The organism is Verrucosispora sp. TAA-831, assembly GCF_050780145.1.
GTDB lineage: Bacteria > Actinomycetota > Actinomycetes > Mycobacteriales > Micromonosporaceae > Micromonospora.
This window is the reverse complement of sequence record NZ_CP192240.1, coordinates 6642022-6755047: the sequence shown is the minus strand read 5'-3', so window position 1 is coordinate 6755047 and position 113026 is coordinate 6642022. Positions and strand designations below refer to the sequence as shown.

General features: G+C 70.8%; 109 protein-coding genes, 3 tRNA genes and 1 pseudogene (1 of these 113 cut by a window edge). 44 read left to right on the top strand and 69 right to left on the bottom strand.

Going from position 1 to position 113026, the window contains the following annotated elements; translation table 11 throughout:
• Nucleotides 1–93: 93 nt before the first annotated feature.
• From ACQVFL_RS30075 to ACQVFL_RS30045, 7 genes are all read right to left on the bottom strand, one after another.
• Nucleotides 94–1332, bottom strand: a complete 1239-nt coding sequence (locus ACQVFL_RS30075; RefSeq protein ID WP_396697462.1) for an AAA family ATPase — start codon at nucleotides 1330–1332, stop codon at nucleotides 94–96.
• Between the two features lie 142 nt (nucleotides 1333–1474).
• Nucleotides 1475–2137, bottom strand: a complete 663-nt coding sequence (locus tag ACQVFL_RS30070) for an LppU/SCO3897 family protein (protein WP_431728140.1) — start codon at nucleotides 2135–2137, stop codon at nucleotides 1475–1477.
• Between the two features lie 158 nt (nucleotides 2138–2295).
• On the bottom strand, nucleotides 2296–5505 hold the full coding sequence (locus tag ACQVFL_RS30065; protein ID WP_431728139.1) for a UvrD-helicase domain-containing protein: 3210 nt from the start codon (nucleotides 5503–5505) through the stop codon (nucleotides 2296–2298).
• A 61-nt stretch (nucleotides 5506–5566) separates the two neighbouring features.
• Nucleotides 5567–6829 carry a metallophosphoesterase gene (locus ACQVFL_RS30060; RefSeq protein ID WP_396697456.1) on the bottom strand — a complete coding sequence of 421 codons (1263 nt, stop codon included), beginning with the start codon at nucleotides 6827–6829 and terminating at the stop codon, nucleotides 5567–5569.
• Nucleotides 6830–6844: 15 nt separating this feature from the next.
• Nucleotides 6845–7099 (bottom strand): MoaD/ThiS family protein, encoded by a 255-nt coding sequence (locus ACQVFL_RS30055; RefSeq protein WP_396697454.1) that lies wholly within the window; start codon nucleotides 7097–7099, stop codon nucleotides 6845–6847.
• Entirely contained in the window at nucleotides 7096–8109 is a 1014-nt protein-coding gene (gene moaA / locus ACQVFL_RS30050) for a GTP 3',8-cyclase MoaA (protein WP_396697452.1), read from the bottom strand. The genes ACQVFL_RS30055 and moaA overlap by 4 nt, the downstream gene beginning before the upstream one ends.
• Nucleotides 8106–9020 (bottom strand): fructosamine kinase family protein, encoded by a 915-nt coding sequence (locus ACQVFL_RS30045; RefSeq protein ID WP_431728138.1) that lies wholly within the window; start codon nucleotides 9018–9020, stop codon nucleotides 8106–8108. The genes moaA and ACQVFL_RS30045 overlap by 4 nt, the downstream gene beginning before the upstream one ends.
• A 206-nt stretch (nucleotides 9021–9226) precedes the next feature.
• Between ACQVFL_RS30045 and ACQVFL_RS30040 the strand changes: the two genes are divergently transcribed.
• Genes ACQVFL_RS30040 through ACQVFL_RS30025 form a run of 4 tightly spaced genes read left to right on the top strand, consistent with a single transcriptional unit; the run spans nucleotide 9227 to nucleotide 12944 of the window.
• Nucleotides 9227–10258 carry a DUF4192 domain-containing protein gene (locus tag ACQVFL_RS30040; RefSeq protein ID WP_431728137.1) on the top strand — a complete coding sequence of 344 codons (1032 nt, stop codon included), beginning with the start codon at nucleotides 9227–9229 and terminating at the stop codon, nucleotides 10256–10258.
• 48 nt (nucleotides 10259–10306) lie between these two features.
• The gene (locus ACQVFL_RS30035; RefSeq protein ID WP_396697446.1) at nucleotides 10307–10882 is read left to right on the top strand and encodes a helix-turn-helix domain-containing protein; all 576 of its coding nucleotides are present in this window, start codon (nucleotides 10307–10309) and stop codon (nucleotides 10880–10882) included.
• Nucleotides 10879–12237, top strand: a complete 1359-nt coding sequence (locus ACQVFL_RS30030; RefSeq protein WP_431728136.1) for an MFS transporter — start codon at nucleotides 10879–10881, stop codon at nucleotides 12235–12237. The genes ACQVFL_RS30035 and ACQVFL_RS30030 overlap by 4 nt, the downstream gene beginning before the upstream one ends.
• Nucleotides 12234–12944 (top strand): GAP family protein, encoded by a 711-nt coding sequence (locus ACQVFL_RS30025; protein ID WP_396697442.1) that lies wholly within the window; start codon nucleotides 12234–12236, stop codon nucleotides 12942–12944. The genes ACQVFL_RS30030 and ACQVFL_RS30025 overlap by 4 nt, the downstream gene beginning before the upstream one ends.
• 84 nt (nucleotides 12945–13028) lie before the next feature.
• Here the strand turns inward: ACQVFL_RS30025 and fdhD are convergent, their stop codons facing one another.
• Entirely contained in the window at nucleotides 13029–13883 is an 855-nt protein-coding gene (fdhD, locus tag ACQVFL_RS30020) for a formate dehydrogenase accessory sulfurtransferase FdhD (protein ID WP_431728135.1), read from the bottom strand.
• Nucleotides 13884–14078: 195 nt separating this feature from the next.
• Between fdhD and mobA the strand changes: the two genes are divergently transcribed.
• The 3 genes from mobA (at nucleotide 14079) to ACQVFL_RS30005 (ending at nucleotide 16090) form a co-directional block, all read left to right on the top strand.
• Nucleotides 14079–14666, top strand: a complete 588-nt coding sequence (gene mobA, locus ACQVFL_RS30015) for a molybdenum cofactor guanylyltransferase (RefSeq protein ID WP_431728134.1) — start codon at nucleotides 14079–14081, stop codon at nucleotides 14664–14666.
• On the top strand, nucleotides 14663–14920 hold the full coding sequence (locus ACQVFL_RS30010; protein WP_396697436.1) for a DUF6457 domain-containing protein: 258 nt from the start codon (nucleotides 14663–14665) through the stop codon (nucleotides 14918–14920). Before mobA ends, ACQVFL_RS30010 begins: the two co-directional genes overlap by 4 nt.
• Nucleotides 14921–15007: 87 nt before the next feature.
• Nucleotides 15008–16090 carry a T3SS (YopN, CesT) and YbjN peptide-binding chaperone 1 gene (locus ACQVFL_RS30005; protein ID WP_431728133.1) on the top strand — a complete coding sequence of 361 codons (1083 nt, stop codon included), beginning with the start codon at nucleotides 15008–15010 and terminating at the stop codon, nucleotides 16088–16090.
• Nucleotides 16091–16163: 73 nt separating this feature from the next.
• On the opposite strand, the gene ACQVFL_RS30000 is transcribed toward ACQVFL_RS30005, so the two are convergent.
• Both ACQVFL_RS30000 and ACQVFL_RS29995 read right to left on the bottom strand, forming a co-directional pair.
• Entirely contained in the window at nucleotides 16164–18086 is a 1923-nt protein-coding gene (locus tag ACQVFL_RS30000) for a beta-propeller domain-containing protein (protein ID WP_431728132.1), read from the bottom strand.
• 86 nt (nucleotides 18087–18172) lie between these two features.
• Nucleotides 18173–18631 carry an Lrp/AsnC family transcriptional regulator gene (locus ACQVFL_RS29995; protein WP_396697430.1) on the bottom strand — a complete coding sequence of 153 codons (459 nt, stop codon included), beginning with the start codon at nucleotides 18629–18631 and terminating at the stop codon, nucleotides 18173–18175.
• Between the two features lie 20 nt (nucleotides 18632–18651).
• On the opposite strand from ACQVFL_RS29995, the gene ddaH reads away from it, so the two are divergent.
• Entirely contained in the window at nucleotides 18652–19524 is an 873-nt protein-coding gene (gene ddaH, locus ACQVFL_RS29990) for a dimethylargininase (RefSeq protein WP_431728131.1), read from the top strand.
• A gap of 95 nt (nucleotides 19525–19619) precedes the next feature.
• Here the strand turns inward: ddaH and ACQVFL_RS29985 are convergent, their stop codons facing one another.
• A complete protein-coding gene (locus tag ACQVFL_RS29985; protein WP_431728130.1) occupies nucleotides 19620–20825 on the bottom strand; it encodes an ABC transporter substrate-binding protein in 1206 nt (401 codons plus the stop codon).
• 79 nt (nucleotides 20826–20904) lie between these two features.
• Nucleotides 20905–21702, bottom strand: coding sequence for an alpha/beta hydrolase family protein (locus tag ACQVFL_RS29980; RefSeq protein ID WP_431728129.1), 798 nt, complete (start codon nucleotides 21700–21702; stop codon nucleotides 20905–20907).
• Between the two features lie 137 nt (nucleotides 21703–21839).
• On the opposite strand from ACQVFL_RS29980, the gene ACQVFL_RS29975 reads away from it, so the two are divergent.
• Nucleotides 21840–22448, top strand: a complete 609-nt coding sequence (locus ACQVFL_RS29975; protein ID WP_396697422.1) for a bacterial proteasome activator family protein — start codon at nucleotides 21840–21842, stop codon at nucleotides 22446–22448.
• 50 nt (nucleotides 22449–22498) lie between these two features.
• Here ACQVFL_RS29975 and ACQVFL_RS29970 read toward each other — a convergent pair whose 3' ends face one another.
• The 3 genes from ACQVFL_RS29970 to ACQVFL_RS29960 all read right to left on the bottom strand — a co-directional run bounded on the left by ACQVFL_RS29970 (nucleotide 22499) and on the right by ACQVFL_RS29960 (nucleotide 25159).
• Entirely contained in the window at nucleotides 22499–23311 is an 813-nt protein-coding gene (locus tag ACQVFL_RS29970; protein WP_431728128.1) for an HAD family hydrolase, read from the bottom strand.
• Nucleotides 23311–24132, bottom strand: coding sequence for an HAD hydrolase family protein (locus tag ACQVFL_RS29965; RefSeq protein WP_396697418.1), 822 nt, complete (start codon nucleotides 24130–24132; stop codon nucleotides 23311–23313). The genes ACQVFL_RS29970 and ACQVFL_RS29965 overlap by 1 nt, the downstream gene beginning before the upstream one ends.
• Nucleotides 24133–24409: 277 nt before the next feature.
• A complete protein-coding gene (locus ACQVFL_RS29960) occupies nucleotides 24410–25159 on the bottom strand; it encodes a hypothetical protein (RefSeq protein ID WP_396697416.1) in 750 nt (249 codons plus the stop codon).
• Between the two features lie 161 nt (nucleotides 25160–25320).
• On the opposite strand from ACQVFL_RS29960, the gene ACQVFL_RS29955 reads away from it, so the two are divergent.
• From ACQVFL_RS29955 to ACQVFL_RS29945, 3 genes are all read left to right on the top strand, one after another.
• Nucleotides 25321–25752, top strand: coding sequence for an OsmC family protein (locus ACQVFL_RS29955; protein ID WP_396697414.1), 432 nt, complete (start codon nucleotides 25321–25323; stop codon nucleotides 25750–25752).
• A gap of 107 nt (nucleotides 25753–25859) precedes the next feature.
• A complete protein-coding gene (locus ACQVFL_RS29950; RefSeq protein WP_396697528.1) occupies nucleotides 25860–26198 on the top strand; it encodes a metallopeptidase family protein in 339 nt (112 codons plus the stop codon).
• Between the two features lie 70 nt (nucleotides 26199–26268).
• Nucleotides 26269–26985: an AIM24 family protein gene (locus ACQVFL_RS29945; RefSeq protein ID WP_396697412.1), complete on the top strand. Its 717-nt coding sequence runs from the start codon at nucleotides 26269–26271 to the stop codon at nucleotides 26983–26985.
• A gap of 10 nt (nucleotides 26986–26995) precedes the next feature.
• Here the strand turns inward: ACQVFL_RS29945 and pheA are convergent, their stop codons facing one another.
• From pheA to ACQVFL_RS29925, 4 genes and pseudogenes are all read right to left on the bottom strand, one after another.
• Nucleotides 26996–27952 carry a prephenate dehydratase gene (gene pheA, locus ACQVFL_RS29940; protein WP_396697410.1) on the bottom strand — a complete coding sequence of 319 codons (957 nt, stop codon included), beginning with the start codon at nucleotides 27950–27952 and terminating at the stop codon, nucleotides 26996–26998.
• A 118-nt stretch (nucleotides 27953–28070) separates the two neighbouring features.
• Nucleotides 28071–28559, bottom strand: a pseudogene (locus ACQVFL_RS29935) (hypothetical protein); the annotation flags it as partial.
• A 187-nt stretch (nucleotides 28560–28746) separates the two neighbouring features.
• Nucleotides 28747–29205 carry a PAS domain-containing protein gene (locus ACQVFL_RS29930; RefSeq protein WP_396697408.1) on the bottom strand — a complete coding sequence of 153 codons (459 nt, stop codon included), beginning with the start codon at nucleotides 29203–29205 and terminating at the stop codon, nucleotides 28747–28749.
• Between the two features lie 167 nt (nucleotides 29206–29372).
• Nucleotides 29373–30113 carry a hypothetical protein gene (locus tag ACQVFL_RS29925; protein WP_396697406.1) on the bottom strand — a complete coding sequence of 247 codons (741 nt, stop codon included), beginning with the start codon at nucleotides 30111–30113 and terminating at the stop codon, nucleotides 29373–29375.
• 163 nt (nucleotides 30114–30276) lie between these two features.
• On the opposite strand from ACQVFL_RS29925, the gene ACQVFL_RS29920 reads away from it, so the two are divergent.
• Nucleotides 30277–31476 carry an arginine deiminase gene (locus tag ACQVFL_RS29920; protein WP_396697404.1) on the top strand — a complete coding sequence of 400 codons (1200 nt, stop codon included), beginning with the start codon at nucleotides 30277–30279 and terminating at the stop codon, nucleotides 31474–31476.
• Between the two features lie 107 nt (nucleotides 31477–31583).
• Here the strand turns inward: ACQVFL_RS29920 and ACQVFL_RS29915 are convergent, their stop codons facing one another.
• The 12 genes from ACQVFL_RS29915 to ACQVFL_RS29860 form a co-directional block, all read right to left on the bottom strand.
• Entirely contained in the window at nucleotides 31584–32468 is an 885-nt protein-coding gene (locus ACQVFL_RS29915; RefSeq protein ID WP_396697402.1) for a DUF5926 family protein, read from the bottom strand.
• A gap of 59 nt (nucleotides 32469–32527) precedes the next feature.
• Nucleotides 32528–32941, bottom strand: a complete 414-nt coding sequence (locus ACQVFL_RS29910; RefSeq protein WP_431729913.1) for an ATP-binding protein — start codon at nucleotides 32939–32941, stop codon at nucleotides 32528–32530.
• A 69-nt stretch (nucleotides 32942–33010) separates the two neighbouring features.
• Nucleotides 33011–34468, bottom strand: a complete 1458-nt coding sequence (locus tag ACQVFL_RS29905) for a PAS domain-containing sensor histidine kinase (protein ID WP_396697400.1) — start codon at nucleotides 34466–34468, stop codon at nucleotides 33011–33013.
• A gap of 55 nt (nucleotides 34469–34523) precedes the next feature.
• Nucleotides 34524–35315, bottom strand: a complete 792-nt coding sequence (locus ACQVFL_RS29900) for a glycerophosphodiester phosphodiesterase (protein ID WP_396697398.1) — start codon at nucleotides 35313–35315, stop codon at nucleotides 34524–34526.
• Between the two features lie 5 nt (nucleotides 35316–35320).
• Nucleotides 35321–35656, bottom strand: coding sequence for a rhodanese-like domain-containing protein (locus ACQVFL_RS29895; protein ID WP_396697396.1), 336 nt, complete (start codon nucleotides 35654–35656; stop codon nucleotides 35321–35323).
• A 48-nt stretch (nucleotides 35657–35704) separates the two neighbouring features.
• The gene (locus tag ACQVFL_RS29890; RefSeq protein WP_396697524.1) at nucleotides 35705–36643 is read right to left on the bottom strand and encodes an LCP family protein; all 939 of its coding nucleotides are present in this window, start codon (nucleotides 36641–36643) and stop codon (nucleotides 35705–35707) included.
• Nucleotides 36644–36836: 193 nt separating this feature from the next.
• Complete coding sequence (locus tag ACQVFL_RS29885) at nucleotides 36837–38030, bottom strand: LCP family protein (RefSeq protein WP_431728127.1); 1194 nt, start codon at nucleotides 38028–38030, stop codon at nucleotides 36837–36839.
• Between the two features lie 235 nt (nucleotides 38031–38265).
• A complete protein-coding gene (locus ACQVFL_RS29880; RefSeq protein ID WP_431728126.1) occupies nucleotides 38266–39486 on the bottom strand; it encodes an LCP family protein in 1221 nt (406 codons plus the stop codon).
• Between the two features lie 69 nt (nucleotides 39487–39555).
• A complete protein-coding gene (locus ACQVFL_RS29875; RefSeq protein ID WP_431728125.1) occupies nucleotides 39556–40530 on the bottom strand; it encodes an NAD-dependent epimerase/dehydratase family protein in 975 nt (324 codons plus the stop codon).
• Between the two features lie 95 nt (nucleotides 40531–40625).
• Nucleotides 40626–42293 carry a cation acetate symporter gene (locus ACQVFL_RS29870; RefSeq protein WP_396697522.1) on the bottom strand — a complete coding sequence of 556 codons (1668 nt, stop codon included), beginning with the start codon at nucleotides 42291–42293 and terminating at the stop codon, nucleotides 40626–40628.
• Nucleotides 42294–42298: 5 nt separating this feature from the next.
• Nucleotides 42299–42652, bottom strand: coding sequence for a DUF485 domain-containing protein (locus ACQVFL_RS29865; RefSeq protein WP_396697389.1), 354 nt, complete (start codon nucleotides 42650–42652; stop codon nucleotides 42299–42301).
• Between the two features lie 189 nt (nucleotides 42653–42841).
• On the bottom strand, nucleotides 42842–43609 hold the full coding sequence (locus ACQVFL_RS29860) for a flavin reductase family protein (RefSeq protein ID WP_431729912.1): 768 nt from the start codon (nucleotides 43607–43609) through the stop codon (nucleotides 42842–42844).
• Between the two features lie 657 nt (nucleotides 43610–44266).
• Between ACQVFL_RS29860 and ACQVFL_RS29855 the strand changes: the two genes are divergently transcribed.
• The 3 genes from ACQVFL_RS29855 (at nucleotide 44267) to ACQVFL_RS29845 (ending at nucleotide 46492) form a co-directional block, all read left to right on the top strand.
• Nucleotides 44267–45067, top strand: a complete 801-nt coding sequence (locus ACQVFL_RS29855; RefSeq protein ID WP_431728124.1) for a helix-turn-helix domain-containing protein — start codon at nucleotides 44267–44269, stop codon at nucleotides 45065–45067.
• Nucleotides 45064–45270, top strand: coding sequence for a DUF397 domain-containing protein (locus tag ACQVFL_RS29850; protein ID WP_431728123.1), 207 nt, complete (start codon nucleotides 45064–45066; stop codon nucleotides 45268–45270). The genes ACQVFL_RS29855 and ACQVFL_RS29850 overlap by 4 nt, the downstream gene beginning before the upstream one ends.
• 301 nt (nucleotides 45271–45571) lie before the next feature.
• Entirely contained in the window at nucleotides 45572–46492 is a 921-nt protein-coding gene (locus ACQVFL_RS29845; RefSeq protein ID WP_431728122.1) for an endonuclease domain-containing protein, read from the top strand.
• Here ACQVFL_RS29845 and ACQVFL_RS29840 read toward each other — a convergent pair.
• Both ACQVFL_RS29840 and ACQVFL_RS29835 read right to left on the bottom strand, forming a co-directional pair.
• Nucleotides 46476–48164: an ABC transporter permease gene (locus ACQVFL_RS29840; protein ID WP_431728121.1), complete on the bottom strand. Its 1689-nt coding sequence runs from the start codon at nucleotides 48162–48164 to the stop codon at nucleotides 46476–46478. The two genes, ACQVFL_RS29845 and ACQVFL_RS29840, sit on opposite strands and share 17 nt — an antisense overlap.
• Entirely contained in the window at nucleotides 48149–48913 is a 765-nt protein-coding gene (locus ACQVFL_RS29835; RefSeq protein ID WP_431728120.1) for an ABC transporter ATP-binding protein, read from the bottom strand. The genes ACQVFL_RS29840 and ACQVFL_RS29835 overlap by 16 nt, the downstream gene beginning before the upstream one ends.
• Nucleotides 48914–49139: 226 nt before the next feature.
• Here ACQVFL_RS29835 and ACQVFL_RS29830 point away from each other — a divergent pair, with 226 nt between their 5' ends.
• Both ACQVFL_RS29830 and ACQVFL_RS29825 read left to right on the top strand, forming a co-directional pair.
• Nucleotides 49140–49640: a SigE family RNA polymerase sigma factor gene (locus tag ACQVFL_RS29830; RefSeq protein WP_431728119.1), complete on the top strand. Its 501-nt coding sequence runs from the start codon at nucleotides 49140–49142 to the stop codon at nucleotides 49638–49640.
• Nucleotides 49633–50454, top strand: coding sequence for a hypothetical protein (locus ACQVFL_RS29825; protein ID WP_431728118.1), 822 nt, complete (start codon nucleotides 49633–49635; stop codon nucleotides 50452–50454). Before ACQVFL_RS29830 ends, ACQVFL_RS29825 begins: the two co-directional genes overlap by 8 nt.
• 28 nt (nucleotides 50455–50482) lie before the next feature.
• Here the strand turns inward: ACQVFL_RS29825 and ACQVFL_RS29820 are convergent, their stop codons facing one another.
• From ACQVFL_RS29820 to ACQVFL_RS29795, 6 genes are all read right to left on the bottom strand, one after another.
• Nucleotides 50483–52123: a cation acetate symporter gene (locus ACQVFL_RS29820; protein ID WP_396697375.1), complete on the bottom strand. Its 1641-nt coding sequence runs from the start codon at nucleotides 52121–52123 to the stop codon at nucleotides 50483–50485.
• Nucleotides 52124–52525 (bottom strand): hypothetical protein, encoded by a 402-nt coding sequence (locus ACQVFL_RS29815; RefSeq protein ID WP_396697518.1) that lies wholly within the window; start codon nucleotides 52523–52525, stop codon nucleotides 52124–52126.
• 187 nt (nucleotides 52526–52712) lie between these two features.
• On the bottom strand, nucleotides 52713–53492 hold the full coding sequence (locus ACQVFL_RS29810; RefSeq protein ID WP_396697373.1) for a LytR/AlgR family response regulator transcription factor: 780 nt from the start codon (nucleotides 53490–53492) through the stop codon (nucleotides 52713–52715).
• On the bottom strand, nucleotides 53489–54715 hold the full coding sequence (locus ACQVFL_RS29805; protein WP_396697371.1) for a sensor histidine kinase: 1227 nt from the start codon (nucleotides 54713–54715) through the stop codon (nucleotides 53489–53491). Before ACQVFL_RS29805 ends, ACQVFL_RS29810 begins: the two co-directional genes overlap by 4 nt.
• Before the next feature lie 39 nt (nucleotides 54716–54754).
• Nucleotides 54755–56266, bottom strand: coding sequence for a sugar transferase (locus ACQVFL_RS29800; protein ID WP_431729911.1), 1512 nt, complete (start codon nucleotides 56264–56266; stop codon nucleotides 54755–54757).
• A 325-nt stretch (nucleotides 56267–56591) separates the two neighbouring features.
• Nucleotides 56592–57452, bottom strand: a complete 861-nt coding sequence (locus ACQVFL_RS29795) for an Fpg/Nei family DNA glycosylase (protein ID WP_431728117.1) — start codon at nucleotides 57450–57452, stop codon at nucleotides 56592–56594.
• A 24-nt stretch (nucleotides 57453–57476) separates the two neighbouring features.
• Between ACQVFL_RS29795 and ACQVFL_RS29790 the strand changes: the two genes are divergently transcribed.
• Nucleotides 57477–58886: a glycosyltransferase family 4 protein gene (locus tag ACQVFL_RS29790; RefSeq protein ID WP_431728116.1), complete on the top strand. Its 1410-nt coding sequence runs from the start codon at nucleotides 57477–57479 to the stop codon at nucleotides 58884–58886.
• Nucleotides 58887–59224: 338 nt separating this feature from the next.
• On the opposite strand, the gene ACQVFL_RS29785 is transcribed toward ACQVFL_RS29790, so the two are convergent.
• The 5 genes from ACQVFL_RS29785 to ACQVFL_RS29765 all read right to left on the bottom strand — a co-directional run bounded on the left by ACQVFL_RS29785 (nucleotide 59225) and on the right by ACQVFL_RS29765 (nucleotide 62995).
• On the bottom strand, nucleotides 59225–59938 hold the full coding sequence (locus ACQVFL_RS29785) for a CDP-alcohol phosphatidyltransferase family protein (RefSeq protein ID WP_396697363.1): 714 nt from the start codon (nucleotides 59936–59938) through the stop codon (nucleotides 59225–59227).
• On the bottom strand, nucleotides 59922–60989 hold the full coding sequence (locus ACQVFL_RS29780) for an iron-containing alcohol dehydrogenase family protein (protein WP_396697360.1): 1068 nt from the start codon (nucleotides 60987–60989) through the stop codon (nucleotides 59922–59924). Before ACQVFL_RS29780 ends, ACQVFL_RS29785 begins: the two co-directional genes overlap by 17 nt.
• Nucleotides 60977–61708, bottom strand: coding sequence for a sugar phosphate nucleotidyltransferase (locus ACQVFL_RS29775; RefSeq protein ID WP_396697516.1), 732 nt, complete (start codon nucleotides 61706–61708; stop codon nucleotides 60977–60979). Before ACQVFL_RS29775 ends, ACQVFL_RS29780 begins: the two co-directional genes overlap by 13 nt.
• Before the next feature lie 73 nt (nucleotides 61709–61781).
• Nucleotides 61782–62549, bottom strand: coding sequence for a hypothetical protein (locus ACQVFL_RS29770; protein WP_396697358.1), 768 nt, complete (start codon nucleotides 62547–62549; stop codon nucleotides 61782–61784).
• Nucleotides 62546–62995, bottom strand: coding sequence for an NUDIX domain-containing protein (locus ACQVFL_RS29765; RefSeq protein WP_396697355.1), 450 nt, complete (start codon nucleotides 62993–62995; stop codon nucleotides 62546–62548). The genes ACQVFL_RS29770 and ACQVFL_RS29765 overlap by 4 nt, the downstream gene beginning before the upstream one ends.
• A gap of 136 nt (nucleotides 62996–63131) precedes the next feature.
• Between ACQVFL_RS29765 and ACQVFL_RS29760 the strand changes: the two genes are divergently transcribed.
• The 3 genes from ACQVFL_RS29760 (at nucleotide 63132) to corA (ending at nucleotide 66400) form a co-directional block, all read left to right on the top strand.
• Entirely contained in the window at nucleotides 63132–63626 is a 495-nt protein-coding gene (locus ACQVFL_RS29760) for an ester cyclase (RefSeq protein ID WP_396697353.1), read from the top strand.
• Between the two features lie 147 nt (nucleotides 63627–63773).
• The gene (locus tag ACQVFL_RS29755; RefSeq protein ID WP_396697351.1) at nucleotides 63774–64868 is read left to right on the top strand and encodes a PLP-dependent aminotransferase family protein; all 1095 of its coding nucleotides are present in this window, start codon (nucleotides 63774–63776) and stop codon (nucleotides 64866–64868) included.
• A gap of 473 nt (nucleotides 64869–65341) precedes the next feature.
• Entirely contained in the window at nucleotides 65342–66400 is a 1059-nt protein-coding gene (gene corA / locus ACQVFL_RS29750) for a magnesium/cobalt transporter CorA (protein WP_396697514.1), read from the top strand.
• Nucleotides 66401–66456: 56 nt separating this feature from the next.
• Here the strand turns inward: corA and ACQVFL_RS29745 are convergent, their stop codons facing one another.
• The gene (locus tag ACQVFL_RS29745; RefSeq protein WP_396697349.1) at nucleotides 66457–67272 is read right to left on the bottom strand and encodes a hypothetical protein; all 816 of its coding nucleotides are present in this window, start codon (nucleotides 67270–67272) and stop codon (nucleotides 66457–66459) included.
• A 59-nt stretch (nucleotides 67273–67331) separates the two neighbouring features.
• Between ACQVFL_RS29745 and ACQVFL_RS29740 the strand changes: the two genes are divergently transcribed.
• Nucleotides 67332–67862 (top strand): peptidylprolyl isomerase, encoded by a 531-nt coding sequence (locus ACQVFL_RS29740; protein WP_396697347.1) that lies wholly within the window; start codon nucleotides 67332–67334, stop codon nucleotides 67860–67862.
• Nucleotides 67863–68004: 142 nt separating this feature from the next.
• Complete coding sequence (locus ACQVFL_RS29735) at nucleotides 68005–68916, top strand: rhomboid family intramembrane serine protease (protein ID WP_396697345.1); 912 nt, start codon at nucleotides 68005–68007, stop codon at nucleotides 68914–68916.
• A gap of 48 nt (nucleotides 68917–68964) precedes the next feature.
• On the opposite strand, the gene ACQVFL_RS29730 is transcribed toward ACQVFL_RS29735, so the two are convergent.
• Nucleotides 68965–69399 carry a PH domain-containing protein gene (locus ACQVFL_RS29730; RefSeq protein WP_396697343.1) on the bottom strand — a complete coding sequence of 145 codons (435 nt, stop codon included), beginning with the start codon at nucleotides 69397–69399 and terminating at the stop codon, nucleotides 68965–68967.
• 112 nt (nucleotides 69400–69511) lie between these two features.
• Between ACQVFL_RS29730 and ACQVFL_RS29725 the strand changes: the two genes are divergently transcribed.
• The 3 genes from ACQVFL_RS29725 (at nucleotide 69512) to ACQVFL_RS29715 (ending at nucleotide 72369) form a co-directional block, all read left to right on the top strand.
• Complete coding sequence (locus ACQVFL_RS29725; protein ID WP_396697341.1) at nucleotides 69512–70684, top strand: thiolase family protein; 1173 nt, start codon at nucleotides 69512–69514, stop codon at nucleotides 70682–70684.
• A 56-nt stretch (nucleotides 70685–70740) separates the two neighbouring features.
• Nucleotides 70741–71739, top strand: coding sequence for a phosphotransferase (locus tag ACQVFL_RS29720; protein WP_431728115.1), 999 nt, complete (start codon nucleotides 70741–70743; stop codon nucleotides 71737–71739).
• Nucleotides 71740–71856: 117 nt separating this feature from the next.
• Nucleotides 71857–72369: a hypothetical protein gene (locus ACQVFL_RS29715; RefSeq protein WP_396697337.1), complete on the top strand. Its 513-nt coding sequence runs from the start codon at nucleotides 71857–71859 to the stop codon at nucleotides 72367–72369.
• A 37-nt stretch (nucleotides 72370–72406) separates the two neighbouring features.
• On the opposite strand, the gene ACQVFL_RS29710 is transcribed toward ACQVFL_RS29715, so the two are convergent.
• Nucleotides 72407–74608 (bottom strand): hypothetical protein, encoded by a 2202-nt coding sequence (locus tag ACQVFL_RS29710; protein ID WP_431728114.1) that lies wholly within the window; start codon nucleotides 74606–74608, stop codon nucleotides 72407–72409.
• Between the two features lie 125 nt (nucleotides 74609–74733).
• On the opposite strand from ACQVFL_RS29710, the gene ACQVFL_RS29705 reads away from it, so the two are divergent.
• Complete coding sequence (locus ACQVFL_RS29705) at nucleotides 74734–75441, top strand: glycosyltransferase family 2 protein (RefSeq protein WP_396697512.1); 708 nt, start codon at nucleotides 74734–74736, stop codon at nucleotides 75439–75441.
• A gap of 36 nt (nucleotides 75442–75477) precedes the next feature.
• On the opposite strand, the gene ACQVFL_RS29700 is transcribed toward ACQVFL_RS29705, so the two are convergent.
• Both ACQVFL_RS29700 and ACQVFL_RS29695 read right to left on the bottom strand, forming a co-directional pair.
• Complete coding sequence (locus ACQVFL_RS29700) at nucleotides 75478–76368, bottom strand: transketolase family protein (protein ID WP_396697333.1); 891 nt, start codon at nucleotides 76366–76368, stop codon at nucleotides 75478–75480.
• 2 nt (nucleotides 76369–76370) lie between these two features.
• Entirely contained in the window at nucleotides 76371–77096 is a 726-nt protein-coding gene (locus tag ACQVFL_RS29695; RefSeq protein ID WP_396697331.1) for a transketolase, read from the bottom strand.
• A 46-nt stretch (nucleotides 77097–77142) separates the two neighbouring features.
• Between ACQVFL_RS29695 and soxR the strand changes: the two genes are divergently transcribed.
• A complete protein-coding gene (soxR, locus tag ACQVFL_RS29690) occupies nucleotides 77143–77625 on the top strand; it encodes a redox-sensitive transcriptional activator SoxR (RefSeq protein WP_396697329.1) in 483 nt (160 codons plus the stop codon).
• On the opposite strand, the gene ACQVFL_RS29685 is transcribed toward soxR, so the two are convergent.
• Complete coding sequence (locus tag ACQVFL_RS29685) at nucleotides 77622–78599, bottom strand: NAD(P)H-quinone oxidoreductase (protein ID WP_431728113.1); 978 nt, start codon at nucleotides 78597–78599, stop codon at nucleotides 77622–77624. The genes soxR and ACQVFL_RS29685 overlap by 4 nt on opposite strands.
• Nucleotides 78600–78964: 365 nt before the next feature.
• Here ACQVFL_RS29685 and ACQVFL_RS29680 point away from each other — a divergent pair.
• Nucleotides 78965–79051: transfer RNA gene (locus ACQVFL_RS29680), tRNA-Ser, on the top strand.
• A gap of 285 nt (nucleotides 79052–79336) precedes the next feature.
• Here the strand turns inward: ACQVFL_RS29680 and ACQVFL_RS29675 are convergent.
• The gene (locus ACQVFL_RS29675; RefSeq protein ID WP_396697325.1) at nucleotides 79337–79495 is read right to left on the bottom strand and encodes a hypothetical protein; all 159 of its coding nucleotides are present in this window, start codon (nucleotides 79493–79495) and stop codon (nucleotides 79337–79339) included.
• A 150-nt stretch (nucleotides 79496–79645) separates the two neighbouring features.
• Between ACQVFL_RS29675 and ACQVFL_RS29670 the strand changes: the two genes are divergently transcribed.
• Nucleotides 79646–80179 (top strand): YbhB/YbcL family Raf kinase inhibitor-like protein, encoded by a 534-nt coding sequence (locus ACQVFL_RS29670; RefSeq protein WP_396697323.1) that lies wholly within the window; start codon nucleotides 79646–79648, stop codon nucleotides 80177–80179.
• Nucleotides 80180–80324: 145 nt separating this feature from the next.
• Here the strand turns inward: ACQVFL_RS29670 and ACQVFL_RS29665 are convergent, their stop codons facing one another.
• The gene (locus tag ACQVFL_RS29665) at nucleotides 80325–81035 is read right to left on the bottom strand and encodes a class I SAM-dependent methyltransferase (protein WP_396743467.1); all 711 of its coding nucleotides are present in this window, start codon (nucleotides 81033–81035) and stop codon (nucleotides 80325–80327) included.
• 210 nt (nucleotides 81036–81245) lie between these two features.
• On the opposite strand from ACQVFL_RS29665, the gene ACQVFL_RS29660 reads away from it, so the two are divergent.
• Nucleotides 81246–83072 carry a hypothetical protein gene (locus ACQVFL_RS29660; RefSeq protein WP_431728112.1) on the top strand — a complete coding sequence of 609 codons (1827 nt, stop codon included), beginning with the start codon at nucleotides 81246–81248 and terminating at the stop codon, nucleotides 83070–83072.
• Between the two features lie 4 nt (nucleotides 83073–83076).
• On the opposite strand, the gene ACQVFL_RS29655 is transcribed toward ACQVFL_RS29660, so the two are convergent.
• Complete coding sequence (locus ACQVFL_RS29655) at nucleotides 83077–83859, bottom strand: hypothetical protein (RefSeq protein WP_431729910.1); 783 nt, start codon at nucleotides 83857–83859, stop codon at nucleotides 83077–83079.
• A 277-nt stretch (nucleotides 83860–84136) separates the two neighbouring features.
• Here ACQVFL_RS29655 and ACQVFL_RS29650 point away from each other — a divergent pair, with 277 nt between their 5' ends.
• Nucleotides 84137–85651 (top strand): peptide deformylase, encoded by a 1515-nt coding sequence (locus ACQVFL_RS29650; RefSeq protein ID WP_431728111.1) that lies wholly within the window; start codon nucleotides 84137–84139, stop codon nucleotides 85649–85651.
• Nucleotides 85652–85877: 226 nt separating this feature from the next.
• Here the strand turns inward: ACQVFL_RS29650 and ACQVFL_RS29645 are convergent, their stop codons facing one another.
• On the bottom strand, nucleotides 85878–86999 hold the full coding sequence (locus tag ACQVFL_RS29645) for a globin domain-containing protein (protein WP_431728110.1): 1122 nt from the start codon (nucleotides 86997–86999) through the stop codon (nucleotides 85878–85880).
• A gap of 119 nt (nucleotides 87000–87118) precedes the next feature.
• Between ACQVFL_RS29645 and ACQVFL_RS29640 the strand changes: the two genes are divergently transcribed.
• Nucleotides 87119–87925 (top strand): CPBP family intramembrane glutamic endopeptidase, encoded by an 807-nt coding sequence (locus tag ACQVFL_RS29640; RefSeq protein ID WP_431728109.1) that lies wholly within the window; start codon nucleotides 87119–87121, stop codon nucleotides 87923–87925.
• 165 nt (nucleotides 87926–88090) lie between these two features.
• Here the strand turns inward: ACQVFL_RS29640 and ACQVFL_RS29635 are convergent, their stop codons facing one another.
• Nucleotides 88091–88696 (bottom strand): hypothetical protein, encoded by a 606-nt coding sequence (locus tag ACQVFL_RS29635; protein ID WP_431728108.1) that lies wholly within the window; start codon nucleotides 88694–88696, stop codon nucleotides 88091–88093.
• 1335 nt (nucleotides 88697–90031) lie between these two features.
• On the opposite strand from ACQVFL_RS29635, the gene ACQVFL_RS29630 reads away from it, so the two are divergent.
• Together ACQVFL_RS29630 and ACQVFL_RS29625 are read left to right on the top strand one after the other, a co-directional pair.
• Nucleotides 90032–90122, top strand: a tRNA-Ser gene (locus ACQVFL_RS29630).
• A gap of 35 nt (nucleotides 90123–90157) precedes the next feature.
• Nucleotides 90158–90230: transfer RNA gene (locus tag ACQVFL_RS29625), tRNA-Arg, on the top strand.
• 392 nt (nucleotides 90231–90622) lie between these two features.
• On the opposite strand, the gene ACQVFL_RS29620 is transcribed toward ACQVFL_RS29625, so the two are convergent.
• Complete coding sequence (locus ACQVFL_RS29620; protein ID WP_431728107.1) at nucleotides 90623–90760, bottom strand: hypothetical protein; 138 nt, start codon at nucleotides 90758–90760, stop codon at nucleotides 90623–90625.
• Nucleotides 90761–91118: 358 nt separating this feature from the next.
• On the opposite strand from ACQVFL_RS29620, the gene ACQVFL_RS29615 reads away from it, so the two are divergent.
• Nucleotides 91119–94508 (top strand): NACHT domain-containing protein, encoded by a 3390-nt coding sequence (locus tag ACQVFL_RS29615; RefSeq protein ID WP_431728106.1) that lies wholly within the window; start codon nucleotides 91119–91121, stop codon nucleotides 94506–94508.
• Nucleotides 94509–95127: 619 nt separating this feature from the next.
• Here ACQVFL_RS29615 and ACQVFL_RS29610 read toward each other — a convergent pair.
• Complete coding sequence (locus ACQVFL_RS29610) at nucleotides 95128–95478, bottom strand: histone-like nucleoid-structuring protein Lsr2 (protein WP_431728105.1); 351 nt, start codon at nucleotides 95476–95478, stop codon at nucleotides 95128–95130.
• A gap of 782 nt (nucleotides 95479–96260) precedes the next feature.
• Here ACQVFL_RS29610 and ACQVFL_RS29605 point away from each other — a divergent pair.
• Complete coding sequence (locus ACQVFL_RS29605) at nucleotides 96261–97043, top strand: transposase family protein (protein ID WP_431728104.1); 783 nt, start codon at nucleotides 96261–96263, stop codon at nucleotides 97041–97043.
• A 7-nt stretch (nucleotides 97044–97050) separates the two neighbouring features.
• On the opposite strand, the gene ACQVFL_RS29600 is transcribed toward ACQVFL_RS29605, so the two are convergent.
• The 12 genes from ACQVFL_RS29600 to ACQVFL_RS29545 all read right to left on the bottom strand — a co-directional run bounded on the left by ACQVFL_RS29600 (nucleotide 97051) and on the right by ACQVFL_RS29545 (nucleotide 107498).
• A complete protein-coding gene (locus ACQVFL_RS29600; protein ID WP_431728103.1) occupies nucleotides 97051–98406 on the bottom strand; it encodes a serine hydrolase domain-containing protein in 1356 nt (451 codons plus the stop codon).
• The gene (locus ACQVFL_RS29595; RefSeq protein ID WP_431728102.1) at nucleotides 98403–99326 is read right to left on the bottom strand and encodes an aKG-HExxH-type peptide beta-hydroxylase; all 924 of its coding nucleotides are present in this window, start codon (nucleotides 99324–99326) and stop codon (nucleotides 98403–98405) included. The genes ACQVFL_RS29600 and ACQVFL_RS29595 overlap by 4 nt, the downstream gene beginning before the upstream one ends.
• A 113-nt stretch (nucleotides 99327–99439) precedes the next feature.
• A complete protein-coding gene (locus ACQVFL_RS29590; protein ID WP_431728101.1) occupies nucleotides 99440–99604 on the bottom strand; it encodes a hypothetical protein in 165 nt (54 codons plus the stop codon).
• Nucleotides 99605–99715: 111 nt separating this feature from the next.
• Entirely contained in the window at nucleotides 99716–100606 is an 891-nt protein-coding gene (locus tag ACQVFL_RS29585; protein ID WP_431728100.1) for a protein kinase domain-containing protein, read from the bottom strand.
• Between the two features lie 11 nt (nucleotides 100607–100617).
• Nucleotides 100618–101253, bottom strand: a complete 636-nt coding sequence (locus ACQVFL_RS29580) for a hypothetical protein (protein ID WP_431728099.1) — start codon at nucleotides 101251–101253, stop codon at nucleotides 100618–100620.
• Nucleotides 101254–101262: 9 nt separating this feature from the next.
• Nucleotides 101263–101991: a hypothetical protein gene (locus ACQVFL_RS29575; protein WP_431728098.1), complete on the bottom strand. Its 729-nt coding sequence runs from the start codon at nucleotides 101989–101991 to the stop codon at nucleotides 101263–101265.
• Nucleotides 101988–102611, bottom strand: a complete 624-nt coding sequence (locus ACQVFL_RS29570) for a hypothetical protein (protein WP_431728097.1) — start codon at nucleotides 102609–102611, stop codon at nucleotides 101988–101990. The genes ACQVFL_RS29575 and ACQVFL_RS29570 overlap by 4 nt, the downstream gene beginning before the upstream one ends.
• Nucleotides 102595–104493 (bottom strand): radical SAM protein, encoded by a 1899-nt coding sequence (locus ACQVFL_RS29565; protein ID WP_431728096.1) that lies wholly within the window; start codon nucleotides 104491–104493, stop codon nucleotides 102595–102597. The genes ACQVFL_RS29570 and ACQVFL_RS29565 overlap by 17 nt, the downstream gene beginning before the upstream one ends.
• A 35-nt stretch (nucleotides 104494–104528) precedes the next feature.
• Nucleotides 104529–104963, bottom strand: coding sequence for an NUDIX hydrolase (locus ACQVFL_RS29560; RefSeq protein WP_431728095.1), 435 nt, complete (start codon nucleotides 104961–104963; stop codon nucleotides 104529–104531).
• A gap of 860 nt (nucleotides 104964–105823) precedes the next feature.
• Nucleotides 105824–106393, bottom strand: a complete 570-nt coding sequence (locus ACQVFL_RS29555; protein WP_431728094.1) for an HD domain-containing protein — start codon at nucleotides 106391–106393, stop codon at nucleotides 105824–105826.
• Between the two features lie 92 nt (nucleotides 106394–106485).
• Nucleotides 106486–106956, bottom strand: coding sequence for an NUDIX hydrolase (locus ACQVFL_RS29550; protein ID WP_431728093.1), 471 nt, complete (start codon nucleotides 106954–106956; stop codon nucleotides 106486–106488).
• Nucleotides 106957–106958: 2 nt separating this feature from the next.
• Entirely contained in the window at nucleotides 106959–107498 is a 540-nt protein-coding gene (locus tag ACQVFL_RS29545) for a hypothetical protein (protein ID WP_357219233.1), read from the bottom strand.
• 440 nt (nucleotides 107499–107938) lie between these two features.
• Here ACQVFL_RS29545 and ACQVFL_RS29540 point away from each other — a divergent pair, with 440 nt between their 5' ends.
• The 6 genes from ACQVFL_RS29540 to ACQVFL_RS29515 all read left to right on the top strand — a co-directional run.
• Nucleotides 107939–108295: a helix-turn-helix domain-containing protein gene (locus ACQVFL_RS29540; RefSeq protein ID WP_431728092.1), complete on the top strand. Its 357-nt coding sequence runs from the start codon at nucleotides 107939–107941 to the stop codon at nucleotides 108293–108295.
• A 597-nt stretch (nucleotides 108296–108892) separates the two neighbouring features.
• Complete coding sequence (locus tag ACQVFL_RS29535; protein WP_431728091.1) at nucleotides 108893–109123, top strand: hypothetical protein; 231 nt, start codon at nucleotides 108893–108895, stop codon at nucleotides 109121–109123.
• Nucleotides 109120–110571 (top strand): APC family permease, encoded by a 1452-nt coding sequence (locus tag ACQVFL_RS29530; RefSeq protein ID WP_431728090.1) that lies wholly within the window; start codon nucleotides 109120–109122, stop codon nucleotides 110569–110571. Before ACQVFL_RS29535 ends, ACQVFL_RS29530 begins: the two co-directional genes overlap by 4 nt.
• Before the next feature lie 391 nt (nucleotides 110572–110962).
• Nucleotides 110963–111637: a hypothetical protein gene (locus ACQVFL_RS29525; protein ID WP_431728089.1), complete on the top strand. Its 675-nt coding sequence runs from the start codon at nucleotides 110963–110965 to the stop codon at nucleotides 111635–111637.
• A complete protein-coding gene (locus ACQVFL_RS29520; RefSeq protein WP_431728088.1) occupies nucleotides 111634–112836 on the top strand; it encodes a histidine decarboxylase in 1203 nt (400 codons plus the stop codon). The genes ACQVFL_RS29525 and ACQVFL_RS29520 overlap by 4 nt, the downstream gene beginning before the upstream one ends.
• A 104-nt stretch (nucleotides 112837–112940) precedes the next feature.
• On the top strand, nucleotides 112941–113026 hold the beginning of the coding sequence (locus ACQVFL_RS29515; RefSeq protein ID WP_431728087.1) for a class I SAM-dependent methyltransferase. Its footprint extends 679 nt past the window's final position; the window shows 86 of its 765 coding nt (coding positions 1–86); the start codon lies at nucleotides 112941–112943; its stop codon lies beyond the right edge, outside the window.

Genomic DNA, 113026 nt, shown 5'->3' with positions numbered 1-113026 from the left:
GATCGAGTGGTGTCACCCTTGCCCCGAGACCACTCGATCCCGGATCGAGCGTGATCTCGCGGCGAGGTTGGCAAGTCGGGTCGCGAGGCCGTGTCAGGCGGGTTGGGTGCGGAGGTAGCGGCCGAAGTGCGGGACGGTGAAGGCGACCGTGCCGCGTTCGCCGGAGTAGATCAGGCCCTTCTTGATCAGGGCGTCCCGGGCCGGGGAGAGGCTGGCGGGCTTGCGGCCGAGAGCGCGCGCGATCTCGGCGGTCGGCACCGCGGCGTCCATGTCGTCCCGGCCGCCTCCGTCGGCTGCCCCCTCGACCAGGGAGAGGGTCGCCATCGCCCGCATGTACTCGCGTTCGGCCGGGGTGGCCCGCTCGAAACGCGAACCGAAGAACCCCACCGCCAACTCGGCCTCGGCCTCCGGGGCGGCCACCCGGACGTCGGCGGCGGTGATCGGTGATCGGGGCGCGTGGTCCCAGGTCGCCTTCCCGTACGCCTGGACGAAGTACGGATACCCGCCGGACTTCTCGTAGAGCAGGTCGAGCGCCTTCGCCTCGTACTCCACGTCCTCCCGCTCGGCCGGTGCGCAGAGTGCCTGGTCGGCGGCGATGCGGTCGAGCCGGTCGATGCGTTGGTAGCGGAACAGCCGCTCGGAGTACGACTTGGCGGCGCTCAGCACCGCCGGCAGGTGCGGCAGGCCGGCGCCGACCACGATCAGTGGTGCGCCGAGTTGGGAGAGTTCGTGGCAGGCCGCGCAGAGCGCGGAGACGTCCTCCGCCCCGAGATCCTGCATTTCGTCGATGAAGACGGCCACGCCGGTGCCCACGTCACTGGCCACCGAGGCGGCGTCGGTGAGCAGCTCGACCAGGTCGATCTCGATGTCGCCGGAGTCGGCCCGGCCGGTGGCCGCCGGTACGTCGATGCCGGGCTGCCACCGGTCGCGCAGCTTGGCGGCACCGGCGCGACCGGTCGGGGCGCCCCGTTGGGCGAAGGCTTTGAGCACCCCGAGGAACGCGTCGATCCGGTCCGGGGCGCGATGGCGAGGGGCCAGTTCCCGGACGGCCATGTGCAGGGCCGCGGCGATCGGTCGGCGCAGTGACTGGTCGGGGCGGGCCTCGATCTTGCCGCTGCCCCAGAGGTTGTTGATCGCCTGCGAGCGCAGCGTGTTCAGCAGCACGGTCTTGCCGACGCCCCGCAGCCCGGTGAGCATCAGGCTCCGCTCCGGACGACCTCGGGCGATGCGTTCCAGCACGATGTCGAAGACGTCCAGCTCCCGCCCCCGCCCGGCCAGTTCGGGCGGGCGCTGACCAGCGCCCGGAGCGTACGGATTGCGGACCGGATCCACGAATCGCACAGTATCGGGCCGTCTAGACGGGAGGCTAGACATGGATAGACGGGGCTACCGGCGTGTTGCCGTCGACCAAAAACTAGTGCTGTCTAGCGTGGACGCTAGACAGCACTAGTTTGACCGATCGTCGGTCCGACGGTCAGCCGCGCTGCTTGAGGCAGAGCACGAAGTCCAGCGAGTCCAGCTCGCTGTCGTAGAAGTACCAGTTGGTGTAGCCGTCGACCGGGGCGCACTTCGCCTCGGCGTCCCGCTCGCCGCTGGTCTTGCCGTCGAATCGACGCAGCACCTCGTACGACTTCGGCACGCACTCGCTGATCACCAGCTTGGGCTTCCCACTGGCGGGCCCCTCGTTGCGTACGCACTCACCGGGCTCGACGAACCGGGGATCGGTGGACGAGGCGTCCGACGGCGGGTCGGTCGGCGTCTCGTCCTCGTCGTCCGGCCCGGCCGGAGTCACCGGCGCCTCCTCCGGAGTGGGGGCGGCCACCGGCGTCGGCGTCTCGTCGTCCTGCCCGAGCAGGTAGAACGCGGTCGCGCCCCCGAGCACGAGCACCAGGACGGCCGCCAGCACCGCGAAGACCCGACCCCGACCCCGCCCGCGCTCCGGTGGTGGCACCGGCTGCCCGGCGTACGCGGACTCCGCACCGTCGCCCTGGTAGGGCGGATAGGTCGCGGTGTCCGACGAGTCGTAGTAGGGCTGTCCACCGCCGTAGCCCTGTCCACCGCCGTAGGGCTGTCCGCCATGGCTCGGCTCGTGCCACGGCGAAGGGCCGCCGCCACCCGGTGGTCCGTAGTTCGCCATGCACGCACTCCTGAGGCCGTGGGGGGAAACGGTGGGCCGGTGCCGGTCGTCGCCCACGTCACCGTAGCGTGCGACCGTCTCACCGACCGTCCGTACGCGATCACGTAACGGTCACTGCGCCGCGCCGCCCCATCCACCCTGCGCAGGGCGACGGACGCTCAGATGAGCCGAAGCTGATGGTCCTTCGGTCGGCGGGGTCCAGCGGTGTCACCGAGCCGCTCGAAGAGGCCGGCGTCGATCACGTCGAGGAACGGGGACGGTCGGCAGTCCCGCTCCGACCCGTGTCGGACCCGGCGTGCCGCGTGGCTGACGTAGAGGCGGTCCTGTGCCCGGGTCAGCCCGACGAAGAACAACCGCCGCTCCTCGGCGATCGCGTCCTCGTCCGGGGTGGTGCCCGGCCAGCGCAACGGCAGCAGTCCGTCCTCGGCTCCGACCAGGAACACCACCGGGAACTCCAGGCCCTTGGCGGCGTGCAGGGTCAACAGGGTGACCGCCTCGGCGCGGGGGTCGAGCGCGTCCACCTCCGCCCCGGTGGCGAGCTGGGACAGGAACATCTCCAGGTCGTCACCGCACCGGCGGGCCAGCGGAGCCAGCAGGTCGACCGCGGTACGCACGTCCTCCGGCCGGACCCCGTGCGAGCCGTCGAGGGTGGGCGTGGCGAACCGTTCCGCGAGCGACTGGCCGGCGAGGCGTACCCGGGCGGGCAGTGCGCCGTCGACGTCGGTGACATGCCGCAGCTCGCGCGCGATGGCCATCACGCCGGGCCGGTCCCGCAGTCGGTCGTGCGATCGCTTCTGCACCGGGACGTTGGCCCGGGCCAGAGCGTCCACGATCGATGCGGCCTGCGAGTCGGTGCGGTAGAGCACCGCGATGTCGGAGAAGGACAACGTGCTCGACCGGCCGTCGATGCGCCCGGAGTCCAGCGACCGGTGGGACAATCCGCCGACCAGGTCGTCGACGGTGCGTACCACGAAGTCGGCCTCGTCGGCGACGGACGCCGCGGCGTACCGTCCGACCAGCGGGGCCTCCGGGTCGAGCCGGGCCGGGTCGAGTCGGCGTCCGCGGACCAGCGACGACGGCGCGATGGCCTGTACGGCGGCGGCCAGGATCGGCGCCGAGGACCGGTAGTTGCGGTTCAGCCGGACCAGCCGGGCGTCGGTGAAGTCCTGGGAGAAGCGCAGGAAGTAGCCGACGTCGGCGCCCCGGAACGAATAGATCGCCTGGTCCGGGTCACCGATCGCGCAGAGGTTGCCGTCGGCGGGGCTGAGCAGGCGCAACAGCTCGTACTGGACGGCGTCGACGTCCTGGTACTCGTCGACGAAGATCCACTGCCAGCGGTCCCGGTAGCGCTCGACCAGCCTGCGGTCCTCGCGCAGCAGCGCCACCGGCAGGGTGAGCAGGTCGTCCAGGTCGACCATGCCCTGCTTGCGCAGCAGCGACGTGTACCGGGCCGGATCGTCCCCGGCCTCCGCGCGGGCCGCCGTCCGGTCGGCGTCGTCGGCGATCCGGAAGTCGTCCGGCAGACCGGCCGTGGCCGCGTTCTCCCGCAGGATGGTCAGTCCGAGTGAGTGGAACGTACCCACGGTGACGTCCTCGGCGACCGGCCCGAGCAGCCCGTCGAGTCGGTGCCGCAGCTCCTCGGCGGCTCGTCGGGTGAAGGTGATCGCCAGGCACCGCTCGGGGAAGACGTTCAGCTCCGCGCAGAGGTATGCGATCCGGTGGGTCAGCGTACGGGTCTTGCCGGTGCCCGGACCCGCGACGATCAGCAACGGGCCGCCGGGTGCCGAGGCGGCCACCCGCTGCATGGCGTCGAGCCGGTCCAACAGCCCGCTGCCCACCTCCTCCATGCCGGCCAGCATCGGCTCGAACGGTTCATGCGGGGAGGGCGGCGGCGCGATCGGTGGTGGCGGGACGGGTGCGGGAGCCGCCTTGCGTTTCGGTTCCGCCTTGGCCGCCGGCCGCTTCGCCCTCGTCTCCACGCCGACCGACTCGGCGGGTCGCCGCTGCGCGGGTACCTGCACGGGCACGTCGAACAGCGTCTCCTGCCCGCTCGACGCCGCACCGGCGCCCAGTTCGCTCGGGTCGAAGAGGGTGATGACGCCGTACTCGCCGTCGTAGCCGGGCACCCGACGGACCTCGTCGCGGCGAAGTCGACCGATGCCCTCCGCGAGCAGTTCGCCGCCGACCCGCCCGATGTCGTCCAGCGGGGCACGGGTCAGGATGTCCAGTTCGGAGCCGAGCGCGGCGACCAGGTCGGTGAGCTTGCCCTCGACCTTCTTGGAACGCGGACCGACCTTGTTGATCTCACCGAGGATCTCGGCGAGCTGGATCAGGTGAGTTACCTCGGGCGCGTGCTCCGGCCGGTACCCCTCGGGCCGGTCGGCCAGGTCCTCGACCCGGCTCAGGACGCCCACCGTCAGCGGTTTGCCGCACTCCGGGCAGCGTCCGGCGGCTGCCCTGGTCCGCTCCGGTGCCCAGTTCACCCCGCACAGCCGGTGGCCGTCCGCGTGGTACTTGCCCTCCTCGGGGAAGAACTCGATCGTGCCGGCCAGCCCGTCGCCGGTCCGCAACGCCTCCCGGATGCCGAAGTAGTCCCGGTCCGAGGCGAAGACGGTCGCCTCCCGGGCCAGCGCGGGCGGCGAGTGGGCGTCCGAGTTGGACACCAGCCGGTAGGTGTCAAGGCTGCCGACCCGCCAGTTCATCGCCGGGTCCGAGGAGAGCCCGGTCTCCACCGCGAAGATGTGCTCGGCCAGGTCGGCGTAGCAGTCGGCGATCGCGTCGAAGCCGGACTTCGAGCCCAGCGCGGAGAACCAGGGTGTCCAGATGTGCGCCGGCACGAGGTAACCGTCCGGGCTCGCCTCCAGCGTGATCTCCAGCAGGTCACGGGAGTCCAGGCCGAGGATCGGGCGGCCGTCGGACCCGAGATTGCCGATCCGGCCCAACGCGGTGTTGAACCGGCCTACCGCGTCGAGGTCCGGCAGGTAGATCAGGTGATGGACCTTGCGGGTCCGGTCGTCCCGCTTGTAGATCGTCGAGATCTCCACGCTGAGCATGAACCGCACCGGATCGCTCTCGGCGTGGCTGGACAACCGGGGCGGCAACCGGCGGGCGATGTCCCGCTCGGTCTCGTCGGACAATCGGTACAGACCGGGCTCGGCGGGGCGCAGGGTCTCCCGCAGGTGGTCGTACCAGGCGGGGTGGGTGAAATCGCCGGTGCCGAGCACCGCGATGCCCTTGCGTTTCGCCCACCAGCCGAGGTTCGGCAGGGTCAGGTCACGGCTGCAGGCCCGCGAGTATTTCGAGTGGATGTGCAGATCCGCGACGAAGGGCGGGCGGCCACCGGGGGGTACGGCGCTGAACGGAGGCACGCCGCATCCTGCCACGACCGGCCACGCCCATGCGCGCCGCCACGCTCGGGCGTGAGGTTCGCTATGCCGAACGCAGTTCCACGAGAGTGACCTGAGGCTCCGCGCCGACGCGCACCGGCGGGCCCCAGAAGCCGGCCCCGTTGGTCACGTAGACCTTGGTCCCGTCCACCTCGCCCAGGCCGGAGACCACCGGCTGCTCCAGCTTGACCAGCAGGTTGAACGGCACGATCTGGCCACCGTGGGTGTGCCCGGACAGTTGCAGGTCGACGCCGTACTTCGCGGCCTCCATCGCGGCCACCGGCTGGTGGGCGAGAAGCACCACCGGCCGGGACGGATCCCGGTCGGCGAGGGTGGCCGCGTAGTCGGGCGGGGCCGAGACGCCGGTGCCGACCGCGCTGACGTCGTTGACGCCGGCCAGGTCGAGCACGCCACCCCGGGCGGCGATCTCCAACCGCTGGTTCTGCAGGACCCGCAGTCCGAGCCGGTCGACCTCGGCCACCCACTCCTCGACACCCGAGTAGTACTCGTGATTGCCGGTGACGAAGTAGCTGCCGTGCCGGGCCCGCAGGTCGCGCAGCGGGGCGGCGTCGTCGCCCAGCTCGGCCACCGTGCCGTCGACCAGGTCACCGACGACCGCGACGATGTCGGCGTCCAGACGGTTGATCGCGGCGACGATGCGCTCGGTGTGCGCCCGACCGGTCAGCGGCCCGATGTGGATGTCGGAGACGGTGGCGATGCGCAGGCCGTCCATGCTGCGCGGCAACTTCGCCAGCGGGATCTGCACCCGGTCCAGTCGGGGCGGGCCCATCGCGGTCCGCACCCCGTACCCGACCAGGCCGGTGGCGGTGAGCCCGGCGAAGATCGCCGCACCACGGGCGAGCAGCAACCGGCGGGACGGGTCGTGGTCCGGGCCGACACCCGCGTCGTCGGCTGCCGGGGCGACCGACCCGGCGTCGTCGGTGCTCGGCGGGTCCGCCGGGGTGACGCTGCCGACCCGGGCCGGCTCCGGTGCGACGGACGCCGCCCGGCGGCGCAGCACCAGCCGCGTCACCAGCATCGGCACTTCCAGCGCGACGAGGATCACCAGCAGGTAGAACATCACCGCGAGCCAGAGATAACCCGGCCAGGCGAGCCAGTACATCCCGGACCGGGTGCCGATCATGGTCGCCGGTACGAGCAGCGCCAGCACCACCGCGCTGACCGTGCCGATCCGCCGCCAGCGCCCGGCGGTGGTGGTGTCCTTGACCAGCCGCTTCCAGAGGTAGAGGTGGATCAGCCCGGTGATCAGGGCAAGCGTGGCCACGAAGCCGAGTACCGCGAACACGTTTGTGGATCCCCCTCAGCCACCGGCGAAGGGAGGCAGGACGTCGATCGTCGCTCCGGCCGGTAGCGGCTGCTTCCGATCATGACAGGTCACACCGTCGACCAGAAAACTCGCCACCTTGAGCACCGGCACGAGTCGCGCCCCGTGCCGGTCGGACAACTCCGCCAGCACCTCGTCCAGCGACCGGCCGGCGGTGGTGGTCTCCTCGGCGCGACCGGCGGCGGCCCGGGCCCCGGCGAAGTAGCGGACGGTCAGGGTCGACACGGTCACCCTCCGATGGCCGACATCGGCCGGGTCGGTTGCAGGAAGGTCGGGTCGTCGATGCCGTGTCCGGCCCGCTTGCCCCAGGTCGCCGCCGTCCAGCGGCGGGCCACCTCGTCGTCGTCGGCCCCGGCCCGCAACGCCTCCCGCAGGTTCGACTCCTCGGTGGCGAACAGGCAGTTGCGGATCTGACCGTCGGCGGTGAGCCGGGTCCGGTCGCAGTCGCCGCAGAAGGGCCGGGTCACCGTGCCGATCACGCCGACCCGCGCCGGGCCGCCGTCGACCAGCCAGGTCTCGGCGGGCGCGGTGCCGCGCGCGGTCGGATCCGGACTCAGCGCGTACGCCGCGCGTAGCGTCGTCAGGATCTCCTCGGCGGTGACCATGGCGTCGCGGTCCCACCCGTGCTGGGCGTCCAGCGGCATCTGCTCGATGAACCGCAGCTCGTAGCCGTGGTCGAGGGCGAAGCGGAGCAGCGCCGGTGCCTCGTCGTCGTTCACGCCCCGCATCAGTACCGCGTTGACCTTGACCGGGGTCAGTCCGGCGTCGGCGGCACCGGCCAGCCCGGCCAGCACGTCGGAGAGCCGGTCGCGCCGGGTGAGCCGGGTGAAGCGCTCACGGTCCAGCGTGTCCAGCGAGACGTTCACCCGGTCCAGCCCGGCCTCGCGCAGCGCCGGAGCCAGCCGGTGCAGTCCGATGCCGTTCGTGGTCAGCGAGAGCCGGGGGCGCGGGTCGAGTGCGGCGGCGGCCGAGACGATGTCGACCAGCCCCGGGCGGATCAGCGGTTCGCCGCCGGTGAACCGTACCTCGGTCACGCCGAGCCGGCACACCGCCACCCGGATCAGCCGGACCACCTCGTCGTCGGTGAGCAGTTTCGGCCCGGCCAGCCAGGGCAGTCCCTCGGCGGGCATGCAGTACGTACAGCGCAGGTTGCACTTGTCGGTCAGGGAGACCCGCAGGTCCCGGGCGACGCGGCCGTACCGGTCGACGAGGGCGCCGGTGGTCGGCGGGGCGACGCTCACCCGTCGACCGTAGCGCGCTCGGCCCCGCTCAGGGTGGCGCGGGCGGCGTGGACGACCGAATCCCGGTACGCGCTGCCGAACATCGCGGTGTGCACCAGCAGCAGATGCAACTGGTGCAACGACACCCGGTCGCGCCACCCGTCGGCCAACGGCCAGGTCTCGTCGTACGCGGCCAGGATCCGGTCCGCGTACGGTGCCCCGCCGAAGAGCGCGAGCTGGGCGAGATCGGTCTCCCGGTGCCCACCGTGCGCGGCCGGGTCGACCAACCAGACCCGGTCGTCGGCGCCCCAGAGCAGATTGCCCGGCCAGAGGTCGCCGTGGATGCGGGCGGGCGGCTCGTCCCCACCGAACTCCTCGATGCGGTCCACGACCTGCTCGACGAGCGCGGCGGCGGTGGCGTCCAGGGCGCCGCCGTCGACCGAACGACGCAGGTAGGGCACGATCCGGGCCTGAGCGAACCAGGCCGACCAGGGACCGTCGTGCGGCGAGTTGTCGGCCGGCAGCGCGCCGATGAAGCCCGGCCAGCGTGCCCCGAAGGCGGGTGCCCCGGCCCGGTGCGTCTCGGCCAGCTCACGCCCGAAACGGTCGGCCGCCGCCCGCTGCGGCTCGCCCGGCTGCACCCACTCCAGCGCGAGCAGGTCGGGCAGGGCCACCAGCACCTCCGGTACGGCGACCGCGTCGGCCTCCCGTAACCAGCGCAGCCCGGCCGCCTCGGTGGCGAAGAAGTCCTCCGGCACCTTCCGGCCGGCGTGCTCCGGCCAGGTCTTGGCGAACACCGAGTGCCCGTCGTCCAGGGTCAGTCGGCTGGCGGCACAGATGTCGCCGCCACGCACCGGAGTCTCCCGGATCCGCTGGTGGGTCAGGAAGGTCGGTAACTGCTCCGGATGCGCCCGCAGGTACGCCAGATCCATCCCCGCAAGGTATCCCTTCGGGAGTAAGGAAGGGCCCCCTACTAACGCCTCGTGTATAGGAAGGGTCCCCTCCTTACATCCGTACGCAGCGTGCGGGAATCAGGCGAATCGCGCTGAGCTGGGAGAATGCGCACGGTGACTGTGGATAACCCGCGTGTCGTCCACAGGGGCGGCGGCGGGAACCGGTCCGCTCGCAGGCTGGCCGCATGAACTCCACGGACCTGCCCCGGCTCACCGTCAGATCGCCCGCCGACCTCATCGCGGCCGTGCCGTACCTGCTCGGCTTCCACCCCACCGACAGCGTCGTGGTGGTGGCGCTGACCGGCTCGCGGATCGTCTTCGCCGCTCGGACGGACCTGCCCGGCGAGGGCGATCCGCAGGAGTCGGCGGAGCACATCGCCGCGGTGACCGCTCGGCAGGGCGCCGATTCGGCCACGGCCATCGGGTACGGTCCGGCCGCCCGGGTCACTCCGGCCGTGGACGCGGTCCGGGTGGCGCTGGCCGACGCCGGGCTCACCGTGCTGGACGCGCTGCGGGTCACGGGTGGCCGGTGGTGGTCGTACGTCTGTCAGGAACCGGAGTGCTGCCCGCCCGAGGGCACCCCGTACGACCCGCAGGTCAGTGCGGTGCCGGCTGCGGCGGTCTTCGCCGGCCAGGTCGCGCTGCCGGACCGGGCCGCTCTCGTCGCAGCGGTGGCCCCGCTCGGTGGGCCGGAGATGCCGCGCGCCGTCGAACGGGCCGAGCGGCGCTTCGCCGACCTGCTGGCCGAGGCGCCCCCGGCCGACCTGCTCGGCGGCCGGGCGCTGCGGACGGCCGGGGTGGCGGCGTTGCGGGTCACTCGACGTCGGCACCGTGACGGCGAGCCGTTGACCGACGACGAGGTGGCGTGGCTCTGCCTGCTGCTGACCCACCTGCCGGTGCGGGACCACGCCTGGGAACACACCGACGGCCGGGACGAGGACGTGGCGTTCTGGACCGACCTGGTGCGCCGGGCCGAGCCGGAGCTGTCCGCCGCGCCGGGCGCTCTGCTGGCGTTCGCCGCGTGGCGCGCGGGGCAGGGCGCGCTGGCGGCGGTGGCGCTGGAGCGGGTGCTGGCCGAGCACCCGGACTACTCACTCGCCCTGCTCCTGGACGACCTGCTCCGTCGGGGAGTGCCGCCGTCACGCCTGGACGGTTGGCCGAGATCACCCAAGGCGCTGCGGCGGGGCGGGCGGCGATCCCGTCGCCGTCCGCGATGATTGACAAGAAGTCTTGTACGTCCTTTCTTGTACGTCTAGGGTGGCGGCATGCCGAACGACGAGCCCGTGCTGCACCTGACCGACCCCCGTGCCATGCGGGCTCTCGCCCACCCCACCCGGCTACGGCTCCTCGGTGAACTGCGGCTGCGGGGGCCGCAGAGCGTCGGGATGCTCAGCGACGTCGTCGACGAGGCGGTCGGCTCGGTCAGCTACCACCTGAGCAAGCTCGCCGAGCACGGCTTCGTGCAGGAGGCCCCGGAGTGTGCGCGCAACCGTCGCGAGCGGTGGTGGCGGGCCGCGCACGCCACCACCTCCTGGGAGCCGTTGGAGACACTCGACGACCCGGAGCGGAAGGTCGCCTCGGACCTGCTGCGGCGTGCCGTGCTGGAGCGGTACCAGGCAGCGCTGAACAGCTACCTCGCCGCCGAGGCGACCTTCGAGCCGGAGTGGGTACGCGGCACCGCCAGCAGCGACAACGCCTACCACCTCACCGCTGCCCAACTGCGGGAACTGCGGGCCGACCTGGAGGCGCTGGCCGCGCGCTGGAGGGAGCGCAGCGACCCGGACCGGGCCGACGCCCGCCCGGTCACGCTGATCTACCACGCGTTCCGGCGGCCCGAATGAGCCGCGCGTCCCGCACGCCACTTGTCGGTCTGCTGGTCGGGCACACGGTCTCGCTGACCGGCAACATGCTCACGATCATCGCGCTGCCGCTCTACGTACTCGCCGAGACCGGCTCGGCCGCCGCCACCGGCATCACCGGGGCCGTCGCGACCGCGCCGATCGTGCTCGGCGGCGCGCTGGGCGGAGTCCTGGTCGACCGGATCGGCTACCGCCGTGCGAGTGTGCTCGCCGATCTCGTCTCCTGCCTGACGGTCGCCGCGATCCCTCTCCTGCACGCCACGGTCGGGTTGCCCTTCTGGGCGCTGCTCGCATTGGTGTTCCTCAGCGGGCTGCTCGACACGCCGGGCCAGACCGCCCGGGTCGCCCTGCTGCCCGAGGCGGCCAGCGCCGCCGGTCTGCCCACCGAGCGGGCGATCGGCTGGTTCGAGGCGACCGAGCGGGGTGCCCGACTGCTCGGCGCACCGGTGGCCGGCCTGCTGGTCGCCACCCTGGGAGCGCTGCCCGTGCTGGTCCTCGACGCGGTCACGTTCGTGCTGTCCGCCGTGGTCGTCGCCGTACTGGTGCCGTCGACCCTCCAGACCGGTGCCGACCGGACCGCGAACGTCGACGGGCCCACGACCGGCGGCGACACCGGCTACTGGCGGCAGTTCGCCGCCGGCGTCCGGTTCCTGCTCGCCGAGCCGCTGCTGCGGGTCCTGGTCCCGCTGGTGCTGGTGACCAACTTCTTCGACGCGACCAAGACCACCGTGTTGCTACCCGTCGTCGCGCACCGGGACCTCGGTGGAGCGGCGGCCCTCGGGCTGCTCGTCGGTGCCATGGGCGGCGGTGCCCTGGCCGGCTCGTTGGTGTTCAGCGCCGTGGGTCACCGGCTGCCCCGCCGGGTCACCTTCGTGGTGGCCTTCGCGGTGGCCGGTCCGCCGCCGTTCTGGGCGATGGCCGCCGGGCTGCCGTTGCCGGTCCTGCTCGCCGTGTTCGCGAGCGCCGGTTTCGCCGCCGGGGCGATCAACCCCATGATCGGCGCGATCAAGCTCGAACGCGTACCGGCCCGGATGCGGGCCCGGGTGTACGGCGTGATCGGCGCGGTCGCCTGGGCCGCCATCCCGCTCGGCGCGCTCGGGGCGGGCTTCGCCAGCGAACACGTCGGCACCACGGCCACCCTCGTCGCCGCCGGCACCGGTTACCTCCTGGTGGTCCTGGCCCCGCTCCTCGGTGGACCCTGGCGCACCATGGGCCGACCCGCGCCCGGACTCCGGGAGGCCGTCCCGCGTGCTCGGCAGGGCGCGCTACCCGGGCGGCCGGTAGACGGGCCCACCGATAATCAGCGGATGAGTCTGCATACCGTGGATCCGGCATGAGTGTCGCGCTACTGCTGTCGCTCGCGGGACTGGCGCTCGTCGACAGCACCAGTATCGGCACCCTGTTCATCCCGGTCTGGCTGCTGCTCGCTCCGGGGCCGGTTCGCGTCGGGCGGGTGTCGACCTACCTCGGCACCATCGCCTGCTTCTACTTCCTGGTCGGGCTGTTGCTCTACTTCGGGGGCAGCGGGCTCGCCGAGCTGTTGGGTGGTGCACTGGACAACCGCCCGGTGCTGTGGGGGCAACTCGCGCTCGGTGTCGGGCTGTTCGTGCTGAGCTTCCGCTACGACGGCAAGCGCGGTGGCGGCGGCGGTCGGGTGTTGCGCTGGCGGGACCGGGCGACGTCCGGTGACTCGTCGGCGCGTTGGCTGGTCGGGTTGGCGGTGTTCGCCGCGCTGGCCGAGGTGGCGACCATGCTGCCGTACCTGGGTGCCCTGGGTCTGCTGACCACCTCGGGCCTGAACGTGCCGCAGGTGGTCGCGTTGCTGGCGGGGTACTGCCTGGTGATGGTCCTGCCGGCGCTGGTGCTGTTGGCCGCGCGGGTGGCCTGGCCCCGGCAGATCGAGCCGCTGCTGGCCCGCCTCAATGCGTGGATCGTGCGCTCGTCCGGCAGCATGCTGGGTTGGGTCCTGGGCATCGCGGGCTTCCTCATCGCCCGTGACGCCGCCGTCCGGCTGGAGCTGTTCGAGCTGCTGGCCAACCGCTGATCGCCGGGCGGTGACCATCCACCGAGCCTGAAGCGGCGGCCGATGTCCTGCGCCGGGTGGCGGCCGGATGCGCGGCGGGTACGGTCAGTCGGTCACCCGGTGGACGCCGGTGTAGAGGTTCATCGTCCGGCCGCGCAGGAAGCCGACCAGGGTGAGCCCGGCCTCGGCGGCCAGGTCGACCGCGAGCGTGCTCGGCGCCGACACCGCCGCGAGCAGCGGCAGCCCGGCCATCCACGCCTTCTGGGTCAGCTCGAAACTGGCGCGGCCGGAGACCAGCAGCAGGTGCCCGGCCAGCGGCAGTCGGCGCTCGCGGACCGCCCAGCCGATCACCTTGTCCACCGCGTTGTGCCGACCCACGTCCTCGCGCAGCACCAGCAACTCGCCGTCGGCGGAGAACAACCCCGCCGCGTGTGAACCGCCGGTCCGGTCGAAGCCCCGCTGACCGGCCCGTAGCCGCTCCGGAAGCTGGGCCAGCACCCCGGCGGGAACGGTGAGCGGGTCGGCGGCCACGTCGAACCGGGACCGGGTACGGACCGCGTCGATGCTCGCCTTGCCGCAGACCCCGCAGGCGCTGGTGGTATGGAAGTGCCGGGTCGTCTCGGCGCCGGGCGACGGCACGCCCGGAGCCAGGGTCACGTCGACCACGTTGTAGGTGTTCGGTGTGTCGGTGCCGGCACAGAGTTGCGCGGTGGACACGTCGTCCGCCGCGCGGATCAGCCCCTCGGTGAACAGGAAGCCGAGCGCCAGATCCAGGTCGGCACCGGGGGTCCGCATGGTCACCGAGAGCGGGCGGCGTCGGTCCGGACCGGCCGGCCCGACCCGGATCTCCAGCGGTTCCTCGGCGGCGAGCGTGTCCGGTCGGCGGACCCGGATCCGTCCGGTGTCCGCCGCGTCGAGGTCGACGCGGAGCACCTCGCGTCGGTCACTGGCCCGTCCCACCCCGCCATCCTGCCCCGCCCGCACACCCCGCCGCACGTCGCCGCTCCACCCGGCCCCAGCCCCGAGCCGCCCCAGCCCCGCGCCCGCCGCCGAATCTCACCGCTGCGCCCGTCCCGCGCGCCCCCGCCGAGCCGCCACCCGGTCGCCGGGCTGCGCCGGGAACCGGGCCGCTTCCGCCCGGGTTACCGTGACCCGGTGACGGCGTACGCGGCGATCGTGCTCGCGGGCGGGGCCGCGCGCCGGATGGGTGGGCGGGACAAACCGGCGCAGCCCGTCGGTGGGGTACCCATGCGCGAACGGGTGCTCGCCGCCGTCGCCGACGCGATGCCCCGCATCCTGGTCGGTCCGGGGCCGACCCCGGCGGGGGTGCTCCCGGCCCGGGAGTCGCCGCCCGGTGGCGGCCCGGTCGCCGCCACCGCGGCCGGAGTGGCCCGGCTCGAACCGGGTGTACCGGTTGTCGCGCTGCTCGCCGCCGACCTGCCGCTGTTGACCCGGCCCGCCGTCGGTGAGTTGTTGGGTGAGCTGGACACGGCACCGCAGGCGGACGGGGTGTGTTTCGTGGACGCCTCGGGGCGGCGGCAGACGTTGTGCGGGGTGTGGCGTACCGACGCCCTGCGTGCGGCGCTGGACCGGCTCGCCGGGCGGTATGCCGGAGCACCGCTGCGGGAGTTGCTCGCCGGGCTCGTCGTACGCGAGGTGACGTGGTCCGGCGGCGGCCCACCGCCGTGGTTCGACTGCGACACTGACGGTGACGTACGCCGGGCGGAGGAGTGGGCGCGATGACGGTGCTGGACGACTGGGTGACGGCGGCCTGTGCGGAACTGGGGCTGGAGCCGGCCCAGGTGCCGGTGCCGACCGTGCTCGACCTGGCTCGGGACGTGGCCCACCAGGTGGTCCGTCCGGGTGCTCCGGTCACCGCGTACCTGCTCGGGCTGGCCGTCGGGCGTGGCGCCGATCCCGTCGCTGCGGCGTCCCGGCTCGCCGACCTGGCCGGCACCTGGCCGGTCGAGCTGGGCGGTCACCGGCCGGCGGACTGACCGCATCGGGGGTTGTCCGATCACGGTCCGGGCTGCGCCGACCGATACGGCGGCTGGGTAGGGTGACCGGAACGGACGGAGGCGATCATGACGGCAGACCACCCCTCGGCGCCGCCCGGCACGCCGGCGCATCACCACGAGTCGATCCTGCTCGACGAGCCGACCACGGCCGACCTGCGGGCGAAGGTGACCCAGGCGTGGCGGGAGTTCGCGAGGGCGCTGGCCGACCGGCTGGTCGACCTGCCGGCGGGGGCGAGCGTGGAGCTGACGCTCGACCCGACCGCCTCCGGCACGGACGACGCGATCTACGCCGTCGGGACCGATGTCGGTACGGACGGCCGACTCAACGCCCGCGCGGTCGGCAACGCCACCCTGCCGCAGGGATACCGGCTGGACCGCGCAGCCGTCGCCGACATGGTGGCGCTGGGCTGGTCGCCGCCCGGCGTGGTGGAGGGCTCCGGCGACCAGTTCGGCCTGCACTGCGGGGTCGACGAGGCCACCCGGCTGGCGGCGGTGCTCTCCCGCACGCTGCGGGACATCTACGGCGCACCGCATCCCGCGTTCCTGGTCTACCAGATCGAGGACGCCGAGGGTGAGCCGCTGACGGGTCCGCCGCTGGGCACGGCGCGCAGCGAGTTCGGCCTGGCGCGGGAGATCGGCACCGAGCTGGAGGAGGCGCTGGCCGCCGCCGGTGGGGACAGCCCGGAGACCGAGGTGCTGGACCTGGCCGAGCGGGTACGCACCGTCGTCTCCACCATGCTCAAGTCGGACTCCGACCGGGTCCAGGTCGACTCCGACGGCGACATCAACATCCGCGCCGGCTCGGCGATGGTCTTCGTCCGCGTCCGGGACAATCCGCCGCTGGTCGACGTCTTCTCCCCGGTCCTCACCGAGGTCGAGCCCACCGAGCGGTTGTACGTCAAGCTCTCCGAGCTGACCAACCGGATGCCGATCGGTCGGCTCTACTGCGCCGACGACACCGTGTGGGCCTCCATCCCGGTCTTCGGCCGGAACTTCCAACCCACCCATCTGATGCTCGCCGTGCAGGTGATGACCGGCCTCGCGGACGAGTTGGACGACCGCCTGCACGGCGAGTTCGGTGGGAAGCGCTTCTTCGGTGAGGGGGACAAGCCGGGACGGGGCGAGCACCGCACCGGCATGTACCTCTGAGGCGTCAGCGGTAGTGGCGGGTGGGACCCGGAAACCCCGAGAAACCGGGCCCCACCCGCGCGGGGAGGAAGGTTCAGGTCGTCGCGATCCAGCCGACGCTGCGTGCGGTGGCCGGGTCGGTGGCGCGCAGGCCGCTGTCGGAGACGGTCCACAGCACGTCACCGACCACCAGCGAGCGGCGTACCAGGGAGGACATCCGGCGGCTCTCGCGATCCGTCGTCGGGTGGGTCACCTCGCCGATCTCGCGGATGGTGTTGTCGCCGACGCGCAGCAGTCGGACCCCGGTCCGCACCGGCAGGGCCACCAGGCCGCTGTCCGGCCGGTACAGGAAGGCGTGTGTGTCGTACTGGGCTTCGGACGACGCCCCGGGCAGGTGCCACTGGTCCAGCCGGTACGGGCGGCCCGGATCGCGTACGTCGAAGAGGGACACCTGCACGCCCTGGGTACGACCCCGCGTGTCGGCCTCCTGGCCCACCCCGAGCAGCCGTCCCTCGGGCAGCGGGTGCAGGTAACCCGAGTACCCGGTGATCTTCAGTTCGCCGGTGACCCGGGGCGCGGTGGGGTCGGTCAGGTCCAACGAGTACAGCGGATCGGTCTGCCGGAAGGTCACCACGTACGCCGACGGGCCGAGGTAGCGCACGGAGTAGATCCGTTCACCCCGGCCGAGCCCGTCGACCGTACCGGTGGACACCAGCGATCCGCCCTCGCGGCGCAGCACCCGTACCGCGGACTCGGAGGTCCGCTCCTGCGTACCGCCGCCCCAGACGTCGCCGGTGGTGGTGGCCACCCGCAGGTGCCCGTCCCACTCCGACAGCGCGTACTGGTTGATCAGCCAGCCGGGCACGCTGCCCGAGGCGACGAAGCGGGGACGCCCCGGCACCGCGGTGTCGAACTGGTGGATCTCGGTGACCTCGTCGGTCGCGGACGGCCGCCAGCGGGCCGTGGCGACCACCGGCCGGGCACCGGCGAGGTAGAGGCTGGTCGCGGTGCCGTAGACGGTGCTCGCGTCGGCGACCACGCCGACCGGGTCGCCGTCGCCGAGGCGGTCGGTGGTCAGGTCGAAGCTGAGTACGGTCAGCGTCGACGTGCCGGTCATCCGGGCCGGACGGCTGAGCCGGTCACAGCCGATCCGTCCGGTGTGCCGTTCGGCGCCCGCCGTCCACTCGTACTCGGGTAGCCACGCCTCGATGCCCGCCCGCGCGATGACGGCACGGTTGCGCGCGGTCCGCTCCCGGTCGGTACCGCTGCGGTCGAACGGGAACTCCAGGCGGGGTGCCGAGTTGACCACCACCCGGGCCGTCGCGCCGGTCAGCCGGGCGTCCACGGTCCGGCCCTGGACGCGGTACGTCCCCAGCACTCTGGGCGCGCCGGAGAGGTCGACCAGGACCAGCCGGGTGTCACCGATCGGACCCCAGATCCGGCGCGCGGCACCGGTGGGCGTCTCGCGGGTGGCCTCGGTCAGGACCAGCGCCCGGTCACCGAGCAGCAGCAGCCGTTGATCGGTGAGGCGCAGACGCTCGTCGCCGTCGCCGAGGTCGAGTTCGCCGGTGATCCGCCGACTGGCCGGGTCGACCACCCGCAGGACGCCGCCGGTGGTCGTGACGATCCGCCGGCCGTCGGTCTTGACCAGGTCCGGCTCGTCGACGCCGACCTCGTGGTTGTTGGTCGTCGAGTGCTCCGGCGCGGCTCCCAGCGGCGCTGCGGCGGCTTCGGCGCCCTTCGCCACGGCACCGGCTCCGAGAGCGCCGCCCCGATCGCTGAGCGTGCGCCAACCGCCGCCGAAGCCGTACGGGCCGACCGAGGCGGTGGCTGCCGCGCGTAGTTCGGCGAGGGCGTCCGCGCAGGAGTCGAAGGAGACCAGGCCGACCGGCACCGTCTGCGGGTCCCCGGTGCCGATGGGCAGCGGCACGACCGGTGGTGCCGACATGCTGCCGGCGAGCAGCGCCACCGCGACCAGCGTGCCGCCGGCCGCGGTGGCCTTGATTCCCCGTGTCATGCGCGCTTCGACGCGGCGTCCGGCGCTCCGGTTCCCCGAACGGTCGCATCGGCCGACGAAGCGGGTGAGCGGTGTGGACGGCGGGTTCAGCTCGTGGAGGGGCCGACGCCGGGTGACTCCACCAGCCGGGAGAGGACGATGGTGCTGCGGCTGGAGGTGACGAACGATTCGGCCCGCAGCCGTTCCAGGGCCTCTTCGAGGTGGGCGATGTCGGCGGCCCGCAGATGGACGAGCGCGTCGGCCTCGCCGGAGACGGTGTACGCCCCGACGACCTCGGGGTGGCGGCGTACCGCCGCACCGAGTTGGGCCGGGGTGGTGCGGCCGGCGCAGAACAACTCGACGAACGCCTCGGTGGTCCACCCGACGGCGGCCGGGTCGACGATGGCCGTGAATCCGCGGATCACCCCGGCCGCCCGCAGTCGGTCGACCCGTCGCTTGACCGCCGGAGCGGAGAGTGACACCCGGGTGCCGATGTCGGCGTACGAGGCGCGAGCGTCTGCGACGAGCAGCGCAATGATTCGTTGGTCGACGGCGTCGATCTGCAATGTTCTGCTCCTGAGAAGCAATGTTTGCGGCTGTTACTAAAGTGGCACCCTACCTACCCTTAGTCACCGTGAACCAGCAGCGAGTGCCGCGAAAGCGGACATATCTCATGTGCTCGCCCGAGCGCTTCGCGGTCGAGTACGCGATCAACCCGTGGATGGACGTGACCGCCCCGGTCGACCCGGAGTTGGCGGTCAAGCAGTGGGACCGCCTGCGGGAGACCCTGGTGGGCCTCGGCCACGAGGTGCACCTGCTGGCTCCCGAGGCGGGCCTGCCCGACATGGTCTACGCCGCCAACGGCGCGTTCACGGTGGACGGCACGGCCTACGGGGCGCGGTTCAAGCACCCGCAGCGGGCCGCCGAGGCCGCCGCACACCGGGCCTTCTACGAGTCGCAGGGCTGGCGGTTCATCGCGCCGAACGAGACCAACGAGGGCGAGGGTGACTTCGCGTACCTGCCGGAGGCGCACGGCGGGCTGGTGCTGGCCGGGTACGGCTTCCGCACCGAACTGTCCGCGCACGCCGAGGCGCAGGAGGCGCTCGGCCGGCCGGTGGTGTCGTTGCACCTGGTCGATCCGCGCTTCTACCACCTGGACGTGGCACTCGCCTCGATCGACGACGGCAACGTCGTCTACTACCCGGGTGCGTTCTCCGTCGCCAGCCAGCGGGTGCTCGCCCAACTCTTCCCCGACGCGGTGGTGGCGGACGACGACGACGCGCTGTCGTTCGGGCTGAACCTGGTCAGCGACGGCGCGAACGTGGTGCTCAACAGCGAGGCGACCCGGCTCGCCGGCCGACTCAAGGCGGCCGGCTACACGCCGCTGCCGGTGGAGTTGGCCGAACTCAAGAAGGGCGGCGGCAGCGTGAAGTGCTGCGTCGCCGAGCTACGACCCTGACCCGACCCGGAACAGGCCGGTCTGACCCGGAACAGGCCGGTCCGACGCGGAAGGGCCGGCCGTCGCACCGGGCCGGCCCCGACTCCTGCGTCGAATCAGCCGAGCGTGGCCAACTCGTTGACCATGACGTTGGAGAGCAGTTGACCGTCGCGCTGCACCTCGCGTAGGTACCACTTCTGCTGCGGGGTACGCGGCTGGTTGAACTGCCACGCGCCGCGCGGGCTGTCGATCTGCCCGATCCGACCCAGGGCCAGGTTCACCTCCTGCGCCGTGGGCGTCTCACCGGCGAGGCGGATCGCCTGGTCGAGCACCTTGGCCGCGTCGTAGGAGGCCATCGCGTACGTGGTGGGCGAGGCGTTGTGCTTCTTGCGGTACGCTGAGGCGAAGCGGCGGTTCGCCGCGTTGTTCAGGTCGGCGGAGTAGTTCAGGGCGGTCCGGATGCCGAGCGCGTCGTTGGCCGGGCGGATGCTCTCCAGCACCGTGCCCTCGGTGAGGAATCCGGGCGCGTAGATCCGGCCGCGGAACCCGGCGTCGCGCAACTGCATCACGAACTCCACGGCGGCGGTGCCTGAGTAGAAGCAGAAGACCGTCGACGGGCTGCGGCTCAGCGCCTGGCTGATGTCGCTGGCGAAGGCCGTCTTGCCGGGGTTCGGGCTGCCGGTGGTCCAGATGACCGGGTCGGAGATCCTCGGGTCCGTCTCGCCGAACTCCTGGCGGAAGCCGCGCAGCACGTCCTCGCCGCCGCCACCGCCCTCGGGGAGGATGATGGCCACCCGGTCGGCCGTACCCAGCTCGTCCTTGAGGTAGCGACCGAGCGCCCGGCCCGCCTCGTCGAGCACGTACGACGTACGCCAGATGTAGACGACGCTCTGCAGGCTCGGCGGCGAGGCGTTGGAGCCGATCAGCGGCACCCGGGCCTGCTCGATCGCGTCCCGGATGCCGAACATGACGGCGGAGTTGGCGACGCCGGTCATCGCGAGCACGTTCTCTTCGAGCAGCCGGCTCACGGCGGCCTGGCCGGACTTCACGGTGTCTCCCTCGTCGGCCATGACCAGGTCGACGGGGTGTCCGCCGAGACTCCGGTCGTTGAGGTCGAGATAGAGCTGGAAGCCGTTGGTGAGTTCGTCGCCGATGGCCTTGTTCACGCCGGCCTGCGGCGCGATCAGACCGATTTTGATCGGACTGCCGCCGGTGACGGTGGTGGTCCCCTCGTCGCCGTCCGTGCCACACGCGGCGACGAGGCTCCCTGTTCCGAGCGCGGCCAGCAACTGTAGTGCTCGCCTGCGGTTCATCTGCGACACCGGGTTCCCTTCAACACGCGTTGCCTGGGCGGGTGCGCCCCATCGGCGTTCTACCTGCTTCGCGACGCTGCGTCAATGATTAATGATCTTCGCCAAGAGACCGCAACGCGCTGGTTACTTTGGGCCAGGCCGCCGCCTCGGGGTCGATGAGCCCGAAATGCTCACATCCCGATAGCTCTACAAGGCGCATATCGGCCCCTGCCGCCTGGTTTGCGGCCACGTAAGCCCTGCTCATGGCGACCGGAACCTGTTCGTCGAGAGTGCCGTGCATCACTACGGTGCGTGTCGGGAGCGGTACCACGGATCGTGGGTCGGCAGCCGCGTACCGGTCGGGTACGTCGGCCGGACCGCCGCCGAGCAGGGCCGCCACCGCACCCCCGTCCAGGTCGAGCCGGTACGCCTCGGCGAGGTCGGCGACCGGCGCGAGAGCGAGCACTCCGGCCACCGCCTCCGGGACGTGCCGGGCCGCGTGCAGGGCGAGGTGTCCACCGGCCGAATGACCGACCAGGACCGCTGGCGTCGGCGTCACCGACCCGGGCAGCGCCTCGGCCGCCAGCCGGGGCAGGGCGGTCACCGCGGACAGCACGTCGTCGGTCGTACCGGGCCAACCGCCGCCGGGTCGCCCGGTCCGCCGGTACTCCACCTGGGCCACCGGATGACCGAGCGCGGCGAGCGCGGCGGCCAGCGGGTCGGTGTGCCGCCGGTCGTACTCGTGGCGCCAGAAGCCCCCGTGCACCACGACGACGAGCCGTCGGGGCGTCCCGGTGTCGACCGGCCGGCGCAGGTCGGCGACCTGGTCGGGGTGCGCGCCGTAGGCGACGGTGACGTCCGGGGCGGGAGCGGGCCGGGTCAGCACGGCTCGCGGGTCGGAGGTCATCGGCCGACCGTAGCGCGCGACGGGCCGGACCCGGTGCCGGGTGGGACGCGCGGTGACCTGTGCACCACGCGGCGGATGGGCCGTGCGCGCACTTGCGTACCGGGCCGACGGGCGGGGACGACGGAGCCTGGGTAAAGATGGGTGCCATGACCGAAGCACACTCAGCTGGACAGAACGACGAGCCTGGCCGGGACGGTGCCGGGCACTCCGGCACGGTGGTGGTGGTCGGGCCGGACGGCCGACCGGTCGGCACCGTGCAGACCGACGACGGTCCCGGCGAGGACCCGGCGCGCCTGGTCGAGCAGCCGGCCAAGGTGATGCGGATCGGCAGCATGATCAAGCAGCTCCTGGAGGAGGTCAAGGCGGCCCCGCTCGACGACGCCAGCCGGCACCGGATGCGGGAGATCCACGAGCGCTCGATCGTCGAGCTGAAGGAAGGGTTGGCCCCGGAGCTGCGCGAGGAGCTCGAACGGCTCTCGTTGCCGTTCGCCGAGGACCAGGCGCCCAGCGAGGGCGAGCTGCGGATCGCCCACGCCCAGCTCGTCGGCTGGCTGGAAGGGCTGTTCCACGGCATCCAGGCCGCCCTGGTGGCGCAGCAGATGGCCGCGCGGGTGCAGCTCGAACAGATGCGTTCCGGCCGGCAGGCGCTGCCCAGCGGCCCCGGGGGCGCAGCGGTGCTGCCCGGCATGCCGGGTATGGGCCAGCCCGGCGGTGGCGAAGGACACAGCACCGGTCAGTACCTCTGACCACCGCGCGCGTCGTGCGACCTCACCGGGTCGCACGCCGCGCCGCGCCGTCAGTCGGCCCCGAAGACCTTCTCCAGGTACGCGGCCACGCCGTCGGTGGAGTTCGTCGAGGTGACGTCGTCGGCGATGGCCAGCACGGCGGGATGCGCGTTGGCCACCGCCACCGCTCGACCGGCCCAGGCCAGCATCGGTACGTCGTTCGGCATGTCGCCGAAGGCCAGTACGTCGGCGGGGTCCACCCCGATCCGGTGGCAGTACCAGGCCAGCCCGGCCGCCTTCGTCACCCCGGCCGCCGAGACCTCCACCAGCCCGGAGTTCGACGAGTGGGTGGCCTCCGCCAGCCCCGCCAGCGCGGCCGAGATCATCTCGGTGAACCGGTCCGGATCCTGGTCGCCCGCCCGGACCAGCAGCTTCACGGCCGGCATCGACAGCAGTTCCTCCGGCTTGTCCACCACCCGGGTCGCCGTGTCACCGGCCTCCCAACGCACCGGATAGTGCGCCTCGTGCCGCATCTCCCGGCTGTCGACGATCTCCACCGCGAGGCTCACGCCCGGCACCTCCGCCCGGAGCCGCTGGGCCACCTCGGTGAGCAGCTCGGGAGCCAGCGGGTCGGCGCGGAGCACCTGGTCGTCGACCGGGTCGTAGACCACCGCACCGTTGGCGCAGACCGCCGGCACCGGCGCGGCGAGCTGGTCGTACACGAGTCGGAGCCAGCGGATCGGACGGCCGGTGACCAACACGACCGGCGTGCCCTGGTCGGAGATCCGGGCCAGCACCGCGGCGGTGTGTGCACTGAGCGTGCGGTCGTCGCGGAGCAGCGTGCCGTCGATGTCGGTGGCGATCAGGCCGGGTGTCGCGTCCATCACCTGGACAGTAGCCGGTCGAGGTAGACCGCGACTCCGTCGTCGTCGTTACGCAGAGTGATGTCATCGGCGGCGGCGCGCACGCTCGGGTGTGCGTTGGCGACGGCCACCCGGGCCCAGCCGGCCCACTCGAACATCGGCAGGTCGTTCGGCATGTCGCCGAAGACCAGCACCTCGGCCGGGTCCACGCCGAGCGTCTCGGCGACCACGGTCAGGCCGGAGGCCTTGTCCACCCCGGGCGGGCAGATCTCGACGAAGCCGAGCCCGGCCTGGGTGACCGTGGCCAGGTGCGGCGGCACGATCTCCCGGGCGACCGCCAGCAACTCGTCGACGTGGTGGTCGGCGGTACGCGCGAAGGCCTTGATCACGTCACCGGCGAGGCACTCGTCACGGGTGCGCACCTCGAACCGGTCCTGGTAGGGCCAGTCCGGGTGGTAGTCGCCCCAGAGCGGCGCCTCGTGCTCGTCGGAGGCCTCGACCATCACCGTCAGCGGGCCGACCGCGACCTCCAGGTCGGCCAGCAGACCGGCCAGCACCTCGCTTCCGAGGCGCTCGTCCCGCAGCACCACCGGCCCGGTCGGGTCGCTCTGGTCCACCACCCGGCCGCCGCCGGCCAGCACCAGGAAGTCCGCGGCACGGATGTCGTTGCGGGTCAGCTCGGTCAGCCGGGGGCCGCGACCGGTGGCGCCGACCACCGGGATACCGGCGGCCCGCACCCGGTCGAGGACCTCGTGGGTGTACGCCGAGACGGTGTCGTCGCTGCGGACGAGCGTCCCGTCCAGGTCGGTGGCGATCAGCTTGGGCAGGCCCGGGCGGGTCATGGTTCCTCCTTCGCCCGCCGCCGTCGCGGCCAGCCGTACTGGTCGCCGGTAGGCGACCCGGCGTGACGGCGGGCAGCAACCGTACCTCGGGAAACAGGTCGCAACCATGGCTTCCCGGCGAATCGGATACCAACGGACGGCCGCCGCGAGATGACGTTCGGCCGCGTCGCGCTCCGCTGTTGCGTGCCGCCCCGACGCGGCTGCGGCGCTCGGGATGTAAGGAGGGGGCCCTTCCTATACACCAGGCGTTAGTAAGGTGCCCTTCCTTACAGCGACATCAGTCGGGCGGTGACTCGCGGGCGAAGGGGACCGTCGGGGTGACGGTGATGTCGGCCGGCGGGCGTCCCTCGTCGGGGTCATCCGGAGCGGACCGGCGCCGGGAACGTCGCCGTCCCGTCGGCTCGGCAGCCAAATCGTCCGGGTGGGACGGCTCGTCCCGCAGTGTCGGCACGGCCCCGGCGGGCACGGTCCGCAGGAGCGCGGCGGCGAACAGCAGCACGGCCGCGAAGGCCATGAACAGGCCACGCCCGTTCTCGGTGCGGAAGGTCTCCTCGCCCGAGTAGTAGACCAGGCCCCGGCGGGTCACGTCGCCGAGCGACGACGTGGTCGCCGCGAGCAGCGCGATCATGCCGGCTGCGAGCGCCAGGCCGGCCACCCGCGCGTTGACCTGCGCCGCCCTGGTGCCGCGTAGCGCGAGCGCCACCGTGCACCCGAGCAGCAGGAGACCGACCAGATAGCCGGTGCCCATTCCGCCGATCTCGGCGACCCCGTTGGTCACCTCCAGCGGACTGGCCGGATCCGGGCCGGTGGGGATGGTCATGGTCACCCACTCGCCGAGCAGCGAGGCGACGGCGGCCGTCGCGCCCAGCCCGGCGAGCAGCATCGGTACCCGGTGGTCGCGGCCGAGGCCGGCGACGGCCCTCCGGAGGCGGTTTGCGCCCGCCGGTTCGTCCGACGTACCCCATTCGAGGACGCTGGCACCGTCGGCGCGTTCGTCCTGACGAGGGATGGGGAGGTCGTTGGTCATCGTTCGCCCTCTCCTCGGAGCCTGGGCGCCCCCGGATGGCACGGCCCAGGAACGGCGGGTCCGGGTGAATCATTCCACAGCAGGCCTGTGACCTCGGGATCCCAACGCCGGGCCTCGCTGGTCGGTCGCCTGCCGGCGTCGGGTGGACTAGCGTCAGGTGCATGCCTATCCGTACCGCTTCCGCACGCTGGCAGGGCAATCTTCCCGAGGGCTCCGGCACGATCCGTACCGGCAAGGGCGGGTTGCAGGGGAACTACTCCTTCAAGTCCCGTTTCGAGGAGGGTGAGGGCACCAACCCCGAGGAGTTGATCGGCGCCGCGCACGCCGGCTGCTTCTCGATGGCCTTCTCCAAGGCGCTCGCCGACGCCGGGACCACCGCCACCTCGGTGGAGACCACCGCCACGGTGCACCTGGACAAGACCGACGCCGGGATGACGGTGACCCGCATCGAGCTGGACACCGTCGGTGAGGTCCCCGGCATCGACGAGGCGCAGTTCGCCAAGCTGGCTGAGACCGCGAAGCAGAACTGCCCGATCTCGCGCCTGCTGTCGCCCGGCGCGGAGATCACCCTCACCGCCCGCCTCTCCTCCTGACCGTCCCGCGCTGATCTCGCGCTTCCGGCGCCCCGCGACCGTGCGGAGGGCCTCGGAGGCGCGAGATCGCGCGCCGGGTGAGGAACAATGAGGGCGTGGCGGTCGAGATGGAGCGCGAGCGGTTCGAGGAGTTGGTGGGGGAGGCGCTGGACGAGGTCCCCGAGGAGCTGCTGGCGCTGATGAGCAACGTGGTGATCCTGGTCGAGGACGATCCGCCGCCCGGCGAGGACCTGCTCGGCCTCTACGAGGGACACGCGTTGACCGATCGGGGCTGGGACTACGCCGGAGTCCTCCCGGACCGCATCCTGATCTACCGCAACCCGATCCTGCGGATCTGTGACACCGACGACGACGTCGTCGACGAGGTGGCGGTGACCGTGGTCCACGAGATCGCCCACCACTTCGGCATCGACGACGACCGCCTGCACGCTCTCGGCTGGGGCTGACTGACCCAACCGGCCCCTTGCGGTGCTGCCCTACCGTCTCGGCCAGACACGGCGAGTACGGGAGGAACCCATGCGTAGCGAGCTGTTCTCAGCGGCGAACCTGGAGAAGGAGTCCGCGCAGCCCGGTATGCGGCTGCAGAACGCCAAGATGTTGAAGATCGAGCTGAACGGCGAGGCGATGGCCCGTGTCGGCTCGATGGTCGCCTACCAGGGGCAGGTGCAGTTCCAGGCGCTCGGCTCCGGCGGTCTCGGCAACTTCCTCAAGCAGAAGCTCACCGGCGAGGGCGTGCCGCTGATGAAGCTGACCGGTCAGGGTGACGTCTTCCTCGCCGACTTCGCCAAGGACGTGCACGTCATCGACCTGGAGCCGGGCGACGCGCTGTCCATCAACGGGTCCAGCGTGCTGGCGTTCGACTCGACGCTGAGCTACGACATCAAGATGGTCGGCGGTGCGGGCATGGCCGCCACCGGCCTGTTCAACTGCGTCTTCTCCGGGCAGGGCCGGATCGCGGTCACCACCCGGGGCACCCCCGTCGTGCTCAGCGTCGACGCGCCCACCTACGTGGACCCGCAGGCCGCCGTCTGCTGGTCGGCGGGGCTCCAGACCGGCTACCACCGGGCCGACCAGCTCGGGCTCGGCACGCTACTGGGACGGACCACCGGTGAGGCGTACACGATGAGCTTCGCCGGGCGCGGCTTCGTCGTCGTCCAGCCGTCCGAGGAGCCGCCGGTCATGGGCAGCGGCCAGCAGGAGCAGGGCGGGGTGCTCGGCGGACTGTTCCGCTGAGCCCGGCCGGTCAGCCCAGCTCGCCCGCCCGGACCCGGGCGAGCCAGGCTGCGGCGTCGGTGTAGTCGGCGTCGGAGAGACCGGCCGGGGCCGGCACCGGCCGTTCGCCGGCCGTGCCGTCCCACCGGTGCCGGGGGTACGACCCGAGGAAGCGCACGTCGGCACAGACCCGCCGCAGCCCCTGGAGGGCCTCACCGAGCCGGTTGTCGGCGACGTGGCCGGTGCAGTCGAGGAAGAAGACGTACCGGCCCAGCGCCTCACCGGTCGGTCGGGACTCGATCCGGGTCAGGTTCACCCCGCGTACGGCGAGTTCCATCAGCACGGACAGCAGGGCGCCCACCCGGTCGTGGGCGATGTAGACCGCCAGCGACGTCACGTCGTCGCCGGTGGGCGGCGGAGGCGGGCCGGGGCGGGACAGCAGCGCGAACCGGGTGACCGCGTCCGGATGGTCGGCGATCTTGTCAGCCAGCACGGCGAGCCGGTGTCGGGCCGCGCCGATGGGCGCGCAGATCGCCGCGTCGTACTCACCGGTGGCTGCGCCGGCCGCCGCGGCTCCGTTGGAGAGCACGTCGACCACGACCGCGTCGGGCAGGTGTGCCCGCAGCCAGCTCCGGCACTGGGTGGACGCCTGCGGGTGGGCGGCGACGCTGCGGATGGTCGGCAGCAGGGTGCCCGTCCGCGCACCGAGCACGAACTGCACCGGCAGGATCACCTCGCGGGTGATCACCAGAGGTTCGCCCTCGGCCAGTTCGTCGAGCGTGACCCCGACCGCGCCGCCGATCGAGTTCTCCAGCGGCACCAGCGCGGCGTCGGAATCGCCGGTGCGGACCGCCTCCAGGGCCTCGCCGACGCTGCGGGCCGGCGTACGGCTGCCCCGCTCGGCGGCGGGCACGGCACGCAACGCCTGTTCGGCGAAGGTGCCCTCGGGACCGAGGTAGACGAAACGGGTCGGCGGCGTTCCCGGCATGGCGAACAGCCTACGCACCCGCCGTGGGGGTGGACGCCGATGGCGTCGGTGACTGCCCGGACGGCGTCGGCGTGGAGACCGGTGGCGGGGACGGCACGGGTGGCACCGGTACCGGCACCGATCCCTCGTCGCCGCAGGCCAGGGTCCTGATCCCGACCGGTGCAGCCACGCGTACCTCGACCGAGCAGACGTCGGTGCCGGCGGTCACCAGCCGCAGGGTGCCGGCCTGGTCCCGGGTGACCACCTGGAGCGGTTCGTACCCGGTGACGTCGACGCTGGTGAAGTGCCAGCCGGCGGCGCAGCGCGGCCCGCTGGTGACCTGTACCCGCGCGTTGCGGGGGAGCAGCCCGTCGCGGCCCCGGACCAGGTCGACGATCCGTTGCCGGGAAGGCTGGCCGGGACAGGCCACCGCGACCAGACCGGCGTCGGTCGGCGCGACGGTCGGGGCGACGCTCGGCGGGTCACCGAAGGGCGGCGGCGTCGGGGTGGCCGATTCGGCCGCGGCCGTGGTGGGCGGCGGCGTGGGCAGAGCCGACCCGTCGCGCAGGTCCGGCGGTTCGCCGCAACCGGCCAGCAGGAGCACGGCCAGCCCGGCGACTGCGGACAGCCGGGTACGGCTCCGGCGGTCGCCCGCTCGGGCGGGACGCTGGCCGGGGGCGGCACGACGGATCGGGGCGGACGGCACGGGGATGGTCCTCGATGGGGGGGGCGAGCGTCAGGGACGGCCGGAGCCGAGCCCATGGTAGGAGGATCCGCCGCCGACGGGAAAGGCCAGTCGGGTACGTGGTGTCGGGTCAGAGCCCCGAGAAGAAGGTGAGCGAGCCGGCGACGGCCCCGTCGGCGAGCACCGGCGTGGAGATGGCGTCGACGGTCGCGTCGGAGATGCCCTCGGTGGTCGCCATGATCCGTAACAGGCCGCGGGCCATCCGGCCGGAGGCGAGCGCCAACAGTGGCGGGATCTTGTCGATGTCCGGCTCGGCCAACTCGCCCCGATAGGCGGTGAAGTCGAGCAACCGCAGGCCGCCGTCGAGCAGCGGCAGCCCCATGACGTCCTCGGGGGTGCCGAGGCCGAGCAGATCGCAGCCGGCGGCGGAGACGGCCACCACCCGGGTCTCGGCGTCGATCAGCAGACAGGGCTCGTCGGCACTGGACACAGTGGCCGCCCATCGCCCGAGGTTGTCGTACCCAAGCTCTGTCGGTGTCCCCGGGTCGGGCGCGAACACTTCCGAGAGCGAGAGTTCGACGTGGGCCACCGCGCCTCCTATGCACACCGACGGAACGTCCACGCTAGCCGGTCGTCTCGGCAACCGCTGACCGCGCTGAAAAACCACGCCATCGGTGCTGATCGCTGCCGGTCCGCGACGGCGCGGCCGGCCGGTGCGGAGCGCCGGTGCCCGGCCGCGTGGCGTCGCCGCAGACGTTACCGCCGGGTGGCCGGCTTGTCAGCGGCCATTCGGCCGTCCTCGTACCACCGGTAGTCGGCTGCTGGCGGATAGCCGCCACTCATCCACGTCCCGGGGTGCTGCGCGACCCGGGAGAGCTTCTCGGCAGTGGCCGGGCTGATCCGGTTGCCACCGGCGACGAGCATCCGGTCGAGCTCCCGGTGGGTGGCCATCAGACAGTCCTTGGGCAGGCCGTAGACGCTGATGACGCCGGAGCCCACGAAGGTGAGCACCGGCGTCACCGGGATCGGATGGCCGACCGCACTGGTCAGTGCCTTGCTGGCGCGCCGGGCGTCGCGGCGGGCCTCGGCGACGTACGGCGGGCGCTTGCCGTTGATCTGCACCACGTCGCCCGCGACCAGGACGCGGGCCCGGCCGTGGTCGGCGATGGTGACGGCGAAGAGTCCGCTCGGGCCGATGGCGAGGAACCCGGCCCGGTTGTCGTCGCTCTCGTCGAGCAGGGCGTCCGCGGCGTCCGTTCGCGGCCAGTCGATCACGTGCCACGCGGGCCCGAGATGGTCGAGTTGGCCGAGCGCACGGGCACCGGCCGCCTCAAGCCGGCGAGCGCCCCGCTCGGCACGGCGCCGACGGGCCCACTCCAAGGGCGACGGACGTGGCGCCTCGACCACCCCCGGTGCCTCGACCCGAGGGTGTGGCACCGCCGCTTGCGGCAGCGCCCGGGCGGACGGTACGGCTCGACGAGCGGGGAAGACAGTCATCGCGACCTCCGGCAAAAGGTCCCTCGAAGTTACTTTCTCACTACCCTACGTTGCGGGTCCCGGTAGTCGGCAAGCCGGAACGCCGGAATGACTGTGGATGAATGCCATATTCACCCACAGCCTTTTTATCGGATGCCGCCAAACCCTGCCCTAGGCTTCGGATGTGACCCACTACGTGGACAGTGAGGTCGGCCGGCTCGGCACCGTGCTGCTGCACCGGCCAGGGCCGGAACTCGCCCGCCTGACCCCGCGCAACAACGACTCCCTGTTGTTCGACGCCATCCCCTGGGTGGGCCGCGCGCAGGAGGAGCACGACGCCTTCGCCGCCGCGCTGCGCGAGCGCGACGTCGAGGTGCTCTATCTCACCGATCTGCTCACCGAGACCCTGGCCGTGGCGGAGGCCCGCGCCGAACTGACCGAACAGGTCCTCGCCTCGCCCCGACTCGGTGACACCCTGCGCGCCCGGGTCGCCGCGCACCTGACCTACCTCGACCCGGCCGCGCTCGCCGGAGTCCTCGTCGCCGGCCTCGCCCACGAGGAGCTACGGGTCGGCGGCGACCGGCGCGGCGGCCTGGTCTACACCCTGATGGACCGGCACGACTTCGTCATCGCGCCGCTGCCGAACCTGCTGTTCACCCGCGACTCGTCACTGTGGATCGGCGAGCGGGTCGGCGTGACCAGCCTGGCGATGCCGGCCCGGCGGCGGGAGACCACGCTGACCGACGCGATCTACCGGCACCACCCGCGCTTCGCCGGCACCGAGTACGTCTACCGGCCCGACCTGGAGCACCTCGAAGGCGGTGACGTGCTGCTGCTCGCCCCCGGGGTACTCGCCGTCGGGGTGGGCGAGCGGACCACCCCGGCCGGTGCCGAACGACTGGCCCGGCAGGTCTTCGCGGCCGGGCTGGCGCACACCATCCTGGTGGTGCCGATCGCCCAGGAACGGGCCACCATGCACCTGGACACGGTCTGCACGATGGTCGACGTCGACGCGGTGCTGATGTACCCCAACGTCGCGCACACGCTGTCGGCGTACACGGTGATCGCCGGGACGGACGGCGACGACCCCCGGGTGGACGGCCCGGCGCCGTTCCTGCGGGCCGCCGCCGACGCGATGGACCTCGACCGGCTCCGGGTGATCGACACCGGGCTCGACCCGGTGACGGCCGAGCGGGAGCAGTGGGACGACGGCAACAACACCCTGGCGCTGGCGCCCCGGCTCTGCGTCGGCTACGAACGCAACGTGGAGACCAACGCCCAGCTCGAACGGGCCGGCATCGAACTCATCCCGATCGCCGGGTCCGAGCTGGGGTCGGGGCGGGGCGGCCCGCGCTGCATGTCGTGCCCCCTGCTGCGCGAGTGACGACGCGGGCCGGGACGGAAGCCGGGCAGGGGACGGGAGTAAGGAAGGGTCCCCTGCTAACGCCTCCGGTAGAGCAGGGGTCCCTTCCTAACACCAGAAGCGCGCGCTCAGCGCAGGGTGAGCTGGCGGCCCAGCAGGCCCTGACGGGACCGGCGGGCGGCGGCGTCGAGCGGCCCGGTCTCCGTCAGCGCCTCCGCGTACCGCTTGGCGAACTCGGCGACCGGCGCCTCCCACTCGGCGGCCGGGGTGTCCTCGGGCAGGTCCCAGACCGGCACCAGCCGGCCGTGGGCCCGGAACATGCCGGCGAACCTGGTCCCCTCGCCGAGGGTCAGCGAGCCGGCCGCGCCGAGCCGGGCCAACGCGTCCAGCGCGGCCTCCTCGGCCTCGGGCAGCACCCAGCGGACGTGTGCCTTCTCCGGCACCTGGCACCAGTACGCCGACCTCGCCGCCGCCAGGCGTACGGTCGGGTAGATCGCGGCGTTGGCCCGCTCCAGGGACGCCTGCACGGTCGGGTCGTCCACGGCCTCGGGAACCAGCCAGAAGTCGAAGCCCTCGTGCAGGGTGACCGTCAACGGACCGTCGACCAGGATGTCCTGCAACCGTGGGCCGGGGCCGGGCAGCGGCGGCACCTGGACCGGGGCGCCCGGCTCGGTACGCAGCGCGCAGAGCAGCGACTCGGCCAGGTCCCGGGAGACGTCACCGGACTGCTGGTGCCGCTGGAGCCCGACGAACACGTGCCCGTCGGCACGACTCATCGCGGGGGCGGCCATCGGCAGCACGGTGGCCAGCGTCACCGGGCGGTCGCCGTACTCCTCGACCAGCTCGGGGGTGAGCCGCAGCGGTGCGGAGGCGGCGGGCACCAGTTCCCGCAGCGCGATCCACTCCGGCTCGTCGGTCAGCCCTTCGAAGGGCCGGGGGACGAAGACGTCCCGCACCTTCTCCCGCTTCGGGGTGGGTGTGGCGGCCCGCTGGTTCTTTCGACGCTTGCTCACGGCGACACAGCCTAGAGGCCCGGACGCGACGCCGGGGGCGGGACCCGCCCGGCGGGCGATCAGCCGGCGACGACCAGGCCCGGTCGCTCGGGAACCGGGTCGAACTCGGCCCAGACGCTCTGCCCGAGACCGTCCCGTTCGACGCCCCAACGGTCCGCCAGGCCGGAGACGATGTGCAGGCCCCGGCCGTCGGCCGCGTCGATGTCCGCCGGGCGGATCCGGGGCGTACCGGTCGCGCCGCCGTCGGTGACCCGCAGCCGGACGTGCGCCCCGTCGTCGGTCGTCATCAACCGCCAGGCCACCCGGACCACCCCTCCGGGCAGCGGGTCGGCGTGCCGGACGGCGTTGCCGACCAGCTCGGCGAGGACCGCGACGAGATCAGCCAGCACCACCGGGGACACGACCTCGGCCAGTTCGGCGGCGAGGCGGTGCCGGGCGGCGCGTGCACCGCTGGCGTGGTGCGGCACGACCACACACCACGCTCGTTCGACCGCTCCCGTCGACACGTCCCGCCCCTCTGTCGCCCCTGGTGACCCCCACGATCACCGGCGGGGCAGCCGCACCTCTGCGACCGTACCTCCGCCGGTTCTCGGCCGGAGGAATACCCATCCATTCTGCTGTTCAACGATCCGGCGGACGAGATAGAGACCGAGTCCGGTGCCCGGATAGCGACGATTGTCACCCGAATCGCCCTGCCAGAACCGGTCGAAGGCCCGTTCGACGTGCTCCGGTCGTACGCCGATGCCCCGGTCACTGACCCGGATGCAGACGGTCGGCCCGTCCGCGACCGCGCTCACCTCGATCGGCGAGCCGGGTGGCGAGTATTTCCCGGCGTTGGTGACCAGTTCGGTCAGCACGGTGACCAGGCTCTGCCGGCGTCCGATCGCCCGGGGCAGGTCGGCCGGGAACTGGAGGGTGGCCCGGCGGCGCAGCTCACCGGGCAGGTTGGCGACCGCTCCGCGCAGCGTCTCGCCGAGATCGAAGGGCACCGCCGGTCCGTCGTCCGGCCACGCCTCGGCGGCCGAGGAGAGCAGCCGGTCGAGCAGCCGGGCCAGCTCGTTGGCGCGCTGGCCGATGACCTGCGCGGCCTGGCGCCGGTCGGCGTCGCTGAGCGACTCCCAGTGGTCGTTGAGCGTGTCGGCGTACCCCTTGATGACGGTCACCGGGGTGCGTAGCTCGTGACTGGTCACCGCGACGAAGAGGTCCCGCTCGTGGTCGTGCCGCTGCTGGTCGGTGATGTCCCGGAAGGTGACCACCCGCAGCGCACCCGGCCCCGGCAGCTCACCCGAGGTGACCCGCAGCCAGCGCCCGTCCGGTAGGCGGTGGTCGAGGACCTGTCCGGACGGGGGCACCGGGAAGGGCAACGGTCTGTTGATCGCCTCGGCCGCGGACCGGCCGGTGACGTCGGCGGCGGCCGGGTTCCAGAGGCGTACGTGGGTGTCCCGGTCGACGACCGCCAGCCCGTCGGCGAGCGCCGCCACCACCGGGCCGTCGCCGTGCACCGGCAGGCCGCTCTGGTCGCCGTACATGTGCGCGATGCAGGCGCCCAGGAAGCCGACCACGCTCCACTGCTCCGGGCCGGGCTCGTCGTCCCCGGCCCGGTACAGGGCCTGGAGGCTACCGACGGCGTGGCCGCCGATCTCGGCGCGGGAGGCGACCATCCGCCGCAGGCCGCGATCGGTCAGCTCGTCGGCGAGCTGACTGCCGAGCCGGTCGGTCCGGACGCACTGCACCCGGGGGCCGGCGAGCAGGCAGGCGGTGATCGGATCGCTGGGAGGCAGTGGACGCCCGATGGTCCACTCGGCGGCACCGGTGGCGGCGATCACCCGACCGCCGCTGGGAGCGAACTCGACGAAGGCCATACCGGCGGCACCGAGTGCCGGTTGCGCCACCCGCAGCAACTTGGTCAGTACCGGAAGGCCCGCGTCCCCCGAGTTGATCATCTCGATGACGACGGTGTGCCCGGCGATGAGAGCCGAGTAATCGGTACGGTCCGTCATGTCCCCGAGTGTGCACCTCCGTTCGCCTTCTCCGGCACCCCCGACGGTGGGTTGGTTATCCCCTCAACCGGGCCAGCGTCTGTGCCGGACGGTCGGTGATCACGCCGTCCACCTCGGCGGCCAGCACGAGATCGAGGTCCTCGGGCTCGTTGACGGTCCAGACGTAGACCTGGTTGCCGGCGGCCCGCAGCGACGGCACCAGCGCCGGACGTGCCCGGACCAGGCCGATCCCGGGACCGGCGATGCCCACACCGAACGGCAGTCGGCCCAGGCGCAGCCAGCGGGGCAGGACCTCCAGCAGCAGTACGGTCGGCAGCGCCGGGGCCAGCGTCCGCATCCGGCGTACGGCCAGCGGGGAGAAGGACATCACGGTCACGCGTACCGGGTCGTCGGGGCGCGGGTCGGTCAGCCCGTACCGGCGCAGCAGGGCGACCAGTCGGCGCTCCACGTCGCCGCGGTATCGGGACGGGTGCTTGGTCTCCACCAGCAGCCGGACCGGCCGCCCGGCGGCGAGGACCGCCTCCAGCAGCCGTTCGAGGGTGAGCAGCCGGGTGTGGGAAGCGTCCAGCACCTCGTCCCCGTCGGCCGGTACGCCGCCGGGGTGCCAGGAGCCGAAGTCCAACTCCTCCAACTCGGCGAGGGTACGGGCACTGACCAGGCCGCGACCGTTGCTGGTGCGGTTCAGCCGGCGGTCGTGCACGCAGACGAGATGGCCGTCACGGGTCAGCCGGACGTCGCACTCCAGCCCGTCGGCGCCCTCGTCGAGCGCGCGCAGGTAGGCGGCGAGGGTGTGTTCCGGCAGGTCGTACGACGCGCCACGGTGCGCGAAGACGAGCGGGGTGGGCACGGCCGCTACAACACCCGGCCCGGTTGGCCGTCCGAGTCGACCACCGGTCGCCCGGCCGCCTCCCAGTCGCCCATGCCGCCCTCGACGTTGCGGACCTGGTCCCAGCCGTTGTGCATCAGGTAGGCGACCACCTGGGCGGAGCGGCCACCGGAGCGGCAGATGACCGCGACGTCCCGGTCGTCGGGCACCTCGGCGAGGCGCGCCGGCAGCTCCATCATCGGCAGGTGGTGGGCGTTGGGTGCGTGCCCCGCCTCCCACTCGTCGTCCTCGCGGACGTCGAGCAGGTAGGTCTCGTCGTCGATCTCGGGCACCGTCATGGTGGGTACGTGGGATCCGAACACGGCTACCAAGCCTAGAGGGCCGTCGGGGAGATCGCGTCGACCGGCGGGTCAGAGCCGGGTGACCCAGTGCGGATGGGCGCCCGCCCACTGCGGCATCCGGGTGCCCCGGACCGCCTCGAACAGTCCCTCTCCGCCGTTGTCGAGCACGACGTAGGAGACCTGGTCGATGGTCTGCGGGTAGGAGGGCACCTGCACGCCGCGCAGCGCGTCGGTGGAGAGGCCGCGCAGCGCCAGCAGCAGATCCTCCACGGGTACGCCGTTGGTGTCCACGGTCAGCGATCCGCCGACCGCCTCGATGAGCCGGTGCAACCGGACCGGGTTCTCCCGGAGCCGGGTCTCCCCCGCCTGTTGCAACATCGCCCCGAGTAGTTGCTGCTGGTGCGTCTGCCGGTCGTAGTCGCCGCCGGGCAGGTCGTAGCGCTGGCGGACGTAGTCCAGCGCCTGGGCGCCGTCCATCCGTTGGCAGCCGGGCGAGAAGACCCGGTCGGTGTGGATCGAGCGCACCTCGGTGCGTACGCACAGGTTGACCCCGCCGAGCAGGTCGATGACACTGCGCAGACCGGCGAAGTCGACCAGGGCGGCGCCGTCGAAGCGGATGCCGGTGAGCCGGGACAGGGTGGCGGAGAGCAGTCGGGCTCCGGCCTCGCCGCCGCCGCCGTACTCGTACGCGGCGTTGACCTTGTCCTCGCCGCCGGAGTAGCCGGCCGCGGGCGGGATGTCGACCAGCAGGTCACGCGGTACGGAGACCAGGTAGCCCTCGCGCAGCCCGGCCGGCACGTGGACCATCAGGATGGTGTCGGTGCGTTGCTCCGGGCCGGTGTCGCCGGGGCGGCGGTCGGAGCCGACGAGCAGGTAGTTGAGCGGGCCGTGCCGGTCGGTGCGGTCGGCGCGGGCGGTCGGGTCGAGCAGTTCGGCCCGCGTCACGGTCCGTTCGTACCGGTCGGCGAGCACCCGGAGGCCGACCACGGCGACCGTGGCCAGCAGCACCACCGCCAGCCCGATCCCCAGCAGTACGCGCGGCCAGCGCGGGCGCCCGGAGCCTCCGCCGGTTGCCCGTCGTCCGCCGTCGCGTGCCCTCCTGGCCGTGACGTCCTCCCCGTCCGCCTGACATGAGCCTTCTTCATGTCAGGCTACGGACGGTGCGGGAGGCGTGACGGCGGTTTCCGACTACTCCCGCCGGTCACTTCCGGTTGGAGATCACCTCGGGGTTGTAGAACACGAACTCGGCCAGCTTGTCCTGCTTGACCGCGTGGAACATGTCCAGGGTCTGCTCGCTGAGAGCCTCCCGGCCGCTGTCCGTGCCGTTGAACGTTCCGCCGTTGGTCTTCAGCATGATCAGCTCGTTGCCGGTGACCCCGCGCATCGTGAAGACGAAGTCCTCGACCGAGACACCGCCGGTGTCCAGGATGAACGCCTTGCCGGCCGCCTTGATCAGCTCGTTGAGCTTGAGCGGGTTGGTCAGCGTGCCGTTCTGGCTGGCCTTCTTCGCCATCGCCTTGATGAGCTGCTGCTGGTTCTGCTGGCGGTCGTAGTCGCTGTTGGCCAGGCCGTACCGCTGCCGGGAGAAGTCCAGCGCGGCCCACCCCTCCATCTCCTGGCAGCCCTTCTTGTGCACCACCGGGGTCCGCTGCTTGCCGGTCTTCTTGGCGTCCGCGTTCCACATCACCTTGCCGTCGACGTACGACATGTGGGCGGACTTGACCTCCTGCTTCGGGCAGATGCGCACCGAGCCGAGGGCGTCGATCACGTTCTTGAAGCCGCCGAAGTTGATGATCGCCGCGCCGTCGAAGCCGACACCGGTCATGCCCTTGATGGTCTGGGCCATCAACTGGGCGCCGCCCTCCCAGCCACCGCCGTTGCGGGCACCGGCCTGGAACGCCGCGTTGATCTTGTCGACGCCGCCCGGGAAGCCGGTCTTGGAGAAGGCCGGGATGCGGGCCTCGGTGTCCCGGGGGATCGAGATCAGGTACGCCTGGTCGTGCGTGGCCGGGATGTGCAGCACGATGATGCTGTCCGCGCGTACGTCGTCGGCGGCCCACCGCTCCCGGGCGTCCACGCCCAGCAGCAGCATGTCGATCGGGCCTTCCAGGTTGTTGCCGCCCTCGTCCACCGTCTTGCCGGCCTCGCCGAGCAGGTTGCGCTGCGAGATGCTGCCGGTGGCCTGACCGATCACGGCCTTGCTGCCGACGATGGCGAGGCCGCTGGTCATCATCAGCACCGCGCCGAAGACCAGGGTGATCCGGGCCCAGAGAGGGTCCTTCCGCCGGGCGCGCCCCTTCTTGCCGCTCTTACCGGCCTTCTTCTTGCCGGCTGAGGAGGTCGAGGGGTTCGATGCGCCAGGCGGATCGAGCAAGGAGGGGCTCTGAACCGGCATGCGTGCTCCAGCTCGTGAATGTGGGGGGCGGGAACACTTTACGGACGCAATCCCGTCGTGGCGAGTTCGTCTGACGCTCAGTTACCGTTCTCCGCCACGTCATCCTGGGGAAATGGCCGAATGGCCAGAACAAAATGGACGATCGACTATTGGCTCTCAGCGAAATCACAACCGAAGACGAGCTATTCGATCACGATCCGTGACCGGAGAGCCCGCCTTTCGGGTGCGAACGTGATCAACCGTTACCGGCCCGCGACTCCTTGTTGACCTTGACCCAGTCGGCCATCGTGTCGCCGGACATCGCGCGGTACATGGCCAGGGCGTTCTCCCGGTCGGAGACGACCACCGACTCGCCGTTGACGTTCTGACTGCCCAGGTGCGGGCTGGTGACGAAGGTCAGATTCTCGCCGCGCAGGTTGCGGAACTGCACCGCCATGTCGGTCAAGGAGAAGCCCTGGTCGACCGTGACCGCGTCGGTCACCGACCGGAGGAAGGCGTTGAGCTTCTTCGGATTGGTCAGCGTGCCGCTGCTCGCCGCCTTGTCCATCAGCGCCCGCAGGAACTCCTGCTGGTGACGCATCCGGGCGAAGTCGCCGTCCGGGAACTGCTTCCGCTGCCGGATCCAGTCCAGCGCCTCGGTGCCGTTCATCTGGTTGGTGCCCTTGGTGAACTTCCGGTACGGCTTGTGGATCGAGGTGATGCTCCGCTCGACCTCCAGCTCGACGCCGCCGAGCGCGTCGGTGACCTGCTTGAAGCCGCCGAAGTCGATCGCCATCACGTGGTCGATGTGCACGTCGGTGAAGCACTCGACGGTGCGTACCGCCAGTGGCAGGCCACCGAACGCGAACGCCGCATTGATCTTGCGGCGCTGACCGGAGTCGCAGTCGGCACCGGCGCTCTCCGGGATGGGCACGTACAGGTCGCGGGGGATGGAGACGAGGTACGCCTCCTGGTGGTCGGCGGGGATGTGCATGACGATGATCGTGTCGGCGCGCCACTCACCGGCCTGGTCCATCGGTGCGTCCGGATCCCGCGAGTCGGTGCCCACCATGAGGATGTTGAGCGCGCCGTCCACCGCCTTCGCCGGCCGACCGCCGGTGATCTCCGAGAACGGGTCGGTGCGGGCCAGGTTGTTGTCCAGGCTGCGGGCGTAGAACCAGGCGCCGACGCCGCCGAGTAGCGCCAGCACCAGCACCACGACACCGGTCAGCAGGGCGATCCGGCCCCACCGTGGGCGGCGGCCACGCGGCGGCGGTGGGCCACCGGGTCCGCCCGGCCCCACCGGACCTCGCGGACCGCCCGGCCCACCGGGTGCCTCGTCGTACGCCGAGAACAGGCTCGTCTCGTTCGCTCGGGCAGCGCGTCCGCCCCGGCCCGAACCGGCCGGTACCGCCGCGCGCCCGGCGCTGCGGTGCAGGTGGAGGGCCGGCAGTGCGGCGGAGTTGGTGGCTGACATGTAACTCAGGGTACGCAGGCCCCGCCACTGTCGCCCGCTGTGAAACCCGGCCGGTGTCGGGTGCCGGTGCTACCCGATCCGCTCGCGGAAGTACTCGATCGTGCGTCGCAGGCCCACTTCGGGCGCGACGGACGGCTCGTACCCGAGCAACTCACGGGCGAGGGTCAGATCGGGACGGCGCATCTCCGGGTCATCGGCACTGCGCGTGACGTAGGTCACCTCGGACTTGCTCTCACAGAGCGACACGATCGTCTCGGCCAGTTGCCGCATGCTCATCTCGTGCTCGGTGCCGCAGTTGACCGGCCCGCTCTCGGTCGAGTCGAGCAGCAGCAGGATGCCCCGGACGAGATCCGCCACGTAGCAGATCGAGCGGGTCTGGTTGCCGGTGCCGTGCACGGTGATCGCCTCGCCGCGCAGCGCCTGGGAGACGAAGGTCGGGATGGCCCGCCCGTCGTCCGGCCGCATCCTCGGGCCGTACGTGTTGAAGATCCGCACGATCGCGGTGTCCACGCCCCGGCTGCGCCGGTACGCCATCGTCGCGGCCTCGGAGAAGCGCTTGGCCTCGTCGTACACGCTGCGGATGCCGATCGGGTTGACGTTGCCCCAGTACGTCTCCCGCTGCGGGTGCTCCTTCGGGTCGCCGTACGCCTCGGAGGTCGAGGCCAGCAGGAACCGGGCACCATCGGCGGCAGCCCGCTCCAGCAGGTGCAGGGTGGCCACCGAGCCCACCCGCAGGATCTCCACCGGCAGCTTCTCGAAGTCCGTGGGGCTCGCCGGGGACGCCATGTGCAGGATCGCGTCGAACCGCCCGGTCAGCGCGGGATGATCCGGCAGCCCGTCGGAGACGTCCGCCTCCACCAAAGTGAAGGACGGTTCGTCGAGCAGATGGGCGACGTTCTCCTTCGATCCGGTGACGAAGTTGTCCAGTGCGACCACCGTGCACCCGCGACCGATCAGGGAATCCACCAGGTGCGACGGGACGAAACCGGCACCACCGGTGACCAGGATGCGGTGACCGGGACCAAAACGCTGCTCAACCTTCACGCCGACCAGAGTAAAGGAGGGGTCCCCTGCTAACGCCTCGCGTCTTACAGGGGACCCCTACTGACACTCGGCGGGCGCTGCCCGCCGGTGGGTCGTCAGTGCGCGCCGGCGCCGGTCAGCGAACGCACCTCCAGTTCGGCGTACTTGTCCTCGTCGCTCTCCTTGGAGACGAGGGTGCCGATCCAGCCGCAGAGGAAGCCGAACGGGATGGACAGGATGCCCGGGTTGGACAGCGGGAACCACTGCCAGTCGTGGTCCGGGAACATCGCCGTCGGTGCTCCGGAGACCACCGGCGAGAAGAACACCAGCAGTACGGCCGCCAGCAGACCGCCGTAGATCGCCCACACCGCGCCCGAGGTGTTGAACCGCTTCCAGAACAGGCTGTAGAGGATTGCCGGCAGGTTGCCGGAGGCGGCGACCGCGAAGGCCAGTGCCACCAGGAACGCCACGTTCAGGTTCTGCGCGAAGATCGACAGGGCGATGGCGACCGCACCGATCACCAATGCGGAGATCCGGGCGACGCGTACCTCCTGCCGCTCCGAGGTGTTGCCGCGCTTGATGACGTTGGCGTAGAAGTCGTGCGCCAGGCTGGACGACGACGCCAGGGTCAATCCGGCGACCACCGCGAGGATGGTGGCGAAGGCGACCGCCGCGATGATCGCCAGCATCGCCGCGCCGCCCAGATCGCCACCGAAGAACTCGATGCCGAGCACCTCGGCGAGCTGTGGTGCGGCGGTGTTGCCGGCCGCGTCCTGTTCCCGGATGGCCGCACCGCCGACCATCGCCGCCGCACCGAAGCCGAGGGCCAGGGTGAGCAGATAGAACGAGCCGATGATGCCGATCGCCCAGAGCACGCTCTTGCGGGCCGCCTTCGCCGTCGGCACGGTGTAGAAACGGATCAGGATGTGCGGCAGACCGGCGGTACCGAGCACCAGGGCGATGCCGAGGGAGAGCAGGTCGGCCTTGTTGTAGAAGGTCTGTGTCGCGTTGCCGGCCACTTCGACGCCGTACCGCAGCCCGGGTTCCAGGAACGCGGAGCCCTGGCCGGAACTCGCCGCCGCGTCACCCAGCAGCGAGGACAGGTTGAACTTGTACTTCGCCAGCACCAGCAGGGTCATCAGCAGCGCGCCGCCCATCAGCAGGAACGCCTTGACGATCTGTACGTAGGTGGTGCCCTTCATGCCGCCCACGGTGACGTAGATGATCATGAGCGCGCCGACCAGGATGATGGTCGCCACCTTCGCGGTGCTGGCGTCCATGCCCAGGAACGTGGTGCCGGGGCGGATGCCGAGCAGCAGCGCCACCAGGGCACCCGCGCCGACCATCTGGGCCAGCAGATAGAAGATCGACACGGTGATGGTGGAGACCGCCGCCGCGGTACGCACCGGACGCTGCCGCATCCGGAAGGCCAGCACGTCCGCCATCGTGTACCGGCCGGAGTTCCGCAGCAGCTCCGCGACCAGCAGCAGCGCCACCAGCCAGGCCACCAGGAAGCCGATCGAATAGAGGAAGCCGTCGTAGCCGTAGAGGGCGATGATGCCGGCGATGCCCAGGAACGACGCGGCGGACATGTAGTCGCCGCCGATCGCCATGCCGTTCTGGAAGCCGGAGAACGACCGGCCACCCGCGTAGAAGTCGGTGGCGGTCTTGGTCTGCCGACTGGCCCAGATCGTGATGCCCAGGGTGGCGGCCACGAAGGTCAGGAAGAGCACGATGGTCAGGTTCCGGGCCGTCGTGTTGCCCGCCTCGACCGCGAGGATCATCGTGGTCACGACTCACCTCCGGTCAACTCGTGACGGATCTTGTCGGCCACCGGGTCGATCCTCCGGTCGGCGTACCGGCTGTAGAGCCAGGCGATGAGGAAGGTGGAGACGAATTGGAGCAGGCCGAAGACCAGCGCCACGTTGATGTTGCTGCCGAACAGGCGCGTGCCCATGAAGTCTCGCGCGTACGCCGAGAGGATCACGTAGAGCGAGTACCACAGGAAGAACGCGATGGTCATCGGGAAGACGAATCCGCGCAGCGCGCGGCGCAGTCCGGCGAATTCGTCCGACCGTTGGACCGCGAGGTACCGCTCGGGCGTCGAATCGGTCGGCGCGGTCGCGGGTGTGTCCGTGGACATCTTGTGGATCACCACCTTCACAGGCGTCAGGAGTTTCGCGCACGGTAAGAAGCGCACTCCCCGCCGGAAAAGGCTGAGATCGGTGCCGGTCGACGGTTGCGCCGAACGGCAGCATCGCTGCGCCGAGTGACCCAGCTCACTCCGTTGAGCGGTAGGTGAGATCCGTCCAGGTTCGTCCGTCGGCTGCGATCAGCTCAGTTCGCGGTAGCGACCCCGATGGTGGAGTAGCGGCGCCATCTCGTCACCGAGTTCCACCTCCTCGACCGTCGCCTCGATGAGCAGGCTCCAGCCGTACTCCCGGGCGCTGTCGAGCCGGCACCCCGCCCACCCGCCTGCGTCGGCGGGCACCGGCCCGTAGGGCGTCTCGGTCCAGTCGCCGGTGGCGAACAGGCCGCCGGGTGACGGGAAGAGGCCGGCGAACCGGTCCGCGAGCTGCCGGTGCGGCGGGCCGAGCGGCGTCACCGCGAACCGGCCGGCCTCCTCGATCTCCGCCCACAGGTCGGACTCGGCGTCGATCAGGCCGAGTAGTCGGCCCGGCTCACCCTCGGCCACCAGCGTGGACGAGACGGTCAACCCGGCCGGTCCGGGTGCGGTCCAGAGCGTCACGGGCGCGGCCAGCCGACCCCGGAAGCGGCGTACGGGCGACCGCTCGCCCGCTGGCACGGCGAACGGATCGGTGTGGTGGATCCGGGCACCCGGCTGATGATTCACGTGAAACATTGTGACCCGCCCGTCCGGCCCGCGTGCGCGTGCCCAGGTGAGGAACCGGTCGTGCAGGCTTCTGGGGGCAAGCTGTCCGTTGAGCTGGCTGAGCTGGGCGTGGGCCTCCGTCATCAGCAGTCCGAGGTACACCAGGAGCGCGGTCCGATCCTCGCGGTACTCGACCAGCAACGAGAGTCGGGCCGGCTGGCAGGGCCAGTGCGCTCCACAGGATCGGCAGCGCCAGAGTGGTCGCATCGGCACGTGCGGCACGAAGCGGCTCATGGCCGAACCGACCGTCGAGGCCGGGTCGATGCCCCCGACGCGGCAGATGCCCCGGTCACCACCGACCCCCGTTCGCCCGCCAACTCTGCGCGAGAGTGAGCGGGGCCTCCGCGACAGTCGGCCAGTAAGCCCAGCTCGGGAGCTGAGTCGTCGGACGTGCTGGCGTCGACGGACTGACGTACGGGCGCGGCTCGGGTGTCGGTCGACCTGTGCCCGGGCGTGTCTCGCGGGTCGAGGGCCGAGTGTGTGGGCTGATCCCGGACGTCGCAGGCGGCGTCGCTCCAGGGGCGAGCGGGCCGCCGGCTCGGATGCGCGCACGTAGGTGGGCCAGCGGCGCGGCACCGCGCGGCGGCACGGTGCCCCGGCCCGCCGTGGAAGGCGACGAGCGGCGGTACGCCCGCAGCACGACCTGCCGACACCAGCGGAACACGTTGTACATGGGTGGCCTCCTATTCGGGGGTCGCCCCGGCCGGGAGAATGACCGGGGCGACCCGACGCAGGACCGGCCGCCGGGTCGTCGCCTCCACCGGCCGGGCCGCGCGATTTCACCCTGGACTCCGCAATCTCCGCAGGGGAGGATGCCAGCGGTTACTACTCGGCGCGTTCGCGTACTTACCGGATGGGTGAGTGATGAACTTCGAGATGTGGATCAGGGCGTTGAAGGCCGCCCGTGCCGCCGCCGGTGTGTCCCAAGAGGGTCTTGCCACCCTGATCAAGTGGAGCCCGTCGCTGATCGCCGCCATCGAGACGGGCCGCCGCCGACCGACGATGGAATTCGCCGTCGCCTCCGACGAGGCGCTACAGACCGGCGGTCTGCTCGCCGAACTACTCAAGGAGGCCGACCGGGAACGCGGCCCCTCCTGGTTCGCGGCGTGGCGCGGCTACGAGCAGGAGGCCACCAGGCTGCGCGCCTTCGAGCCCTGTCTGGTGCCCGGTCTGCTCCAGACCGAGGAGTACGCCCGAGCCGTCATCTCGGCCGGAGGGCTACAACCACCAGCGATGGTGGACGAGCTCGTGTCCGTCCGAATGGAACGGCAACAGCTCATGCATGAGCAACTGCTGCGGCAGGAAGATCCACCGCTATGCGTCTTCCTGCTCGACGAGACGGCCGTGCGGCGGCCGGTCGGCGGTCCACCGGTGCTCGATGCACAGCTCGGCCGGCTGTTGGCGGAGGCGCAATTGCCGCACGTCCGATTGCACATCGTCCCGCATAGCGTCGGTGCGCATGTGGGCCTTGGCGGTGGATTCGTGCTGGTCGAACTTCCCGACCGTGAGCAGGCGATTTATCTGGAGAACGCCGCTCGCGGGCACGTGGTCAACGACCCCGAGATGGTCCGCTTGATGGACCGGAAGTGGGATAGCCTGCTCGGCGAAGCATTGTCCACGAGCGCCTCGCTGGATCTGATCCGGAAGCTGAAGGTGACGCCATGAACGCTGCCGAACCCCGCTGGCGCGTGTCGAGTCGCTCGACCGACTCCGGCGGCAACTGTGTCGAGGTGGCGGACAACCTGCCGGGAGTGGTGCTGGTGCGGGACAGCAAGGATCGTTCCGGCCCGTCGCTCACCTTCGCGCCGACCGCCTGGCGATCCTTCCTCGACCTCGCCCGCGAGGCATCAACCCCCACCGCCCGCTGACGACCCCTGCCGGGGCGTGCGCCACACCCCGCGCCACACCCCACGCACCGGTCGCGCACGGCGTGCGATCCACTCCGAAGATCGCGCTCGATCCAGGATCGAGTGGTTATCGTGCGACGACGAGACCACTCGATCCTGCATCGAGCACGATCATGCGCGCCGCCCGTGAGCGTGCGCGCCGCCGTGGTCATGCGCGCCGCCCGTGACCGTGCGGGGCCGCCGACAGGCGGCGGCACGGGCAGGGAGCCGCGTTATCCACAGGGGCAGCGCGCGGGAAGGGGTGACTGCAATCGTCGATGGCATGTCCAGATCGCCGCGTCGGCCTCCGCAGTTGCGGGGACGCATCTTCCGTGGGTCCCACGCGATCACCAGTGGCCTGCTCACCCGCAACGATCTCCGCAGTTCCGCCTGGCGTCCGCTCTTTCGAGACGTGTACGCGGACGCCCAACTGTCCGTCACCCACCGGACCAGGTGCGCCGCCGTCAGCCGGTGGCTGATCCCGCCGGCCGGGGCCATCGCCGGTCGATCCGCTGCGGCACTCTACGGATGCGCCCGGGTCGCCGCCGATGACCCGGTGGACGTCATCGTGCCCCCTGACGTACGCGTCGGGAGCATTGCGGGTCTGCGCGTCCGTCGTGGGCCGATCGACCCGGGGGACGTCCTCGATCGCGCGGGCACGTCAGTCACGTCCCCCGTGCGTACCTGCTGGGACCTGGCACTCTGGCTCGACCTGGTGGAAGCGGTGGTGGCCATCGACGGGCTGCTGTCGCGCAGACTCACCGACGTGTCCGCGCTGCGCGGGTACGCCCTGGCTCGGGCTGGCCGCCGGGGCTGGCGGGCGATGCTCCGGGCCGTCGATCTCGCGGACGCCGGAGCCGAGTCGCCCCAGGAATCACGGACCCGGGTGCGGCTGGTGCTGGCCGGGCTACCCCGGCCCCGTACCCAGTGGGTCGTGTCGGACCGGGGCCGTTTCGTCGCTCGTCTCGATCTCGCCTGGCCGGACTATCGGGTCGCGGTGGAGTACGACGGGCTCTGGCATGCCGACCCGGAGCAGTTCCACTCGGACCGCAGACGGCTCAACCGACTGGTCACCGGGGATTGGATCATCCTGCACCTCACCGCGAAGCGCCTCCGTGAGGACTTCGAGGGCTTCGTCAGCGAGGTCCGGGCCGCCCTTCGCTCCCAGGGGCACCGCCCACCGTCGTTCAGCGGCGCGGGGTGACGGTGGCCAGCAGTTCGGGCTGGCGGCGGTCCAGGGCGTCACCGGCCAGGTACGCGCCGAGCAGCGCCGCACCCACGCCGTACGCCGCGCCGAGCGGCAGGCCGAGCCAGAGCCAGGTGTCGCCGAGTAGCGCGGCGGCCACCACCATCGGTACGCCGAGCGCGGCGGTGACGACCATCGACAGCAGCGTCAGCAGACTCTTGGCCACGCCGGCACCGCTGTTCATCGCGAACGGGTTGCTCGTCTCCGGCAGCGAGTACGCGCCGAGTACCGAGATGAACGAGTTGACGGCCAGCCCGACGCCGTACGTGGCGATCAGTGCACCGGCCATGAACCCGATCCACGCGGGCTCGCCGAGAACGAGGGCGATCACCACCGCGACCACGGCCAGCATCGGCAGTACGTACAGCGAGAAGGCGGTCATCCGGGCGAGCAGTTCCTGCCGACCGGGCACGCCGGCCACCACGTTGGCGGCGTAGGCGCTGCCGTCGAACCCGAACTGGTTGGCCAGGGTGACCGCGGCGAGCAGCCCGACGAAGAGCATGGAGACGCTGACCAGTACCGGCGACGAGCCGCCGACGGTGAAGCCCTGGTCGCTGTCGTACGAGAAGCCCTGCGCGCCGTAGTTGACCATGACCGGCACGAAGAGGCCGACCACCGCGATGGTGATCAGGTTGGCCCGCCGCCGGGCGTCGCGCCACCAGTAGCGGGCCTCCCGGGCGACCAACGCGCCGAACTGGTCCCGACGCAGCCAACCCGCCACGCGGGGGAACAACTGGGTGACCGCGCCACCGGTCGGCCCTGCCTGAGCACGGGCCGGTCCGCTGCTCGCTGCACCCACCATCGCCGACTCCAGCGACCGCGACCACCACGCCAGCAGCGCGAGGATGGTGAGCACGGCGATCGCCAGCTTCAGCGGGGCGGCCCAGACCCGTCCCTGGGCCATGTCGATGCCAGCCGTGAAGGGCGCGCCCAGCGGGGTCCAGCCGAGCACGGTCGCCACCGGGACGAACCGGTCCCAGTCGACCTCGCCGAGCGCGGCCACACCCGCGATCTGCAACGGCCCGAGCATCGCGGCCAGCACCGCCAGCAGGACAGCGGCCAGGTCACGGACCCGCCGGGAGCGGAGCATGGTGGCGAACGCGCTGGTCACCGCCCGCGCACCGGCGACGCAGACGAGCAGCCCCAGTACGACCCCGATCGCGGCCACCACGGCGGCGGACCAGCCGCCGAAGACACCGGCGGTGACCACCAGGCCGGAGAACGCCACCAGGGCGGCGATCGCCGGTACGCTCACCAGCGCCGCCGCGAACAGCCCCTTGACCAGGGTGCGGCGGGACAGCGGTAGCAGCGCGAATCGGGCCGGGTCGAGTGTCTCGTCGACGCCGAAGAAGACCAGCGGCAGCAGCAGCCAACCGAGCACGGTGAGGCTGCCGGCGAGCGCGGCGATCAGCAGCGCGTACTTGCCCTCGCCGGCCAGCCCGGGGGCGGCCATGCCGAAGAAGGCGCCCACCGCGATCCAGAGCCCGAACAGCGACCCGATCAGGAACAGCGCGACCCGCCAGCTCTGACCACGGAAGTTGTTGAGCATCACCCGCAGCTTGAGCCGGACGAAGTGCCGGGCCGAGACGGTCCGTACCGGCTTCGCCGGGGCGGTCACTGAGACAGCCACGCCAGCTCCTGACCGGTGGCGGTACGCCCGCCGACCACCTCGACGAAGACCTCCTCCAGCGAGCGCTCGCCGCGCACCTGCTCCAGCGTGCCGACCCGCTTGATGGTGCCCTCGGCGAGGATCGCCACGTGGGTGCAGAGCCGCTGCACGACCTCCATCACGTGACTGGAGAAGACCACCGTGCCGCCGCCGGTGACGTACCGCTGGAGGATGTCGCGGATCAGCGCCGCCGAGACGGGGTCGACCGCCTCGAACGGCTCGTCCAGCACCAGCAGTCTTGGCCCGTGCAGCAGCGCGCAGGCCAGGCCGATCTTCTTCTTCATACCGGCCGAGTAGTCCACCACCAGGGTGCGACCGGCGTCGGCCAGGGCGAGCACGTCGAGCAACTCCCCGGCCCGCTGGTCGACCACCGACGGGTCCATGCCGCGCAGCAGACCGTGGTACGCCAGCAGCTCGGAGCCGCTGAGACGGTCGAAGAGGCGTACGCCGTCCGGCATCACCCCGAGCAGCCGTTTCGCGGTGACCGGATCGGCCCACACGTCGTGCCCGAGCACCTGGGCGCCCCCCGCGTCGGGTCGCAGCAGCCCGACCGCCATCGACAGGGTGGTGGTCTTGCCCGCGCCGTTCGGGCCGAGCAGGCCGTAGAACGAGCCGGTCGGCACGTCCAGATCCACGCCGGATACCGCGATCTTGCTGTCGAACCTCTTCGCCAGGCCGCGCAGCGCCAGCGCCGGATGCTCACCAGTCATGAGCCCGACCGTATCCGGTCCTGACCAGCGCACCGACCGACCGGAGGACGATTCACGACTCATCCGCGAGGCGGACGTCGCTCCCGTCGCCCCTGCAAGCCGACGGACGTTAGCAGGGGACCCCTCCTATACCCCAGGCGTTAATAGGGGGCCCTTCCTTTCCGAGGTGTGCAACCGGACGCCCTGCTGACGGGTGAATGAATCAGATCCGGACGGGGAGGGCCATTTGGACGGGGACGACGGGTTCGAGGAGTTCTATCGAGCCAGCAGGCATCGGGTGGTCACGGTCCTCTACGCGCTCGGCGGCGACCTGACCGAGGCCCAGGACGCAGCCCAGGAGGCGTACGTCCGTGCCTGGCAGCGATGGTCCCGGATCAGTGGGTACGCCGACCCGGAGGCGTGGGTACGCATCGTCGGACACCGCCTGTTGATCAACCGGTGGCGCAAGATGCGCAACGGGCTGGTGGCGTACCGCCGTCACGGGAGCGCCTCGCCGGTCCCGCCGCCCTCGGAGAACACCGTGGCCCTGGTCGCCGCGTTGCGTCGGCTCTCCGTCGAGCAGCGGCAGGTGATCGTGCTGCACCATCTCGCGGATCTCTCCGTCGCGGAGATCGCCAGCCAGACTGGCGCGCCCGCAGGCACGGTCAAGGCGCGACTTGCCCGAGGTCGTCGGGCGCTGGCCGCGATGCTCGACACCGATCTTCCCGAGGAGGTCCGCAATGCCTGATCCGCTCTTCACCGACCTCCTACGGGACACCGAGCGGCTGACCTGGGCGTCGATCGACCAGGTCACGCACCGGGGGCGGCAGCGTGCCCGGCGTACCCGGATGATGTCCGTCCTCGCGGCGGCGGTGGCCGTGGCGGTGGTGGCCACCGGCGCAGTGGTCCTCTCCGGCAGCCCGGAGGCGACCGCCCCGATGGGACCGGCGGGTCCTGCGCCGACGGAGTCGACCGGCCCGAGCGCTGGCCCGCTTCGGACGGTGCCGACCTCTCCGACCGGGAACCGCCGCCCGCTGGTCGGTGCCGCCGACCCGGCGGTGCCCGCTGCCGCCATGCTCCAGGAAGATGACGGGCCGGCCGGCTACCAGGCGGACGATTCCGAGGGTAACGACGACTGGGCCTTCACGGACAGCGCGGATCGGTGCGTGAACCCGGACCACCCGCTGTTGCGGCTGGTCACTCGGGCGGAACGGGACCGGTACCTGCGGGATCCCGAGCCCCGCAGCAATTTCGTGATGCAGCGCGTGGCTCGTCTCGCGGTCGATGACGCGCTTCGTTACCAGAGTCTGGTGCTCGACCGGGTCGAATCGTGCGGCGACAAGTACGTGTCGATGTGGGTGGTCGCCGCCGGATTCGCCGGTGAGGAATCTCTGGTGGTCCGCGCGCAACACAACGCCGGTCCGGCCCTCTTCTACGTCTTCGTCCGTCAGGGGGATCTGGTCACGCAGGTGTGGCACAACGAGATCACCGACACGGCGGCGGCCGTCGAGTTGGGGCGGGCGGCGGCCCGGCGGCTCTGCGCCGGGACGGACACCTGCTGATCCTGCGGCGGTGCCCCGGATCGCCGGGTCACCGCCGGAGGGCGTCGGGGGCGTGCAGGCGCAGCATGGTGCGGGCGATGTCGTTCGGGGCACGGCGGCGGGTGGCGAGGGAGACGGCGACCATCACGGTGAAGGCCAGCGGCACCGTCCAGGCGGCGGGCTGGGCGGTCAGGGTGGCGGGCCAGCCGGACAGCGGTGGGCCGAGCACGGTGACCAGCACCGCCGACACCGCCGCGCCGCCGCCCACCAGGATGCCGGCGGCGGCACCCGCGTCGGTCAGCCCGCGCCACCAGATGCCGAGTACCAGCAGCGGGCAGAAGCTGGATGCGGCGACGGCGAACGCCAGCCCGACGACCTGCGAGACGTCCAGCCCGGAGACGTTCAACGCGAGCACCGTCGGGATCCCGCCCGCGATCACCGTGGCCAGCCGGAAGCCGCGTACCGAACCACGGCCGAGCACGTCCGTGGAGATCACCCCGGCGACGCTGGTGAGCAGGCCGGACGAGGTGGACAGGAAGGCCGCGAACGCACCGGCGGCGACCAGTGCGGCCAGCAGTCGTCCGGTGGCCCCGCCGCCGAGCGCCGCTTCGGGCAGCAGCACCACCACCGCGTCGGTCTGCCCGCTGACCAGCAGTTGCGGGGTGTATATCCGGCCGAGTACGCCGTAGATCGTGGGTAACAGGTAGAAGACCCCGACCAGCGCCAGCACCACCAGGGTGGTCCGGCGGGCGGCGGCCCCGTCCGGATTCGTATAGAAGCGTACGAGGACGTGCGGTAACCCCATGGTGCCCAGGAAGGTCGCCAGGATCAGCGAGTACGTGGCGAACAGCCCCCGGTCGTCGTCGGCTGCGGTGCTGGGCAGCAGCCATTCGGCGGATCCGGTCGCCATCCCGGAGACCGCCGGCACCGGCTCACCGGCTGCGAAGGTCAACTCGTCGCCGGGGCGTACCTCCCGGGTCGCGCCGTCGGGCAGCGTGAGCACCGCACGGTGCTCGACCACGACGGTGGTCGCGGTCCGGAACGTCGGCCCGTCGGGCGGGGTCACCGGCGGACGCCCGTCGGCCTGCCACTGGAGGGCGAGGAAGATCGCGGGTACGGCGAGCGCGGTCAGCTTGAGCCAGTACTGGAACGCCTGCACGAAGGTGACCGCACGCATCCCGCCGAGCGCCACGTTCGCGGTCACCACCGCGGCCACCACCAGGGCACCCACCGGGTACGGCGACCCGGCCAACGTGGCCAGCGTCAGCCCGGCACCCTGCAACTGCGGGACCAGGTAGAGCCACCCGATGAAGATCACGAAGACGGTGGCCAGGGTGCGCAACCGGCGGGAGCCGAGCCGCATCTCGCAGAAGTCGGGCAGGGTGAACGCCCCGGAGCGGCGCAACGGTGCGGCCACGAACAGCAGCAGGGCCAGGTAGCCGGCGGCGAAGCCGACCGGGTACCAGAGCACGTCGACGCCGTACTTGAGGACCAGCCCGGCGACGCCGAGGAAGCTCGCCGCCGAGAGGTACTCCCCGCCGATCGCGGCGGCGTTCCAGGTCGGGCTGACCACCCGCGAGGCGACCAGGAAGTCGGAGGTGGTCCGGGCCAGCCGCAGCCCGTAGAACCCGATCCCCAGGGTGATCAGGGTGACCGCGACGATCGCGGGTACGACGAGGTCGTTGCCCATTCAGCGCTCCGGCCGCCGGACCAGGTCGGTGAAGTCCTGCTCGTTGCGTTCGGCCAGCCGCACGTACGTCCACCCGACCGCGACCAGGAACGGGAAGGAGAGTGCGCCGAGCAGCAGCCACGGCAGGTTGACGCCGAGCACGGTCATCCGCCCGACCGACGGCGCGACGGCGAACAGCAACGGCAGCCCGCCCAGCCCGACCAGCACCACCGCCGACAGTTGCAACGCCAACGCCAACTGGGCGCGGACCAGCCCCCGGACCAGGGCTTCTCCGACCCGGGTCTGCTGGGTGAGCTCGGTGTGCGTACCGGCGGCGGGGCGCTGCCGCTGCGACACCTCGGCCAGCACCACCCGGGTACGCGTGGGCGCCTCGGGCGTCGGGGGCCCGCCCTGTGGCGGCACCCGAGGAAAGTCGGCGGGGCGGGGCTGCGCCCCGGGCCGTGCCGCCGCCCCGGGCGCCGGGACGGGATCGTCGGCAGCGGCCACCTCGGCAGTCTCGTCCGCCGGACGGGAATGTCAAGAGGGCTGTGCACAACCTGTGGATAAGTGGCGCAGCCTGTGGATAACCCGGTGGACAGCGGTCACGCCGTCAGCGGCTCCACTCCTGCTTCGCGGCGCGGACCAGCTTGTCCTTCAACTCCCGGATGTGTCGCCGACTCACCGACAGCTCCGTGCCGTCGACCACCACCACGTACCCGGAGTTGACCAGCCGGAGTTCGGCGATGAGCCGGAGCTGCACCAGGTACGACCGATGGATCCGGACGAAACCGGCGTCGGCCCAGCGTTCGGCGAGCGTGGCCAGCGACACCCGGACCAGGTGGGCGCCGTCCACGGTGTGCAGCCGGGCATAGTCGCCCTGCGCCTCCACCCACCGCACCGCCGAGCGGGGCAGCATCCGGGTGCTACCGGCCAACTCCACCGGGATGGTCGGGTCCTCCTCGGTGCGGGCCAGCGCGGCCGGGTGCGACGGCACCACCCGCGAACCGACCACCCGGCGCAACGCCTCGGACAAGCGCTCGGACCGGACCGGCTTGCGGACGTAGTCGGTGGCGCCGAGGTCGAAGGCGTCGGCCGCGCCGTCGTCGTACGCGGTGACGAAGACGATCGCCGGTGGCCGGGCGAACCGGCGCAGCACCCGGGCCAGCTCCATGCCGTCCAGGCCGGGCATCCGGATGTCCAGGAAGACCACGTCGATGTCGCCGTCGCGGAGCACCCGCAGCGCCTCGGTGGCGTCACCGGCCGTGTGCAGTCGGGCCACCCGGGGGTCGGCGCGCAGGTGGTACGCCAACTCGTCGAGCGCGGGCGGTTCGTCGTCGACCGCCAGGACGCGCAGGAAACCGGGAGCGGCCGGGCCGCCGTTGCCGGTCACGAGCCCGCCCGTACGCCGGGATGGAACTTGGGTACCCGCATGCTCACCTTCGTTCCCGAGCCCAGGCCCGTCTCCACGACCAGGCCGAAGCCGTCACCGAAGACCGACCGGAGCCGTTCGTCGACGTTCGAGAGCCCGACGTGCTGGCCCGGGTCGTCGCCGGGGTCGCCGGTGGCACCGGCCAGCTCGGCGATCCCGGCGGTCAACGTGGCCGGATCCATCCCCACTCCGTCGTCCTCCACCGTGATGTGGCACTCGGCTCCCGCGTCCCGGGCCTCGATGCTCACCATGCCCGTGCCGGGCTTGCGCGACAAGCCGTGCCGGACCGCGTTCTCCACCAGTGGTTGCAGGCAGAGGAACGGCAGGGTCACCGGCAGCACCTCGGGGGCGATCTGGAGCCGGACCTGGAGCCGGTCGCCGAACCGGGCCCGTTCGATGGTCAGGTAGCGGTCGATCGACCGCAGCTCCTCGGCCAACGTGGTGAACTCCCCGTGCGCCCGGAAGGAGTAGCGGGTGAACTCGGCGAACTCCAGAATCAGCTCCCGGGCCCGCTCCGGGTCGGTGCGGACGAACGAGCCGATCGCGGTCAGCGCGTTGTAGATGAAGTGCGGGCTGATCTGGGCCCGCAGCGCCCGTACCTCGGCGCGGGCCAGCCGCTCCCGGGACGAGTCCAGCTCGGCGAGGGCGAGCTGGCTGCCCGCCCAGTGCGCGGTCTCCAGGGTGGCCTGCACCAGACCGGGGGCGGGAACCCCGTCGGTGACGGCGACCAGGGCACCGGCGATCCGACCCTCCGCGCCCGCCAGCGGGGCCACCACCGCACCCCGGACCGGGCAGTCGACGCGGTCGCAGAACAGCTCCGCCTCGCCGAGCACCGTCGACCGCTCCGACGCCACCACCCGCTGGGCCGCCGCGCGTAGCTGGTCACCGTGGTGTGCGCCCCGCCCGTCCAGGGCGAGCAGGTCGTCCGTGTCGGTCAACGCCAGCCCCTCGGCCCCGACCAGGGTGCGCAGGTGGCGGGCGGCCTTCGCCGCGCCGGCCGGATTCAGCCCGGCACGCAGCGGTTCGGCGGCCAGCCCGGCGGTGTGCAGCACCTCGTAGGTGGCCCGCTGCCCGGGGGTGGCGATGCCTCGGCGACCGCGCAGCCGACCGACGGCGTACAGCGCCCCGGCCAGCACGGCGACCAGAGAGATGACGCCGACGACGGCGGAGAGGTTGCCACCCACGCCGACGATCCTGGTCGTTTCCGGCCGCCGGGCCAAGAGTCAGTACGCGCCCTTGCGCGCCAGCACGACGCCGACCGTGCGCCACAGGATGCTCAGGTCGTACGCCAGCGACCAGTTGTCGACGTAGTAGAGGTCCAGCCGGACGGCCTCGTCCCAGGACAGGTCCGAACGGCCGGAGACCTGCCACAGGCCGGTCATCCCGGGACGGACCAGCAGTCGGCGTCGGACGTCGCCCAGGAAGTCACCGTCGTCGGCGGGCAGCGGGCGCGGCCCGACCAGCGACATCTCACCCTTGAGCACGTTGATCAACTGGGGCAGCTCGTCGAGCGAGGAGGCGCGCAGGAAGCGGCCCACCGGGAAGACCCGCGGATCCTGCTTCATCTTGAACAGCATGCCGTCGGTCTCGTTCTGGTCGGTCAGGCTGGCCAGCCGGTCCTCCGCGTCGACGTACATGGTGCGGAACTTCCACACCCGGAACGTACGTCCCTCGTGCCCCACCCGGGGCTGGCGGAAGAAGACCGGACCCGGGTCGGAGATCCGGATCGCGACGGCGACGGCGAGGAAGACCGGCACCAGCATCAGCAGGCCGAGACCGGCGCCGACCCGGTCCATCATGCTCTTGGCCAGCAGCGCGGGCCCGGAGAGAGTCGGCTCCTCGACGTGCAGCAGCGGCAGGCCCTCGATCGGGCGGATGTGCACCCGGGGACCGGCGATGTCGGTCAACTGGGGGGCCACCACCAGGTCGACCCCGGAGCCCTCCAACTGCCAGGCCAGTCGGCGCAGCTCGCCCGGCTCGGAGCTGGCCGAGCCGCAGACCGCGATGGTGTCGCCGCCGACCTCGCGGACCAGCGCCAGTACGTCGCGGCCGGCGTACACGGGCACGGGAGTCTGCACGCCCCGGGCTGCCGCGTACCCGTCGGTGATGTGGATGGCGACCGGGACCAGCCCGGCGGACGGGTTGCGGGTGACCGCGGTGTAGACCTCCAGGCAGTCCGGCAGCGTGCCGACCAGCACCATCCGGTGCGCCGCCTGCTGGATGTTGCGCCGGACCACGTGCAGCACGAAGCGGGCCAGGATCCGGCCCAGCAGGATCAGCAGCAGGGCCATCAGCAGGGCGGTGCCGACGGTGAACCGGGACAGGTCGGTCTTGGTGGCGAAGGCGAGGAAGGACACCGTGGCGCAGGCCGTGACCCCGGCGCGGATCACCCGCTTGAACTCGTCCGGCCCGAGCCCGAGACAGCGCCGGTCGTAGGCGCCGTTGAACCACAGCACCACCAGCCAGCCCAGCGGCAACAGCAGGAAGGCCACGGTGAAGAACCACGTCGGGTCGTTCTGCGCGTCGTAGAAACCGGCGGTGGCCTGGTCGAAGCTGTGGATCGCGGTGTAGCTGGAGAAGGCGACGGCGGCGAAGTCGAGCAGCAGCAGGATCGCGGTGTACGGCCGGTGCCAGCGGGAGACGCGTCGCCGCGCCCGTGCCCACGCCGATCGCGGTACGCCGCTGGTGGAGGGCGGGCTCGGCGGCTGGATCTCGAAGCTGTCGACGTGCCGCACGAGTCTGCTCCGGCCTTCGTTGGTCACCGGGCGCTGGAGGCTAGTCGTCACCTCACCATGTCCTCCCGCATGACGCGTGCCGCTCACTCGCCGTGATGGCCCGCGTCGCCCACCGTTCCAGCTTCCCACGCGGATCCGTGTCCGTCGCGGACCCGGGGGACATTGCGCGACAGACTCGTTTTCGCCTGGGATCTGGCCGACTTCGCGCCGTCCGGAAGCCGGGGACCGGGCCACTATACCGATGGATTGTGGCCCGGGTAGAGCGTCCGAGCGGCGGTTCGGCACCCACGTCCGATTCCGCTCCGTAGTCGATGAGCAACGTCACTCACCGTACAAGTCGGGACAACCGTCGGTCAGCCAGCAGCCTGCCGCCGGTCTGGCAGGTGGCGCAGTACTGGAGGCTCGAATCGGCGAAGGAGACCTCCCGGACGGTGTCCCCACAGACCGGGCAGGGCAGCCCGGTGCGCGCGTGCACCTTCAGCCCGGACCGCTTCTCGCCCTTGAGTTCGGCGGCGCGCTGCCCCAGCGAGCGGGCCACCGCGTCACCGAGCACCCGGCGGGTCGCCGCGTGCAGCGTGGCCATCTGGTCGTCGCTGAGCTTGTCGGTCAGCGCGAACGGCGACAGCTTCGCGGCGTGCAGGATCTCGTCCGAGTACGCGTTGCCCACCCCGGCCAGCACGGACTGGTCGGTGAGCACGCCCTTGAGCTGCCCCCGGCGGCTGCGCAGCGCCTCGGCGAAGGTGCTCAGGTCGGCGGCGACGGCGTCCGGCCCGAGCTTGGCCACCCCGGGCACCTGCTGCGGGTCGGTGACCAGATAGGCGGCGAGCTTCTTCTGCGTACCGGCCTCGGTCAGGTCGAAGCCGGAGCCGTCGTCGAGGCGTACCCGCAGGGCGATCGGCCCCTTCCCGGGACGAAGCGGGACGGTCGTGGCGAACGCCTCCCGGTAGTGCAGCCAACCCGCCCGCGCCAGATGGACCACCAGGTGTAGGCCGCCGTCGAAGACGACGTCGAGGAACTTGCCGTGCCGTCGGGCGTCGGTCACGGTCCGACCGACGACCGCGCTCGGCGCCGGATCGTACGTCTTCAGGGCGCTGATCGCGGCGACCTCCAGCCGGTCGACACGCCGGCCCACCGCGCGCTGCCGCAGGTAGCCTGCGAGCGCCTCCACCTCCGGTAGTTCGGGCACAGCTCAACGGTAGCCTTCTTTGCCGTGAGAATCGTGGTGGCGCACAACCGGTACCGGGAAGCCCAGCCGTCCGGCGAGAACACCATCGTCGACGTGGAGATCTCCCAGCTCGCGGCGGCCGGCGTGGAGGTGCTGCCGTTCCTGCGCAGCTCCGACGAGATCCCGTCGATGCCGAAGACGGCGAAGGCCCTGCTGCCGATCTCCCCGATCTACGCCCCCCGGGCACAACAGGAGCTGAGCCGGCTGCTCACCGAGCACCGGCCGGACGTGTTGCACCTGCACAACCCGTACCCGCTGCTGTCGCCCTGGGTGGTGCGGACCGCGCACCGGCACGGCGTGCCCGTGGTGCAGACCGTGCACAACTACCGTCAGGTCTGCTCCTCCGGCCTGTACTTCCGCGACGGGGTGATCTGCCAGGACTGCCGGGGCCGGACGCTGGGCGTGCCGGCGGTGGTGCACCGCTGCTACCGGGGCTCGCGGGCGCAGAGCGCGCTGATGGCGACCACCCTGGCCGTGCACCGGGGCACCTGGAAGTCGGTGGACCGGTTCATCGCACTGACCAGCGCCGTCGCCGACCACCTCCGCGACTACGGCATCCCGGACGACCGGATCGTGGTCAAGCCGAACGCCATCCCGGACCCGGGCACCCCCGCGCCGCTGGGCCACGGCTTCCTCTTCCTCGGTCGGCTCTCCCCCGAGAAGGGCCTCGACCTGCTGTTGGAGGCGTGGCGTCGGCACCCGGACGGCACACTCGGCCCGCTGCGCGTGGCCGGTGACGGCGAACTACGCCCGCTGGTCGAGGCAGCGGCGGCCGAACGGTCGGACGTCACCTTCCTCGGCCCGCTCGACCGGGCCGGAGTCCGCGAGGCGCTGAACGCGAGCGCCGTGGTGCTGGCGACCTCGACCTGGCACGACGTACTCCCCACCGTGATCATCGAGGCGCTGGCCAGCGGACGGCCCGTGCTCGGCACCGCGCTCGGCGGCATCCCGTACCTGGTCGGCGCCGACACGCCCCGCGAACCCGCCGGCACCGGCCCGGCCGTGGCCGCCTCGGCAGCCGCCCCGCCCAGCCCCGGCGGCCCGTCCGGCCCGGTTGATCTTGCCGGCCCGGTCGGCTCCGGTGGCCTTGCCGGCCCGGCCGGCTCCGGTGGACTGGGCTCCGATGGCCTCGGCCCCGTCGGCTCGGATGGCCCCGGTGGATCCGTCGGTCAGGTCGACTCCGCCGGTCGGGTGGGTGCCTTGCCGGTTGGGATCCGCGCCGGGGAGGCCGGCTGGGTGGTGCCGCCGGACCCGGCGGCCCTGGCCGCCGCGCTGCCGGTGGCCGCCGCCGGAGCCGCCGCCCTGGCCGGGCCCGCCCGCGCCCGCTACGACCGCACCTTCCACCCCGAGGTGGTCACCAAGCGCCTCATCGACGTGTACGCCTCCCTCCGCTGACCCCCCCACGTGTCCCGCTGTCTCCCGCGTCTCCCGTGTCGTGCCGAGCCCCCAGGGGCGGAAGTGGGTGAGCGTTCGGTAGCCACTCGATCCGGGATCGAGTGGCTACCCCGGCGCTTCGATGCCACTCGATCCTGGATCGAGCACGATCTTGGGGAGTGGTCGGCGCGCGATCTCGGGGTGCGAGGTGGGCACGATCTTCTAGGGGCGGGATGCGCGCGTACGGCGGCTGCCGTCAGGGGGCCGTCGGCAGGCTGCGTTGATCGGGGCAGGCTGCGTTAACGGGGGGCCCTTGCTATGCACGAGGCGTTAGTAAGGTGCCCTTCCTTACATGCTGGCTAGAGCGAGGCGCGGGCGGAGAAGGCGATGCTGGCGAGCAGGAAGCCGCCGTTGACGACGGTGAACGCCACGAGAACCCAGAACACGAGCGCCGGGGCGAGGGCCAGCACCAGGGCGGCCACGAAGATCACCGCGCCGTAGTCGCGGATCAGCTTCACCAGGCGTACCGGCAGGCTGGTGGAGGTGACCATGCTGGCCGCGTTCGGGCCGGACTGCATCACCGAGGTCACCAGGTTGACCATCCAGGTGCCCGCGAAGGCCGCCACCAACCACACGGGCGTCGACGGCACCTGCGCCACGGCGGTCGCGGAGAGCGCGGCGACCAGGGCGATCTGGGCCGCCACGTCGCAGAGCACGTCGACCCGGGCCCCGGCCGCGCTGCCCTGACCGGTGACCCGGGCGAGCTGACCGTCGGCGCAGTCCAGGGCGTACGCGATCTGCCAGCCGAGCAGCGCGAGCAGCCCGACCACCCAGGCGGGTACGTCCCCGGCGGCGACCGGCCCGGCGAGCGCGACCACGGTGACCGAGGTGGCGAGACCGAGTACCAGGTTGGTGATGGTCAGCGCGGTCGGCCGGAGCCCGAGCCGCTGGGCGACCAGTGCGAAGACGGCGCCGATCCACTGGCTCACCGACTCGCTGAACAGGCCACCGCCCCGGTTGACCCGGTGGAAGTCGGCGATCGTGGGGTGCGAGGGCTCAGCCAAGGTGCTCACGGAGGGCGTCAACGTAGTCTCCCAGCCGGGTCCGGATGTCGTCAGCGGACAACGCGAGGTGTTCGAGGATGGTGTAGCGGTCCGGTCGGGTGCGCGGCGCGAAGGCCACCGCCTCGACGAACTGCTCGTCGGTGAGGCCCAGTTCCTCCGGCCGGACGGCCAGGCCGTGCCGGTGCAGGCAGCGGCCGAGTTGGCCGAAGCGTTCCCGGTCGCCCCGGAGGAAGGTGCAGAACAACGCGCCCAGGCCGACCTGTTCGCCGTGCGAGCCGGTGCCCGGGTACAGGTGGTCGATGGCGTGCGAGATCTCGTGGTCGCCGCCGCTGGCCGGGCGGCTGGACCCGCAGATCGACATCGAGATCCCGCCGAGGATGAGCGCCTCGGCCAGCGTGGTGAGGAACGTGTCGTCGGTGATCTTGCCGGGGTGGTTGACCAGTGCCTCGGCCCCGGTCCGGGCGAGCGTCACGGCGAGTCCGTCGATCGGTTCGTCGCGTACCCGGTGGGCCAGTTCCCAGTCGGCGCAGGCGCTCAGGTTGCTCACCGCGTCGCCGATGCCGGCCTGGGTCTGCCGATCCGGCCCGTTCTCCACGAAGTCGAGGTCGACCAGGACGGCGATCGGGATGTGCACGCCGTACGAGCCCTTGCCGCCCTCGTGGGTCAGCGATGCCACCGGGGAGGCGATGCCGTCGTTGGCGAGGCTGGTCGCCACGGTGACCATCGGGATGGCGTAGCGGGTGGCGGCGTACTTGGCGGTGTCGATGGTCTTGCCGCCGCCGATGCCGACGACCGCGTCGTAGTGTCGGCGCCGGAGCTGGTCGCCCAGCTCGTTGGCGGAGTCGACGGTGCCGCCGGTCACGGTGAAGATGTCGGCCGAGCCGAGTGAGGGCCGGCAGAGGTCGGCGATCTTCTCGCCCTGCCCGGGGCCGACCACCACTGCGACGTCGCCGCCGCCGGAGATCCGCCGGTCGGCCAGCAGCGCGCCGAGGTTGGCCACCGCCCCTCGGCGGACCTCGATCGACAGCGGTGTGGTGACGGTGCGCGCTAGTAACGGCACGCGATCTCCCGCGCCCGGGCCAGGTCGTCGTGGTTGTCGACCTCCACCCAGGACACGTCACCGATCGGTGCGGCGCGTACCTCGCCACCCCGCTCGGCGAACTCCTGGTATCCGTCCTCGTAGTACAGGTTCGGGTCGCGCCGCCAGGTCGCCTCCAGCGCGTCGGCGAGCGGCCCGGCCACCTGCGGCTCGATCAGCGTCGCGCCGATGTACTCGCCGTACGCCTGCGCCGGGTCCATCAGCTTGGTGATCCGGGTGAGTTGCCCGGCGGCGTCGAAGGTGGTCTTCATCTCCTCCTCGGCCAGCGGCTTGAGGGTGTCGACCGCGAGCAGTACGCCGGGCCCGCGCTCGGCCAGCAGCGTCTTCTCGATGCTCACCGGGTGCACGGTGTCCCCGTTGACCAGCAGCACGCCCCGGGCGAACCAGTCGCGGGCCAGCCAGAGCGAGTACGCGTTGTTCCACTCCTCGGCCTTGTCGTTGTGCACGAGGGTGAGCGTCACGCCGTGGCGGCGTTCCAGGTCGGCCTGGCGTTCGCGGACCGCGTCCGCCGCGTAGCCGACCACCACGACGACGTCGGTCAGCCCCACCTCGGCGAGGTTACGCAGCGCGATGTCGAGGATGGTGATCTCGCCGTCCACCGGGACCAGCGCCTTGGGCAGCGTGTCGGTGTACGGGCGCAGGCGGCGACCGGCCCCGGCCGCCAGCACCATCCCGACCATGCCGACATCAGTTCCTGTTCTCACGGCGTTCACCGAAGGAGGATAGCGCCGCGCGTCGCCCGGCTGTCGGGGGTCAGCCGGGCAGGGCCGCCAGGTCGGCGAGGAAGGTCAGTCGCTCCTCGGCGGTCAGCGCCGTGTACGGTCCGGCCGCCCGCCGGTCGGTCTCCAGCTCGATGGCCTGCCACTGCGCCCCGTCGGTCAGCTCGGCGATGCTCGCCGGGGTGTGTCCGGCGGCCGTCCAGGCGTCGGTGTGCGCGTCGGCCCGGTGGTACCGCAGCGTGCCGAGCCGGTTGAGCAGCAGCACGCCCGACGGGGTGCCGTCCGGCTCGTACGGTGGGGCGACCGCGTCGAACGCGCCGGGACTGGGCACCGGTTCGTCGCCTCGGGGTGACAGGGCGGCGGCCAGCAGCCGCCCGGCGGTCTCGGCCGACCGCTGCACCCGGTCGTCGTGACCGGCCCAGAGTTCCTCGGTCACCTCGGCGTGTACCTGGTACAGCTCGGCGAGGAACGCGGTGCCGCGTTCGGTGGCGGTGAGCCCGCCGTCCGGCCGCCGGTGGATCATCCCGTACGCGACGTGCCGGTCCAGGGCGCGTCGACAGGCGACCGGGTCCCGGTACCGGGTGATCGCGGCGAATCCGGCCCCGTCGACCGAGCCGCCGGCCGCGAGGCGGGTCCGCATCTCCACCAGGAAGCTGGTGGCGGGCATGCCGCCGTACCGCTGGCTCAGTTCCGCTCCGCCGCCGTCCTGCCCGGCCTGTATCGCTGCGCGGACGACCCGGTCGAGGACGGGGGCGACCAGCGCCACGTACCGGTGCGCGGCGAGCCCGACGCTGTCGCTCACGAACCGGTCGGACCCAGGAGTTCGAAGGCCTCCTCGGCGATCCGCCGGATCAGCCCGTCGTTGACGTCGCGGTCCTCGTCGAGCAGGTCGAGGTCGGCCGGGCCGAGCCAGCGGTACTCGGTGTGCTTGCCGACCTCCAGGACCGGTGCGGTCAGGTCGCCGTCGACCCGGATCAGCCAGTCGCTCTCGACCCGGGCCAGGCCGTCGTCGCCGACGTACCGGTATTCGCCGACCAGCGCGATGATCTCCGAGACGCGCCAGCCGGTCTCCTCGGTGACCTCCCGGCGCAGCGCCTGTTCGACGGTCTCGCCGGGTTCGAGGTGGCCGCCGACGATGTCCCAACTGTTCGGGAAGAGGCGGCGGTGCGGCGAGCGGCGTTGGAAGAAGAGGCGCCCGTCGGGGTGGACGATCAGCGCTCCGGCGCAGCGCAGCGGCTCGGTGGACACCCCAAGAACAGTAGCCGCCGGGCCGAGCTGCGGCGATGTCCGCTCGGGCGGACTTGTCCGCTGGTGTGGACCGGTCGGACCGGGGGTATGGATTCTCTGCGGGCGCGGGCCGAGACGCGCACGCGAGGAGGTCGACATGCGCGGCGCGGACCAGTTGGTCGAGCAGCAGTACGCCATGCTCCTGCGACGGGACGTGGCCCGACTCCCCGACCTGTACGCCCGGGACGGGTACTACGCGATGCCGGGTGTGACGGTCCGGCCGGTCGAGTTGCCCGCCCTGCTGCGTACCTGGACGGGTGCCTTCCCGGATCTGCGGGTCGACGTGCTCGGCTCGGTGCGTACGGCCGGTGGGGCAGCGGTCGAGCGGCGACTCACCGGGACCCACACCGGTGTGCTGCACACCCCGTTCGGCACGGTGGCTCCCACCGGACGCACCGTCTCCTGGGAGGTGGTGGACATGGTCCGGGTGCGTCGGGGGCGCATCGCCGCCTGGCGGTCCTACTTCGACTGGGGACAGTTGATCGCCCTGCTCGGCCTGCACGTCGCCGGGCTGTCCCGGCAGCAGGCCCCGGACGGGTCGTTCGCCGACGAGCCCGCCGTCACCGCCGCACCCCGGGCGGTCGCCGCCTGATCGGTCGTCCGGCCTGACCTGGTACGCAGTCGGTCCGCGCGGGCGGGACGCCCGGTCCGCACCGGTTCACCCGACTCGGTGGCTCAGGATGCGGACATCGCCGTGCCGTACGCGTTCACCCGGCCGCCGCCCGTACGCTGAACAGCCATGACTGCCGAGCAGCTGATCTCCTTCGCCCGTGGCGCCCCCTCTCTGGACATCGTCGATGTCGAAGGGCTCAAGGCCGCCGCCGTCCGCGCGTTCGACGCCGATCCCGCCGGGGTGACCGCGTACGGCACCTCCGTCGGCTATCTGCCGCTGCGCCAGTGGGTCGCGGAGAAGCACGGGGTCACGGCCGAGCAGGTGCTGATCACCAACGGTTCGTTGCAGGCCGACGCCTTCCTCTTCGACCACCTGGTCCGGTCCGGTGACGCGGTGGTGGTGGAGCGGCCGACCTACGACCGGACCCTGCTCAACCTCCAGCGGATGGGTGCCGAGGTGCACGGCGTCACCATCCAGCCGGACGGCCTGGACACCGCCGAGCTGCGCAAGTTGCTGGAGTCCGGGGTACGGCCGCGCCTGGCGCACGTGATCCCGAACTACCAGAACCCGGCCGGCGTGACGCTCTCCGCGGACAAGCGGCGTGAGCTGCTCGACCTGGCCGCCGAGTTCGGCTTCACGATCTTCGAGGACGACCCGTACGCCGACGTCCGGTTCCGGGGCGAGCCGCTGCCGTCGATGCTGTCGATGGACACCCGGGACGTCGTGGTGCACGCCTCCAGCTTCACCAAGACGGTCTGCCCCGGCGTCCGGGTGGGGTACCTGGTCGGCCCGGCCGACCTGATCGCCGACATCGCGAAGAAGGCGACCAACCTCTACATCTCGCCGGGGATGGTGGCGCAGGCGATCGTGCACCAGTTCTGTGTCTCCGGGGACATCGCCCGGTCCATCGAGACGGTCCGGGCGGCGCTCGGCGAGCGGGCCGGTGCGCTGGCCGAGTCGCTGCGGCGGCACATCCCCGAGGCCCGCTTCGTGGAGCCGGACGGCGGCTACTTCCTCTGGGTCGAGCTGCCCGAGGACGTCCTCGTCGACAAGCTCGCCCCGGCGGCGGCCGAGCGCGGCGTCGCGGTGGTCAAGGGCAGCGACTTCGTGGTGGACGGTGGCCGGCACGCGCTGCGCCTGGCGTACTCGGCGGTGACCGCCGACCGCATCGACGAGGGCGTCCGGCGGCTGGCCGAGGCGATGGAGGCAGTCCGGGGGTGAAAATCTGTCGGGTTTCCGACAGAACGGCGATACCGGCGTGCCCGGGACTCCCGCTGTGGCGACTGGCGGCCCACAATGCTGCGAGCGTCCTTCACCACATGTCGTGCAGGTCACGCCGGTCCCGGCCGGCGTGACGCCGACGGCGCGGTGCGGCCCGGCCGGCTGCGGTGTGGTGTGACGCGGTCAGCACAACCCCCCGCCCCCAACGGCGCCGGGCGGGCCGGATCGCCCCCTCACCCCCCTGATGCGATCCGGTCCGTCCGGCGCCACCCCCCCGCCGCCGCGCCGCCGCCATGATCGGTACGGCGGCGTACCCTGCAAGCCGCAGCCGAGCGCGGACGGGGGGCGTGATGACGGAGCGGATGCAGCGGGAGGGGGCCGCCTCCACCGGCCGCGACCAGACCGATCCCCAGCCGGTCCCGTCGCCGCTCGCCCGGTCGCCGCGAGCCCGCGCCTGGTCGCCGGTACGCGCGGTGACCCGACGGCTCAACCCGGACGGGTCCCAGCGGGTGGAGGCCCCGGCGGGTCCACGGCGCAGTGCGGTGGTCGACTGCGCGCTCTATCTCGACGGGCGGCGGCAGGGCGGCGACTGCGGCTACGCCGAAGCGCTCGCCGAGGCGCGGCGCGCCGAGAACGGCTTCGTCTGGCTCGGGTTGCACGAGCCGGAGCTGGCCGAGATGAGCGAGATCGCCGCCACGTACGGGCTGCACGAGCTGGCCGTGGAGGACGCGGTCAAGGCGCACCAGCGGCCCAAGCTGGAGCGTTTCGGCGAGGTCAGCTTCCTGGTTCTGCGTACCGCGCGCTACTGCGAGCACACCGAGCTGACCGAGAAGACCGACGTGGTGGAGACCGGGCAGGTGATGCTCTTCATCGGCCCGCACTTCCTGATCAGCGTCCGGCACGGGGACGCCTGCCGGCTGGCACCGGTCCGCGAGGAGCTGGAGGCCCGGCGGGAGTTGCTGCTGCACGGCCCCTGGGCGGTCGCGTACGCGATCACCGACCGGGTCGTCGACCTGTACCTGGAGGTCGCCGACCAGCTTGAGGACGACATGGACGTGCTGGAGACGGAGGTCTTCGACCGGCAGGCCAGTGGCCGGATCCAGCGGATCTATCAGATGAAGCGGGAACTGGTCGAGTTCAAGCGGGCGGTGATGCCGTTGCAGCGGCCGTTGCTCGCGCTCACCGCCCAGATGAGCCGCGAGGTGCCCAAGGAGGTCCGTCGCTACTTCCGCGACGTGCAGGACCACCTGAGCCGTACGGTCGAGCAGGTCAACTCGTACGACGACCTGTTGAACTCGATCCTCCAGGCCCGACTGGCCCAGGTGACCGTCGACCAGAACAACGACATGCGCAAGATCGCCGCCTGGGCCGCCATCGCGGCGGTGTGGACGGCGATCGCCGGGATATACGGCATGAACTTCGAGTTCATGCCCGAGCTGAAGATCGTGTACGGCTACCCGGTGGTGCTGGCGTTGATGCTCACCATCTCGCTGACGCTTTACCGGTGGTTCCGCCGCAACGACTGGCTCTGACCCCCGCAGCCCGCCCGCCCCGCCGGAGGTGGCGGGGCGGAGGCGGGACCGGGAGATCAGGCGCGACCGTTGGACTTGCTGGGCGACTTGCTCAGAGCGGTGGTCAGGTCGTCGGCGGGCCGACCGTTGGTGGTCCGGGCACCCTCGGCGACCGACGGCACCTTGTCCGTCGGCGTCACCGGGGACGGCTTGGGCGGCGTGGTGGTCGACGCGCTGTCGCCGGAGACCACCGCCGAGCTGCCGGCACCGGTCGACGCCTTGGCCACACCCGACGGGGCGGTCGTACGCACCTCGATGGTCTCCACCTCGTCGCGCATCGGCTCCAGCGTCGTGGTCGCGTCGTACTCGGTCCACTCCTGCTGCTCGCGGTGGCGTCGCAGGGCGATCGCACCGGCCAGCCCGGCCACCACACCGGCGGCGAGCATGCCGGCCAGCATGGTCCCGCTGCGACGGGACTTCTTCCGCTTCATCTTCTTCATGTTCTTCGCCTTGACCTTCCTGGCGGCCGCGGCCTGCTTGGCGACGACCTTCTTGCCGGACGCGGCCCGGCCGGCGGCCTCGGCCTGTGCGTGACGCACGGCCAGGGCCAGCGGCGCCATCGCGGCGGCCGTGGTGGCGAGGCCGCTCGCGGCGCGGTCGCGGACCAGCACCGCGGTCGGTGCCACCGCGTCGCGGGCCGTCTGGACCCGAGGGCCGACGGTGGACCCGGCTCCCTTCGCCGCGTGCGTGGCGGCCAGCCTCAGGTGACCGATCCCCCGATTGAGCTCGGCCCGGGCCAACTGCCCCTCAGTCCTGCGGCGCCCGATTCCAAACACGGTCCCACCTCCTGGGAGTTGCTTCGTCTCATCCTCCACCTTCGGATGCCTCCGCATGTCCAGATCGGGCACATGGGAGGATCCGCAAGGAACTGACCAACGAGTAAGGAGTACCCGTGGCCGAGGCTGTCTACGCCACCTTGCACACCAACGCCGGCCCGATCCGGCTGGAACTCTTCCCCAACCACGCGCCGAAGACGGTTCGCAACTTCGTCGACCTGGCCGAGGGCACTCGTGAGTACACCGACCCGCGGACCGGCAAGCCGGGCAACGGCCCGTACTACGACGGCACCATCTCGCACCGCGTGATCAGCGGATTCATGGTGCAGATGGGCGACCCGACCGGCACCGGTCGGGGTGGTCCGGGCTACACCTTCGCCGACGAGTTCCACCCCGAGCTGCGGTTCGACCGGCCGTACCTGCTGGCGATGGCGAACGCCGGGCCCGGCACCAACGGCTCGCAGTTCTTCATCACGGTGTCGCCGACGCCGCACCTGAACAACCGGCACACCATCTTCGGGGCGGTGGCCGACGAGCAGTCCGCGAAGGTGGTCGACTCGATCGCCAACACGCCGACCGGTCCCAGCGACCGGCCGCTCCAGGACGTGGTCATCGAGCGCATCGAGATCGAGCGGCAGCCGGCCTGACACCGGCCGTCTCAGGTGGTGCCCGCCGCCCGGGCCTGGGCGCGGCGGGCACCGACCGGCCGTACGTCGCCTGACCCGTCTCACCGGTGGCCCGAGGTACCTTTGCTCGCATGACTGAGCGCTCGGGCACCTGGAGCACCCGGTGAGCGAATCCCCGCCGACCACCCCGGTCTGTTACCGCCACCCCGGCCGGGAGACGTACGTCCGGTGCACCCGGTGCGACCGGTCGATCTGCCCGGACTGCATGAACGAGGCGTCGGTCGGGTTCCAGTGCCCGGAGTGCGTGGCACAGGGCCGCCGGAGCACACGACCGGCGCGCACCGCCTTCGGTGGCGGTGAGACCGGTCGGCTCGGGTACGTCACCAAGACGCTGATCGGCATCAACCTGATGGTGATGCTGATCTCCATCGCCTCCGACCGGGGCGGGGACGCGGCGGCCGGAGGCAGCGGCTTCGGCGGCCTGCTCGGCGGGAGCACCCCGCTGACCGAGTGGGGTGCGGTGCTCGGCCGGGCGATGTTCCTCGACGGCAGCATCGGCGGCATCGCCGAGGGCCAGTGGTATCGCCTGGTCACCGCGATGTTCCTGCACTACGGCGTGGTGCACCTGCTGCTGAACATGTGGGCGCTCTGGGTCCTCGGCCGGTCCCTGGAGGCGGTGCTCGGGCCACTGCGCTTCATCGCGCTCTATCTCATCGCCGGCTTCGGCGGCAACGTCGCGGTGTACGTGTTCAGCGCCCCCAACCAGATGTCAGCCGGTGCCTCCACCGCCATCTTCGGGCTGTTCGCGGCGACCTTCGTGATCATGCGTCGGCTGGGTCGGGACACCTCGGCGATCGTGCCGATCCTGGTGATCAACCTGATCTTCACGTTCACCGTGCCGCAGATCTCGATCGCCGGTCACCTGGGCGGTCTGGTCTTCGGCGCGTTGATGGCGCTGGTGCTGGCGTACGCACCCCGGTCCCACCGGACGCTGGTGCAGGTCACCGGCGGCTCGTTCCTGCTGGTGGTGCTGCTGGTGCTGGCCCTGTTCCGCACCTTCACCCTGCTCGGCTGAGCCCATCGCCCGTGACCGGCCCGCGACACGCGGCGGGCCGGTGCGGGCTCAGCCGGTCGTCGGGCGGGCGGCCCGCAGCGCGTCGGCCACCTCGTCGGGGTCGGTGTCCAGGTCCTGCCGGCTGAACAGGTGCAGCGACTCGCCGGTGTCGATCTCCAGCACCGGCCCGCTCACCCCGCGCCCGGCCCGGCGGTTCACCTCGATGGTCTCGATCGTCGACCAGGGCAGGTGCCGCCGCGCGGTCCACCACCCCGTCGGCACGGTGACGCCGTCGGCGTCCACGGCGAGCCGGACCGGTGCGACGAGGTCCCGTACGCCCCAGGCGACGAGGGCCGCGCCGGCCAGTACGCCGAGCGCCGGCCGGAGCAGGTCGCCGTCGGCGAGCAGGAGTCCCAGGGCGAGTACGCCGCCCGCACCGACCAGCTTGAGGATCGGCAGCGCGGGGCGTACCCGCCACTGCCGGGCGACCGTCTCGAACGTCACCCGACCAGCATGCCAGCGCGGCAGGTGACCGGCATGCCGGTGCCCACGGGCGGCGACGTCGCCGCGTCGGCGGCGTAGGATCGGGAACAGCCCAGGTTACCGGGGAGTAGACATGAGTGACGCGGTTATCGTCGGCGCGGTGCGTACCCCGGTCGGGCGGCGCAAGGGCAGCCTGGCCACGGTCCACCCGGTGGACCTGTCGGCGCACGTGCTGCGTGCCCTCGCCGAACGCACCGGCATCGACCCGACGCTCGTCGACGACGTGGTCTGGGGCTGCGTCTCCCAGGTCGGCGAGCAGTCGTGGAACGTGGCCCGCAATGCCGTGCTCGCGGCCGGCTGGCCCGAGTCGGTGCCCGGCACCACGGTGGACCGGCAGTGCGGCTCCAGCCAGCAGGCCCTGCACTTCGCCGCCGCCACCGTGCTCTCCGGACAGGCCGACCTGGTGGTGGCCGGCGGTGTCGAGTCGATGACCCGGGTGCCGATGGGTTCCAGCGCGGCGGGCGGGCTGCCGTTCAGCGGCCAGATCCTGGCCCGCTACCGGGGTGTCGAAGGGGTCGCCGAGGACTCGCCGCTGCCGTTCAACCAGGGCGTCGGCGCGGAGCTGATCGCTCGGCGCTGGCGGCTGTCCCGGACCCAGCTCGACGAGTTCGCGCTGGCCAGCCACGAGAAGGCCGCCGCCGCCCAGGACGCCGGGGCGTTCGAGGCCGAGCTGACCCCGGTGCCGCTGGCCGACGGCGGGAAGTTCACCGCTGACGAGGGCATCCGCCGGGAGACCTCGCTGGAGAAGCTCGGCGAACTGGCCACCCCGTTCCACCCGGAGGGCGTGGTCACCGCCGGTTCGGCCTCGCAGATCTCCGACGGCGCGGCGGCGCTCGCGGTCACCACCAGCGAGTGGGCCAGCCGGCACGGCCTGCGTCCGTTGGCCCGGGTGCACACCGCCGTGGTCGCCGCCGACGATCCGGTCACCATGCTCACCGCGCCGATCCCGGCCACCGCGAAGGCGCTGCGCCGCGCCGGGCTGGGCATCGAGGAGATCGGGGTGTACGAGGTGAACGAGGCGTTCGCCCCGGTGCCGCTGGCCTGGTTGGCGGAGACCGAGGCGGACCCGGAGCGGCTCAATCCTCGCGGCGGTGCCATCGCGCTGGGGCACCCGCTCGGCGGGTCCGGTGCCCGGATCATGACGACGATGCTCGCCCACATGCGCGACAACGGGGTGCGCTACGGCTTGCAGACCATGTGCGAGGGCGGCGGGATGGCCAACGCCACCATCGTCGAGCTGCTCTGACCCGTACGCGGTAAAAACCCGTCGCGGGCCGACTCCGGTGGGGTTAGCGTGCCCCCGTGACCGCCGCGACCGCACCGTACACCGACTGGGACGACCGGACGTGGCGCGCCGCCGCGTGGGAGTGGGTGGCCGAGGCGCTCGCCCGCACCGGGCAGCGGATAACCGGCCCGGTCGAGCCACGCGTCCGACCGTGGGCGCTGATCTGGCGGGTGCCGACCGACGCCGGTGACGTGTGGTTCAAGGCGAACGCGGCGGGGACCGGCTTCGAGACGGCACTGACCGCAGCTCTGGCCCGGCTGGCACCCGGACGGGTGCTCGACCCGATCGCGGTGGACACCCGGCGGCGCTGGGCGCTGTTGCCGCACGGCGGCGCGACGCTGCGCGAGGCGCTGACCGGCGAGCCGGACCCGGCCCGGTGGGAACGGATCCTGCCCGAGTACGCCGACCTGCAACGGGCCACCGCCGCGCACGTCGACGAACTGCTCGGTCTCGGCGTACCCGACCATCGCCCGGAGGCACTGCCGGGGCACCTCGCCGAGTTGCTCGACGACGGTGCGGCGCTGCTGCTGGACACTCCGGACGGCCTGACCACCGAGGCCCGCGACCGGCTGCGGTCCCGGCTGCCCGAGTACGCGCAGCGGTGCCGGTTGCTGGCCGAGGGGCCGATCGGGCCGACCGTCCAGCACGACGATCTGCACGACGGGAACGTCTTCGTGACCGGCGACGGTCACCGCTTCTTCGACTGGGGCGACGCCTCGGTGGCGCACCCGTTCGGCACGCTGCTGGTGGCGCTGCGGTCGGTCGCGTACGTCAACGGTCTGGACGCCGGGGACCCGGCGCTGGGTCGGCTGCGCGACGCGTACCTGGAGCCGTGGACGGACCGTTGCGACCGTCCGACCCTGCTCCGGCTCGCCGAGACGGCGGCCGGGGTGACCATGGTCAGCCGGTCGTTGTCCTGGCGTCGGGCGCTGGACACCACCGACCCGAGTCGCGCCGAGTTCGCCGCCAGCGTGCCCGGGTGGCTCGACGAACTACTGGTCACCGAGTTCGCCTGAGCGCGTCGCGAGAGCCGGTCGAGAGGGGCTCGGCCGGGTTGCAAGACGTAACGTGGAATTTGCAAAAAGCATGTCGGTGAGCCACGTCACCCAGCGAACATCGTCGTTGGGCAGGTCATGGACGTCTTCTCCCGAACGTTCCTCCCGGCCGCCTCCGAGGCCGGCCTGGCGGTGCAGACCGCCACGCGACACATGCCGGTGTTCCGTCGCTGTGTGGGCTCCGGCGACGCCACCATCCTGGTCACCCGGTGCAGCCGACCCGATCGGCCGATGTCCGGGGACTACCTCCTCCTACTCACCCATCGACGGCTGGTGGTGACCCGGCAGACGCCGGTGCTGCACCGCCTGCGACTGCACCTCAACGCCGAACTCCGCGAGCTGAGCCACGTCACGTGGAGCCCCGACCCTCGGCTGCACTCGGTGGAGTTGGCTGCCACCGCGATCGACGGGATCCGTGAGCGGTTCCTGATCCGCACCCAGTTCCCGAAGCAGGTGTGGCAGCTCGACGCGCTGCTCAACCACGCGTTCCGCACCCGGGTACGCAGCGCGCTGCCCCGGATCGTGGCCACCGTCGCCGAGACGCCCGCCGCCACCCGGCCGACCACGCTGCATCCCGCCGTGGCCCGCTGACGCAGGACGGCCCGAACGCCACTGCGACTGCGGTGGTTCAGCGCTCCGCCGGCACGGCGTAACCCACGTGGTCCCGGAACTCGAACCGCCAGCCGGGCGGCACGAGATCCGCGCAGAGTCGGCGGCTGCCGGTGCAGACGATGGCATCCATCGCCGCCGGGTCGGCCGCCGGCCGGTGGTCCAACACCGACTGGAGCGCCGACAGCTCCGGTGACCCGCCGTCGGCGTCCCGCAGCAGCAGCCACCACGGGTACTCCCAGTCGTCGTTGCGCTGGGACAGACCGATCCGCTGGGCGTCGGCGGCACGCACCGCGTCGGCCGCCCAGCGGTACTCCTCCGCCCACTGCGGTCGTCGCAGGAAGCGGCTCTCCCAGTCCGACGTGGTGAATACCGAGCCTTCGCCGACGAGTCGGCGCGGGAAGCCGTACGACACCGCGAGCACGCCGGCCAGCGCGCAGGTGGCCAGCACCGTCACCGTGAGCGTCGCGGCGATCGGCCGCCGGGCACTCCGGCCGGCACCGGCGTTCCGGCTCGACCGGCGCAGCACGGCGTCGAGCCAGAGCCCGGCCAACGGCACCGAGGCGGCCAGGGCGTAGAGGATCAACCGGTTGCCCCAGGGCTGCCATTTGATCATCGCGGTGTGCAGCACCACCGCGACCACCACCACCAGTGCGTACGCGCGCAGCGCACCGGCCGTCTCCGGGCTGACCCGGGCCGGACGACGCAGTGCCGCCACGGCACCGATCAGCACCAGCGCACCGGCCAGCGGGAAGGCCACCCGGTCCTCGTCCGGATACCAGGACGGCACCGGGAAGACCTCCCGCCCGAACGTGATCGCCCGGTCCTGCGGGTCCACGCCGAGCAGACCGGCCACGCCGACGATCGCCGCGGCGGAGGCGTTCCGGAGCGGGGCCAGCGGGGTGTCCAGCGCGGTGTGTCCGATGCGGAGCGCGTTCACCACCACCGACAGCGGGTCGTGCCGCTCCATCGGCACCGACTCGCGCAGCCGCTCCGGCCCGAGCGGGTGGCCGAACTCGACGTACACTCGGCCCAGGAACGGGCCGACCACGGCGGCGGCGACCAGCAGGATCAGCGCCGAGGCGCCGACCGTCCGGGCGGTCGGGGCGGCCGGGAGCCGACGCTCCGCGCCCGGCCGGTCCAGGTACGCCAGCCGGAGCTGACCCAGTCCCCAGAGCACCAGCAGCGGGCCGACCGCGAGCAGGCCGCTGGTCTTGGTCACGGCGGTCAGTCCGGTGGCCGCCCCGAGCGCGAGCAGTTCGCCGAATCCGGCGCGGTGACGCAGCCCGTCCAGGGCGACCGTGGCCGCGCACACCACCCAGGCGGCGCAGACCAGGTCGGTCTGGGTGCTGGTCGCCTGGAGCGTCACCATCGGCGTGGTGGCCAGCACGAAGACGGTGAGCAACTGGGCCCGTCGGGCGCCGCCGAGCTGCGCGGTCACCCGGGCGACCGCGATCAGGCAGAGCACCCCGGCGGCCCACTGCACCAGGTGGTGGAGCGCGTCGCCGCCGGTGAACAGGCGCAGGTGCAGCAGCAGGTACTCGGCACCCGGCGGGATGGTGACCTGCCGGTGGATCGCGGTGGCCCAGAGCGACAGGTCGCCCTGCGCCACCCAACGCTCCACCTTGGGCAGGTGATAGGTCTGCGAGTCGAAGTTGTTCGGCGCGGAGAGCAGGGCGATCAGCAGCTCGACCAGGACCAGCCCGACGACCACCCCGGCCAGCAGCCGTTCACCGCGACTCGCCGTACGCCAGAAGTCGGTGATTGACGCGCGCCAGCCGGGCTCCGCCGGGCGGTCCTGCGGGCCGGACGTGGTGGGTTCGACGGTGGTGACCGTACCGACGGCGGCCGGGGTGTCCGACGCTCCGGCGAGGACACCCGCCGAGGACGTCGTGGCGGGACGGCCACCGACCGACACCGCGTCGGAGGTGGCACGTGCGGCCTCCCGGGTCCGGCTGGTCGCCACGCGTCGCCGTGCGGCGAAACCGGCAGCGGCGAGGAAGAGGAGCCACGCCACTGCGAACGCGGGCGCGGTCAACATCCCCAGTGCACCGAGCACCTCGACGGTCAGCACCGCGAAGGCGCCGACGGCGAGACTCGCTCGGATCACCGTCAGCCGCCGTGGCGCGGTGTCACGCACGGACCGTGGCCGCAGTGCCACCGTCAGCGCGACGACGGCGACGACGGGGGCGAGGACGAACGGGAAGCCGGCGGCCGACATGGCCGGAAGTAAACACCATCGGCCTGAGTGCCCGACGGTCGATCTCCTGAGGCGGTCGCCACCACAGGACCGACCTGCCGGGGCTACGCTATGGCCGACACACTGCCGCCCTCGTGGAGATTCCCGTGAAGCTGTCGATCCTCATGCCGGTCTACAACGAGGAAGAACGCATCGCGGATGCCCTCAAGCAGGCGCTGGCGGTCGAGTACCCGTGCGAGATCGAACTCGTGGTGGTCGATGACGGCAGCCGTGACGGCACCGGTGAGGTCCTGGACCGGGCCGACGACGCGCGTCTGCGCGTGATCACCCACCAGCGCAACGCCGGCAAGGGCGCGGCCATCCGGACGGCGGTCGCCAACGCCGAGGGTGAGTACATGGTCATCCTCGACGCGGACCTGGAGTACGACCCGCAGGACATCCCCAAGCTGCTCGCCCCGGTGCTCGACGGCCGGGCGACCGTGGTCTACGGCAATCGGACCTTCGGCAGCCACAGTGCCTACAGCTTCTGGTACGTGATGGGCAACAAGGGCGTCACCATGGCGGCCAACGTGCTGTTCAACTCCTACATCGGCGACCTGGAGACCTGCTTCAAGCTGATGCCGGTGGAGCTCTACCGCTCGCTGGACGTGCGGTCCCGGGGTTTCGGCATGGAGGCCGAGGTGACCGGCAAGCTGTTGCGTCGCCGGATCCGGCCGTACGAGGTGCCGATCAGCTACCGGGCCCGGGGCCGCGAGGAGGGCAAGAAGATCACCTGGCGGGACGGCGTCGAGGCGATCTGGATCCTCGGTCGCGAGCGCACCCGCCGCCGTTCCGGGAGCGGCCCCGCCGCCTGACGCGGCGATCGGGGCGAGGACGACGGCGGGCGGCTCTCAGACCAGAGCCGGGGCGAGGAATGCGGTCACCTCCCGGTGCAGGCCCGCCACGTCCAATCCGTGCCAACGGGTGTGGTCGTCGGCCGAGCCGTACCGGCGCAGCTCGTCGCGTCCCACGCCGAGTGCGAGGAGCCGGTGCGGTCGGTCCGCCAGTGCCGCCGTGACCACCCGGGTCGAGGTGCCCGCCAGGTAGGGCTCGACCAGGATCACCTCGGTCCCGGCGAGCGCCCGCAGACCGGCGGTGTCGAACGGGCGCGGGCGATGCGTGTACGCCACCGTGACCGGCAGGTCCGCTGCGGCTGCCACCGCCGCGTCCAACACCGGGCCGACCGCGACCAGCAGCGGCGCGCCCGGTCCCGCGTCGCGCACCACCACCAGCTCGCCGTCACCGCCGTACGGCCGCGCGTTGTGCAGCGTCGACAACCGCAGGTACGCCGAGGCGTCCCCGGCGACCGTGGCGCGCAGCAGACCGGGCACCTCGGCCGGGTGCCCCGGCACGTGCACCGTCCAGCCGGACAGGGTGTCGAACAGCGCCACGTCGGCCGGGCTCAGGTGGGTACGTCCGGCCGCCGCCCGGTCGTACGACGCACCCACGCTGACCAGCACCGCGTGTGCCGCCTGGTGGTCGAGGTCGAGCTTGATCTGCTCGTACGCCCGCTCCACCAGGAACGGTGCGTAGCTGTGCACGATCGGCCGTAACCCGGTCAGCGCCAGCCCGCCGGCCACCCCGAGCATCAACTGCTCCCGGATGCCGACGTTGAGCACCCGGTCGGGGTGCCTTCGGGCGGCCGGGGCGAACGCGTCGGCGGAGATGTCGGCGAGCACCAGCGCGGTCCGCGGATCCTCGGCCAGCAGGTGCGTGGTGGTCTCGATGAAGCTGTCCCGCATGGCTACTCCCCGCTCTCGACGACCGCGACGACGACGTGCGGCCGGTGTCCGTGGTGCCCGGTCAGGGCGGTGTGCAGCGCGTCGTGGTCCCGTCCGTCGACCGTGGCGGCGGTCCACCCGTTCACCGTGAACCGGGTGGCCACGCCACCGGGCCAGCCGTGGGTGGCGGAGGAGTTGTCGACCACGATCGCGGTCAGGTTCGGCAGGCCGGTCGCGCCCGCGTACGCGATCGCCTCGTGGTTGGAGCCCTCGTCCAGCTCGGCGTCACCGAGCAGGGCGTACACCCGAGTGTCGAGCAGTCCCTGGGCGCGTAGCCCGAGCGCGGTTCCGACGGCCAGCCCGAGACCGTGCCCGAGCGAACCGGAGCCGATCTCGACGCCGGGGACCAGCGTCCGGTCCGGGTGGTCGCCGAGCCGGCTGTCCGGCCCGCCCTGGTCGTCCAGCCAGTCGAGCGGCACGAACCCCTTGGCGGCGAGCACCGCGTAGTAGCCGGCGACCGCGTGTCCCTTGGAGAGCAGGAAACGATCACGAGCCGGGTCGTCGACGGTGTCCGGGGTGATCCGGAGGATCCGGTCGTAGAGCACCCAGAGCACGTCGACGGTCGAGTGGACGTTGGCACCGAACACGCGGCCGGCACGGATCCGCTCCAGCAGCGGGGCGACCGGCGACCGGCCGTCGAGCGGCGCGGCGGCCTCGGCGACCCGGGCTGTGGTGGCGAGAGTAGTCATGCGGATACCCTGCAAGTTGAAGTCAGGTTCAACTCAAGGCGGTGTGATGCAGGAAGCCCTCACCATCGGTCAGCTCGCCGACCGCAGCGGCGTGGCACAGTCGGCGCTGCGCTACTACGAGCGGATGGGACTGATCCGGGCCGACCGCACCGGCGGCAACCAGCGCCGCTACCACCGAGGCGAGCTACGCCGGGTCGCGTTCATCCGGATCTCGCAGCAGGTCGGCATCTCGCTGGACGAGATCCGGGCCGCACTCGACTCGCTGCCGGCCTCCCGTACGCCCACCGCCGAGGACTGGACGCAGCTCTCCGCCGCGTGGCGGGACCGGCTGGACCAGAAGATCAGGCTGCTCGCCAAGCTCCGCGACGATCTCGACGGTTGCGTCGGCTGTGGGTGCCTGTCACTCCAGCGCTGCGCACTCAACAACCTCGACGACCGGCTCGGCGCAGAGGGCCCCGGCCCCCGACTGACGCTGCCGAACACCCCGGCCTGTCAGACGTCGCTGCCGCCCAGCGCGGTGAGCAGCTAGCCGACGGTGAGCAGCACCTTGCCGAGGTGCTCGTTCGACTCGACCAGCCGGTGCGCCTGCGCCACCTCCCTGATCGGCAGCCGCCGGTCCACGACCGGGCGGACCCGCGCCGCCTCCACCAACGGCCAGACCTCGTCGCGTACCCCCTGCACGATGGCGGCCTTCTGGTCCAGCGGACGGGCCCGCAGCGCGGTGGCCGCCACCGTGCCGCGCTTGGCCAGCAGCGCGCCCAGGTCCAGCTCGGCCTTGCGGCCACCCTGCATCCCGATCACCACCAGCCGCCCGTCCGGAGCCAGCGCGGCCACGTTCCGGCCGAGGTAGGACGCGCCCATGATGTCGAGTACGACGTCCGCGCCCCGCCCGTCGGTGACCCGCCGGACCTCCTCCACGAAATCCTGCTCCCGGTAGTCGACCAGGTGCACCGCACCCAGCTCACGCAACCGGGGATGCTTGGCCGCCCGCGCGGTCGCCACCACCCTGGCACCGAGCGCGGTACCGAGCTGAATCGCGAACGTGCCGATGCCGCTGCCACCACCGTGCACCAACAACGTCTCGCCCGCCGACAGCCGGGCCACCTGGACCACGTTCGACCAGACCGTGCACGCCACCTCGGGCAGCGCGGCAGCGTCGACCAGGTCCACCCCCGCCGGCACCGGCAGCAACTGCCCCGCCGGCACGGCCACCCGCTCCGCGTACCCGCCGCCGGCCAGCAACGCACAGACCTCGTCACCGACCCGCCACCCGGAGACGTCCGCACCGGTGGCGCTCACCACACCCGAACATTCCAGTCCCGGGTACGCGGGCGCGCCCGGCGGCGGCGGATAGTGCCCCTGCCGTTGCAGCAGATCCGCCCGGTTCACCGCAGTGGCCCGCACGTCGACGATCACCTCGTCCGGCCCCGGCTCCGGATCGGGCACCTCGTCCCAGCTCAGCACCTCCGGCCCACCGGGCTCGGCAATCACGATCGCGCGCATGGCCCAGTCTTACCCGATCATCCCGCCGTTCCACGCCCGGCCCCGCGCCGACATGCCCTGGCCCGGCTCCGCGCCGACATACCCTGGCACGGCCCCCGCCCCGCCCCGGCCCCGGCCCGCCCCGGCCCCGCCCCGGCCCGCCCCGGCCCGCCCCGCCCCGGCCCGGCCCGCCCCGCCCCGGCCCGCCCCGGCGCCGCGCAGACACGCTCCGGCCGCGTCTCGGACCGGCGGAAAACGTGCCGACCCGGACACTGTGGAGGCACCCGACCGCCCGCCGCGACGCTCATCCCGGGTCGGGTGGCTCACCCCATCGCCGATCCGCCGGACGTGGCAGACTATGCACGGCCGCGCCGTGCGTGGCACCGGGAGGGTTCGCCTAGTGGCCGATGGCGCTGGTCTTGAAAACCGGTAAGGCAGCGATGTCTTCGTGGGTTCGAATCCCACACCCTCCGCTCACCTGCCACGCGCACCCGCACCCGTCCACGCGCCCCACACGCCCCCCGGGGCACCCCCCCCCCCCACGCCGCACCATGGGCATGCCCGCCGCGATCATGGACTTGTGGCACGCGAATAGTGGCTGATGCCCCACTTCGACTTCGCCACGACTCCATGATCGGCGGGGCGAGGCGGGGCGGGGTGGGGGCGGGGCGAGGTGGGCGGGGCGAGGTTGAGGCGGGTGGCGGTGTGGGAGCGGGAGTGGACGGCGGTGGCGGCGAGGCGGCGAGATGGTCGCTGCCTCAGCGCTGCGGTGGGCGTACCTGCTGGTTCTCGCGGATCTTCTGGGTGGCGAGGCGGTCCAGGGCCCGGCGGCGCTCGTCGGGTCGGGGCTGCTCGTCGTCGCGGTCACGTACGGCGTCGACGGCTGCGGTGACGAAGTCGCGCCAGATGCCGGCCACGGATCTCCCTAGCTCGATGGGTGCCAGGCTGACAACCCGGGTGAGCGGCCTTCGGTTACGGCGGACACCTCGCGTTTTCCCGGTTGGCGCCGCGCGACAGGGTATGAAGGGGGACGCAGAACACCACTTCCACCGGAAGGACCTGTGTCGATGACCCTGGAACGCCCCATCGCCCCGGACCCGTACGAGCTGCTGCCGACCGTCGCCTCGTTCACGCTGACCAGCGACGACGTGCACAACGGTGAGCCGATGGACGCGGCGCACGCCCACGACAGCACCGGTGGGGGCAACGTGTCGCCGCACCTGGCCTGGTCGGGTTTCCCGGCGGAGACCAAGGGCTTCGTGGTCACCTGTTTCGATCCGGACGCGCCGACCGGCAGCGGGTTCTGGCACTGGGTGCTGGTCAATCTCCCGGCCGACGTGACCGAGTTGCCGCGTGGTGTCGCCGAGGGCGACCTGCGGGGCGCGTTCAGCGTCCGCAACGACTACGGCGCGCAGGGGTTCGGCGGTGCCGCGCCGCCGGCCGGTGACCGGCCGCACCGGTACGTCTTCGCGGTGCACGCCCTGGACGTGGAGCGCCTGGACCTCACGCCGGACGCCACCCCGGCCTACGTCGGCTTCAACCTGGCCTTCCACACCCTCGCCCGGGCCACCATCCGCCCCACCTACCAAATCACCCCCTGACTCACCCGCTGGCAAGCCGCGTTGATCAAGAGCTTTTCGCCATCGATCCCGACTGGGAGTGGCACAAACTTCTTGATCAACGCGGCGAGCGGGCGGCGGGTGGGCGGCGGTGGGTGGGTGGTGGGCCGCCCGGGGGGAGGGGGCGTTAGGCGGGGGTGCGGGCTACGGCGAAGACGGACTGGCCGAAGGGTGGGCGGGCGACCTGCTCGGCGGCCTTGGTGGCGGGGAGGACGAGGGTGTCGTAGACCTTCACCATCGGGCCCTCCTTCGGCATCAGCCGGAAGACCTTGGTGGCCATGAAGTAGCCGATCAGGCCGAGCGCGTTCGCGTAGTGGATCTTCTCCACCCGCAGACCGGCCTCGGTCATCGCGGCGGAGAGCGTCTTCTTGGTGTAGCGGCGCACGTGGCCGGTGGCGATGTCGGCCGGGCTCATCGCGAACTGGAACGCCGGGACGATGATGACCACCGCTCCGCCGGGGCGGACCAGTTGGCCCATCGTGCGCAGCGCCTCCACGTGGTCCTCGATGTGCTCCAGCACGTTGTACGACACCGCCGCGCTGTAGTCGCCCCGCTCCGTGTTGGGCAGCAACATCTGGCGCACCTCGATGGAGGGCTGGTCGGCCAGGCGCTCCTTGAGCGCGACCAACCGGTCCGGGTCGGCCTCGGTGGCCGTGAACCGGGGAAAGTGCTCGGCCCACTCAAGGGCGTAGTCGCCGAGCCCGCTGCCGATCTCGATCGGGTTGTCGCCCAGGTAGGGCACGGCCAGCTCGACGAACCAACGTCGGTGGTTGACCGCGGTGGCGAGGCCCTCCAGAACCTCGGACTGCACGCGCTGATCCCCAGTGATTTCTGCCATGCGTCGATTCCTCACGATACGACTCGACCCCGCGCCAGGACCGACTGAGTGAACCATCCGCCTGGAGGGCGGGAATATCGGGGCCCGCGGTGGCCGAATTACGGTCGGGTAGCTGCACGATCGGTGGTGGTCAGCGAACTCGGGAGATGTTACGCCAGTGGCTCGAAGGCCGCACGGTGGCCCGGTACGCCGACTACGCTCCGAATTACCATGACTACTCCTGAATCGGGCCGCTCCGCCGACGAGTCCGAGGCGCCGGGGGTGCTGGCCGGGCCGCCGGAAGATGGTCATCGGCCCAGCTCAGGGCGGTGGAAGGATGTCGCCGCCGTGGTGAGCTTCGCGGTGCTCGGCTTCTGGATCACCGCGCGGATGTGGCTCAACCCGGCCGACGGTATTCGCGACAATCAGACCGATATGGCCCAATTTCAGTGGATGATGGCGCACGGTGCGCGAGTGGTCACCGAATTCGCGTACCCGTTCTCCTCGGATCGGATGAACGTGCCGGAGTCCGTCAATCTAATGGCGAATACTTCCGTTTTATCCGTTTCACTGCCGATGACGCCGGTGACGCTACTGTTCGGCACCCGTACGTCGTTTCTGCTCTTCCTCACGCTCGGGATGATCGCCACGGCCACGGCCTGGTACTTCGTGCTCTCCCGGGTCCTCGTCGGCTCGCGCGGCCCGGCCTGGTTGGGTGCCGCCTTCTGCGCGTACGCCCCGGCGATGGTCTCGCACGCCAACGCGCACCCGAACATCGTCTCGCAGTTCGTGGTGCCGCTGATCGTCTGGCGTACCGTGCGGCTCGCCGAACCCGGTCGCTGGCTGCGCAACGGCGTCCTGCTCGCCCTGGTGATCGTCTGGCAGGCGTTCCTGAACCTGGAGATCCTGCTGATGGCCGCGATCGGTGTCGGCGTGGTCGTGGTGGCGCTGGCGATCGCCCGACCCGACCTGCGCGCCCGGACCCGTCCCTTCCTCGCCGGACTCGGTGTCGCCGCCGCGGTCGCGCTCGTGCTGCTGGCGTACCCGCTCTACGTCCAGTTCTTCGGGCCCGGCGCATACAACGGCCTGTCCTGGCTGATCCGGGGCTACTCCACCGACCTGGCCTCGTTCTTCACCTACGCCCGGGAGTCGGTGGGCGGGGACGCGCTCAGCGCGGCCCGGCTGGTCAAGAACCCCACCGAGGAGAACGCCTTCTTCGGGTGGCCGCTGGTGATCCTGGTGGCGGCGGTGGTGTGGTGGCTGCGGCGCAATCCGGTGGTGATCGCGTTGGCCGGGCTGGGGCTGGTCTTCGCGGTGCTCTCGCTCGGGCGGGAGGTCCGCTTCGACGGCCGGGGCACCGGGATACCCGGCCCCTGGGCCGTGCTGGAGGACCTGCCGGTGCTGCACTCCGTGGTGCCCACCCGCTGGTCGCTGGCGATCACACCGATCGTCGGGCTGCTGCTCGCCTACGCTGCCGAACAGGTCCGGCAGGTCGCCATCCGGCACCCCGACCGGCGTCGGCAGATCCGGTTCGGCACGGCGACCGTGCTGGCGATGGCCCTGGTGCCGGTGCTGCCCACCCCACTGCCGACCAAGCGCCTCGAACCGACCCCGGAGTTCGTCACCTCCGGGGCCTGGCGTCCCTACCTGGCCGGCGGGCGCAGCCTGGTGACCCTGCCGTTGCCCGACACCGAGTACGCCGAACCGCTGCGCTGGTCCGCGCAGACACGCTTGCAGATGCCGATCGCCCGTGGCTACTTCCTCGGGCCGGACACCCGGCCCGGCCGGGACCGGATCGCGCTGTTCACCGCATCGCCGCGTCCCACCAGCACCTTCTTCGGCACGATCCGGCGGACCGGCGAGGTGCCGCCGATCACCGCGCGGGACCGGCAGGAGGCGGTCGAGGACCTGCGGTACTGGCGGGCCGGCGCGGTCGTCCTCGGCCCGCACGAGCAGGCCGAGGCGTTGCGTACCGGGATGACCGAACTGACCGGCGTGGAGCCCACGTACACCGGCGGGGTGTGGCTCTGGGACGTCCGGCCGCTGGTCGGGGACTGACCGCTCAGGAACTGCGGATGCAGCAGCCCTGGCAGACCTTCGGTGAGGGCAGCGTGAAGGCCAGGCAGCAGGTGCGGCGCTGCACGGTCGGCTCGCCGTTGCGTCCCGGCACCAGCTCCACCAGGTCGGCCAGGTCGAGCGCGCCGAGCAGGGTGTCCACCGCCTCGACCGCCGAGCCGGGCAGGCTGTCGGCGGCCCGCAGCACCCCGTGCGCGATACCGGAGGCCACCGAGCCGAGCAGCGTACGCGTGCCGATCCGGACCTCGCCCTGGATGGCGGCGATCATCGGCGACAGGTGCGCGTCCATCAGTGTGCCGCGCAGCGCGGTCAGCAGGGCCTGGTCGTCGGCCAGCACCCGGACCTGGGGCAGCCCGGAGACGGCCAGCGGGTCGTTGGGCAGGACCGCGATCGGGGTGGACCGGCGCAGGCCCAGTGTGATCAGGGTGCGCGGGTCGGCGAAGTGGACGAGGGCGGCGTCGGCGTCGAGCAGCGGCACCCGGCGGGCGACGGCCCAACCGAGCACCACCGGCAGTGCCGCCCAGTAGCTGTACGCCTTCCAGGCGACCGCGGCGGAGGCGTGCGGAGTACCGCCCCAGAGGCGGACGGCCGAGTCGAGCAGCTCGGGCACCTGGGCGCCGCTGGTCAGCGTCGTCGCCGGGGCCCAACCCGCCTCGTCCGGCACGACCAGCCCGGCGGCCAGGCCGGGCAGCACGTCGGTGCCGAACATCGCCCGCAGGGTCGCGGTGACCGGGGCCAGCGGTGCGGCCGAGGCGGCGTGGACGGGCAGCACGGCTGTCACCTGTTCCACCCCCGTCCGAGACCCCACTGGCCAAACTAAGGCTAGCCTAACCACACTTTCGTTGCCTGGGGAACCGGGAAGAGCGAAATGGCGAGAGGTTCGGATCACTCTACGGCCGGTGGTCACGCAGAGTGCCGTACCGGAGACTCGGGGCAGTATCGGTAGAAAACGCTCAGCGGTCAAGGGTCCTGTCGACAAGGTGCCAGTTGTGTGCGTGATCGGCAACGCAACGTGAAACTTGATGCACCCGGCCACGAGGAAGCTGATGACGACCTCACCGCTCGATCGGGCTGCCGACTCGTTCGCCGCCGAACTCGCACGGCACCGGACGGAGCGGGGGCTGTCCAAGAAACAACTCGCCATCCTGATGGGCTTCGACCCGTCGTACGTCAGCCACGTGGAAGGGCGGCGGCACCGGCCCACCGAGGACTTCGCCCGGCGCGCCGAGGCCGTCCTGGAGGCCAGCGGCGCGATCTGGCAGCGGTTCCGGGAGTACGACGACCTGCGTCACGCCCGAGCCGAGCGCTACCACCGGGAACCCGCCCTCCCCGGCCAGTGGATGCCGCCGGGCACCGGACTCATCGTCGAACGCGAGACCGCGGTCCTCACGCACACCGACGACTCCTACCACTGCGTCATCCGCCGGGAGCTGTACAACGCCGGCACCGAACCGGTCACCCGCTACCTGGTCCGGATCGCCGTCGACCGCTACCCGAACGACCCCGGACGGTCCAACCGGCACCACCGGGAACACCCGCTGACCTTCGCCGAGCTGCAACTGAGCGCCTACCGGGAGGAGTCCGGCGAACGGGAGGCCATGCACTGGCGGGCCAAACACGACCGGGACGCCTTCAAGGAGATCTGGCTGCTGTTCGAGAACGCCGACCGGCGCTTCCCGCTCTATCCGGGCCGCCGGGCCACCATCGAGTACGCGTACACCGTCGGGCGGGACAAGTGGGGTCCCTGGTTCCAACGGGCGGTCCGCGTACCGACCCGGCACCTCGCCGTACGCCTCGATCTGCCGGCGGCGCTGGACCCGCAGGTCTGGGGCGCGGAGACCTCGCTCTCGGCGGAGGAGGGGCCACTGCGCACGGCGGTGACCCGGCGCGACGAGGACGACCGGGCGATCTTCGACTGGGCGACCGACGAGCCGCCGCTGAACGCCCGCTACCGGATGCAGTGGCGCTTCCGCGCCGAGCCGGAGAGCGAGCCCGAGGGCGGCCGGGTCCGACCGTCCGACCGGATGCGGGGACTCGGCATCGTGCAACGCGGCGCCGACCTGCTGCGGCAGCCGGCCCGACCGTTCGACCTGCCCCGCGAGGAACACTCCGCCCGCGAGATCGTCGACCGGCTGGTCACCGCGGTGGCCCGGCTGGACGAGATCCACCCGTTCACCAAGGGAGTCGGCGTCGCCGCACCGCAACTCGACATCGGGCGGGCGGTGGCCGTGGTACGTCCGCCCGACCGCACGGCCGAGCCCGTCGTGCTGCTCAACCCCCGGGTGGTCGAGGCCGCGCCGGACACCGACGAGCAGTACGAGGGCTGCCTCTCCTTCTTCGACCACCGGGGGCTGGTGCCCCGCGCCCTGCGGATCGACGTCGAGCACGCGCAGTTCGACGGCGGACGGGTGATCACCTCGTTCGAGTTCGGCATGGCCCGCCTGGTCGCGCACGAGATCGACCACCTGGAGGGCCGGCTGTACGTCGACCGGATGGCACCCGGCGTGCCGCTGGTGCCGATCGAGGAGTACCGGGAGACCGGCAACCCCTGGCGCTACTGACCCCTGCCGCCGTCACGGTTGGCGCCACCGCGCCCGGTTGTGCGCGAGGGACTCATAATCCCTCGGTCACGGGTTAGCGGGTTGGCGCCACCGCGCCCGCCCGGGTGGGAACGACGGCCGGACGGGCGCGGGTGGCGTGGGCGGTGCCGGTCCGCCCGATCAGGGGGACCGGGGCGCGTGCCCCAGGGGGCAGGGGCACGCGCCCCGGCTCGGGGGGAGAAAAGCTCTACAGGTTGCCGAAGGTGTCGTACCGGGTCTGTTGTGGCGGGACGTCGTCGGCGGCGAGCACCCGCAACGTCGACCGGACCATCGAGGCGGAGCCGGAGACGTAGCAGTCGTGCGCGGTCCACGGCCCGTACCGGGCCACCACTTCGGAGATGTCGCCCTGCTCGCCGTCGAAGTCCGGGTCGTCGCTGCACGCCGGGGTCACCGACAGCCACGGATGGGCCGCCACCAGTTCCCGCAACAGGTCGAGACCGTACAGGTCAGCCTCGGTGCGGGCGCCGTAGAAGACGTGCACCCAGCGCGACCGGTTGTGACCGGCCAACTCCTCCACCAGGGCCTTGATCGGGGCCAGCCCGACCCCGCCGGCGACACAGAGGATGTCCCGCTCCGACGCGCGGTCCAGCGTCATCGACCCCATCGGCGCGGCCACCCGCAGCAGGTCACCTGGCTTGATCCGACGGACCAGGGCACCCGAGACCCAGCCGGCGGCCTCCGTCGGCGTACGCACGTGGAACTCCAGCACGTTCTCGTCGTTCGGGGCGTTCGCCACCGAGTACGTCCGCCACACGCGGGGATGGTGCCGAGGTGCCTCGACACTGACGTACTGGCCGGCCTTCCAGACCAGGGGAGTTTGCAGGGCTCGGCAGGTGAAGACGGCGGTGTCCGAGCCGTACCGCTGATGGGTCAACACCTCCGCGTGCCAGAACGGCGGGTTGTCGTCCGCCGCCGCCCCGGCCAGCATTTTCTCCGCGATCGCCGCGTACGCGTCCCGCCACGCCTGGTCGTACTCCAGATTCCATCCGTCCCCGGCGGTGCTGCGCAGGGCGTCCAGCAACGCGACGCCCATTGTCTCGTAGTGCGTCGTCTCGACGTGGTACTTGCGGTGGTCCCGGCCCAGCGCCCGCAGGAACTCGTCGAACCCCTCCGGGTCGTCGACGGTGTGGATCGCCGTGATGATCGCTTCGAGAAGCCGGTCACCCTGCCCGGACATCTGCACCGGGAACAGCTTGCGCAGCTCCGGGTCGAGGAGGAAGAGCCGCGCGTAGAAGTGGTCGGTCAACCGGACCCGGTCCTCCTCGACCAGGCTCCAGCTCTCCTTCAGCAGCCGCGCGAAGTTGTCCACCGGAGGGCGCTCCTTCTTCTGACGGCGGGATCGGGAACACCGATAGAATGTCCACGGAGCGTGCATGAAGGTCGCACAGAATGTGCGATCCGACGTGAGGCGCGCTCAGTGGCACCCGGATGCCACCAGCGCAGACGGTCGGGCAGAGTGGTGCGGTGACCGCAGAGTTCACCAGCCCTACGTCCCGTCGGACGCTCGGCACCGAGACGATGCTCGTGCTCGGCCTCTCGCTCGGCCAGTCGGCCGTCTACGCCACCGTCTCGATCATCGCGAAGCTGACCGCCGAGGGTGGACTCTCCCGGCAGACCGCCGCACTGAACACCTCCGCGTCGGCCCGGGCGTACCTCGACCTCACGTACCAACTGCTCGGCATCGTCTTCGCGCTGCTGCCGGTGCTGCTCGCCGTACACCTGCTCACCCGCGACCCCGGCGATCCGGTCCGCACCCTCGGCCTGGACGCCCGACGGCCCTGGGCCGATCTCGCCCAGGGAGCCGGGCTGGCGGCCCTGATCGGCCTCCCCGGCCTGGTGTTGTTCTGGGCGGCGGCCCAGCTCGGCATCAACGCCACCGTGGTGCCGGCCGCGCTGCCCGACCTCTGGTGGACCGTGCCGGTGCTGATCCTCGCCGCCTTCCAGAACTCGATCCTGGAAGAGGTGATCGTGGTCGGCTACCTGATGACCCGGCTACGGCAGCTCCAGTGGCGCGTCGGAGCGATCATCGCCACCAGCGCCCTGCTCCGCGCCTCCTACCACCTCTACCAGGGCTTCGGCGCGTTCATCGGCAACGCGATCATGGGCGTCGTGTTCAGCCTCTTCTACCTGCGTACCCGCCGGGTGATGCCGTTGATCGTGGCACACGCCCTGCTCGACATCTTCGCCTTCGTCGGCTACAGCCTGCTGCCCCGAGAATGGTTCGACTGGCTCTGACCGCGCGGCCCCCTGGTCCGGTGGCGGTCGCCGGTCGCGCGTCCGGGCGGTCGGGGTGGGCCTCGGTCGGTGGCCTTCGCCGGTCGCGTGGCGTCCGGCGGGCCGTGGTCAGCGACGTCGAGGTGGGCGCCGCCCAGCCGCTGCGCCGCCAGCCTCCAGCCGCCGTCATGCCCTAGGTCGGGGCGGGCGGTAGGCGGCGACCGCGCGGGAGGCCAGCCGCTCCACCGCCGCCGAGTCACCGACCGCCGCCGTCACCAGCGCCGCGCCGGGCAGCAACCGGGACGCCCAGCGCAACGCCAGCCAGCCGCCCGCCTGCGCGGCCAGCGGTGCCGCCAGCCGCCAGGCCGCCTCGGCAGCCCTCGGCCCCGGCTGCTCGCCCGGCCCGTCCGCAGCCCGAGCCGCCGCCAGCGCCGACCGCGCACTCGCCTCGTCCGGGTGCACCTGCGCCAACACCAGCAACTCCACCGCCCGCTCCGGATCCGCCGGATCGCGGCCGTACGCCGCCGCCAGGTGCAGCACCAGATTCGCCTGCGTCCAGAGCACCGCCGCCAACTCCACCACCGGCGCGAACGCACCCGCCAACGCGGCCGTCGCCCCGCCGACCCCCGCCTGCCGGACGAACCGCCGGCCCGCGAGCCGGGCCAGACCGTCGCCGTCCGCCTCCGGGTACCGCTGCCGCAGCCGCCGCGCCCACGCCGCCGCCGCCGGGCCGAGCGCCTCCACGGCGCTCAGAGCGAGCAACTCCGGGGCATAGCCCGGGTGGTCCAGCACCCGCGCCACGAGAATCCGCAGATCAGGCGTACGCCCGGCGAACTCGGCCCTGCTCCCGTCGTCCGAGGTCCCTCCGGCTGAGGTCCCGCCGGTTGGCGGCGTCGGCTCAGCCGGCGCGGGTGAGGTCAAGGTCGACTCGGCCGGTCGAATCTCGGCCGGTGGTTTGTCGGCTGGGTGGACCTCAGTTGGTGGGTTCTCGGCCGGTGGGTTCTCGGTCGGGCGGACCTCGGCCGGTGGGTTCTCGGCCGGGGTGGATGAGGTCTCGGTCGAGGTACGGGCGGTTTCGGCGGGCGTGGGGGAGGTCTCGGCCGGGGTTGGTGAGGTCGGCTCGGCTCGGGGCGTCGCTGCGACACCGCCTGCTCCGGCCCGGGCGGCTGCGATCCCGGTCACCTTCGTCGCGTGCTTCCCAGCCGGTGCGGCCTTGGCCGCTGCCTTCCTCGTCGTCTTCTTCGCCGGGACGGACCCGGAGGAGGCAGTTTCCGCTGCCGTGGTCTTCCTCGGCGCGGCCTTCCTGGCCGTCTTCCGAGCCGGACCCGCCTGCGGCGCAGTGACATCCTGCTGCTCGTCGCCGATCGACGACGCTTCGGTCGCACTGTGCTGTTGGCGGCTGGTCGACGGCGCTTCGGTCGCACTGTGCTGCTGCTTGCTTGTCGACGGCCCGTCGGCCGCACGGTGTTGCTGGTCGTTGGCCGACGGCGTGCCGGTCGCCATGGCGGCCCTCGGGGCATCGGTGGAGCCGGGGGTGGCTGCCTCCGGCCCGCTCGCTCCGGAGGTCGAGCGGGAAGTCCTCTTCGCGGCGACCTTCCGACGAGGGGGCGTAGTGGCGCCCGGAGACGCCGCAGGCGGCTCCGGGGCCCCGCTGCGGTCGGGCCGGCTTCCGTCGTCCCCCACCGGCCCGGCCTCCGACGATGACGTAGTCGCAGGTGGAGGCGTGGGGGTGAAGGGCGTCCTGGAAGAAGCAGGACGAGTCTGGCGAGGCACCGGCTGTTCCGGTACGGGCGGCGGCTGGAAGACCACCCCCGGCGCGGCCTTGGCCCGACGAGGTCGACGCCCGCCCTCGTCCTCCGGCGCCTCGGCCTCCTTCGGAGGCGCAGGTGCCGGGGGCGGCGTGAACGTCGCCTTCGGGGAGCGGCGACGCGCTTCCCGAGCAGGTTCCGGACGATCATGATCGCGTGGCGACTCCTCCTGCATGTCGATGGAGCGTAGTCGCGATCACGGCGACGCACAGCGCAAGAATCCCCTCGCCGGTCTGCGGGTCGGCGGGTTCCGGTAGTCGCTTTGCCCCCAGACGGGCGGGGCCTGTATCCTCGGGCGCGGTGGTCTGCGGGCCACCAGGGAGACTTCGCCTAGTCTGGTCTATGGCGCCGCACTGCTAATGCGGTTGGGGTCTTAAAGCCCCTCCCGGGTTCGAATCCCGGAGTCTCCGCGCGAAGGCCGGGTGTGTAGACTGGCCGAGCACCAGCGCCCGTAGCTCAACGGATAGAGCATCTGACTACGGATCAGAAGGTTAGGGGTTCGAGTCCCTTCGGGCGCACAAGATCAAAAGGCGTCTGACCTGCCGAAATGTAGGTCAGACGCCTTTGTGTTTCTGTCCCTTGTGGTCGGTTGGGTGCTCGGTGGGTGCTCGTGCGACGAGCGTCCCCTCCGTCCCGGCGGGTCCGGCCTGGTGTTGGTCAGTCTGCGTGCGTCTGACAGCGGTTCGGGTCGTTGTCCTCCTCTTCCCGGACGCTGGGATGCCGCGTGGCCCGAGTGCACCGCAGCAGTGGCGACGGCTAACTGTGCATCATCTCCGTGCGCCCGGCGGCACCTGCGGGCTCGGATGCCATGGTCCGGGTGCCGCGAGTGGCCAGCGGGGCCGGTCCGGACGATGTTTCGCCGGGATTCGTGCCCGTCGTGGCCTCCACGAGGCCCTGCGGTGGCGCGGGTTCAGGCCCTGGGTGAGGCGTGGATGGCTGCTTGGTCGACGAGGTTGATGCAGGTGGTGGAGTTATCGACGGCGACGGTGGCGGTGTTGTCGTTGGTCCTGGTTGGCCAGCCCTTGTTGTCGGAGGCAAGCCAGAGCACGCAGCCAGTGTGGCGGAGGCGGGTGATGGCGGCCCGGCTTTCGTCGGGGTTTTCCAGACTCTCGGCACCCGTCGTATGGCTCGGCTGGCTATTGGTCGGCTCACTGCTACGGCACTGCCCAGGCAGTGGGCCCGCCCCGCCGAGCCGGCAGCCTCCTGCTCTGGGCGGTTGGGTACTCGGTGGGTGTTCGTGCGAAGAGCCCGCCGTCAGATCAGGCCAGGCTCTGGGCTGACCTGGGCAGGCTCCTCGACTGCTGCCTGCTCAGGAGCGGGTCTGTTCGATGATGTCCGAGCCGCGATGTCGCGCGTCTGCTCCCGATGCAGTGCGCCACAATGGAGGCCTGCCTGGAGGTGTGAGGTTGCCTGAGAGTCGCAACAAGTTCTTGTACGAGCGTCTTGGAGACCACGACTTTCAGCTGCTGGTCAACGCTCTTCTGACCGCCCGCTTCGCGGGCTTCGTACCGCTGCCGCTGCGGCAACCTGATGGGGGCCGAGACGGCGTGCTCCGAAGCGCGCCCGAGAAGGCGCTTGTTCTTCAGGTGAAGTGGTCAGTCAACGGGACGCAGAAGGACCCGGTCGGCTGGCTTGACGCGACGGTGCGCAGCGAGGAGGACAACCTTCGGCGGCTCGCTGCGGAGGGTGTACGGCGGTACATGCTTGTGACGAACGTGCCCAGCACCGGGAAGCCCGGAACTGGCACCTTCGACCGGCTCAACGCCAAGCTTGACGCGCACGCCAAGAGTTTCGGGTTCGACGAGATGACGTGCTTGTGGCGCGAGGCGGTCGACGGAATGGTTGACGGCGCACCCACCGAGATCAAGTGGCAGTACGCCGACATGCTCGCCGGCTGGGACCTCATCCGGTACCTCATCAGCGAAGAGGCCGTCGCCCGCAAGGACAACGGCCTGCGGGCACTGGTGCGCAAGGTCGCGGCCACGCAGTGGAATGACGACGAACGAGTCAAGTTCAGCCAGGTGGACATCGACCGCGAGAAGGTTGCAGACCTGTTCATTGATGTTGGCGCGGATCGGCTCGGTGCCAAGGGCGCTCTGGGCGGCGACGGGGTGTTTCTCGAGCCCGTCGGCGGTGCTGCCGCGCATCTGCTGCGGACCGCGGACAAATGCACACTCGTTCGGGGTGCTCCAGGCCAGGGCAAATCGACCCTGTCCCAGTATGTCTCGCAGGTGCACCGGGCCGCCTTCATACCAGCGCAGCAGCGGCCCGTGGACCTCCCGGAGGTCACGGATCCGCTGTTCCCTCTGCGGTTCGACCTCAGCGACTACGCCCGGTGGCTTTCAGGCGTTGACGTGTGGGACCGGGATACGGAGACACCGAAGACGTCCAAGAGGCGGGCAGCGTCGCAGTCGACGATCGAGTGTTTCCTCGCCGAGTTGATGACACACGCCAGCGGCGGTATCCCAGTTGAGGCACAGGACGTTCAAGACATCTTCGAGCGCGTCCCGAGCATGGTCGTTCTCGACGGCCTCGACGAGGTCGGGCGGCCGAAGACGCGCGAGACGGTCGTGGATGCCGTCAACCGGTTCTGCCGCCGCAATAGAGCATACCCGAGCGTGCCGAAGGTTATCGTCACGACAAGACCCAGCACCAACGAACTCCCAGAACCGTCAGCAGACCTCTTCGAAGCACTCGTCTTGAGGCCGCTCGACAGCAAGCAGCGCGACGAGTACCTGCGAAAATGGTGCGCGGTCCGCGGCATTCACGGGAGCGAAGGGCGGGCCCTGCGCAAGAACTTCAAGGCCAAGAGCGCCGAACCCTACATTGGGGAACTCGCCGGGAACCCAATGCAGCTGACCATCCTACTCGACCTCCTCCACAAGCACGGAGAAGCCACGCCCACCCAGCGCACGGAGCTGTACGACTCTTACGTCGATCTGTTACTGGCCCGAGAGGCCAACAAACACCCCGAGTCCGTGAGGAAGCATCAAAAGCAGCTGCGCGAGATCGTCCCGTTTCTCGGCTGGTACCTGCAGTCTCGAAGCGAGGAGGCCAGTGTGAATACGCGGATGTCTGTCACCGACTTGAAGGCCGCCATCCGCCACTTTCAGTACACCTATGGCAAGCCCGAGTCGGTCGTGGACGAGATGTTCGAAGCGACGAGTGACCGGCTTTGGGCGCTTACGAGCAAGGACGAAGGAACCTTCGAATTCGAGGTGCTCTCGCTGCGAGAGTACTTCGCCGCCCGCTTCCTTTACAGATACGCCGGAGAGGACACCAGGCGATTTGATAGGAACACCGTTTTTCGTGAGCTCTTGCGGCGTCCCTACTGGCTCAACACTGCGCGATTCTACGGCGGAAACGCCGAGGGTGGAGACGTCTACATTCTCGCCGAGGGCATACGTGACGAGATTATCGAAAATAGTGCCCCGCCATCAGTGGTGGCAGCGTGGACGCTCCTGACTGACGGGGTGTTCGCCAGCCGCCCCCGCCAGGCCCGCGATGTCTTGAGTAGCCTATGCGTCGAGCAGAACCTCAACGTCCTCCTTGATGCCCTGGCGCGTAGGGAGATCATCCCGCTGCCAGAGCTTCCCCAACTCCCGCCTTCAGACGGCCCCGATCCCACGTGGATCAGGCTGACGGGCCAGATCGCCGCCGATCCCGCCGATCCCGCCACCCCCCGGCGCGTACGGGCGCTTCGAGAGCTACTAAATCAGCGAGTGGAGTTCACCAAGTGGTGGGCTGAACACATGCAAACCGCCGTCAACGGCCCCAACGAGGATGCCTGGCTGGAGATGGCCGCCCGGTGCGAGGGAGCCGCCGGCTTAGGACTAGACCTCGACGGCATCGACCTGTCTCGTCCGCTCGTCGCCCAATTCGTGCTCGACACCGGCCTCGTGCCGCCCGCCGGCAGCAAGTTCGAAGCCAACCTCATCCAGGCCGTACACGATGGTCTCTGCCCGAATGTCAGGTCGATCCGTTCGATACCCGCACAGATCGCGGTCGCATTCGCAACCGAGGGCTTCCTTGCCACCTCATCGGCAGGTTTCGCCGACGACGACATCGCTCGACGACGTCGCCAGGAGGCCATCAACTACTTGCGTCGGTCCGGCTCGCCGCTTGCCGCCGCTGCCGCACTGCGCAAGTTCAGGGCCGGCGAGAAAGGAAGCACATTCCCGTGGTCGAACACGGCTACGGCCTTGTTCGAGCAAAGCGGCCCCTGTTGGCTGGCCTCCCAGATCGCCATCATCGGCGCAGCGTCGCCCCACAAGTCAGCCTTCACCCGTCATCCCGGGACGACGCCATTTGGGCCGAACAGCCATCCGGCAACTCTCCTCGCGGAGGCACGCGCCAACGCCGCGGACCAACGATGGTGGCGCGACCAGCTGCAGGAGATCGACGGCGCGGACGGCGACACGGCCATGGACGGCGACCTCGCACGCGCCGAATGGGCACTCGCGCTTTGGTGCGTGGCGACAGAAGCCGTGGTTACCTCCCTGTTCATTGAGTGGAAGTCCGTATTCGCCCAGATGCCCGAGATTCGGCGCCGTGGGGTCACGGACGCGGCACTACGTGTCGCCGCACACGGCTGGCTTGAAAGGCTTTCCACCATCGAAGCTCCAGCCGACGAAACTATCCGAGCCCTTCTCGATTCTCGAGGCCCACAACGCCTGCGGCGCTTCCCGCCAGGCGCCTTCACGCCGAATCCCTCTCACCAGACCTCGCAGCCGCTTCTGACCGTCGCGCGCGCCCAGAGGTGGCTCAAAGTCGACACCGTCGGCAGCTACCGCTGAGCCCACCGCAGACGGCCGCCCGGTTTCGACGACTCGGACATCTTGCGTGCCCTGTGGACTCTTACCTCCCGCAGTCGTTTCAGCCGTCGTCCTAGGGCTGCTCAGGTTAGGCCGCATGGACAGAGGGCAAGCGACCATCGCGGGCCAGGCGTTGACGGCTGCATCCTGGGTTGACGCCCGGCTTCACCGTGCTCCTCGTCTTCATCGCCACCGTGGAACCCCACGAATATCCCCTCGTGCAACTCCGTCCGAGCCCAGTGTCGAACCTGTGTACTGACATGTGCCTCTTCGTCACTGCGACACATCGTTCTGTCAGGTGGAGTTCAGGCGGCACAAGGTGCCGAACCGGCCGCTGGCCAGTCGATGGCACCGACTGCACGGACATCCATGCCCAGCTTTGATGGACCAAGAATGCGTGATCCGCTACGTGGTAGATGGGTGTTCGCTACTCGTCTCGCGGCGCCCGGCACCGAAGGGAACTCGGTGACGGGCCGCATCGGCGATTTGTCTGCGCGGGGAGGGCTGGGTCGAAGCGCGGAGCTCGACGGGGCGTAGCTTTGCTTGTACCGCGCGTTGAAGTTCCGGCGGGGACGTGCGGTGGCCAGGCGCTTGAGGCGGGTTAGCGGCCAGCCTTTGCGTGGTACTCGTCCACAATCTCCTGGGGAATCCGGCCCCGGTCGGAGATGTCCTTACCGGCCTTTTTCGCCCATTCGCGGATCGCTCTGTTTTGTTCCCGGTCGGTGCTGGCGCTGCCTTGCCCGCGAGCGGCCCGGCCGCCCACGACCACGCCACCCCGACTTACCTTCGTGCCGTGAGCGAGGTAGGGGCCGAACGCGGCACGCAACTTGTCGGCGTTCCCGCTCGACAGGTCAATTTCGTACTGTACGCCGTCGAGGCTGAACTTCACGGTCTCGTCCGCTTCGCCGCCGTCCAGGTCATCAATCAGCCTATGAATAATCTGCCTTGCCACGTCTGGGTACATCCTTCTCGCCGGTGGCGGTCATACCAATCATTGTCAGAATAGCCTGCGCGGTACTTGCCGCGTCAACCGGATCCTCATGGCGGCTCGTCGACCGATCTCCTTCCGGCCGGAGTGTCGACCGGTCAGGCGCGCCCGGAACATTGCTGGCAGGTAGGCAAATGGCAACTTAGTGCTAGCGTGTAGGCCGGATCTGCAAGGATGTAGCCCGACGTGCTCAGCGCCAAGGAACAAATGGGGGATCCGTGATTCGCCATTCGGGTTCCAGCCGCCGGCTACGACAGCACCACCGGCCTTGCCGGAGGTGTACCCCGACAGGCCGCCGCCTGACGGAGCACACCATGACGACGCCGAATCTCACGAAGCCCTTTCGCCCGCGTTGTTGATCATTCGCGGCAATTCCGACAGCGGGAGGACCGCCACTGTCCGCCGGCGGCACTTCGGACGGCGGGCAGCAGCCTCATGTCACCCAACGTAGAGCTCCGGGCACTGGATGGTGGAACCCGCAGGTCCGGTTTTGAGGTCTCGGGCGATGGCCTGCGCGCGGTGGTTCGGGACTGTCGCTCAGGCCTTCCTTGGGACGGTGGCCGTGGGGCGTCACGGGCTTGCTGGCGTTGGGTTGGAATGGCTGGCGGGGAGTCAATCAGTCAGCCATTTTCATCGTGACAGGCCTGGTCACGGTGGGTGTGGTGGAGGCAGGTGTCGACATAGGACGAGGCTCCCGGTAAGACAGCAGTCGACCAAGATCAGATGCCCCAACCGGGAGCCTCGCTGTGCTGTCTTACCCGTCTGCGGTCGCGCTGTCCAGCCGCACCCTGAACCACCTTGCCGACCTCATCCGCGCCGAACGCACCCGCCGCCGAGGTCGGTGGTGGCGTCTCGACGCCGACCGGCAGGCCCTACTCGCCCTGGCCCATCTCCGCAACGGCGACACCATCGCTCGTCTGGCCTGCGGCTTCGCGATCAGCGTCACCACGGCCTGGCGATACGTCCGGGAAGCCATCGACCTGCTCGCGGCACACGCCCAGGACCTGAACGCGGCCATCCGGCACATCGGCCGGCTCGCGTACGCGATTCTCGACGGCACCCTCATCCCCATCGACCGGATCGCGGATCAGCGGCCGTACTACTCCGGGAAACATAAGCGCCACGGAGTGAACGTCCAGGTCATCGCCGACTGCGCCGGACGTCTGATCTGGGCGTCGCCTGCCCTGCCTGGTGCGGCACATGACCTGACCGCCGCCCGCACCAACGGCCTGATCGAGGCGCTGAACAGAGCGAACGTGATGACCTTCGCCGACAAGGCCTACCAGGGCGCCGGCGGCAGCATCCGCACCCCGTTCAAGCGGCACCGTCACCGGCCCCGACTGTCCCGCCGGCAGAAGACCGTCAACCGCCACCACGCCAAGATCCGGGCCGTCGGCGAACGCGCCGTCGCCACCCTCAAAGGCTGGAAAGTCCTGACCAAACTCCGCTGCTGCCCCCGACGCGCCACCGCGATCGTCCAAGCCATCCTCGCCCTACATCACGTCCAGACCAGCCGAAACCCAGGATGAAAAGAGCTCAGTCAGGCCGTCGTTGGTACTTCAGCCGTGGTGCTCGGTCGAGGTCGAGGATGAAGCCGTCGGGATCCCTGGCCCTGCCATCCGGCGAAGCGGTCGGAAGTGTGAGTGTGTAGCCGTCTGCGGCGTAGGTGGCGGAGTCGATTCGGGTGAGACGGTCGAGGGTCCCCCGACGCCACAGACACAGCGAGCCCGCGCTGTGGGTCAGGCGTACGGTGCCGGGCACCTCATCGCAGACATAGGTGCCGATCGCTGTGTGGTGTGCGTCGGTGTCGACTCCGCTCAGCGATGTGCTGTTGAACGAGGGCCTGCAGGGCATGGCACGCGAGAGGAGCTCCCCAGGTTCGGTGTTGATGCCGTCGATGATGTTGGCGATGGCGGTGGCAGCCACATGGTCTGCGGCTATTCCCGCGTGGTTGGACAGACAGATGACGCGCAGCCCTGAGGCGGTGAGGTAGGTAGCGGCGGAGAATCCCTGTTCATGGCCGTAGTGGAAGACAGCGGTACGGCTTGGGCGAGGATCGGCGTACAGCCCGGCACCATACGTGAACGGAGGTTGGTCGCTGGGCCAGTAGCCGATGTCCTGTTCGAACGGAAGCGCATCGTTGGCTGAGGCGTGCCACTCGTGCCAAAGGTGGGCCAGCCAGCGGTCTAGGTCTGCGGCGGTGCACCACAGGGAGCCGGGGCCGGGCAGAGTGGCTGGGTGCTGTTGGTGTTGCCATCCATCGGCGACGGCTCGGTAGCTGGCTGCGGCGCCGGGGATCACCTCGCGTGGGTCGTTTTTGAACCGGGCCGAGGTCATGCCGAGCGGGGCGAAGGCCTGCTGGTTCGCGATCTGGTGCAGGCCGGCACTGTATGTGTGTGTGAGGACTTCTGCGAGGAGGAGATAGCCGGTGTTGCTGTATAGGAAGCGGCCCGGCTTGACGGCCCGTTGCTGCTGGCGGTAGGCGAGTTGGAGCAGGTCGTTGGCGGTGTAGTGGTCGAGTTCGCGGAAGCCGGCCAGGGAGAGAAGGGATTCGGCGTCTCGGATGCCTCCCTGGTGCTGGATGAGTTCTCCGACGGTGACGTCGGGGATGTGGAAGCTGGGCAGAATGTCGCCAACCGGCCGGTCCAGGGTGAGTAGGCGGTCACGGGCGGCAAGGATGCATAGGTATGCGGTGATCTGTTTGGCAACGGAGCCGACGTTGAAGGTGGTGTCCTTTCCGACGGGCGTGGCGTTTTCGAGGTTGGCCGCTCCGGTCTGTGCCTGCACCGGCGGATCGTCGACGTGGCGGATATGCAGGGTGACACCGGGCTCACCTAGCCGGTCGGCGAGGCCCGCCTTGTCGGATCCGGTCGGGATGTTTGTGGGGTTCACAGGCTGAGGGCCTCGCGGTGGATGACGTGCATGCGTTCCCGCAGTTCGGGTGCAGTGATCATGGTGAGCGCGCGAGCGTGGTCGGCGGCGGTAGGGGCGAGTAGTTCTCGCTGCTGGTTCAGGTAGGTGGCCAGGAACCTGTGTAGCTCGCCGCTGGTCTCGGGGAGAACGCGGGCGGTGTAGATCATGGTGAGAGGGAAGGCGAAGCAGGCGTGCAGGAAGCCGAAGGCGGGCCGGTCCGTCTTCTTCCAGGGCGAGTAGAACGTCACATCGTCGCTTATCTTGCAGGCGATGGCGTTCAAGGCGTCGTTGAGCCAGTTGTGGCCCGCTTCGTGGATCAGGTCGCGGGCTAGTACGACAGCTTCCTTGACGTGGTCGCAGTAGACGGTGCCAGGTAGTCGAGTGATGGTCCAGCTGTCGAGGGTGTCGCCGAGCTGCTTGTGGCGTAGCAGGCAGACGACGATTGCGTGGTCGGCGAGAAGGCTGGTGAAGCCGTGCTGCACGCCGCTGGCGTATGCGGCGGTGGCGAGTTCCCGCAGCTTCGGCGGGGCAGCGCTGGTGTCTGGTCCCAGTACGTAGTAGGGGGTCTCGGAGATCGTCGAGCGGGGCAGACGGTCTGGGTCAGGTGCCAGGATGACTCGGCGACCGACGGCGGTGGGTGTCGACAGTACCGAGGAATTCACATTCGGGTTGGTGTCGTACCAGTTAAAGGTATCTATCTCACGGGCATGGGCGGCGGCCTCAGCACCTTCGAGAAAGTGGTGGGCTAGGCAGTAGTCGGCGGCATCCGCTCCCAGGGAAGCGCGGGTGCTGACCGTGTGCGGCACAGCGGGATTGAGGACGGCGCGGATCCGGCGGGTGCGGTCGCGTTGGTAGTCCTGGATGGGGGCAAACGAGAAGACGTTGGCCGGCGCGTCCACGAAGTGGAGTCCTTTCCTTCCGACGAGGCTGGGCCGGGCCTGGAGCCGGCCCATAACGGGCCAGCCCCAGGAGGTGCTCACCTACCGTCTGCGGCCGGTGAGGCATGCATCGTTCAGGCGTCGGTGCTTGCGGGTGCCGTGGCGCTCGCCGGGTCCTCGGTGGTCGGCCAGCCTTCGGCGGAGACGCTGGAGGTGTGGCGGGTGCTGCGGACGGTCTCGTCGTCGCCGCGCAGGTCGTCCACGGCGGTGAGGAAGTCGCTGATCCTGTCGTTGTCCATGTGTGTGTTCGTCCTTCCGAGGCTGAGTGATGGACCGTGCATCTTCTGGAGATTGGTGGTGCGGCGGCGAGCGGGCGGTGGGCACCAGGTCTCCTTCCGGCCGATGTTGGGTCAGCTGCTGCGCTGAGCTGGCATGGCGACGGAGTCCGCCGCCTGGCGCAGGGCATCGCGCAGCTCGCTCATGGAGGGCCGATCTTCAGGCGCCGGGGCGAGCGCTGCTGTGATGATCGGGCGAAGACTGGCGGGCGCGGTGTCCAGCCGGGAGGGATCGTGGCGAGGAATGTCGGCGCACAGGTAGCGGAAGGCCAGGACCGCGAGGCTGAAGGTGTCAGCAGCTGGGGTGGCGCGGTCGTAGGAGGTTAGGTACTCCGGAGGCCAGTGCACCTCCGGGCTCCGGGCGATGGGGCCACGCGGGGTGTCGCTGCGGCGCGCCGCCCCGAGATCGGTGATTAGCCCGTGGCCGTCGTGGATAAGGATGTTCTCCTGGTAGACATCGCGGTGCACGATCCCACGCTCGTGCAGGGCGCGCAGGCCCTCGGCAACGTCAGCCAGGATCCTCAGCCCGGCTATCACCTGGTGTTGGTGGATGGCCGTGCTGAGGTGGGGCCCGAAGTTGCCGCCGCTGCAGTGGGACATGGTGTACCAGTCGAATCGGTCGGTACTGCCCTCTTCCAGCAGCGGCACGACGTGCTCGGCGCCTTGAGCAGCGCGGGTGACGGTGATCTCGTGGCGGAAGTCCTCGCGGGTCAGGGCACGTTCGGCCTCGCTCATCTCTGCGTACCAGTAGAAGCCGTAAGCGGCTTTGCGGGTGGCCTCATCGAGTTCGGCTAAGACGTGATTGCTGCCGAAGCCAGCCTTGAGAACAACCGGGGGCGTCCCGTTGCGGCTGACGAGTACCAAGGTGCTTGCGCGGGTGAAGCAGAGGAGGTCGTGGAGGTGCCAGCCAGACTCACGGAGCTCGTCAAGGACCCAGGCGGCGGGGTGCATCGGATGCAGGTACATGGGCCGGATCCTCACGTTTGCGCCGGGTCCGGGATGGTTTCGCGTAGCCGGTCCAGGCAGGCGGCGACTAGCAGGTCAAGGTCGAGGTCAGTGGCGCACGGGTAGCGCAACAGGGGCAGGCCGGTGGTCTCGGTCCATGCGTCGGCGGCCTGCCCGTGAAGGTCGGCGAGCCGGGCAGCGGTCGACGGGTCCTCTCCGAAGCGGCGCGTCGTGGGCCGCCTCGCTAGCCGGGCGTGGCACAGCTCTGGGTCGGTGGTGAGTAGGACGGTCAGGTCCGCGCGCGCGACCGTTACCTCGGCGAGTTGCTGGACGTAGTGGGCGACAGGCCGGTCGTGCAGCAAGGCAAGCAGGCAGGCGGTCGACAAGGTAAGCCGGTCAGCGACGACAGGGCCCAGGGACAGGGCGGGGAGGAGATTGTGGCGGGAATGGAGTTCGAGGTCGTGGCGGACTGCGGCCACCGCCCGTGCGCCGCTGGCGGCTGGGTGCCCGGCCCGCAGGCCGATGAGGGTTCGGGTGGCCTCCAACGACAGCCAGGCGAACTGGCCAATGTGCCCGAGGCGAATTTCCTCGCAAGCGGCGGTCGCCAGGAGCCGGTCGCGCAGCGTGCTCTTCCCGGCTCCGGCGATTCCCTCTAAGGCCAGCAGCATGCCTCGCCCCTAACCCCTCTCGGCGATCAGCCAGCTAATGAACTTCGCGATGTGGCCGCGGGTGACCGGATCGGTGCCATGGGTGAGTTGGGAGCCGTAGAGCAGGGCAGTGCACGGGGCGGGCGTCACGCTCCACCGGGTGCGAGGCATGGCTATATACCAGTCAGCGGAGTGATCCGCTCCGTCGTTGGCCAGCCACATGCCGTCCGCGTAGCCATGCTCCTGGGCGTCGTGCTGTAGGCGGTCATTCCACAGGCGGTCGCTGGAGGTGCTTTCGACGTAGAACGCCCCGCCGGCCTCCGCCTCGGAGATCACCACGCTGATTCCGGCGATCTGCCGCGGCCAGGCGAGCGGGTCGGGGGCAATACCGTCGAGGTGGCCGGTGATGTGCTGGCCGCCGCCGTACTCGACATAGGTCCACGGCCGGCAGGCAGTGATCGACGGCATGACGCGGGACAGCGCGGGGCGGGCGCGATCGAAGGCCCGTTGAAGCAGGTTCTCGGCTTGGTCTGGGATCCTTGGGACCTCGATCCGTCCGGCTGGCTCGTAGATGGCCATAGCCTGCTGGCTGGAGTGGCCAGGGATCTCATGGATGGAGGTGGCCCGCCGCGCGCCAAAGCGGGCCCGTGCTTCATTCGTGAGGAAGCCGTTCATGATGGCGGCAAGTCGGTCCCGCTCCTCAGCGTCGAGGAACCCTTCGACGCTGCCGACCGCGACGGTCTCGGCGATGTGGATCACGAGTCGGTCCTCCTCGTCTCAAGCACTTGGCGGACGTCGTCCAGGCCAGTGCAGTGATTGAGCCAGTTGGCCACTGGGTGGTAGGTGTTGGTGGTCGGGTTGGCCCAGAGGGTCAGCAACTCGCCGGTCAGCGGCAGTTCCTCCCTGCCGGGCAGTGGCTCAGGCACGGTCAACCGGTCCAGTACCAGGCACGAAGCGTTGTGCTGGGCGGCGAAGACCCGTCCCAGCCGGGCCGCCGCCGCGAGCCTGCAGGAGTTCAGGAGCGTTTCGGCGGGCTCAGTCCGCTGGTAGCCGCAGTACTCGGTCTGCGCCCATCCAGCCGCGACCGCAGCGGCTGCGGCAGCCACACGGCAGGTGGCACAGCACCCGCTATCGGCTCGCAGGCACGGCTGATGGTGGGCCGGGAGGGTGGCGGCGACCTCGACGAGGGCCATCCAGGGGGAGTCTGACAACAACTCGGTCACAGTGCTGCGGTCCGAGGCTAGGCCATGGTTGCAGCACGCTCGACCCGGCCCGCGCGCCGTGCTGGGCTCGAGCGCGGGCTCGATGAACAGGGCGTGGAAGTAGACTATTCGCCCCAGAAGCTGATGGATCGTCAGCGCGTCATTGATCCGATTCACGCCCAGACTTCCTCGCTCGTCGGAGGTGGGCCTGCGGCGTCGGGCAGCAGCAGCCGCCCTCAGTGGGTCGCTCGCCGCGCAGCACGTCGACGAGGGTGCGGGTGGCTGCATCTACAGCGTCGAAGTACGCAGGCCAGCCGTGCCCATCGGCTGGCCGCAGAGATAGATCGAGCACGGGGCTCCTGCGTTTGGTGGCCTTGCAGGTCAGCTCTGCTCGCCCGACGGTCACCTGGACTGAGGCGGGTATGCCTGTGTCCGCCGCAGTGATCGCGCGGCACAGGGCGGCAGCAGCGTGCGCGTATTCGGTCCGGTCGCGGGGAAGGATGCCAACCCGGCGCTCGACGGGCGGCAGGTCGAGACCGAGGTAGGGGTGTCCCTGACAGCTGTCGTAAGTGACCAGGTGCCAGTCCCGAGTGACGGCATCGACCAGGGAGCGGACGCCGGGCTCGATTGCCTCCCGCCACTGAGGGTCAGCCGGGTCCAGGTCGTCGGCCTCGTGCACCCCGGGCAGGCCGACGGTGTTGATGTTGCCGTGCGCGCTGGTGTACAGCCGCGCAGGTCGACGGGGTGTATTGGGGCGGTCCCAGTGTGCGAGGAAGGTGGCGATGTCGGGCATGCTGTTCGGCGTGCGAGGGCGCCAGCGCACCCTGCGGCACCATGCACCCGCCGGATGGGCGGGCTGGGCGAGGAGCGCCGCAGTGCCGTCAATCATTCGTATCCGGTAGTCGCAGTAGGCGTCCTGCTCCCCTGCCTGGTCCTGGCGCCAGCGGGTTGCGACACAGCCGCCGCCACAGGTGGACTGGTATGCGCAGGTGGTGCACCGCTCCATCAGGGCCTTGCCCTGATTCAGCAGCGGCAACCGCCGCTGGGCTGCGACGACCGCGTTTTGCCCGGGAACCTTGTTCAGGAGGGCTAGCTGGGCCTGCGGCCAGGGCAGTTCGTCACAGCTGCCGAGTCGTCCGTCTGGGTAAAGCGTGAAGACGTGGTCGCACTTGAGATTGGAGAAGTGGCAGAAGCCGGTGTCCAACCCGCGTAGCCGCCGGATGGTGGATACAGCCGGTTCTAGTTTCAGGCGGGCGAAGTATCCGGCACTGATCCAGCGAGCAGCGGCGGCGAGCACGAACTCGGCGTACTGGTCCGGGGTGGTCGCCCACGCGGGCCCCTTCGGGCCGCGCACGGCCGCGAGCTGAAGGAGTCGGCTCTCGGGAAGTCTCCGCCCCTGGGCGGCGGTTGGGTCTTGAACGGATGCATCGAAGCAGGGTACGAAGCTGATGGCGTTGACTGCCTCGAAGCTGGCGAGGTGGTCCAAGACGGCCTCGGCGCGACCGAGAACGGCCGGGGTCACCGCAGCGATCACGCCCACCGTCCGGCTGCGACCGGCCAGCAGCCGCAGGGCGGTGGCCACGCGCGGGTAAACCGGCTTACCGTCGTAACCGACCCGCCAGGCATTGCCTGGTGCGTCCCCATCAAGGGAGATGCCGATCTGGAGGTTCGGGTACAAGGCGTCAATCAGGTCCAGCCACTCCTCATCGAGGAGTACGCCGTTGGTCTGCATCGAGACCCGTACCACACTGGGCTGGTCGGCCAGTTCACGCAGAACCTCGGCGACATGGTCGCGCCCAGCGGTCAGCGGCTCGCCGCCGTGCAGCTCGACGGCGAGCGGACGCCCCGAGAAGAGCTCGGTGAGCCGACGTACCTGGCCAGCGTCGATCCGAGCTCCGCCCGGGGCCTCCTTACGTTTCTCGTAGCAGTACAGGCAGTCGATGTCGCAGGTCTCACCCCGTAACTTCAAGATCACCGAAATGGCGCTGCCGGCGTCCTCGGCATCAAGGCCGCAGTACAGGCGGACCATCCGGTCGTGCTGTTCAGTGGTGTGGCGCATCGGCTGCCTCCTGCGTGGCCGTGACCAGACGGGGATCAGTCGTACAGGCGTCCCAACAAGGCGCCCTGGCCGGACTGGAGGATGTGGGCGGCCTCGAGCGGAATCCAGAAGCACTCGAAGTGCGTGGGCTCCTGCTCCCCGTCGTGGTCCTCCTGGCTCATCCACCGCTCCGGCGCCGACTCGGTCAGCTCCAGTTGAAAGACGTGACGGCGCTGGAGCTCGAACCGGTATGGGCTGATGTCGTACTCAGTCACGCCGAGCTTCCGCACGAGCTTGAAGTCCCTCAGGCCGGTCTCCTCCCGAGCCTCGCGCAGAGCGGCCGCTTCCGGCGTCTCGCCGGCGCGGATGCTGCCGGCCGGGACCTGGATGCCGACTTCCTCGTAGCTGTAATCGGTGTGCCGGAAGACCAGCAACTTCCCGTCACGAACGATGTAGCACAGGACCTTCTCTTTAGTGACCTTCTCAGGCACCGGTAACCCCTCATCAGTCGTGGGAACTGGACGCGCCCAGCAGAGCTGGCCTGCGACCTATGGCGACAGATATTCGCTCGCTTGGGCAAGCGGCCTTGAGCCTAAAACTTGTCACGAGGCGTTGCGGAATCCGAAGTGGTCAACGAACCGGCCTTCCGAAACCGGAGTAACGGGGCTTGGAATTGCTCCAGCCTGCCCGCAAGCCTGCGCGCCTGTCGACGCCACGATGGGGGGTCATGGCGGGGGGTTCGGATGCCCAGGCAGTTGTCGGCGATGGTCTGCAGGCCGTTACTGTCTGCTCCTGGCGTGGTCCCCACTGCGGCAGGAGCAGCGGAGGTTCTGTAAGCGGCTGGCCCGGCGGTTTCGGTGGCTGTGACTTGCCGTTGTCGTCCCAGCGCCGTCCGTACTGGCCGGGGTTACCCCAGTCGCGAAGTATGGCATCGGCTCGGCAGGCAGGCCACCGAACGTTTCCAGCCGATCGATGCGGGATTCGGCGACCGTGCACAGGTTCGCCCGTTCACCGCCGAAGTCGAACACGTACGTGACCTGCTCACCGCCGCCCAGCCGGCTTAGCGGCGGTCCTGACACTCTCGCTGCTGCCCTCGGGTGCCTGGGCCATCCCACAGCTCAAGCGGCGCAATCTGTGTCTAGTCCGCCATCGTGAACATGTGGATGTGGGCGCGGTCCCACCGGGCGAACGCCAAGTCGATCGCGTTCCGCGAATTGAGCGAGAGTATGTGACCGGCTCGCGGCGAGGACGCTGCCAGGTCGAGGTCACAGGTCGATGCTGCGACCGGACATCAGCTCAACCTGTACGGACAGCCGGGTACGCGCCACCGTCATCCTTCCACCGAGGACCATCAATGACCACCATCAAGGGCGGTGCAATCGAGTCTGTTCAGAGTCCGGCGCACGTGTGCGAGCAGAAGGGGTGCAGCACGATTGATCGCTCGATGGACCGCACTTTCTGGAGGATAACGGCGCAGGATCTCCGCGATACGCTCGTCGGCGTCGAGCCGCTGTCCCTGTGGTCCGACCGTGAGGTCGGCGGTGACCAGAGCGTCCATTAGCGGCCCGTCGTCGAGCGGGAAGGTGGCTAGGTCATCTGTCAAGCCGCGCTCGGTCGCCTCGAATCGGGCGCAGGTGTGATGGGCGACTAGCCCCACAAGCTGAGGCGAAAACCCATGTTGCTGCAGGTATCGCGCGCCGTCCAGGGAGTGGAGGCCGGTGTCCACTAGGTCGGGGGCGTAGCCGATATCGTGTAGCCACGATGCAGCTACTAACAGATCGCGTTGATGCGGCTCGACCGTTGCTGTCAGCTCGACTGCCCGCTGCCCGACACCCTGTACATGGGCCCAGCGCTGAGCAAGTGTCGGCGCGTCGAGCAGGTTAGCGGCGAGCTGTTGCGCTTGGGCGACTAGGTCAGACACTCCGCAAACGCTAGCCGCTCAGCGTGTGTTGCTCCCACCCACTCGCTGGGGCCTGCCGAGGTTTCTAACAGCGGTGGAAGGTCCCTCAGATTTCAGCCGATGTACGGGTCCGCCTGGGCAAGGAGCGCGTGGTCGATGCGGAGGCGCATCGACGGGTGGATGTCGAGCTGGCCGAGATCGGCTGGATTTACCCATCGAACATCGCGCGATTCGGTGGAGGTAGCCAGTTGCCCGCCGACTGGCCTAGCTGTGAAGCAGATCGAGAACTGCTGGCGTACCTCGCCATCGTCGTATGCCATCACATGACGCGGGTTGGTATAGATACCAACGAGGCTCATTACCTCCACCTCGATGCCGGTTTCCTCTCGCACTTCCCGCACGACAGTGTCAGAGATCGATTCACCGACATCGTGCCCACCGCCGGGAAGCGCCCACAAGTTGTTGTCGGTGCGGTGGATCATCAGTAGCTCACCGCGTTGATTCCGTACCGCTGCGACGACCGATGGCACAACGCTGTTTGCCTTCGGAGAATTCGGGTCGTTGAAGTAATCACGACGCGGCATCTTTATCTCCCGTCGAACCCGGCTATTACCGCGTCAATGTCTGTTGTGGTCTTCGCCTGGTTCCACACTCGGTCGAAGCTGGTCATGTAGTGGTCAACAACACGGCCACCGGGAATGCGCCGTAGGTGCAGAACTGGGTTGTGAGCGGCCGTCGATCCGTACACATGGGTGTTGACCAGCATCGTCTCATCAGCCCGGAAGATGGAGGCGTACAGGGTTGTGTCGTGCAGGCGTAGTTCTACGCCTGGAATGGCCAGGATTGGCTCGTAGTAGCGCAGGCTAAGTAGTACGCGATGGGCGAGCCCGATTCCAAATCCCTCTTCGTCTCCCCGGCGACGTACTCCGGCTCCATTCGGATCGGCCAGAAGCGCCCGGATTCGGCATCCCTGGCGTGCTCGATCACCGAGCCGGGTAATGTCGTGGAGTTCCGGAAGGAATAGGCCGGCGTAAACAAGAATGTCAACTGATTCACGTGCCTGCTGAATCAATGAACGCCATAGCTCCAGCGGCACCGCTGAGCGGGACGGGTAGAACTCGACCATCTCGGCTCGCCCCGCAGAAACAACTCTGAGGTCGTCTGCTACCGAGGGCCACAGATAAGTCTCGTCTACGCCGAGTAGGTCGACGGTGGCGATGCGGTGAGCGCGGTGTGGGACGCGGCCGCGCGTGATCCAACGCTCCACCGTCTTCGGGTCGACTCCGAGGGCTTCCGCGCACCGCTGTGTCGTCAGCCCTTTGGCAGTCAGGGCACCTCGGAGGCGCTCGTTGGGCATCAGGACTCAGCCACGACAGAGGGACGCATGGGGGCCTTTATATCACCATCAAGACGTCCGCGAAAGTCCCTTGCGGGCGGTACCCACATCCCAACGAAGAGCGATCAGATACAAGGCAACCCCGGTGCCGAGGCCTGCTCCTCGTCAATCGGGCGTAGTGCAGGACGTCGCTACGCACGCTGGTGCCGCCGTACGTTTGGGAGACCAGGATGACCACGAAGGCATTGTCGGGCAGCACCACGGCAACCAAGGCGATGCCCGTGACGGCGTATGCAGGTTGGCGGTCGCCCAGTCACGCCGACCCGTCCTGGTGGCTCAACGACCAGTTTGAGGGGCGGTCGCTCGCTGATTCGCTACGTCAACACGACATCGGTACGGTGTTTCGCTTCCTCAAATCGCGAGGCTGGAGTCAGTCGGCGATCGCCGCAGCCACCGGCACTACGGAGAACCAGGTCCGTGCAGTTATCCGAGGCCGACAGCGGGTGACCTCTTACGAGGTACTCGAACGGATATCAGTAGGACTGGGCATTCCGCGCGGCCTGATGGGACTTGCGTACGAACGATGAATTCAATCGCCCATATGGAATATGCGGACAAGCCTTTCGCCCCCCTTCGCGTTCCTGTCCCTCCAGCAAGGGGTTTGCGAAGCCCATCGCAGTGGGTTTAGGCCCGTTGGGCGAATGCAGCGATCGTCGATGTGGAAAGTTGATCAGCTCTCGGTGATCGTATCCGAACTGGTCAGCCGGGCGCGCCATGTCGCTGACCTTCTTAGGCCCGCGAGATGCAGTTCCAGGTGCTGCTGCTGCGTGACGGTGTCTTGGTCGCGCAGCAGGTGGCCAGCGAAGCGCTGCTTGCTGCTTTGGTTTGCGGCAACTGTGGCCTGCTATTTGTCGCCTAAGAATTGGCGGCACTCGCGGCGCGAATCGATGAGCAGTTCGCACCTGTTCGCTGTTGCGTGGAGCCCCGGGGCGATGCCGGGCTACCCATCGCGCCCTCTCGAAGACGAAGGAGAATCACTCGTGCAATCTGTTCGTATGCGTCATCGTTCCATGTCCATGTTGTGGCGACTGAATGCCCAACAGGGGCTGTCGGGGCGACGGGTCCTCGCCAGTAGCCCGACGGTTGGAGAAAGGGGGTCGAGTGAGGAGGTGTGGGGGTGGGCGGTGCGCCGGGAGTGGCGCGACGGTCGCCACGACCTGTTCGGGTTCACAGCCGACCGGCACATGGCCGACCGTGCCGCGGCCCGTGACCAGGGCTTCTGGCGTGTAGGGCCGGTGCGGCCGGCGGCGGTGTACGTGGTGCCGGCCAACGCGTCCGCGGTGATCGGGCATCCGGTGTCCGGCTGCGGCGACTCGTCGTGCCCCGACTCCCCGGAACGGGGTGAGCTGCGGTGACGGCGGGAGTGCAGGTGGCGTTGGCGCGTCGGACGGTGACGCCGTTCGGGTTGTGGGTGTTCGGGGCGCAGGCGTCGGCACCTTTGGTTGTTCTGGTCGGTGGTATCCCCGCGATCTACGCGACCACGGGCATCACCGCGCTGCCGCTGGCGTATGTGCTGGTCGCGGGTGTGGTGGCGGTGCTGGCGGTGGGTTACACGGCGATGGCGCGTCAGGTCGGGCACCCGGCGGCCTATTACGGGATCCTGGCCCGTGGGTTGGGTCGTGGTTGGGGTGTGGCCGGCGGCATGGTCGCGCTGGTGGCCTACAACGGGATCCAGATCAGCCTGTACGGGCTGCTCGGTGCGACTCTCGCGGCTCAGGTCGGCGGGGCGTGGTGGGTGTGGGCGGGCATCGCCCTGGTGGCGGTCGCGGCGTTCGGTCGCGCGCCGATCGTCCGCTCGACGTGGCTGCTGGCGGTCGTGCTGGTGGTGTCGCTGCTGCTCGTCGCCGTGTTCGTGCTGGCCGGTGCGGGTCAGGCGTCGGCCGGTGACGTGTGGGCGGGCTTCGACGTGGCGGGGTTGATGGTCGGTGGGATCGGCGGGGCGGTGGCGTTCTGTGTGGCCTCGCTGATGGGCGTCGACGCGCCGGGGTCGTTCGTGGAGGAGGCCGTCGACCGGCGGTCGGTCGGTCGGGCCTCGGTCGTCGGCGCGCTCGTCCTGGGTGGGGTGTATGCGGTGGCGGCGTGGGCGATGGGTGTGGCCGTCGGTCCCACCGCCGTCGGCGAGGCGGCTGCGGTGGACGGCGATCTGCCGTTCACGATCCTGAGCCGGGCCGGTAGCTCGGTGGTGGCGCTGGCGGGAGTGATGCTGCTTCTGGCGATCCTCACCGCGAAGCTGTCCTTTCACGCCGTGGTCGCGCGGTATGTGTTCGCGATGGCGCGGGAGGGTGTGCTGCCGGCCCGGCTCGCGGGGGCCGAGGGCGGCACGCGGGTCAGCGCGCCGCGTGGCGGCTCGCTGACACAAACGGTCATCGCCGCGGTGGTGGTGGCCGGGTTCGCGGCGGCCGGCGCCGACCCGGTGGGGCAGATGTTCACCTGGCTCTCGACGTTGGGTGCGCTGGGTCTGCTGAGCTTGCTGCTGGCCGCGTCCCTGGCCGCGCTGCTCGCCCCACCCGAGGTGCGGGGTGAGCGGGCCGGCGTGTGGGAGTGGCGGATCGCTCCGGTGCTGGGCCTGATCGCGGGGACGGTGGTGCTCGCCGCGATGATCCTGAACGTCGGGAGTCTGCTGGGGGCCGCGCCCGGATCCCCGTATCCGCTGCTGCTGCCCACGATCATCATCGCCGCCGCGGTCGCGGGCGGGATGTGGGCCCAGTACGTGCGGCAGTCCCGACCGGAGGTCTACGCCGGGATCGGTGACGGTACTCCGCAGCCGAACGCGGTGCCCGATGCCCTGAACATCTCGATCTGACGGGCCGACGATGATGACTCACGCGCACCGACCTCCCGGCCGTCCCGGCCACCCGGTCGACCCTCTGCATCCCGGCTGGAGCCCGGAGCACCACCAGGTGCCCTCGCCCGCCGCGCACCGACCGCCCGCCGACCACGGACCTCGGCCCGACTACCGGCCACCACCCGCACCTGGGTACCGGCCGCCGCCTGGGCCTGGGTACGGGCCGCCGGCGGTCGCCTACGACCGTCTTCCGGAACCTCCACCCGAACCGCCCCAGCCGCAGCTGCCTGCAACGGAGCCGCAGGCTACGGCAGCCCGAGAGGCGGAGAGTGGCTCGGAGGGTGAGTCGGACGCCGACCGCCGGTGGTGGGTGGAGTTACGTCACCAGGTCCTCTACCGGTGTAAGGGCGTGAATCGGGGACATCTGCTCGCCGCCGACGAGCGATACGGGACGCGGGAGGCCCTCGGCCCGCACGCGGTGATGCTGTTCTTCGCGGCGCCGTCGTCGACGGAGCCGCACGGGTTCCGGCTACACACCGCCTACCGGATGTTCCTGGCTGCTCCCGAGTCGGAGAACCTGGTAGCCCTGTTGTCGGACCTGACGGCCATCGCCGTAGACAACATCGCCCACGCCAGGTCCCTGGGACGGTGGTGGCATCCGCTGGGTCCGGAACGGTCGATGGTCAACGGCGGTGACATGACCCTGCCCGCCGACGCGGTCTACGTCGGTGCCGGGGTGAGCACCCTCGACTCCGTCGACGGGTCGTGGCAGCAGCTCGCCCGCTGTCTGCGCAGCCCGTCCGGGACCGGCTCCGTCCGGTCGGCGTTCGACTTGAGAAGCGAGTGCTATGCGCTGCTGGTCGACGGCACGGCCATCAAGGTCGATCGTGACCCGCACGCCCGCGTGGGCAGCTTGGGCGTGCGCAGCAGCAAACCCCTGGAAGCGCGGTGGGACCCGCTGTGGCACAACCCGCACCACGACCTCACCAGCCAGGGCGACGCCGACACCCGCCAGGTGTGGCACCACCTCGGCACCCTGCACGAGGTCCTGACCGCTCAACTGCGCCGGAAGCGGTCACGGTGACCACCTCGATCGCCGATCTGGCGGTGGCCGCCGATCTGAGCCGCGATGACATCGACGTCACCTCGGTCCTCGACCACCTCGTCGCCGACGCCGCAGCCACGGCACCGACCGCCATCGGGTACCCGGGCGCGGTCGACCTCGACCACAGCGCGGTCATCGCCCGCCTCGGGCACCGGCTGTGGAACAACATCGGCGACCCCGCCGACACCGGCGGGGTCGCGCACACCCGGGTGCTGGAACGGGCGGTGGTCGCCTGGATGGCGGACCTGTTCGGGATACCGGCCGGTGACCGGTGGGGCTACGTCACCACCGGCGGCACCGAAGGCAACCTGTCCGCCCTGGCCGCCGCCTACCGACGCTGGCCGACAGCCCGGATCTACTACTCCACCGCCGCCCACTACTCCATCCCGAAGATCGTCGACCTGCTCGGCGCCTACAAGACGGTCGTGCGGGCGCATCCGGACGGGGAGATGGACTACGACCACCTCGGCGAGCAACTGCGCAAGCGACGGCGGTGGCCCGCCATCGTGGTCGCCACCGCCGGCACCACCATGACCGAAGCCGTGGACGACACCACCCGCATCCGCGCCATCCTCACCCACTACTCCATGGCCGGGCACGTGCACGTCGACGCCGCCCTGTCCGGGATCCCACTCGCCCTCGACGGCAAGCTGCGCTGCGACGACGTCGGCATCGACTCGATCGCCGTGTCCGGCCACAAGTTCCTCGGCGTGCCCACACCATGCGGGGTGGTGCTGATCCGCGACCACGTCCGCAACCCGACCCGACAACCGATCGCCTACACCGCCGCCGCCGACACCACCGTCACCGGATCCCGCTGCGGCCTGGCCGCCGCCCTGCTCTGGCACGCCATCGCCGTCCACGGCCGCGAAGGACACCGATGGCGGGCCGCCGAAGCCCGCACCGTCGCCGCGTACGCCGTCGACCGGATCCGCGCCACCGGCTGGCAGGCATGGCGGTACCCCCACGCCTTCACGGTCGTCCTCCCCACCCCACCCGAGACCGTCCGGGTCAAGTGGCTGCTCGCCACCGACGGACCCGTCAGCCACCTCATCTGCATGCCCGGCATCACCACCGCGCAGATCGACGCACTCACCGCCGACCTCACCGCCGCCATCAGGACACCGATCCCGCGTCCCCGCGCACCGCACACACCTGAGGTCACCACCGCGTCCTGACCTCTTCACTCGGCCTGCGGAGATGCCGCGATGCCCACCGTCGCGAACACGGCCGCACGACCGACTCCGCCGGCACCACCCAGACCAGTCCTCCGGAGAGACCCATGACGACCACACCGCTATCGGCACGCCCTGCCCCGGTTCACCGACTGCTCGACCCGGTCATCCTCAGAATCCTGGACCGGATCGA

Coding starts and splice junctions, on each gene's coding strand:
- ACQVFL_RS30040 (WP_431728137.1), top strand. CDS start 9,227: ATGAACTCCACGGACCTGCCCCGGCTCACCGTCAGATCGCCCGCCGAC.
- ACQVFL_RS30005 (WP_431728133.1), top strand. CDS start 15,008: ATGACGGCAGACCACCCCTCGGCGCCGCCCGGCACGCCGGCGCATCAC.
- ACQVFL_RS29745 (WP_396697349.1), bottom strand. CDS start 67,272: ATGCGGAGGCATCCGAAGGTGGAGGATGAGACGAAGCAACTCCCAGGA.
- ACQVFL_RS29945 (WP_396697412.1), top strand. CDS start 26,269: ATGCGTAGCGAGCTGTTCTCAGCGGCGAACCTGGAGAAGGAGTCCGCG.
- ACQVFL_RS29540 (WP_431728092.1), top strand. CDS start 107,939: ATGACCACGAAGGCATTGTCGGGCAGCACCACGGCAACCAAGGCGATG.
- ACQVFL_RS29760 (WP_396697353.1), top strand. CDS start 63,132: ATGCGCGGCGCGGACCAGTTGGTCGAGCAGCAGTACGCCATGCTCCTG.
- ACQVFL_RS29550 (WP_431728093.1), bottom strand. CDS start 106,956: ATGCCGCGTCGTGATTACTTCAACGACCCGAATTCTCCGAAGGCAAAC.
- ACQVFL_RS29580 (WP_431728099.1), bottom strand. CDS start 101,253: ATGCTGCTGGCCTTAGAGGGAATCGCCGGAGCCGGGAAGAGCACGCTG.
- ACQVFL_RS29860 (WP_431729912.1), bottom strand. CDS start 43,609: ATGCGACCACTCTGGCGCTGCCGATCCTGTGGAGCGCACTGGCCCTGC.
- ACQVFL_RS29650 (WP_431728111.1), top strand. CDS start 84,137: ATGACGACCTCACCGCTCGATCGGGCTGCCGACTCGTTCGCCGCCGAA.
- ACQVFL_RS29640 (WP_431728109.1), top strand. CDS start 87,119: ATGCCACCAGCGCAGACGGTCGGGCAGAGTGGTGCGGTGACCGCAGAG.
- ACQVFL_RS29755 (WP_396697351.1), top strand. CDS start 63,774: ATGACTGCCGAGCAGCTGATCTCCTTCGCCCGTGGCGCCCCCTCTCTG.
- ACQVFL_RS30070 (WP_431728140.1), bottom strand. CDS start 2,137: ATGGCGAACTACGGACCACCGGGTGGCGGCGGCCCTTCGCCGTGGCAC.
- ACQVFL_RS30025 (WP_396697442.1), top strand. CDS start 12,234: ATGAGTGTCGCGCTACTGCTGTCGCTCGCGGGACTGGCGCTCGTCGAC.
- ACQVFL_RS29980 (WP_431728129.1), bottom strand. CDS start 21,702: ATGACCTCCGACCCGCGAGCCGTGCTGACCCGGCCCGCTCCCGCCCCG.
- ACQVFL_RS29865 (WP_396697389.1), bottom strand. CDS start 42,652: ATGTCCACGGACACACCCGCGACCGCGCCGACCGATTCGACGCCCGAG.
- ACQVFL_RS29855 (WP_431728124.1), top strand. CDS start 44,267: ATGAACTTCGAGATGTGGATCAGGGCGTTGAAGGCCGCCCGTGCCGCC.
- ACQVFL_RS30000 (WP_431728132.1), bottom strand. CDS start 18,086: ATGACACGGGGAATCAAGGCCACCGCGGCCGGCGGCACGCTGGTCGCG.
- ACQVFL_RS29850 (WP_431728123.1), top strand. CDS start 45,064: ATGAACGCTGCCGAACCCCGCTGGCGCGTGTCGAGTCGCTCGACCGAC.
- ACQVFL_RS29670 (WP_396697323.1), top strand. CDS start 79,646: ATGACCCTGGAACGCCCCATCGCCCCGGACCCGTACGAGCTGCTGCCG.
- ACQVFL_RS29775 (WP_396697516.1), bottom strand. CDS start 61,708: ATGGTCGGGATGGTGCTGGCGGCCGGGGCCGGTCGCCGCCTGCGCCCG.
- ACQVFL_RS29845 (WP_431728122.1), top strand. CDS start 45,572: ATGTCCAGATCGCCGCGTCGGCCTCCGCAGTTGCGGGGACGCATCTTC.
- ACQVFL_RS30030 (WP_431728136.1), top strand. CDS start 10,879: ATGAGCCGCGCGTCCCGCACGCCACTTGTCGGTCTGCTGGTCGGGCAC.
- ACQVFL_RS30010 (WP_396697436.1), top strand. CDS start 14,663: ATGACGGTGCTGGACGACTGGGTGACGGCGGCCTGTGCGGAACTGGGG.
- pheA (WP_396697410.1), bottom strand. CDS start 27,952: ATGCCGGGAACGCCGCCGACCCGTTTCGTCTACCTCGGTCCCGAGGGC.
- ACQVFL_RS29725 (WP_396697341.1), top strand. CDS start 69,512: ATGAGTGACGCGGTTATCGTCGGCGCGGTGCGTACCCCGGTCGGGCGG.
- ACQVFL_RS29925 (WP_396697406.1), bottom strand. CDS start 30,113: ATGACTGTCTTCCCCGCTCGTCGAGCCGTACCGTCCGCCCGGGCGCTG.
- ACQVFL_RS29965 (WP_396697418.1), bottom strand. CDS start 24,132: ATGACCCGCCCGGGCCTGCCCAAGCTGATCGCCACCGACCTGGACGGG.
- ACQVFL_RS29975 (WP_396697422.1), top strand. CDS start 21,840: ATGGGTGCCATGACCGAAGCACACTCAGCTGGACAGAACGACGAGCCT.
- ACQVFL_RS29885 (WP_431728127.1), bottom strand. CDS start 38,030: ATGCCGGTTCAGAGCCCCTCCTTGCTCGATCCGCCTGGCGCATCGAAC.
- ACQVFL_RS30045 (WP_431728138.1), bottom strand. CDS start 9,020: ATGGATCTGGCGTACCTGCGGGCGCATCCGGAGCAGTTACCGACCTTC.
- ACQVFL_RS29660 (WP_431728112.1), top strand. CDS start 81,246: ATGACTACTCCTGAATCGGGCCGCTCCGCCGACGAGTCCGAGGCGCCG.
- ACQVFL_RS29685 (WP_431728113.1), bottom strand. CDS start 78,599: ATGCGCGCGATCGTGATTGCCGAGCCCGGTGGGCCGGAGGTGCTGAGC.
- ACQVFL_RS29665 (WP_396743467.1), bottom strand. CDS start 81,035: ATGGCAGAAATCACTGGGGATCAGCGCGTGCAGTCCGAGGTTCTGGAG.
- ACQVFL_RS29820 (WP_396697375.1), bottom strand. CDS start 52,123: ATGGGCAACGACCTCGTCGTACCCGCGATCGTCGCGGTCACCCTGATC.
- ACQVFL_RS29715 (WP_396697337.1), top strand. CDS start 71,857: ATGGACGTCTTCTCCCGAACGTTCCTCCCGGCCGCCTCCGAGGCCGGC.
- ACQVFL_RS29710 (WP_431728114.1), bottom strand. CDS start 74,608: ATGTCGGCCGCCGGCTTCCCGTTCGTCCTCGCCCCCGTCGTCGCCGTC.
- ACQVFL_RS30035 (WP_396697446.1), top strand. CDS start 10,307: ATGCCGAACGACGAGCCCGTGCTGCACCTGACCGACCCCCGTGCCATG.
- ddaH (WP_431728131.1), top strand. CDS start 18,652: ATGTTTGCGGCTGTTACTAAAGTGGCACCCTACCTACCCTTAGTCACC.
- ACQVFL_RS29880 (WP_431728126.1), bottom strand. CDS start 39,486: ATGTCAGCCACCAACTCCGCCGCACTGCCGGCCCTCCACCTGCACCGC.
- ACQVFL_RS29905 (WP_396697400.1), bottom strand. CDS start 34,468: ATGACGGACCGTACCGATTACTCGGCTCTCATCGCCGGGCACACCGTC.
- ACQVFL_RS29955 (WP_396697414.1), top strand. CDS start 25,321: ATGCCTATCCGTACCGCTTCCGCACGCTGGCAGGGCAATCTTCCCGAG.
- ACQVFL_RS29565 (WP_431728096.1), bottom strand. CDS start 104,493: ATGCGCCACACCACTGAACAGCACGACCGGATGGTCCGCCTGTACTGC.
- ACQVFL_RS29545 (WP_357219233.1), bottom strand. CDS start 107,498: ATGGTCGAGTTCTACCCGTCCCGCTCAGCGGTGCCGCTGGAGCTATGG.
- ACQVFL_RS29870 (WP_396697522.1), bottom strand. CDS start 42,293: ATGATCCTCGCGGTCGAGGCGGGCAACACGACGGCCCGGAACCTGACC.
- ACQVFL_RS29835 (WP_431728120.1), bottom strand. CDS start 48,913: ATGACTGGTGAGCATCCGGCGCTGGCGCTGCGCGGCCTGGCGAAGAGG.
- ACQVFL_RS29700 (WP_396697333.1), bottom strand. CDS start 76,368: ATGCGGGACAGCTTCATCGAGACCACCACGCACCTGCTGGCCGAGGAT.
- ACQVFL_RS29970 (WP_431728128.1), bottom strand. CDS start 23,311: ATGGACGCGACACCCGGCCTGATCGCCACCGACATCGACGGCACGCTG.
- ACQVFL_RS29825 (WP_431728118.1), top strand. CDS start 49,633: ATGCCTGATCCGCTCTTCACCGACCTCCTACGGGACACCGAGCGGCTG.
- ACQVFL_RS29590 (WP_431728101.1), bottom strand. CDS start 99,604: ATGGACAACGACAGGATCAGCGACTTCCTCACCGCCGTGGACGACCTG.
- ACQVFL_RS29695 (WP_396697331.1), bottom strand. CDS start 77,096: ATGACTACTCTCGCCACCACAGCCCGGGTCGCCGAGGCCGCCGCGCCG.
- ACQVFL_RS29950 (WP_396697528.1), top strand. CDS start 25,860: ATGGAGCGCGAGCGGTTCGAGGAGTTGGTGGGGGAGGCGCTGGACGAG.
- soxR (WP_396697329.1), top strand. CDS start 77,143: ATGCAGGAAGCCCTCACCATCGGTCAGCTCGCCGACCGCAGCGGCGTG.
- ACQVFL_RS29960 (WP_396697416.1), bottom strand. CDS start 25,159: ATGACCAACGACCTCCCCATCCCTCGTCAGGACGAACGCGCCGACGGT.
- ACQVFL_RS29585 (WP_431728100.1), bottom strand. CDS start 100,606: ATGTACCTGCATCCGATGCACCCCGCCGCCTGGGTCCTTGACGAGCTC.